Annotated in this window: 102 protein-coding genes, 1 tRNA gene, 1 rRNA gene and 1 pseudogene; 32 read left to right on the top strand and 73 right to left on the bottom strand. The window is 50.8% G+C overall.

Going from position 1 to position 115343, the window contains the following annotated elements:
* The 7 genes from AC3ZPD_RS06865 to AC3ZPD_RS06835 all read right to left on the bottom strand — a co-directional run bounded on the left by AC3ZPD_RS06865 (position 1) and on the right by AC3ZPD_RS06835 (position 9688).
* Complete coding sequence (locus AC3ZPD_RS06865) at positions 1-2400, bottom strand: glycoside hydrolase family 95 protein (RefSeq protein WP_490983536.1); 2400 nt, start codon at positions 2398-2400, stop codon at positions 1-3.
* A 33-nt stretch (positions 2401-2433) separates the two neighbouring features.
* Positions 2434-3330, bottom strand: a complete 897-nt coding sequence (locus AC3ZPD_RS06860) for a carbohydrate ABC transporter permease (protein ID WP_490983535.1) — start codon at positions 3328-3330, stop codon at positions 2434-2436.
* 18 nt (positions 3331-3348) lie between these two features.
* Complete coding sequence (locus AC3ZPD_RS06855) at positions 3349-4254, bottom strand: ABC transporter permease (protein WP_490983534.1); 906 nt, start codon at positions 4252-4254, stop codon at positions 3349-3351.
* A 105-nt stretch (positions 4255-4359) separates the two neighbouring features.
* Positions 4360-6048, bottom strand: coding sequence for a type 2 periplasmic-binding domain-containing protein (locus AC3ZPD_RS06850; RefSeq protein WP_490983533.1), 1689 nt, complete (start codon positions 6046-6048; stop codon positions 4360-4362).
* A 111-nt stretch (positions 6049-6159) separates the two neighbouring features.
* Positions 6160-7212: a response regulator transcription factor gene (locus AC3ZPD_RS06845; RefSeq protein WP_490983532.1), complete on the bottom strand. Its 1053-nt coding sequence runs from the start codon at positions 7210-7212 to the stop codon at positions 6160-6162.
* Positions 7209-9020, bottom strand: coding sequence for a cache domain-containing sensor histidine kinase (locus AC3ZPD_RS06840; RefSeq protein ID WP_490983531.1), 1812 nt, complete (start codon positions 9018-9020; stop codon positions 7209-7211). The genes AC3ZPD_RS06845 and AC3ZPD_RS06840 overlap by 4 nt, the downstream gene beginning before the upstream one ends.
* Before the next feature lie 146 nt (positions 9021-9166).
* Positions 9167-9688, bottom strand: coding sequence for a hypothetical protein (locus AC3ZPD_RS06835; protein WP_490983530.1), 522 nt, complete (start codon positions 9686-9688; stop codon positions 9167-9169).
* A 758-nt stretch (positions 9689-10446) separates the two neighbouring features.
* Here AC3ZPD_RS06835 and AC3ZPD_RS06830 point away from each other — a divergent pair.
* Both AC3ZPD_RS06830 and AC3ZPD_RS06825 read left to right on the top strand, forming a co-directional pair.
* Positions 10447-11457 carry an aldo/keto reductase gene (locus AC3ZPD_RS06830; RefSeq protein WP_490983529.1) on the top strand — a complete coding sequence of 337 codons (1011 nt, stop codon included), beginning with the start codon at positions 10447-10449 and terminating at the stop codon, positions 11455-11457.
* Between the two features lie 20 nt (positions 11458-11477).
* Positions 11478-11888, top strand: a complete 411-nt coding sequence (locus AC3ZPD_RS06825) for an SRPBCC family protein (RefSeq protein WP_490983528.1) — start codon at positions 11478-11480, stop codon at positions 11886-11888.
* Between the two features lie 201 nt (positions 11889-12089).
* Here AC3ZPD_RS06825 and AC3ZPD_RS06820 read toward each other — a convergent pair whose 3' ends face one another.
* The 5 genes from AC3ZPD_RS06820 to AC3ZPD_RS06800 form a co-directional block, all read right to left on the bottom strand.
* The gene (locus AC3ZPD_RS06820; protein WP_490983527.1) at positions 12090-13088 is read right to left on the bottom strand and encodes an alpha/beta fold hydrolase; all 999 of its coding nucleotides are present in this window, start codon (positions 13086-13088) and stop codon (positions 12090-12092) included.
* 54 nt (positions 13089-13142) lie between these two features.
* Positions 13143-13844 carry a hypothetical protein gene (locus AC3ZPD_RS06815; RefSeq protein ID WP_490983526.1) on the bottom strand — a complete coding sequence of 234 codons (702 nt, stop codon included), beginning with the start codon at positions 13842-13844 and terminating at the stop codon, positions 13143-13145.
* Complete coding sequence (locus AC3ZPD_RS06810) at positions 13837-14715, bottom strand: ATP-binding cassette domain-containing protein (RefSeq protein WP_490983525.1); 879 nt, start codon at positions 14713-14715, stop codon at positions 13837-13839. Before AC3ZPD_RS06810 ends, AC3ZPD_RS06815 begins: the two co-directional genes overlap by 8 nt.
* A complete protein-coding gene (locus tag AC3ZPD_RS06805) occupies positions 14712-15089 on the bottom strand; it encodes a GntR family transcriptional regulator (RefSeq protein ID WP_490983524.1) in 378 nt (125 codons plus the stop codon). The genes AC3ZPD_RS06810 and AC3ZPD_RS06805 overlap by 4 nt, the downstream gene beginning before the upstream one ends.
* Positions 15090-15407: 318 nt before the next feature.
* Entirely contained in the window at positions 15408-16457 is a 1050-nt protein-coding gene (locus AC3ZPD_RS06800) for an SDR family oxidoreductase (RefSeq protein WP_490983523.1), read from the bottom strand.
* 117 nt (positions 16458-16574) lie between these two features.
* Here AC3ZPD_RS06800 and AC3ZPD_RS06795 point away from each other — a divergent pair, with 117 nt between their 5' ends.
* Positions 16575-17108: a TetR/AcrR family transcriptional regulator gene (locus AC3ZPD_RS06795; protein WP_490983522.1), complete on the top strand. Its 534-nt coding sequence runs from the start codon at positions 16575-16577 to the stop codon at positions 17106-17108.
* A 274-nt stretch (positions 17109-17382) separates the two neighbouring features.
* Here AC3ZPD_RS06795 and AC3ZPD_RS06790 read toward each other — a convergent pair whose 3' ends face one another.
* Positions 17383-18939, bottom strand: coding sequence for an SAM-dependent methyltransferase (locus AC3ZPD_RS06790; RefSeq protein ID WP_490983521.1), 1557 nt, complete (start codon positions 18937-18939; stop codon positions 17383-17385).
* A gap of 560 nt (positions 18940-19499) precedes the next feature.
* Here AC3ZPD_RS06790 and AC3ZPD_RS06785 point away from each other — a divergent pair.
* From AC3ZPD_RS06785 to AC3ZPD_RS06760, 6 genes are all read left to right on the top strand, one after another.
* Positions 19500-21290, top strand: coding sequence for a sensor histidine kinase (locus AC3ZPD_RS06785; protein ID WP_490983520.1), 1791 nt, complete (start codon positions 19500-19502; stop codon positions 21288-21290).
* Positions 21283-22911 (top strand): response regulator, encoded by a 1629-nt coding sequence (locus AC3ZPD_RS06780; protein WP_490983519.1) that lies wholly within the window; start codon positions 21283-21285, stop codon positions 22909-22911. Before AC3ZPD_RS06785 ends, AC3ZPD_RS06780 begins: the two co-directional genes overlap by 8 nt.
* 126 nt (positions 22912-23037) lie before the next feature.
* The gene (locus AC3ZPD_RS06775) at positions 23038-24387 is read left to right on the top strand and encodes an ABC transporter substrate-binding protein (protein ID WP_490983518.1); all 1350 of its coding nucleotides are present in this window, start codon (positions 23038-23040) and stop codon (positions 24385-24387) included.
* Positions 24388-24455: 68 nt separating this feature from the next.
* Positions 24456-25334: a carbohydrate ABC transporter permease gene (locus AC3ZPD_RS06770; RefSeq protein ID WP_490983517.1), complete on the top strand. Its 879-nt coding sequence runs from the start codon at positions 24456-24458 to the stop codon at positions 25332-25334.
* Positions 25334-26152, top strand: coding sequence for a carbohydrate ABC transporter permease (locus tag AC3ZPD_RS06765; RefSeq protein WP_490983516.1), 819 nt, complete (start codon positions 25334-25336; stop codon positions 26150-26152). The genes AC3ZPD_RS06770 and AC3ZPD_RS06765 overlap by 1 nt, the downstream gene beginning before the upstream one ends.
* Before the next feature lie 41 nt (positions 26153-26193).
* The gene (locus AC3ZPD_RS06760; RefSeq protein ID WP_490983515.1) at positions 26194-28347 is read left to right on the top strand and encodes an alpha-galactosidase; all 2154 of its coding nucleotides are present in this window, start codon (positions 26194-26196) and stop codon (positions 28345-28347) included.
* 469 nt (positions 28348-28816) lie between these two features.
* Here the strand turns inward: AC3ZPD_RS06760 and AC3ZPD_RS06755 are convergent, their stop codons facing one another.
* The 5 genes from AC3ZPD_RS06755 to AC3ZPD_RS06735 form a co-directional block, all read right to left on the bottom strand.
* Positions 28817-29299 (bottom strand): DUF2975 domain-containing protein, encoded by a 483-nt coding sequence (locus AC3ZPD_RS06755; RefSeq protein ID WP_490983878.1) that lies wholly within the window; start codon positions 29297-29299, stop codon positions 28817-28819.
* Between the two features lie 224 nt (positions 29300-29523).
* A complete protein-coding gene (locus AC3ZPD_RS06750) occupies positions 29524-29760 on the bottom strand; it encodes a DUF6953 family protein (RefSeq protein ID WP_490983514.1) in 237 nt (78 codons plus the stop codon).
* A 308-nt stretch (positions 29761-30068) separates the two neighbouring features.
* A complete protein-coding gene (locus tag AC3ZPD_RS06745) occupies positions 30069-31817 on the bottom strand; it encodes an ABC-F family ATP-binding cassette domain-containing protein (protein WP_490983513.1) in 1749 nt (582 codons plus the stop codon).
* Positions 31818-32258: 441 nt separating this feature from the next.
* Complete coding sequence (locus AC3ZPD_RS06740; protein WP_490983512.1) at positions 32259-32630, bottom strand: ASCH domain-containing protein; 372 nt, start codon at positions 32628-32630, stop codon at positions 32259-32261.
* A complete protein-coding gene (locus AC3ZPD_RS06735; protein WP_490983511.1) occupies positions 32608-33669 on the bottom strand; it encodes an N-acetyltransferase in 1062 nt (353 codons plus the stop codon). The genes AC3ZPD_RS06740 and AC3ZPD_RS06735 overlap by 23 nt, the downstream gene beginning before the upstream one ends.
* A 113-nt stretch (positions 33670-33782) precedes the next feature.
* Here AC3ZPD_RS06735 and AC3ZPD_RS06730 point away from each other — a divergent pair, with 113 nt between their 5' ends.
* Positions 33783-34298, top strand: coding sequence for an ATP-binding protein (locus tag AC3ZPD_RS06730; protein ID WP_490983877.1), 516 nt, complete (start codon positions 33783-33785; stop codon positions 34296-34298).
* A 24-nt stretch (positions 34299-34322) separates the two neighbouring features.
* Here the strand turns inward: AC3ZPD_RS06730 and rlmH are convergent, their stop codons facing one another.
* Positions 34323-34802 (bottom strand): 23S rRNA (pseudouridine(1915)-N(3))-methyltransferase RlmH, encoded by a 480-nt coding sequence (gene rlmH / locus AC3ZPD_RS06725; protein WP_490983510.1) that lies wholly within the window; start codon positions 34800-34802, stop codon positions 34323-34325.
* Positions 34803-35103: 301 nt separating this feature from the next.
* Between rlmH and AC3ZPD_RS06720 the strand changes: the two genes are divergently transcribed.
* Positions 35104-35730, top strand: a complete 627-nt coding sequence (locus AC3ZPD_RS06720) for an acetate uptake transporter (protein WP_490983509.1) — start codon at positions 35104-35106, stop codon at positions 35728-35730.
* 171 nt (positions 35731-35901) lie between these two features.
* Here the strand turns inward: AC3ZPD_RS06720 and AC3ZPD_RS06715 are convergent, their stop codons facing one another.
* The gene (locus AC3ZPD_RS06715; RefSeq protein WP_490983508.1) at positions 35902-36069 is read right to left on the bottom strand and encodes a CxxH/CxxC protein; all 168 of its coding nucleotides are present in this window, start codon (positions 36067-36069) and stop codon (positions 35902-35904) included.
* A gap of 270 nt (positions 36070-36339) precedes the next feature.
* The gene (locus AC3ZPD_RS06710; protein ID WP_490983507.1) at positions 36340-37695 is read right to left on the bottom strand and encodes a S1C family serine protease; all 1356 of its coding nucleotides are present in this window, start codon (positions 37693-37695) and stop codon (positions 36340-36342) included.
* Between the two features lie 788 nt (positions 37696-38483).
* Between AC3ZPD_RS06710 and AC3ZPD_RS06705 the strand changes: the two genes are divergently transcribed.
* Positions 38484-38690 carry a hypothetical protein gene (locus AC3ZPD_RS06705; protein ID WP_490983506.1) on the top strand — a complete coding sequence of 69 codons (207 nt, stop codon included), beginning with the start codon at positions 38484-38486 and terminating at the stop codon, positions 38688-38690.
* Here the strand turns inward: AC3ZPD_RS06705 and AC3ZPD_RS06700 are convergent.
* The 8 genes from AC3ZPD_RS06700 to AC3ZPD_RS06665 all read right to left on the bottom strand — a co-directional run bounded on the left by AC3ZPD_RS06700 (position 38659) and on the right by AC3ZPD_RS06665 (position 48209).
* The gene (locus AC3ZPD_RS06700) at positions 38659-39465 is read right to left on the bottom strand and encodes an MBL fold metallo-hydrolase (RefSeq protein ID WP_490983505.1); all 807 of its coding nucleotides are present in this window, start codon (positions 39463-39465) and stop codon (positions 38659-38661) included. The two genes, AC3ZPD_RS06705 and AC3ZPD_RS06700, sit on opposite strands and share 32 nt — an antisense overlap.
* Positions 39466-39473: 8 nt before the next feature.
* The gene (yycI, locus tag AC3ZPD_RS06695; RefSeq protein ID WP_490983504.1) at positions 39474-40217 is read right to left on the bottom strand and encodes a two-component system regulatory protein YycI; all 744 of its coding nucleotides are present in this window, start codon (positions 40215-40217) and stop codon (positions 39474-39476) included.
* Between the two features lie 45 nt (positions 40218-40262).
* A complete protein-coding gene (locus AC3ZPD_RS06690) occupies positions 40263-41540 on the bottom strand; it encodes a YycH family regulatory protein (RefSeq protein WP_490983503.1) in 1278 nt (425 codons plus the stop codon).
* Positions 41537-43366 carry a cell wall metabolism sensor histidine kinase WalK gene (walK, locus tag AC3ZPD_RS06685; protein ID WP_490983502.1) on the bottom strand — a complete coding sequence of 610 codons (1830 nt, stop codon included), beginning with the start codon at positions 43364-43366 and terminating at the stop codon, positions 41537-41539. The genes AC3ZPD_RS06690 and walK overlap by 4 nt, the downstream gene beginning before the upstream one ends.
* A 1-nt stretch (position 43367) precedes the next feature.
* A complete protein-coding gene (gene yycF, locus AC3ZPD_RS06680) occupies positions 43368-44087 on the bottom strand; it encodes a response regulator YycF (RefSeq protein ID WP_490983501.1) in 720 nt (239 codons plus the stop codon).
* 148 nt (positions 44088-44235) lie between these two features.
* The gene (locus AC3ZPD_RS06675; RefSeq protein ID WP_490983500.1) at positions 44236-45819 is read right to left on the bottom strand and encodes a peptidoglycan DD-metalloendopeptidase family protein; all 1584 of its coding nucleotides are present in this window, start codon (positions 45817-45819) and stop codon (positions 44236-44238) included.
* A gap of 271 nt (positions 45820-46090) precedes the next feature.
* Positions 46091-46933 (bottom strand): hypothetical protein, encoded by an 843-nt coding sequence (locus AC3ZPD_RS06670; RefSeq protein WP_490983499.1) that lies wholly within the window; start codon positions 46931-46933, stop codon positions 46091-46093.
* A 283-nt stretch (positions 46934-47216) separates the two neighbouring features.
* A complete protein-coding gene (locus AC3ZPD_RS06665) occupies positions 47217-48209 on the bottom strand; it encodes an acrylyl-CoA reductase family protein (protein WP_490983498.1) in 993 nt (330 codons plus the stop codon).
* A gap of 126 nt (positions 48210-48335) precedes the next feature.
* On the opposite strand from AC3ZPD_RS06665, the gene AC3ZPD_RS06660 reads away from it, so the two are divergent.
* Together AC3ZPD_RS06660 and AC3ZPD_RS06655 are read left to right on the top strand one after the other, a co-directional pair.
* Complete coding sequence (locus tag AC3ZPD_RS06660) at positions 48336-48941, top strand: TetR/AcrR family transcriptional regulator (protein ID WP_490983497.1); 606 nt, start codon at positions 48336-48338, stop codon at positions 48939-48941.
* Positions 48942-49039: 98 nt separating this feature from the next.
* Entirely contained in the window at positions 49040-49972 is a 933-nt protein-coding gene (locus tag AC3ZPD_RS06655) for a hypothetical protein (RefSeq protein WP_490983496.1), read from the top strand.
* A 148-nt stretch (positions 49973-50120) separates the two neighbouring features.
* On the opposite strand, the gene AC3ZPD_RS06650 is transcribed toward AC3ZPD_RS06655, so the two are convergent.
* The 19 genes from AC3ZPD_RS06650 to rpsF form a co-directional block, all read right to left on the bottom strand.
* Positions 50121-50540, bottom strand: a complete 420-nt coding sequence (locus AC3ZPD_RS06650) for a MerR family transcriptional regulator (RefSeq protein ID WP_490983495.1) — start codon at positions 50538-50540, stop codon at positions 50121-50123.
* A 33-nt stretch (positions 50541-50573) separates the two neighbouring features.
* Positions 50574-51344 (bottom strand): SDR family oxidoreductase, encoded by a 771-nt coding sequence (locus AC3ZPD_RS06645; protein WP_490983494.1) that lies wholly within the window; start codon positions 51342-51344, stop codon positions 50574-50576.
* 338 nt (positions 51345-51682) lie between these two features.
* Positions 51683-52735: a Glu/Leu/Phe/Val family dehydrogenase gene (locus AC3ZPD_RS06640; RefSeq protein ID WP_490983493.1), complete on the bottom strand. Its 1053-nt coding sequence runs from the start codon at positions 52733-52735 to the stop codon at positions 51683-51685.
* A 216-nt stretch (positions 52736-52951) separates the two neighbouring features.
* A complete protein-coding gene (locus tag AC3ZPD_RS06635) occupies positions 52952-54238 on the bottom strand; it encodes an adenylosuccinate synthase (protein WP_490983492.1) in 1287 nt (428 codons plus the stop codon).
* 358 nt (positions 54239-54596) lie between these two features.
* Positions 54597-55958 (bottom strand): replicative DNA helicase, encoded by a 1362-nt coding sequence (gene dnaB / locus AC3ZPD_RS06630; RefSeq protein ID WP_490983491.1) that lies wholly within the window; start codon positions 55956-55958, stop codon positions 54597-54599.
* Between the two features lies 1 nt (position 55959).
* Positions 55960-56406, bottom strand: a complete 447-nt coding sequence (gene rplI, locus AC3ZPD_RS06625; protein ID WP_490983490.1) for a 50S ribosomal protein L9 — start codon at positions 56404-56406, stop codon at positions 55960-55962.
* The gene (locus AC3ZPD_RS06620) at positions 56403-58379 is read right to left on the bottom strand and encodes a DHH family phosphoesterase (protein ID WP_490983489.1); all 1977 of its coding nucleotides are present in this window, start codon (positions 58377-58379) and stop codon (positions 56403-56405) included. Before AC3ZPD_RS06620 ends, rplI begins: the two co-directional genes overlap by 4 nt.
* 12 nt (positions 58380-58391) lie before the next feature.
* Complete coding sequence (locus tag AC3ZPD_RS06615) at positions 58392-59315, bottom strand: DUF2232 domain-containing protein (RefSeq protein WP_490983488.1); 924 nt, start codon at positions 59313-59315, stop codon at positions 58392-58394.
* Positions 59312-59614 carry a MazG-like family protein gene (locus tag AC3ZPD_RS06610; RefSeq protein WP_490983487.1) on the bottom strand — a complete coding sequence of 101 codons (303 nt, stop codon included), beginning with the start codon at positions 59612-59614 and terminating at the stop codon, positions 59312-59314. The genes AC3ZPD_RS06615 and AC3ZPD_RS06610 overlap by 4 nt, the downstream gene beginning before the upstream one ends.
* Positions 59615-59735: 121 nt before the next feature.
* The gene (locus tag AC3ZPD_RS06605; RefSeq protein WP_490983486.1) at positions 59736-60158 is read right to left on the bottom strand and encodes a CBS domain-containing protein; all 423 of its coding nucleotides are present in this window, start codon (positions 60156-60158) and stop codon (positions 59736-59738) included.
* Positions 60159-60329: 171 nt separating this feature from the next.
* On the bottom strand, positions 60330-61343 hold the full coding sequence (locus AC3ZPD_RS06600) for an LCP family protein (RefSeq protein WP_490983876.1): 1014 nt from the start codon (positions 61341-61343) through the stop codon (positions 60330-60332).
* 197 nt (positions 61344-61540) lie between these two features.
* The gene (locus AC3ZPD_RS06595) at positions 61541-62578 is read right to left on the bottom strand and encodes an ABC transporter ATP-binding protein (protein ID WP_490983485.1); all 1038 of its coding nucleotides are present in this window, start codon (positions 62576-62578) and stop codon (positions 61541-61543) included.
* Positions 62575-63600 (bottom strand): ABC transporter ATP-binding protein, encoded by a 1026-nt coding sequence (locus AC3ZPD_RS06590; protein WP_490983484.1) that lies wholly within the window; start codon positions 63598-63600, stop codon positions 62575-62577. The genes AC3ZPD_RS06595 and AC3ZPD_RS06590 overlap by 4 nt, the downstream gene beginning before the upstream one ends.
* Positions 63567-64577, bottom strand: coding sequence for an ABC transporter permease (locus AC3ZPD_RS06585; protein WP_490983483.1), 1011 nt, complete (start codon positions 64575-64577; stop codon positions 63567-63569). Before AC3ZPD_RS06585 ends, AC3ZPD_RS06590 begins: the two co-directional genes overlap by 34 nt.
* Positions 64574-65545, bottom strand: coding sequence for an ABC transporter permease (locus AC3ZPD_RS06580; RefSeq protein ID WP_490983482.1), 972 nt, complete (start codon positions 65543-65545; stop codon positions 64574-64576). The genes AC3ZPD_RS06585 and AC3ZPD_RS06580 overlap by 4 nt, the downstream gene beginning before the upstream one ends.
* Positions 65546-65673: 128 nt before the next feature.
* Complete coding sequence (locus AC3ZPD_RS06575; protein WP_490983481.1) at positions 65674-67413, bottom strand: peptide-binding protein; 1740 nt, start codon at positions 67411-67413, stop codon at positions 65674-65676.
* 886 nt (positions 67414-68299) lie between these two features.
* Positions 68300-68572, bottom strand: a complete 273-nt coding sequence (gene rpsR / locus AC3ZPD_RS06570; RefSeq protein ID WP_490983480.1) for a 30S ribosomal protein S18 — start codon at positions 68570-68572, stop codon at positions 68300-68302.
* Between the two features lie 22 nt (positions 68573-68594).
* Positions 68595-69089 (bottom strand): single-stranded DNA-binding protein, encoded by a 495-nt coding sequence (gene ssb, locus AC3ZPD_RS06565; protein WP_490983479.1) that lies wholly within the window; start codon positions 69087-69089, stop codon positions 68595-68597.
* Positions 69090-69128: 39 nt separating this feature from the next.
* Complete coding sequence (gene rpsF / locus AC3ZPD_RS06560) at positions 69129-69413, bottom strand: 30S ribosomal protein S6 (RefSeq protein WP_068699101.1); 285 nt, start codon at positions 69411-69413, stop codon at positions 69129-69131.
* Positions 69414-69613: 200 nt separating this feature from the next.
* On the opposite strand from rpsF, the gene AC3ZPD_RS06555 reads away from it, so the two are divergent.
* Positions 69614-69811, top strand: coding sequence for a YjzC family protein (locus AC3ZPD_RS06555; RefSeq protein ID WP_068699099.1), 198 nt, complete (start codon positions 69614-69616; stop codon positions 69809-69811).
* Positions 69812-70102: 291 nt separating this feature from the next.
* Here the strand turns inward: AC3ZPD_RS06555 and AC3ZPD_RS06550 are convergent, their stop codons facing one another.
* From AC3ZPD_RS06550 to AC3ZPD_RS06540, 3 genes are read right to left on the bottom strand one after another with little or no spacing between them, the layout of a single operon-like run.
* Positions 70103-70540, bottom strand: coding sequence for a DUF1284 domain-containing protein (locus AC3ZPD_RS06550; RefSeq protein WP_490983478.1), 438 nt, complete (start codon positions 70538-70540; stop codon positions 70103-70105).
* 21 nt (positions 70541-70561) lie between these two features.
* The gene (locus tag AC3ZPD_RS06545; RefSeq protein WP_490983477.1) at positions 70562-72295 is read right to left on the bottom strand and encodes an ATP-binding cassette domain-containing protein; all 1734 of its coding nucleotides are present in this window, start codon (positions 72293-72295) and stop codon (positions 70562-70564) included.
* On the bottom strand, positions 72271-73128 hold the full coding sequence (locus tag AC3ZPD_RS06540; RefSeq protein ID WP_490983476.1) for an energy-coupling factor ABC transporter ATP-binding protein: 858 nt from the start codon (positions 73126-73128) through the stop codon (positions 72271-72273). Before AC3ZPD_RS06540 ends, AC3ZPD_RS06545 begins: the two co-directional genes overlap by 25 nt.
* Before the next feature lie 109 nt (positions 73129-73237).
* Here AC3ZPD_RS06540 and AC3ZPD_RS06535 point away from each other — a divergent pair, with 109 nt between their 5' ends.
* On the top strand, positions 73238-73852 hold the full coding sequence (locus tag AC3ZPD_RS06535) for a biotin transporter BioY (protein ID WP_490983475.1): 615 nt from the start codon (positions 73238-73240) through the stop codon (positions 73850-73852).
* Between the two features lie 153 nt (positions 73853-74005).
* Here AC3ZPD_RS06535 and AC3ZPD_RS06530 read toward each other — a convergent pair whose 3' ends face one another.
* From AC3ZPD_RS06530 to AC3ZPD_RS06515, 4 genes are all read right to left on the bottom strand, one after another.
* A complete protein-coding gene (locus AC3ZPD_RS06530; RefSeq protein ID WP_490983474.1) occupies positions 74006-75382 on the bottom strand; it encodes an MBL fold metallo-hydrolase in 1377 nt (458 codons plus the stop codon).
* Positions 75382-77055 carry an ABC transporter permease gene (locus AC3ZPD_RS06525; protein ID WP_490983875.1) on the bottom strand — a complete coding sequence of 558 codons (1674 nt, stop codon included), beginning with the start codon at positions 77053-77055 and terminating at the stop codon, positions 75382-75384. Before AC3ZPD_RS06525 ends, AC3ZPD_RS06530 begins: the two co-directional genes overlap by 1 nt.
* 4 nt (positions 77056-77059) lie before the next feature.
* Entirely contained in the window at positions 77060-78196 is a 1137-nt protein-coding gene (locus AC3ZPD_RS06520; RefSeq protein ID WP_490983473.1) for an ABC transporter substrate-binding protein, read from the bottom strand.
* 124 nt (positions 78197-78320) lie between these two features.
* Positions 78321-79487, bottom strand: coding sequence for an ABC transporter ATP-binding protein (locus AC3ZPD_RS06515; protein WP_490983472.1), 1167 nt, complete (start codon positions 79485-79487; stop codon positions 78321-78323).
* A 203-nt stretch (positions 79488-79690) separates the two neighbouring features.
* Between AC3ZPD_RS06515 and AC3ZPD_RS06510 the strand changes: the two genes are divergently transcribed.
* From AC3ZPD_RS06510 to AC3ZPD_RS06500, 3 genes and pseudogenes are all read left to right on the top strand, one after another.
* Positions 79691-80596 carry a LysR substrate-binding domain-containing protein gene (locus tag AC3ZPD_RS06510; protein ID WP_490983874.1) on the top strand — a complete coding sequence of 302 codons (906 nt, stop codon included), beginning with the start codon at positions 79691-79693 and terminating at the stop codon, positions 80594-80596.
* 127 nt (positions 80597-80723) lie between these two features.
* Positions 80724-81584 carry a CYTH domain-containing protein gene (locus tag AC3ZPD_RS06505; protein ID WP_490983471.1) on the top strand — a complete coding sequence of 287 codons (861 nt, stop codon included), beginning with the start codon at positions 80724-80726 and terminating at the stop codon, positions 81582-81584.
* 153 nt (positions 81585-81737) lie between these two features.
* Positions 81738-82723: pseudogene (locus AC3ZPD_RS06500) on the top strand (transposase).
* On the opposite strand, the gene AC3ZPD_RS06495 reads toward AC3ZPD_RS06500, so the two are convergent.
* The 5 genes from AC3ZPD_RS06495 to AC3ZPD_RS06475 form a co-directional block, all read right to left on the bottom strand.
* Positions 82716-83456, bottom strand: coding sequence for an SDR family oxidoreductase (locus AC3ZPD_RS06495; RefSeq protein WP_490983470.1), 741 nt, complete (start codon positions 83454-83456; stop codon positions 82716-82718). The pseudogene AC3ZPD_RS06500 and the gene AC3ZPD_RS06495 sit on opposite strands and share 8 nt — an antisense overlap.
* Positions 83457-83759: 303 nt before the next feature.
* Positions 83760-83851, bottom strand: a tRNA-Ser gene (locus AC3ZPD_RS06490).
* A gap of 67 nt (positions 83852-83918) precedes the next feature.
* On the bottom strand, positions 83919-84155 hold the full coding sequence (locus AC3ZPD_RS06485) for a DUF951 domain-containing protein (protein ID WP_490983469.1): 237 nt from the start codon (positions 84153-84155) through the stop codon (positions 83919-83921).
* A 31-nt stretch (positions 84156-84186) separates the two neighbouring features.
* Positions 84187-85089: a mechanosensitive ion channel family protein gene (locus tag AC3ZPD_RS06480; RefSeq protein WP_490983468.1), complete on the bottom strand. Its 903-nt coding sequence runs from the start codon at positions 85087-85089 to the stop codon at positions 84187-84189.
* Positions 85090-85093: 4 nt separating this feature from the next.
* A complete protein-coding gene (locus tag AC3ZPD_RS06475; RefSeq protein ID WP_490983467.1) occupies positions 85094-85354 on the bottom strand; it encodes a putative Se/S carrier protein in 261 nt (86 codons plus the stop codon).
* Positions 85355-85600: 246 nt separating this feature from the next.
* On the opposite strand from AC3ZPD_RS06475, the gene yyaC reads away from it, so the two are divergent.
* Positions 85601-86188 carry a spore protease YyaC gene (gene yyaC, locus AC3ZPD_RS06470; protein WP_490983466.1) on the top strand — a complete coding sequence of 196 codons (588 nt, stop codon included), beginning with the start codon at positions 85601-85603 and terminating at the stop codon, positions 86186-86188.
* Here the strand turns inward: yyaC and AC3ZPD_RS06465 are convergent.
* From AC3ZPD_RS06465 to rpmH, 12 genes are all read right to left on the bottom strand, one after another.
* Positions 86185-86685, bottom strand: a complete 501-nt coding sequence (locus AC3ZPD_RS06465) for a DUF4446 family protein (RefSeq protein WP_490983465.1) — start codon at positions 86683-86685, stop codon at positions 86185-86187. The genes yyaC and AC3ZPD_RS06465 overlap by 4 nt on opposite strands.
* Positions 86686-86757: 72 nt before the next feature.
* Positions 86758-87915, bottom strand: coding sequence for an aminotransferase class V-fold PLP-dependent enzyme (locus AC3ZPD_RS06460; protein ID WP_490983464.1), 1158 nt, complete (start codon positions 87913-87915; stop codon positions 86758-86760).
* Positions 87916-88133: 218 nt separating this feature from the next.
* Entirely contained in the window at positions 88134-88973 is an 840-nt protein-coding gene (locus tag AC3ZPD_RS06455) for a ParB/RepB/Spo0J family partition protein (protein WP_490983463.1), read from the bottom strand.
* Positions 88966-89727, bottom strand: a complete 762-nt coding sequence (locus AC3ZPD_RS06450; protein ID WP_490983462.1) for a ParA family protein — start codon at positions 89725-89727, stop codon at positions 88966-88968. The genes AC3ZPD_RS06455 and AC3ZPD_RS06450 overlap by 8 nt, the downstream gene beginning before the upstream one ends.
* Before the next feature lie 124 nt (positions 89728-89851).
* A complete protein-coding gene (gene noc / locus AC3ZPD_RS06445; protein WP_490983461.1) occupies positions 89852-90667 on the bottom strand; it encodes a nucleoid occlusion protein in 816 nt (271 codons plus the stop codon).
* Positions 90668-91152: 485 nt separating this feature from the next.
* A complete protein-coding gene (rsmG, locus tag AC3ZPD_RS06440) occupies positions 91153-91875 on the bottom strand; it encodes a 16S rRNA (guanine(527)-N(7))-methyltransferase RsmG (RefSeq protein WP_490983460.1) in 723 nt (240 codons plus the stop codon).
* A 9-nt stretch (positions 91876-91884) separates the two neighbouring features.
* Positions 91885-93774, bottom strand: coding sequence for a tRNA uridine-5-carboxymethylaminomethyl(34) synthesis enzyme MnmG (gene mnmG, locus AC3ZPD_RS06435; RefSeq protein WP_490983459.1), 1890 nt, complete (start codon positions 93772-93774; stop codon positions 91885-91887).
* A gap of 182 nt (positions 93775-93956) precedes the next feature.
* A complete protein-coding gene (mnmE, locus tag AC3ZPD_RS06430; protein ID WP_490983458.1) occupies positions 93957-95336 on the bottom strand; it encodes a tRNA uridine-5-carboxymethylaminomethyl(34) synthesis GTPase MnmE in 1380 nt (459 codons plus the stop codon).
* A gap of 290 nt (positions 95337-95626) precedes the next feature.
* Entirely contained in the window at positions 95627-96346 is a 720-nt protein-coding gene (gene jag, locus AC3ZPD_RS06425; RefSeq protein WP_490983457.1) for an RNA-binding cell elongation regulator Jag/EloR, read from the bottom strand.
* Positions 96343-97224 carry a YidC/Oxa1 family membrane protein insertase gene (locus AC3ZPD_RS06420; RefSeq protein WP_490983456.1) on the bottom strand — a complete coding sequence of 294 codons (882 nt, stop codon included), beginning with the start codon at positions 97222-97224 and terminating at the stop codon, positions 96343-96345. The genes jag and AC3ZPD_RS06420 overlap by 4 nt, the downstream gene beginning before the upstream one ends.
* A 77-nt stretch (positions 97225-97301) precedes the next feature.
* Positions 97302-97649, bottom strand: coding sequence for a ribonuclease P protein component (rnpA, locus tag AC3ZPD_RS06415; RefSeq protein WP_490983455.1), 348 nt, complete (start codon positions 97647-97649; stop codon positions 97302-97304).
* 276 nt (positions 97650-97925) lie between these two features.
* Complete coding sequence (rpmH, locus tag AC3ZPD_RS06410; RefSeq protein ID WP_009223341.1) at positions 97926-98060, bottom strand: 50S ribosomal protein L34; 135 nt, start codon at positions 98058-98060, stop codon at positions 97926-97928.
* A 534-nt stretch (positions 98061-98594) separates the two neighbouring features.
* On the opposite strand from rpmH, the gene AC3ZPD_RS06405 reads away from it, so the two are divergent.
* The 9 genes from AC3ZPD_RS06405 (at position 98595) to gyrB (ending at position 109636) form a co-directional block, all read left to right on the top strand.
* On the top strand, positions 98595-99275 hold the full coding sequence (locus AC3ZPD_RS06405; protein WP_490983454.1) for a GntR family transcriptional regulator: 681 nt from the start codon (positions 98595-98597) through the stop codon (positions 99273-99275).
* Positions 99276-99439: 164 nt separating this feature from the next.
* On the top strand, positions 99440-100801 hold the full coding sequence (locus AC3ZPD_RS06400; RefSeq protein WP_490983453.1) for a GntP family permease: 1362 nt from the start codon (positions 99440-99442) through the stop codon (positions 100799-100801).
* Positions 100802-100881: 80 nt separating this feature from the next.
* On the top strand, positions 100882-102453 hold the full coding sequence (gene gntK / locus AC3ZPD_RS06395; RefSeq protein ID WP_490983452.1) for a gluconokinase: 1572 nt from the start codon (positions 100882-100884) through the stop codon (positions 102451-102453).
* Positions 102454-103148: 695 nt separating this feature from the next.
* Positions 103149-104498: a chromosomal replication initiator protein DnaA gene (gene dnaA, locus AC3ZPD_RS06390; RefSeq protein WP_490983451.1), complete on the top strand. Its 1350-nt coding sequence runs from the start codon at positions 103149-103151 to the stop codon at positions 104496-104498.
* 284 nt (positions 104499-104782) lie between these two features.
* Positions 104783-105925, top strand: a complete 1143-nt coding sequence (gene dnaN / locus AC3ZPD_RS06385; RefSeq protein ID WP_490983450.1) for a DNA polymerase III subunit beta — start codon at positions 104783-104785, stop codon at positions 105923-105925.
* Positions 105926-105951: 26 nt separating this feature from the next.
* Entirely contained in the window at positions 105952-106167 is a 216-nt protein-coding gene (gene yaaA, locus AC3ZPD_RS06380; protein WP_490983449.1) for a S4 domain-containing protein YaaA, read from the top strand.
* A gap of 66 nt (positions 106168-106233) precedes the next feature.
* Complete coding sequence (recF, locus tag AC3ZPD_RS06375; RefSeq protein ID WP_490983448.1) at positions 106234-107346, top strand: DNA replication/repair protein RecF; 1113 nt, start codon at positions 106234-106236, stop codon at positions 107344-107346.
* Positions 107347-107363: 17 nt separating this feature from the next.
* Entirely contained in the window at positions 107364-107612 is a 249-nt protein-coding gene (gene remB / locus AC3ZPD_RS06370; RefSeq protein WP_490983447.1) for an extracellular matrix regulator RemB, read from the top strand.
* Positions 107613-107722: 110 nt separating this feature from the next.
* On the top strand, positions 107723-109636 hold the full coding sequence (gene gyrB / locus AC3ZPD_RS06365) for a DNA topoisomerase (ATP-hydrolyzing) subunit B (RefSeq protein ID WP_490983446.1): 1914 nt from the start codon (positions 107723-107725) through the stop codon (positions 109634-109636).
* Positions 109637-109741: 105 nt separating this feature from the next.
* Here the strand turns inward: gyrB and AC3ZPD_RS06360 are convergent, their stop codons facing one another.
* Positions 109742-110530, bottom strand: coding sequence for a YheC/YheD family protein (locus AC3ZPD_RS06360; protein WP_490983445.1), 789 nt, complete (start codon positions 110528-110530; stop codon positions 109742-109744).
* Between the two features lie 446 nt (positions 110531-110976).
* Between AC3ZPD_RS06360 and gyrA the strand changes: the two genes are divergently transcribed.
* The 3 genes from gyrA to AC3ZPD_RS06345 all read left to right on the top strand — a co-directional run.
* Complete coding sequence (gene gyrA / locus AC3ZPD_RS06355; RefSeq protein WP_490983444.1) at positions 110977-113541, top strand: DNA gyrase subunit A; 2565 nt, start codon at positions 110977-110979, stop codon at positions 113539-113541.
* 229 nt (positions 113542-113770) lie between these two features.
* Entirely contained in the window at positions 113771-114874 is a 1104-nt protein-coding gene (locus tag AC3ZPD_RS06350) for an HD-GYP domain-containing protein (RefSeq protein ID WP_490983443.1), read from the top strand.
* A gap of 343 nt (positions 114875-115217) precedes the next feature.
* Positions 115218-115343: ribosomal RNA gene (locus AC3ZPD_RS06345) — 16S ribosomal RNA — on the top strand; the annotation flags it as partial.

The raw sequence follows: 115343 nt of genomic DNA, 5'->3' as shown, positions 1-115343 counted from the left end.
CTATTGAAGCGTGTCCTTCGGAAACAGCCGATAGGCGCGACCGGCTTCTGTCGGGAAGCACAGCGTTCCGTCCAAAGCCAATTCCGTCTTCACAAGAGTGCCGTCTTCCGTCGCTTGCAGCGGCGCGCCGCCGGCGATTCGGCAACTCCCGCCCAGACTCGAACGTAGGGCTGCCTCCTTCAGCCGGCCTTTGGACCAGACGATGTCAACTTCAAATCCGCCCCTGGCGCGCAGCCCGCGCACTCGGCCGTTCGCCCACGCGGCGGGAAGCGCCGGAAGGAGCTGCAGACAGCCCTGGTGAGATTGGAGCAGCATCTCGGCGATGCCGGCCACCGCTGCGAAGTTGCCGTCGATCTGGAACGGCGGATGCGCATCGAATAAATTGGCATAAACGCCCCCCTGATGGTAGTTCACTTCTTCGTCGTCCTTCACCAGACGCAGCAGGCTATGAAGCAGCTGCAGCGCCTGGTCGCCGTCGCCGAATCTCGCCCACAGGCAGACCTTCCATCCAAGGCTCCAGCCGGTTCCGCCGCCGCCTCTTCGCTCCAGCGACCGCCGGGCCGCCGCGAACAGCTCCGGGGTCTCCTGCGCTGTCAGTGTGCGCCCCGGATAGACGCCAAAAAGATGGGAGACGTGCCTGTGATGAACGTCCTCGTCCGGGAAGTCTTTATACCACTCCTGGAGCACGCCCTCTCTGCCGATCCGGAGAGGATACAACCGTTCCAAGGCCTCCTCCAGCTCCAACCGAAACGGCTCATCCTTGCCTAGAATCCGCGCGGCTTCAAGGCCGTTCAGAAACAACTCGCGGATCAGCGACAGGTCCATCGTGGTCGCCATGCTCACGCCCGACACCCCGTTCGTCGTTCTGAACTTGTGCTCGGGAGAAGTGGCGGGCGACGTAACCAGCCAACCTTGTTCGTCTTCTATAAGCCAATCCAAGCAGAACAAAGCCGCTTCCTTCAGGATGGGATAAGCGTAGTGCTCCAGATAGTCCCGGTCGCCGCCGAATGCGTAATGCTCCCACAAGTGCTGCGACAGCCAGACACCGCCCATCGGCCAGCATGCCCAAGTAGGATCGCCTGATCCGTAGTCCCCGACCGGCGCGCTTTGCGCCCAAATATCGGAATTGTGGTGGGCGACCCAGCCTCGTGCGCCGTAGTTAACCTTGGCCGTGACCGCTCCATTCCGGGCCAGGCGGCCGACGAACTCAAGCAGAGGTTTGTGGCAGTCCGCCAGGTTGGCCGTTTCGGCAGGCCAATAGTTCATCTGCGTATTGATATTCAGCGTATAATTGCTGCTCCAGGGCGGACGCGTCGATTCGTTCCAGATCCCCTGCAGATTGGCCGGCTGGGTTCCGGGTCTTGAGCTCGCGCCCATTAAATAACGGCCATAGTGGAACAGCAGTTCCACAAGTCCGGGATCGTCGCCGCCAAAGGCCGACAGGCGCTCGTCCGTCGGCAGATCGACGGCTTCCTCGGAGGAGGGCGGAACCTCGGGTTCGATCCGCAGCTCGGCGCGATCGAATATGGCGTGGCAGTCGGCCATATGCCTTGCTCGAAGATCGTCATAGGATTGGCTCGCAGCCGCGTCGAGGCAAGCGGCAATGCCGCCGATGACATCGGCGGCGTCTTGGCCGGGTATCCGGCCGAAGTCGGTTGCGGCGCAGAAGAGAAGCGTAAGACTAGTCGCTCCGTGGATATGGACGCCGTCGGCGTTCCATCGGATGTTTCCTTCTCCCGAATCCGAAGCGACCTGCAGCCCGCCCGCTAATCGAATCGCCCTCGCGGCCCCTTCCCCGCCGTACCGGATCGGCCGACCAGCCGATACATAATTGGGCTCGACCTGTTCCGGCGCGATACCGTCGATGAAGAAACGTCCTCCAATGACGGACGTCTCATAGCGCAGCGGGCTGCTCAGCCCGGCATGCACATCCAGCATGCCGGGCACGCTTGACGTCAGACGGATGACAAGCACCTGATCCGGGTAAGAGACGAACGTCTCACGCCGGTAGACGATGTCACCAATCCGATAATCGACAGTGTGAAGCCCCGTTTCCAGATCGAGGCTCCGCACGTAATCGCGGCCGATGTCCCCGTGCTCGAAGCGCAGCGACAGATTGCCTAATGGCAGGTACGATTGCGTATACGGCCCCATCATCTCCCGGCAAAGCCGGTCCGCTTCCTCATAACGTTCCTGCCGGATTGCCTCCCGTACGAGCGGCAGGGCATTACGCGCGAGCGGATTGTTCCAATCCTTCGCATAGCCGGACCATAACGTATCTTCGTTAAGCGCGATTCGCTCCTGCTCCACGCCGCCGAAGACCATCGCCCCGATTCGCCCGTTGCCCAAAGGCAGCGCTTCGGTCCAGAATCTCGCAGGTTTACGGTACCATAGTCTCATAAGCTCACCTCATCGAATGGGCCATTGAAGGAATCAGCCCTTCACGGAACCGAGTGTAATTCCGCCAATAAAGTATTTCTGCAAAAACGGATACACGCACAAAATCGGAACGGTAACCACGATCGTCGTTGCCGCCCGCAGTGTGAGAGGCGACAAACCTTCATATTTATGCATCAACAGCTGTTGGTCGCGAATTTGCTGCGTAGCTTCGACCTCAAGAAGCAGCCGCCGCAAGTAAACCTGAAGCGTGTCGTAATGTCCGTTGAAGTTATACAGGATGACGTCGAACCAGGAATTCCAGTGCCCGACAGCCGAATAAATGGACACCGCCGCAAATACCGGCATGGCAACCGGAATGACGATGCTCAAGTAGATGCGCAGCTCCGCCGCCCCGTCGATTCGCGCGGATTCGAACAGCGCTTCGGGCAGATCGGAGATGTACGAGCTTATGAGCAGCATAAAATAGGCATTAATCAGCCCGGGAATCCAATAGACATGGAACGAGTTCGTCAGATGCAATTGGTTCATCAAAATGTACGTCGGAATAATGCCACCGCTGAAGTACATGGTGATGAAGAACAAAATGCGCATAAACTTGCGTCCCGAGAAGTTCCGGATGCTGATCACATAAGCCAAGAGTCCCGTCATAAACATGCAGGTGACCGTCCCGACAGCGACCCTCAAGACGGACCAGCCCAACCCCTTGAGCAGGTTGCTGTTCTCGAACAGCATCCCGTAGGCCGCAAACGAAACCTTCCGCGGATAGAAATAGATTCCGCCGCGGGCCGCATCGGTGCCATCGTTGAAAGACAAAGCGAGCAGGTTAATGAACGGGTAGATAACGACAAAACCGAGAAGCAGCAGAACGACAACAATAACAACGTCCGCCGCCCGGCTAGAGAATGAAGTTCGCTGTGATCGGATTTCCATCTGGCGGTCCCTCTTTTCTTAAAATATCGACGAATCCATATACCGCTTGGACAAACGATTCGTGCAGTAGACGAGTACAAGCCCGATGATGCTCTTCATGAGGCCGACGGCCGTCCCGTACGAATAATTGCCAAGCTGCACGCCGTACCGGTACACGTAGGTATCGATGACTTCGTAATGGTCCTGGGTAAGCGGATTGCCAATCAGCAGCTGCTGCTCGAATCCGGCATTCAGAATTCCGCCGATGGCCAGGATGAACAGCAGGACCGCCGTGGACCGAATGCCCGGCAGCGTAATATAGCGAATGAGCCCAAAACGGCCAAGCCCGTCCATGCGGCCCGCTTCATACAGTTCCTTATCGATACCTGCGATAGCAGACAGATAAATGATGGCGGAGAAACCCATATCCTTCCATACGTTGCTGGCGACGAGGATCCCCCAGAAGTAGCTGCCCGTCGTCAGAAAAGCCAACGGCTCGTGAATGAACCCAAGCTTGAGCAGCACACCGTTCAGCACACCGTCGTTTCCCAGAATCGTGATGAGGATGTTGGCGACGACAACCCAGGAGATAAAGTAGGGAATGTACGACAGCGATTGAATCGTCTTTTTGAAGAGTTTTCCTCTGACCTCATTAAGCAGCAAGGCGAGGATAATCGGCGCCGGAAAACCGAACAGCAGGTTTAAACCGCTGATCACCAGCGTATTACGCATGATCTGGAGAAAATTCGGCTCGTGGAAAAAACGGACGAAATTGTCGAGACCGATCCAGTTGGAGAACATGGAATGTCCCGGAACATAATTCTGAAAGGAGATCAACAATCCGTACATGGGGTAATACGCGAAAATAAGCACCCATATGATCATAGGCAGACAGAGCAGCCAAATTTGCCGTTCTCGTCGTACCCGTTTCCATAATTCCGTCAACGGCGTCACCCTCCCTATCCATCAGCTAAAAATAATCGGGGACGGGAATTTCTCCCTTCGGAGCGTTCCCCGTCCACCGTGTTCTGCGGCTACTTGCCAGGAGATTTACTGCTGCTGCTTAGCCAGATTTTTTTTGTATTCTTCCGTGCGGAAAGCTTCGATGTCCTTCAAGCCAAGTTTGTTTGCTTTATCTCGCATTTCATTGAAGGCCTGCACGGCACCCTCCTCCGTCTTGCTGACAACCGCCTTCGCAAAGCCGGTTTTGATAAGATCCTCGATCTGCTGGTTGACGATCGTGAGCGGGTTATCCACCTTGAAAGAGATCCGTCTCGCCGTATTGTCGTAGACCGTGTCTTTCAAATTCTCGTTCATCATCGCTTTCCATTTGTCTTCCGAGTTGAAGTTCTGGTCAAACCAGGCGGTCGACTTGTGATCATCGCTCATCAGCCCTTGCGGATGATCCAGCCAGATCTGGTTCTGCCCCGTGAGCTCGTCTTGCTTGTCGCCGTTTAACGCGCCCGCGAACAACTCCTGTTTCACCGTATCGTTGAACGACCAGGTGCCGTCGCTGTTATAGTTCCATGCCGACCCCGCCATGTTCGGAATTCCCCATCCGAGAAGGCGCGTTCCGATCGGCGTAATTTCAAAGTCGAGGAATTTGATGATATCTTCGGGATGCTGCTCCTTGTCCGTGATAACCGTATAGTTCCAGCCCGTCGTATCCTTGGGCGACAAATACGCCGCTTCGGCACCCGGCGCCTTCAGGGAGATTTGCACGTACCGCTGATCGTCCTTCCAGTCCGGATTCGTCGCCTTCCAAACCTCGTGGCCGGCGTTCCATGACTGCCACCACGGACCAATATGGCCAATGATCTGTTCGTTCGAGAACTTCAGCTTCCAATCGTCAAACTTGTTCAGGAAGCTGTCCGGGTCCATCAGGCCCTCCCTGTAGAACCGATTGAAGTATTTCACGGCCTCGAGACCTTCGTCCGTGTTCAGCCAATGCGTCAGGTTATGGTCCGCGTCTTCCTTGTACCCTTCCTTCAGTCCCCAGATACCGAGAACCGTATTCAGCGACACCTGATCGTTCCACGAAATCGCATATGTCTTTTGGCCTTGCGCGTTGGTCGGATGCGCCGCCACCATCTGCTTCAGCACGTTGTAGTAATCATCCGGCGTCTCGATCTTCGGCGCTCCGAGCTCCTGATACCAGTCCCAACGAATGTTGGCGCTGTTGTCGGGGATCGGCAGCAGCCCCCAGCCTCTCGGAATGCCCCACAGCTTGCCGTCATCATCCAGATACGATTTGTAGGTATCGCCCAGCTCTTTTTTGATATTCGGCCCGTATTTATCGATGAGTGGAGCCAGATCGATCAGCTTGCCTTGCGATTTCCACTTATCGATCATGTCGTCATTGATGGCTGAGAGGACGCCCGGGTAATCGTTGGATGCCAGCATCAGATTCAGCTTCTCGGTACCGTCCACGTCGTATTGAGTCTTTTTAACGTCGACGTTGAAGTTTTTCAGCAGGTAATCGTGTATCGCTACCAACTTTTTAGCGACCTTGTTCGGATTGTCTTTATCCGCGGTGTAATAATCGACGGTAATCTTGTGATCCGGCATTGTCCAGCCGAATTCGTTCACTTTTGGTGCAGCGTTATCCGCGCTCTGCTGCGTATTTGCGGCATTGGAGGCGCCGCCTGCCTCCTTATTCCCGCCGCCGCAGGCTGCCAGAAGTACTCCCATCACCAGGATCGAGCAAAGTGTGAGTATCGAGCTTTTGCGAAGCTTCAAGTGAATCCCCCCTAATCGAATGATCCATACATGATTGCGCTTACATTTTAGATTTTAGGGGATTCTCCCCCGCTTGAGGATGCAGATATCTTCATTTTCTTGTCATTTTCATCACTGAACCTTCTCCTGCAGCTTGCGGTATTCGCTAGGCGTCAGACCCACAACTTTCTTGAAAGCTTTCGTGAAATGGGGATAGTCGGGATACCCGACCAGTTCGCCAACCTCGTAGGTTTTGAGGTCCTTGCGCTCAGCGAGCAGTTCTTTGGCCCTCTCGATCCGGTAAGCGATCAGGTAAGCGATAAACGACTTGCCGGTCTCCTGCTTGAACAAATTATAAAAATGCGTGACGGACATGCCCAGGCGGGACAACACTTCCTCAAGCTTGAACTGCGGATCGGCATAGCGCTCTCCGATCAGCTGAAGCGCCTCCCGAATTTCCGCTTGTTTCCCCCAATTCCGGCTGCTTCTCACTTGCCTGAGAGCCTGCAGCAGCTTATCGCTGAAGGCTTCCATCTGCTCGTCCAGCCGTTCCCGCCACGGCAGCTCAAAGGCGAGCATCATGCCCCGCTCTTCCAAATGGTGGCGAAGCGCCGCGGCCATATCCAGCACCGCGTTTTTCTTATGTTCGTCGGTCACCCGATCATGGCCGGTTACGGTGCGCGCCGCTTCCTCGAACAGTATCCGGATGCCGGGTTCATCGGCTCGCCAGATTCGCTCGGCGAACGCTTCGGCATATTGCAGGCACAGCCGGAGCAGCTCGCCCTTCGCGATAGAAGAAGCCGCCTGCTCCTGATGCTTCTCGTACAGGCCGATCATCAATTCCTTTACGACCGCCGGACGCATCGGCTTGAGGATATAATCGACAACGCCGCACTTCAGCGCTTCCCGTGCGTATTCGAACTCGCCGTAACCGGACAGGATAACGATCTCCGGTCTCCAGCCTCGCCCAAGCACCGCGCGAATCAGCTCCAGCCCGTTCATAACCGGCATGCTGATATCTGTGAGGATGACATGAGGCTGCGTACGGATCGCGATCTCCAGCGCTTCCTGTCCGTCCGAGGCGTCGCCGACAATGACAAAATCGGGATGGGCGTCGGTCAATATTTTACGAAGGCTCAGTTTGATCATCGGTTCGTCGTCAACGAGCAGAATCTTGTAGCTCATGGTTCATCCTTCCTTTCCGGTTCCCACAAGGGAAGTGTAATCCTTATTGTCGTCCCGCTCTCATCCGAATTGACGATAAACAGCCCGAACGGCCGGCCGAAATGCATGCGGATCCGGGCATGCACATTATATAGACCAATGGACGACGACTGATCTCCCCGCGTGCGGCGCCGATTCGGCTTCACCGGTTCGTCATGAGCGAACGCTTCATTGTAGTCGTCCCGAATATTGGGCGGCATGCCCTTGCCTGTATCGGCAATGTCCAGTTCGTACCGGTCATCCGCCGTCCGTCTCCCTGCAAGGCGGATCCGTCCGGGCCGGACCCGATAGCGTTCATAGCCATGCTTGAAGCAGTTTTCCACGATCGGCTGCAGTATCGACCGCACTGCGGGAACAGCAGCAGCCAGCGAGCTATCGACGTCGATCTCGTAGACGAACGCAGGGTAGCGCTCGGACTGGATCGAGAGGTAAGCTTCGATGTGATGCAGCTCGTCCGCAAGAGATACGCTCTCGCTTGGATTCTGCACGTTATAACGGAACATCTCGCCGAGCGCGACGATCATATTGCTGATTTTCTCATTGCCTTCCACAATCGCATTGGAATTAATAAATTCGAGCGTATTGTACAGGAAATGAGGATTAATCTGCGCCTGCATCGCCTGCAGCAGCGATTCCTTCTGCTTGACCTCAAGCTCCTTCTCCCGAAGCTCCGCCACGTGCACAATATCGACGAGCCTCTTGATCTCTCCCACCATCTTGTTGAAGCCGCGGTACAAGCTCCCGATCTCCTGGCCGCCTTCGTTTGGCGCTCTAACGTTAAAATCGCCAAGCTCGGCGCTTTTCATAAGGCGCAGCAACTTCACCATCGAGCGGGTCATCGAATAGACGATGCCGCTGGCGACCAGCATGGAGAGCAGGAAAAGCACGATCAGCACGACCATGGAGATTCGGCTGACGGCCACGATCGACTCGTTCAGCTCAGAGAGCTGTACTTCGGAGATCAGCGTCAGGTCGGTGCGGCCAGAACGGATGAAGACGATCAGCTTTTTGCCTTTGCCCGTCTTGACCGTAAACGCGCCGCTCTGCTTGGTCCCCATCTCTTTCAAATAACTGGCCGGAACGACCTTCGGGAGCTGATCGTCCGACGGATGGTAGATAACCTGGTTCTCCGTATCGGCCAACCAGACAAAACCGGTCCGCCCCAGCTGTACATCCTGAACGATACGCGCCATCTCGTCGCGTTTGATATCGACGATCAGCATTCCCTCCTGCTTGTGGTTCTGGGGCGGCGTGAACTTCATCGCCATCGCGACCACCTCGTCGCTCGGCGTCTCCTCGAGCCCCATGATGCGGAATTTACCCGAGGAATTAAGCCGGTTCAGATAAGAGGAATACCGCTGCTCGGCCATCGTGAAGCTGGAGCTCGAAGTAGCCTTGATCTGACTCGAGATCAGCGAGATTCCGTAGATATCCATCCTGCTCGCCAAAATCTTCGAAAACAGCTCTTTATCGATCCGATAGGATAACTCGTAGCGCTTATAAGGATCGTCGTCTTGATTCATCAGGAACTCGCCCGTCAGATCGCTCGACAGCATCGGCAGCATCGTGCGCTGCACCTCGGAGAGATAAGTCTCCAGATGTTTGTTGACCTGGTTGACCATCTGAATGCTGGAATCGACCGCATTCCGCTCAATGACCTGGTAGGTCCTCTCGTACCAGATCCAGCCGATAATCGGCAGCGGAAGGTAGAGAAAAATCATCGTCATGAGAATCTTTTTCTGCAGCGAGAGCTGCTTGAATCGTGTCACAGCCTATCCCCCCCGGTCTATGCCCAACGTTTAGAATTCAATATAGTTTATTCTAATTGAAAACGCTATCTTTTTGGGTGGGACGGGTCTGCTTCCTATAGTCATTTTGGAAAATAAAATAGGGAAGCCATTCTCATGGCTTCCCCTTATCGAACCGTACGTGCCGAGGTCCGTTGGTAAGGATGTCTCCTTTCAATAAAGCTTGTAAGCCAAATGTTAGCGGCAAATACAACCAAATAAACCAGGAAGGAGAGATACAATTTCCAACCGGTATAGGTGAAAACATGGAATTTAACCGAAATCCATTCGCTGATGATCGCTATCCCGGCCCAAAAAATAAGATAAACGAAATACTTCAGGCCTGTGGGTTTGTTAAATTGATAAACGTTTACTACAAAGTAAGGGAGCGCAGGATAAGTTACAAAGTGCAGTATGACATCAAATAGTTCATGCGTTCTGTGATCGATCGTAAAGTAAAAATCATAAGGTTTTATGCTAAGGGTAATATCGGCCAACAAGGCAAGAAAGACATTAAACGTCCAAATAACCGTAAGTGTGACGGCAGATAATCGCCTAGGCAATATAAACATTAACGCAAACAGAAGGACGGTGGAAAAGATAATAAATATTTCGTTCATATCAAATTTTTCGGGAAGGGGTAAAATCATATCGTATTTACCTCTGTGTGTTTATGAATTAGTTTCTCTAAATAGAAGGAGTAAACAGCCAATAATAAAAGGATCAAGCCGTATCGCAAATAGGAATAAAACACATTCCAATTGACCCATTGCAAATATTGAATATGAACAAAATATAATTCGATCGAAACCAGTGCCGTTAAGAAAATGAAAGCATGGATACCTTTACTGAAAATAGATCGATTAGAAAACAAAATATAAATTATCCATAAAAGCAACGCAGGCTTGAGGGATAACTCCGGAATCTTCTGTGTCCAAAAAATGAGCGGACTGGATGGATCTTGTTTAGTTAATTTTAAATTTAAATTAATAATTACACCTGTATTTGTGATCAGGATATTGGAAAAAAAGTAACTGCCCAAGACGTTAATAACGTTCATTTTCTTTCTCAAGACGTACATAGAAAAAAAAGATAGGAAAGCTAAAATGAGAAACATCCATACCGTTAACATAAGTAGTCACCGTCTTGTCTTTATTGATTTGGAATTAGTTTATACAGGAAATGACCAAAATACACGGGCTCCAAAGAAAACAAGCTCAGGCACTCCCCGTAAAAATGTTACTTTCTAGTACCCATGTTACTTTAAAGTGCGTACTTCTTTTTTAAAGTCAGATGCCGCATAATCGATTTCGTCAGACGATGAAATGACTTTTATTAATTTAATGATTCATTTAATTCCATATCATTGCGCTGAACAAATATAGATAAGTAGGGGTGGGTATCTTAGATGAGAAACATACTGCAAGGCAAACTGGGTTTTGGTACGGCGCCGCTAGGCAATATGTACCGTAATATTCCGGAGGAAGAAGCCATCGCAACCGTCGATGCTGCCTGGGAAAGCGGCATTCGTTACTTTGACACAGCTCCGCTTTATGGATCGGGATTAGCCGAGATGCGTCTTGGCGAAGCCCTGTCGAAGAGAAACCGGGATGAATACGTATTAAGTACAAAGGTAGGCCGGATTGTGTCCGATGAATTGGAAGATCCGTCTACTCGTGATCTGGGAGAAAAAGGCGGGCTTTTTGAATTCGGCCGTAAGAATAAAATCATTAATGATTATAGCGCCGATGCAACCCTTCGCTCTATCGAGGATAGCTTGAAACGCTTAAAAACAGATCATATAGATTTTGTTTATATCCATGACGTGGCGCAAGATTTTTATGGGGATAATTGGATTTCGCAATTTGAAATTGCTCGGACAGGAGCATTCCGCGCACTCACACGTTTACGTGAAGAAGGCGTTATTAAGGGTTGGGGACTCGGCGTAAACCGGGTAGAACCGGTTGAACTTATGCTGGAATTGGAAGAAGTAAAACCAGATGTCACCTTGCTGGCTGGACGTTACACCCTGCTGGATCATGAACGTGCACTTCAAAGAGTCATGCCTGCAGCAGTAAAACAGAATATGGATATTATCGTTGGCGGCCCATACAGCTCAGGGGTTCTGGCTGGGGGTACTCACTTCGAATACCAAAAAGCGTCCCCGGAAATTATTGCAAAAGTCGAGCAAATTAAAAAGATTGCGGAGCGCCATCACATTAGCATCAAGGCTGCTGCCTTGCAATTTTCACTGGCTAATCCGGCCGTTGCTGCCGTCATTCCTGGCGCCAGCAAGCCTGAGCGAATTGCAGAAGACAAAGCGGCATTAAACACCGTCATTCCGGCAGCGTTCTGGGAAGAAATGCGCGAGCAAAAACTGGTAGCCCCTCATGCGCCATTGCCCATCGACGTTAAATAAATCAGAAGGAGCGCAATCCTATGGCACAAACGACGACATCGATTAAAATCCCGGCTTCAGCAGGTCAAGTGTGGCAATTAATCGGAGGTTTTGATTCGCTTCCGGATTGGTTGCCGTATATCCCAAGCAGCACCGTAAGTGAAGGCGGACGTGTCCGTCATCTGGCTAACCCTGATGGGGATATCATTGTAGAGCGTCTAGAAGCTTTCAATAATAAGGAGCGTTACTACACCTATTCCATTTTGAAAGCACCCTTCCCGGTTACTGATTATCTGTCCACCATTCGCGTTAAAGAGGATCCGGACGGAAAATCATCGTTGGTAGAGTGGTCCGGCAGCTTCACTCCGGTTAAAATTAGCGATCAAGATGCCGCAGCCTTGTTCCATGGCATCTATAATGACGGCTTGGAAGCATTGCGAAAAGCCTTTTGAGATCAACCGAGCAGGAATCGCAAGTGAAGCAATAACCACTTGACTAGAATACCATTTTCGAAAATCGGCAAGTTTTAGGGCCATCCCTGGTATGGGACGGCCCTTCTTTGATTCCGTTTGTTCACCATTTCGCTGATTAGCGTAGCGGCCTGGTTTGTCTATGGCACGTGCTGAATTAGCTCATCATTCTAATATAAATTATCAGTTATGTATGAGCGTATTAATAAACTTGCTGCTTTGGGCCGCAATGGTCTCATACTCAAAGTCTTGTACATAGTGTCCGCAATCGAGGAAGACCTGCTGACTGCCCTCTACTGTAGCAAGAAAGTCCTTTTGATACTGCTGCCATTCCTGCGTAGCGATTCCTGTCCCCTTCCCGTTCGACGTAAAGAACAACATCGGGACTTGCGGGGAGGGCATGCTATTCACCTTCAGGGCATTCGATTTTACACTTTCCATTTCCGTTATCATAGGCTTTGTTTCTGTTCTTCTATAGTAGACGGCTTTATAAATCTCTTTTTCATGATCCGTCAGCGTGCCGGCCGAAATAGCCGCTTCACTGTCAATCATCGATGGAATGAACCGCGTAATCCCCATTTTAGCTCCAAACGAGAATAAGTCGAATAGAATCCCGTTCGGAAGCTTAACATCGGAATAAGCACCGGGTACTGCTGCATCAAGTCCTACAATGCCCGATACCTCTTTGGGATACTTCTGCGCCCAATATATGGCCTCTAGGCCAGACATCGAATGGGGGAACAGAATATAGGGAGCTTTTACACCGGCTAATCTTAACGACTCCCTTGTTTCTTCCAATACGGTATCGATATCCCTTGGCACATCCGCAACCTGACTGAATCCATATCCCGATCGCTCCACGACCGCAATTTTATATTCGCCGCTTAACCCGGAATAGAGACTCCTGAAATCCAAGATTGGAGAAGCCGTCCCGCCTCCGGCTAAAAAAACTAGGGTGGCATTACCCTTTCCCTCAGTATATACGCTCATCTCATGGCCGTTTACCGAAACCATTTGACCGAGCGGTTTAAACAACTCCGCATCTTGATTTAGTTTGATTTTATGATTAATAAAACTTCCTAATACAGCTATTACTAGTAACCCGATCAGTATGCCAAAACCTATTCCGATTCTCTTCCCTATCTTCTTGCTCGTTCCTTTGCCATTAGGTTGTTGTCTCATTACTAAAACTCCAGTCTAATACTTTATTTTACTGAACACAGCGACGGGGATCATTTAGTGAACAGAACGTCTGACCGTCAACAGCCAGCCTCCAGCCAGCAGGATACAGGAGAGCAGCAGCGACAGGCCGAAGCCTTGCAGCAGAGAGCCGTTCATCAGGAGCGTCTGCAATCCGTCTGCCAGCTGCCGACGAAGCGGCGTGATCGACGTAAAAATGGGAATCGCTGCGACGAGAACTCCCCAGATCACCCAGCCCGCGAAGTGACGAAGACCGGAGAACAGCAAACCGAACAGCGAGAGAAGCAGCAGATAGACGCCCACCTGATAGACGAACATACCGAAAATGCCGAACTGGCCCCAGTGGAAAACTTCGAGGATGTTCATCGTGTCTTCGTAATTGCGAATAACGCCGATCTCCAGTTGAAGCCATAACGTGTTGAACGCTGCAAACAGGACGGACGTCAACGCAAACACCACCATCAATCCAACGTAGTACTCCTTGCGGGAGGCTCCCAGATTTACAATGCGCCGGAAAAAGCCTGCAGGCAGCACGCTGCCTACGAAGAGCAGGAAGACCGTCAACAGGTTGCCGGCCGACACCATATTTGTATCTTCGTTGTTTCCCATCGATAAGTAGATGATGAAATTGGTCACTTGGCTGATGCCGATCACTCCGAGAATGATCCAGAAGTAAAGCCGAAGCTGCAACCAAGAAGCTCTCATAATAACGGAATATTTCCACCGCGTGTTATTCACCCATGTATCCCCCTTCGATCATGTAAGAGAAAAACTTCTGCAGCGGCAGTCCGTCGATGGCCACGCCCAACTGGCCCGCCAGCTGCCGGTCCGGCTCCCCGATCTCGCCGTACAACGCGGCCAGCACCCCCCTGCCGTACGTCTCGCGGTAAATCACCTGTTTGCCGCCGGCAATACGCTCGACCGCTTCAGCGTTGCCCGTCAGCAGATGAGTCTGCGATCGGATAGAATCGACATCTTCCTCCAGCAGGATGGAGCCGGAATCCATAATGAAGATGCGCTCAACCACCGTGGCGATCTCATCGATCAGATGCGTGGACAGGAGCATGGTACGCGGGAAGTTCGCATAATCCTCGACCAGCGTCCGGTAAAATCTCTCCCGCATTAGTGCATCCAACCCCAGTACCGGCTCGTCGAAGATCGTCAGCGGAGCCCGGCTTGCAAGTCCCACGATGTTGCCAACAAGCGACTCCATGCCCCGCGATAACTGCCGAATCCTTTTGCCCGGGTCCAGCTTAAACGTCTTGACCAGCTCAAGGGCGAAATCCCGGTCCCAATTCGCATGGAACGCCGAGGCAATGTCCAGAATCTCCATGACCCTTGCGCCCCTGAAAAAAAGATTTTTCTCCTGGACATAACAGATGTCCTGCGAAGTTTCTCCCGGCTTCAGCTGCGTTCCCATCACCTGAATACCGCCGCTATCGGGGAACAAACCGCCCGTCACCATATTGAGCAATGTTGTTTTTCCCGCTCCGTTGCGGCCGAGCAGCCCATAGAGGGTGTTTTCCTCCAACTTCAGCTCCAGATCCCGGACCGCTTTATGCCTTCCGTAGCTTTTGCTAAGCCCAAAGCAAGTCAGTATCTCGCTCATTCCGATCCTCTCCCGTTTCTAAGTTTGATCATCTCAATGACTTCATCCAGCGTCAGGCCGAGCTTAGCCGCTTCTTCCAGCAACTGTGCCACCAGTTCATCGCCAAATCGCGTACGCCTTTTCTGCAAAATGATCTTGTTGGCATCCGCCGATACGTACATGCCCAGCCCTCTTTTCTTGTACAAAATCCCTTCGTTCACGAGTACTGCCACGCCTTTGACGATCGTCGCCGGGTTCACCTGGAAGGTACTCGCGAATTGCGCCACGGAGATAATCTGATCTCCCTCCCTATAAGTGCCGTTCAGGATGTCGTCCTCGATCATCTCTGCAATCTGTACAAAAATCGGCTGACTCTCGTCGAAACCTGTTCCCATTTTTATCACCATTTCAGTATGTTAGTCATGTGACATACTATAAGGGTTAGAGGGGGAAATGTAAACCCCTTTGTTGGCACAGAAAAACCGCCAAGGCAGCTTGAAGTGCACCCTGACGGTCCTTTTTTTAGTGCGGTGTAGCATTCATACCCTTCCAATCTTTCCTTAGTTCCGCTATTCCGAAAGATGAACACGATCTTATGGGCACCCGGTAAGCGATCAAATGAAGAATTTCGTCCTACTTAGGCTAAGGTTTACCGAACTGCCTGCTGTAACTTCAAGATTTAAGGCCATCCTAAGCGGACGGCCCTTTTATTTTTACGCCTTCATCTGCCCTTTAAGGAGTTTCACCATGCTCCTGCCGGTTGCCGTAATGGCTTCTTCCGCCGAACGCGGCTGCCATCCCAGTAATTGTTTGGCCTTTTGATTACTCGTTGACATGTCTTGCCCCAGGAGTGATGCAAGCATTCTTAATTTAGGATTGAAAATCGCCGCCGCGCGAACCACCATATTGGGCAATTCTCCCCTTGGCAAATTAATAGCCTCTTCCCCTAAATGTCTCTTCAGGATACGGGCAATATCCAACATCGAAAGATTTTCTGAACTGGAAGCTATAAAACGTTCTCCTTTTGCTTCCGGACGCAGCATCGCCAATAGATGCAAATCGGCAACATCCCGGACGTCCACATAATCCGAATAAATTTTAGGGACGGACTTTAGCTTGCCTTCTATCATCAGGCGGACCGTATCATTGGAATGAGAGTAATCATGGCCTAAAATGGGCCCCATCACCCCAACAGGATTTACTGCGGCAAGCTCTAATCCGTTTCCTTCCTGGCGGATAAATTCCCAAGCCGCTTTTTCCGCGATGGTTTTAGATTTTTGATAGGCATGAATGTTTTTTGCTTCTGTATTCGACCAATCTTGTTCGGTATAGGGTCCCTGGTGATTGTTATGTCCCGCACCAATCGCCCCGAAAGCAGAGGTTAAAACCACCCGTTTGACGCCTGCATCACGTGCGGCTCTCAGCACACGCAAAACGCCTTCCCGTGCCGGCCCAATCATTTCATTTTCATCTTTATAAACTTTATTGGGGGTTGGAGAAGCAACATGGATGACATATTCCGCTCCTTTAACAGCTTCCTCCCAGTTGCGATCCGAAGATAAATCGGCTTGAATAAAGGACAAGCCTTCAAAATTGGTTACTCCGCCTGACTTTAACATGGCTTTTACTTCCTCTTGTCTGCTCAGGGTACGAAGGGTTGTTCGTACACGGTAATTTTCCGCAAGCAATTTTAAAATAATATGAACAGCGATAAAACCTGAACCTCCGGTCACAAGCACTAAAGGTTTGTTATTTTCCGACATATTGAAAACTCCTTTTAAGTGACGTTACACCTGTAACATGTTTTATCCTATAATAAGACTGGATATGTTCAAAAACAAGTAACCAACAGGCATGTGTGACAGAATGGAGGAAGTGTTATGGCAGCGACTGACCACGCACAAATGATAAGAAAAGATACCAAAGAATGGATTACTTTAGCCTTGCTGGAGCTTTTGCAGACAAAGAAAATTTCAAAACTGTCTGTTTCGGAAGTCGTCAAGAAAGCCGGAGTCAGCCGAATGGCGTTTTACAGAAATTTCGAAAGTCTTGAACAAGTATTGGTGGAGTACTACGAACCCAAATTTGCGGATATTTTTCATAAAACTACAAATCAAAACAGCCATCAACAGAAAATAGCGGATTTGACGAATTTTTTCCTTGCCTTGTCCAAGGATTTTCAAATGGCCATTGCAGGGAATTACACAGACCTGCTTTATCAAATTTTCAAGTCCCATATTGCCCGGCTTTATGATGAGATCATTCCCTTTCCGGACTGGACAGGCGCGAAACGAAGCTATTGGATCGACTTTATGAGTGCCGGCGTTTTTGAAGTTTGGGTGATGTGGCTAAAGAACGGGCAGAAAGAAAGCGTGGAAGAGATTAAAGAGCTGATTGGGCTTATTCATAAGTGAAAATAAAAATAAGCATCTTGCTATTCGAACATGTTGTGCGAATAGCAAGGTTGCTTTATGCAGTCAGAGGATGTTCGGACAGCGAACAAAACGTTCTAAACAACGCCAGGCAAAAGCTCTCACTATGATCAATAAACGGCGCATTAATGACATTAAATGGATCTTTTATGCTACTGGAGTATCGACTATGTGTCGACTGGTTAATAGGGTTCAACGTAACCTCTAAAGAGCGAAATTTAAAGGCACCCGTTTGGGTGCCCCTATGGTCCAATGCCTATATGTTTCTATCGAATTGGCTTATCAATGCCAATGCCTCTTCATGATCAGGCTCCAGCTCCAATAATTTTCTGACATACGTCCATGCCTCTTCTTCGATCTCTAACTCGAAACAACAAATGGCCAGGCAATAATATACGGTTGATACGACCTCATCTGGGTTTTGCTGTACCGATATTTCCAAACACCGTTTGGAGTGTTCGTACATCTCCATTTCAAACAGAATCAATCCGGCGTCAAGCGCAAGATCATAACGCTGTTCCATGACGTAATACGATGACCCCATCTTCTGGATGCCCCTGAGCAGGTCCTGCTTTTCATCGTCGTTTGCATCCGGCAACAAACGGGATATCTGCTTCGCGCTCTGAATGAAAAACTCTGCATCATATCCGCCCAGACGCCAAAAACTTAATAATTCCTGCATGCCCATGCTCTCTACATGCCGATCTATCCATACTTTCATATTAAAAAAATCGTCCGGACCAAAACGTTCCATACATCGACGGTAAGCCAACCTCGAATTTACATATTCCATTGGTTTGTCCAGATGGAGAATACAGCCGACATTGATATTTTTATAATGATGCGGGGGAAATAACGCCACGGCTCCCCTTTGCTCAAAGACGTGCTGAATCGCATGATAGTTCGCCGTCAAAGAAAAGCTTCCATGCAAAATCAACTCCGGCGGTTCCGCGAATTTCCAATGATCCAGCAAGTGATCCCCTTTGTCTGCCGTTATCAACAAGAATCCCGCCTGCGATAAAAGATTCAATCGCTCTAAACAAGTTAATCCAGCAGCAGGAAATAAAATGTGCGAGTCTTCCAGGTGCTCCTGATAGGTAGAAATCACATCGCGGTAAGGATACGTTTCTTGTTCGTACTCCGGTGCTCGCCGGTGCCTATAACGTAAATTTATTCGTTCCAGCGATTCGGATGGTTTTAGCGAATCCGTATGTTCGAGACCTTGGATATAAACGTCCGTTTCATAGATTTTTCCGTCGCCTACATAAATCAGCTCCTGCGGAATACTGTCAAAAAAATAATTCGCAACGATGATTAACGGCTGCTTTAAATCTCTTTCACTGATCGTTGTGCCTGATACGACGAGATTCAGTGCAGTATCGTGGACGGCATCGTACCTCGCAAAATCCAGTAATCCCTCGGCAATAAAAGATTGCAGAGCGGGATGTGCCTTCCACGCCAATACATTGTTAAGCGCCAAATCCGTCATCACATAGCGGAATGAAGGCAATGAAATCCCAGCGTAGTCTCTAAGCCGGCACAACTCATCCAACAAATGATAAGCAAAACGGCCCGCTCCTGCTCCAAGCTCCACAATAACGACGGGTTCGGTACTTTCCTTATTCGCACGATCTTGAAGAAACCCAAAGATGACTTCCGCATAAGCAGCAGCGATCATCGGATTACTCGTTATATATTGAGGAACTTGGTCATTGTTCCATGCCTTCGTCCCTTGCTCCTCATAATACCGGCGCTGAATCTCCCATATCGGCGCCTCACTGAATCGGTAACGGTGTTCCATGTTGCTTGTCATTTAAGCGACCCTGCTCTCTGAAGTTAATACGATTTCCTCTCCTATTTTAACACGGCAGGTTGCTTACTTATAAAACTCAAAGAAAACTTTAAGAGCAGCAATATCTCACCGCCTGAACCCACTATACGTGTGCACGCATATCAATAAATGATTGTATAAGAATTTGAACGGCAACTAACCCTTATAACCTAAAATTCCGAAGTCCTAATAGCTGTGATTATGAACAAGAATATAATCCATCATACACCGCAGTTAGTCAATTGGATTTCCGGGGCGGCGGGGATAAAGTAAGGGTAGGGAAGGAGCCATGATTCACCTGCGGATGTGCGATTAACGGCAAACTGCGGTGGGCGCCGGCAAAGAGCCGCCGGGCAGCGGTTAGCGGTTCCAAAAATTCGCGCGGATACCGGTTCAACCCGAAGTCCGTGCGGACGGTAACCGTCCTGCCGGTTTGCCGTGTTGTGTGGATAACAATACGGCCTTAAAAAGGGGAGCTTTGTGGTACAATGGCAAAATATCGCAGCTTGTAAAACGCACAAACCTAGCAGGAGGAACCCCAGATGATCAAACGGTTGTTCATGAATAGGAGTATCCGGACCAAAATCACATGGAGCACGGTGCTGATCTCGCTGGTTCCCCTGCTTATTTTGTCTTTCTTGTTCTATCAGTCCAGCACCCGTTCCCTGGAACGGACGATGGTCCGCAGCTCCGATCAGAACGCCGGTTATTTATCGGATTATCTGGATCAGTATTTCCGCAGCTTTTCCACGTCGGCCCTGCAGGTCTATGGTTTTAAGCGGGTGATCGATCTGATGGAGAACGGCACCAATTACAACGACGCCAATATCATCGACGTCAGGGAATCGCTGGCCAGCTACTATCGGCTGGTGGTCAGCCAGAACGCGGACATCATCAAGATCATGGTGCTCGGCAAGGACAATACGCTGCGGGACAGCTGGACACGGGCCGACAGCTACGATGCGATCAAGCTGGACGGACAGGTTCCGCATTATGAGGAGATTCTGGATTTGCCGTTTCAGCATTCCCTGATGTTTACATACAAGGATCCCGCTTTGCGGCAGGATCTTTTTGTGTACGCGCTGACGATATACGATCCTTTTTACAAGAAAAAATTCGGCACGCTTGTGTTTTATATACAGGGCAAGGATTTCGCCAAGGCTATGGAAAAATACAACCGCCCGCCCAACGCAATCGTTCTGCAAAACGATCAAAGCGAGGTATTTTACCGGACGAACGATGATTACAAAGAATGGATCGCGCCCTTCGTCCCTCCTTCCGTGCTGGACGACAGCAATGAACATGAGCTGCATTTTACGGACGGTCAAAACCTGCTGGTCAGCAGATCCCTGTTGGACCATTCCAACATCGGTCTCAGCATCGTTTATCCGAGTACGGAATTGGCCAAGAACCGGCAAACCACGCTGCGCATCACGGTGATCGTGCTGCTGCTGGTCATTTTGGTCATATCCTTCTTCTCCCTGTTGTCCCAGCAGTTCATTACCAAACCGATTCGCTATCTCGGCAAAGCGATGCGCGCTGTCCGCAGCGGTAATTTCCATGTCACGCTCAAGCCGAACGGCTGGAAGGACGACCTCTCGGAGCTGACCGCCAATTTCAATTTCATGACTGGGACGATCCGGGAGCTGATCGAGCAGGAATACGAGCTGCAGCTTCGGAACAAAGAGGCGCAGTTTCTGGCCCTGCAAATGCAGATCAACCCGCATTTTCTGTACAATACGCTGCAGACGATAGGCGGCAAGGCCGTGCTGACCGGCGATTATGAAATCCATGAAATGTGCCGGGCTCTGGGAGACATGTTCCGCTACAGCTTTTATGAGGGGAATATGGAATCCACAATCGGCCAGGAAATGGCGCATTTGAACAACTATTTGTACATCCAGCAGTTCCGATTTGAGGATTTGCTGCAGACGGAATTTCAGGTTGAGCCGGAGCTGATGGACAGTGCGATCATCCGGTTTGTGCTGCAGCCGATTCTGGAAAATGTGATCGTGCACGCCCTGGGCAAAGACGGCGATCATCCGGTCATCATCGGCGTGGAGGCGGCCAGGGACGAAGACGATATCCGGATCACGATCCGGGACAATGGCCCGGGCATGGAAGCGGAGAAGCTGGCCGAGCTGCAGCTTGCTTTGCAAAGCCCGTCGGCGGGCATTTTTTCGGGCCGGTCGGTTGGCTTGAAAAACGTGCATGAGCGGCTGACCTTATATTACGGTCCGCCTTACGGCTTGAAGGTGGACAGCCGTCCCGGAGAGGGAACGACGGTGACTGTCCTTATTCCAAACAAACAGCGGGGGGAAAGCCATGTATAAAGTGATGGTTGTAGATGACGAAGCTTTGGGCCGCAAGGCGATTTGCAAAATGATCGGCGAGTTGTCCCTGGATGTGGAGGTTATCGCTGAAGCCCGGCATGGCGAAGAGGCGCTGGAACTGATCGAGCTGGGCAAACCGCATATTGTCGTGACCGACATGAACATGCCGGTCATGAACGGACAGCATTTTATGGAAGCGCTTCATGAGCGGTACGGCCACATTTTTACCATTGTCATCAGTGGATACTCTCAATTCGAATATTTACAGGCCGCTATCAAGTATCAGGCTTGCGACTACCTGCTGAAGCCGGTGGCTCTGCCGGAGCTTCGAACCTCCTTGATCAAGGCGATGGAGCAGAGCCGCAAATACATGACCCTTCAACAGCAGCGGAAGGAGAGCCGGGAGATTGGCCAGCTGAAGCGGAGCGTTTTTTTGCAAAATGTAACCGGACAGCGGATTGTCAACAAAAGCGATATCGCTTTCCAGGCCAAAGAGCTGCAAATCGGCGAAATGCCGGACTACCGCCTTGTCGTCATGAGGTTCCGCCGGTTTGGGGAGGCGGCCCGTACGAAATTTCACGGCAATGCCGACCTGCTGATGTTCAGCATTGAAAATATTCTGCATGAGCTTCTGCAGGACGAGGCGGCGCTGGTCTACAAATCGGATGACCGGCAGCGCATCTGTCTGATCGTACCGGAAGAACTGCGGGAGAACAGGCAGCTGGACAAGTGGTTGGCCGATTTTCAGCAGGCGATGCAGCGGATGCTGAAGCTGGATGTGCTGGCGGGCATCAGCGGCGCGGCCCGTGACTTGGCCGGACTGCCGGAGGCTTACCGCGAAGCCAACCAGGCGATTACGGCTCAGGCGCTGAAGGGAGCGGGGCTGACGATCGCATTGGCGGACGAGGCTCCTGGCGCACATGAAGGGACGGATAGAAACGCCGGCGCTGGAGCAGGGGCTTTAAATTCGTTCGATCTGCAGGCTATCCGGCAGGCTTTTGCCGGCGGCAATGCGAAGGAAAGCCGCCGTTTGCTGGAGGACTACATGAACAGGGTGGGAGCTGGCCCGGCCGTTACCATTGCCCGGATTCAGGCGGAGCTGTCCAAAATTATGGAGGCTGCGCTGTCGGAACTGAAAAGGGCGGCTGCCGCTTGTCCGCCCGTATTTGATCCGCAGGCTATCGCCGCGGTGCTGGACGAAGGGGCGGTTTATGCGCTGCTCAAACCATGGATTTCGGCGATTCAGGCTTACGGGGAAACCCGCCGGGAGCCGGAGTCGGCCGATGTGATCGATGGCGTCGTCCGCTATTTGGAGGTTCATTATTTTGAGGACGTCAGCCTGATCGACGTTGCGACCCGGTTTCATATGGACCCGAGCTATTTGAGCAAGCTGTTTAAAATGGCCACCAACGAGAATTTTATTGAATATGTGACGAGAAAACGGATCGAAAAGGCCTGCGAGCTGCTCGTTTCCTCCGACCGGAGAATCAGCGACATTTCCGAGCTGGTGGGGTACGAGAATCAGCGTTATTTCAGCCAGGTGTTCAAGAAAAATACCGGCTTCACCCCCTCGGAGTACCGGGAAGCGCATTTGGGATCTCGGGCAAACACAAAAAATTGAACATGAACCCGCCAATTTATTTTATTACCCTGCCCGGGATTGACCGGTACGATAGAAACAGAAGCGGCGGGCTGATGGTACCTGGCCTTCTGCTTAAGAACAAGATCGAAGGGGGAAACAAAAATAATGAAGAAGTTGATGTCGCTGGGACTTTGCATCGCCTTGTTCAGCTTCCTGCTTGCCGCATGCGGAAGCAATAACGGATCGTCGTCAGGTAACTCGGCAGGCTCCGCCAACGGCTCGGGCAACACGAACGCCTCGGGCAACGCAAGCGCTTCGGAAGACACGAGCGGCAAACCCGTAACGATTAAATTCATGCATTTTAAAAGCGATTTCACCGATCAAATTAACCAAATCGTTGAGCAGTTCGAGAAGGAAAATCCGAACATCAAGGTTGAGGTTCAGCCCGTTAAATATGACGATTACTACACGCTGCTGAAAACGAAGCTGGCGGGCGGCGACATTATCGACGTGTTTACGCTGAACGCCGGATTTAACACTCAACTGTTTGCGGACGGCGGTTATTTGATGGACCTGACCGGTCAGCCGTTCCTGAACAACTTTGACGAAAATGTGGTAAAAGGGCAGGCAACGGACGGCAAGAACTACATTATGCCGCTTAACGCCAATCCGATTGCCGTCTTCTATAACAAAAAAATCTTCCGCGATCTTGGCATCGAAGTGCCAAGAACCTGGGACGCCATGATCGCCGCAGCGGAGAAGATCAAAGCCGCCGGCAAAACGCCGTTCGCTTTGGGCTGGAAAGACGGCTGGACGCTGACGATGTGGGATACCCGCGACTTGCCGAGCAACACCGCTCTGGTGGCCGGCCAGCCGGACTTCTTCGATAAAATCGAAACCGGCCAAGCAAAATTCGCCGACAATCCGGCTGTGAAAACGACGTTGGATCACGCTTTGAAGCTGTTTGAGCTCGGCAACAAGGACCAGCTTGGCGTCGATTACAACGGAGCCGTCGACCTGTTTGCCAAAGGCGACGTCGGCATGATGTACATGGGCACCTGGCCGCTGCCGGATATCGAAAAGAAAAATCCCGATCTGTACAACAACGATCTTGGGTACTTCCCTTATCCGTTCAGCAACGACGAAAGCCTGAACAAGCTTGATTTCAACGCGGACGCTTCCCTGGCGATCGGCAGCAACTCCAAACATAAAGAAGCCGCCCTTAAATTCCTGGAGTTCATGTCCAGTAAGGAAGGTGGAGACGCCTGGGTTCAAAATATCAAGTCGCTCAGCTATGTGAAGGGCACATCGACCGATATTGCTCCGGCGCTCAAAGATTTGCAGCCTTATTTCGATAATGCTCAAACCTATGACTCCCAGCTCTTTTTGGCCAAAACCACAATCGACTGGCGGGCTCAATTCGACCAAAACCTCCAGAACCTCTTCTTCAAGAAGACAACTGAGGATAAAATGATCGCCGATATGGACGCTTGGGTAAGCAAAAACCACAAATAAAAATAGAGATGACCGGAGAAAGGCACGGGCAAGAGCCTGTGCTTTTTTCATGGGGAGAGGATAAGCCTATGGAAAAGTTGATACGAACCGCACGAAACGAAATGTGGTATCTCCTGTTTATGCTGCCGGGCATCTGCCTGTTTGTGATGGCAGTCATCATTCCGCTGATGATGGGCGCCCGCTATTCCTTCACCAATTGGGACGGCGTGTCCAATTCGTTTGGCAATGTTGGATTTGACAATTACGTGGCTGCTTTCCATGACCCCGATTTCTGGGGCGCCTTATGGCACACGTTCAAATATGCCCTTATTTTAACCGTGCTGGTCAACGTGCTGTCGCTTTTGCTGGCGCTGGTGCTGGATTCTTTTTTGCCGCTGCGCAATCTGTTCCGGACGATCTTTTTCCTACCCAGCGTCATTTCCATCGTGCTCGCCGGATTTGTCTGGAGCTACAACTACAGCACGGGCATTCCAAATCTGCTGAGCCATTTCGGCATCGACGCGTCCAGTCCGCTGGGCAATCCGGACACCGCATTGTTTGGGCTGATCCTGATCGCCTTGTGGCAGGGTGTAGGCTCGCCGATGATCATTTACATTGCCGGCTTGCAAGGCATTCCTGGCGAATTGAGCGAAAGCGCCCGGATCGACGGCGCCGGCGCCTGGAAGACCTTCCTGCACGTGACCCTGCCGCTGTTGGCCCCGTCGGTGACAATCAATCTGCTGCTGGTGCTTACTGGCTCGCTGAAGGTGTTCGACCTGGTGTTCGTCACCACCGGCGGCGGTCCCGGCTTTGCTACCGATGTGATGTCCACCTATATTTACCGGACCTCGTTCTCCTCGTTTAAAGGCGGGTACGGGATGGCGCTTTCGATGATGTTTTTCCTGATCCTCGTTATCGTGACCATCGTGCAGATGTCCATTTCAAGAAGACGGGAAGTGGAAATGTGATGAAATCAAACAAAGCTGCCGTGTTAGTCGTTTTTTCGCTGCTGGCGCTGGTATTCCTGTTTCCGCTCTACGTGGCCCTGCTGATGTCGCTGAAAACCGCGAAGCAGACGTTTGACAGCTTTTACGCGCTGCCGTCCAGCCTGAATTTCGCCAACTATGTCCATGCCTGGGAAACCTCCAAATTTCCGCTGGCCATCATGAACAGCTTGATCATCACCGTGTTGTCCGTCGCTTTGATCGTATTGGTCTCCGCGCTGGCTGGCTACGCGATTGCCCGGCGGAACAAGCCTTTTTACAATATTCTGTTCATGCTGTTCCTGTCCGGTATGATGATTCCGTTTCAAGTGACGATGCTGCCTTTGTACAAGCTGGGCAAAACGCTCCACATGCTGGATACGCATTGGGGGCTCATCTTGATCTACGGCGGCTTCGGCATCCAGACCGGGGTGTTGTTCTACACCGCTTTTATCCGCCAGATTTCCCGGGAGATCGAGGAGGCGGCGAAGATCGACGGCTGCACTACGCCAGGCATTTTTATCCGAATCATCATCCCGCTGCTAAAGCCGGTGACGGCGACCGTAATCGTGCTGAACGCTTTGTATATCTGGAACGATTTTCTGCTGCCACTGCTTTATTTGCAGGATAACCATTATCGCACAATTCCGCTGCAGCAGTACTTCTTCTTCGGTCAATACAGCAGCGATCTCAACCTGGCGTTTGCCTACGCCGTGATGGGGATGATCCCGGTTATCGTCTTTTTTCTGATCATGCAAAAATTTATCGTCAAGGGCATTGCGGCCGGCGCCGTCAAAGGCTGACCGGTTGACTCTGACTGACAAAAAAACGGAGGGATTTTCAGGTGGCCATTACTTATTTTGCCGAGGAACAAATCTTTGAAATCCGCACGCGCCGCACTTCTTATGTGTTTGGCATCGGCAGCGGGGGTACGGTGCAGCATCTGTATTGGGGGGAGCCGGTTGCGGCCAGGGAGTGCGCCTCCCTGTTGAAGCCGTGGCTGCACTCTTCCTTTGACGCCGAGGTGAACCGCGACAAGGAGGAGTACGGCGGCTGGGGCGGCAGTCATTACGCCGAGCCCTGCCTGAAGGTGAAGTTTGCAGGCGGGGTTCGCGATTTGAGGCTGCGGTATGCAGGGCACGATATTTTGGCGGACGACCGCCTGATCGTGCGGCTTGCAGACGCCGATTACCGGCTGCGAGCCGAGATCGGCTACCGGGTGAGCGGGGACCATGACCTGATCGAAAGGGAAGTGACGGTCTACAACGATGAAGAGCAGCCTGTGCGCATCGATCAGATCATGTCGGCGGCGTGGTCGGTTCCGGCGATGCCGTCGGCGCGGCTGACGCATGTGGCCGGCCGCTGGGCCGGGGAATACCAGCTCAGAACGCAGCCGCTTTCGGAAGGCAAAAAAGTGTTGGAGTCCAGACAGGGCTTCACGGGGCCGCACGCCAATCCCTGGTTTGCGGTCGACGACGGAACGGCGTCGGAAACGGGCGGCAAGGTTTGGTTCGGTGCGCTTGGCTGGAGCGGCAACTGGAAGCTCGTTCTGGAAAAATCGATCTTCGGGCATCTCCGCGTCGTCGGCGGGATCAACGATTTTGACGGTGCTTTTGTTCTGCAGCCCGGTGAAAGCTTTACGGCGCCGGTGTTTACCGGCGGATTTACCGCCGGAGGCTTTGGAGAGATGAGCCGGAACCTGCACCGGTATCAAAGCGATGTGATCCTGCCCGGCACCCGGGTCAGAAAGGTGCTGTACAACTCCTGGGAAGCCACGGAATTCGCCGTGAATGTAGAGGAGCAGATCAAGCTGGCCAAACGGGCCGCGCAGCTTGGAGCAGAACGGTTTGTGGTGGATGACGGCTGGTTCGGCGGGCGCAGCAGCGACAAGGCGGGGCTCGGGGACTGGCAGGTCAATCCGCAGAAATTTCCGAACGGGCTGGAGGAATTGATCGACGAGGTTAAACAGCTGGGTATGGATTTCGGCCTGTGGGTGGAGCCCGAGTCGGTCAATCCGGACAGCGACCTTTACCGGCAGCATCCCGAGTGGGTTTATCAATTCCCCGGACGCGAGGGAACTTTGCTTCGCAACCAGCTGATGCTCAATTTGGGGCTTCCCGAAGTCAAGGCGTTTGTGCTTGGCTTCATGACAGAGCTGCTAAGCCAATACGAAATTTCCTTCATTAAATGGGATATGAACCGGACGATTACGGAACCGGGAACAACGTCTTTGGAGGATAGCGAGACAAACTCCATATGGATTAAGCATGTCCAGCATCTGTACGAGATTTGGGCGGAGCTGCGGCGCAGATTCCCGCAGGTGGAGTTTGAGACTTGCGCGGGCGGAGGCGCGCGGATCGACCTCGGCATCTTGCGGTATGCCGATCAGGCCTGGATCAGCGACAATACCGACGCCCGTGACCGGCTGACGATTCAGGAGGGTTTCTCTTACGTCTACAGCCCGTCCGTGATGATGTGCTGGGTGACGGAATCGCCGCATGGGATGAACGGGCGGCGCCTGCCGCTGTCGTTCCGCTTTCACAGCGCCATGCTGGGCGGACTGGGCGTCGGGGCCAACATCGGCAACTGGCCGGAGGAGGAGCTGGCCGAGGCGGCGCGGTACGTGGAGCAATACAAGCGGATCCGGCATTTGATCGCCGATGGAGACCTCTACCGGCCGGCATCCTTCCGCAGCGGCGACTTAGCGGCATGGGAATACGTCGGCCGGGGCGGGGAGGAGATTGCCGTGTTTGCCTTCCAGCAGGCTCAGTATTTCGGCTACGCGGAGAAACGTTTGCCGCTGCAGGGACTGGAGCCTGACGCCCGCTACAGGGTGACATTCTCGCCGGAAACCGCAGCCGATACCGCCGGCACCTCTGACGCCTCTGATACTGATGCGTCCGTCTGGCACGGTTCCACTCTGGTGAACATCGGCTTGCCGCTGTCGCTGTCGGGCGACTATGACAGCCGGCTGATTTTGCTGCGGCGCCTGCCCTGAACTGCGGAACGGGCCGGCCGCGGCTGAGATAGCAGAGGTTAATTAAAGCAATACGGCAGGCTGCCAGTGATCCGTGTCCGGAATCCTTGGCAGCCGCCGACCTTCGTTTACCGCTGGTTCTTCGGAAACCCCGTTACCAAGATGGCCTTCCGCGGCACCTTCCGGAAGATGGGGATTCATAAGTTAAAGTGGTATAACTACTCCGGCATGGCAAATCGCACGCTTGAGCAACGCCAACTTACTCTGGATAAAACTGAGCGGATTTTTAGTAACTACTAACGATGGCAATAATCTGATCGAATCCTATATCATCGGGGGGGGGGGCCGGCGGTAATCTGCCGGATTTCTCATGCGCGGAATTTAGTCGTCACTTGTGATACGGTTCATCGTAATGAATTAAAGCACAAAGTATCTTTTGACCATAAGATATCCCTATCAGTAAAAAACACCTCTTGTATATTTCAACATGTTAATTGTTTTTTGGAGGTGAACCCAAGACATTCTTTATAGGTTTTTGAAGTATGTCCACAATGGCTGCAATGATGCTTGTTGCCAAGATGCCCATTAGACCCAAAGATATTGGACCTGCTGCATCATCACCTGTGAAATGTGCACGTACCCTTAGATAAACTATTGCCAGCAAGATGAAAAAAATGACAATAAAAGTGCATTTTTTTATTACCTTCAAAGATTGAAGAGATAACTCAGAGAGTGCATTTCTCTTTTCGATGTAGGTTAAAAGTTTAAATACTTGATACAACGCCACAGAAAATGTAATACATATTCCATATGCACATACCAAAAGTGGATATAGCGAATAATCACCTGGACGCTCTATCGCATCTCTTCTGGCTGCTTCAGGCAACAAAACTATACACACGGCAAGCACTGCAATTCCAATCAGAAAAATGATTACCTTTAAGAAAGTGCTAGAACCTTGTTTAAGATTAATTTTAAACACCTCATTTATTTAATGACAATACGACCTTAGCACAAAACATATCGTTTTACAATAAATTAGTATTGTTTTTTAACATATTATTGTTGTTATTAAAAAATTCTTTTAACTCTATAAAAAAATAAAAAGCATTCCTAATTACAAAGGAATGCTCTTACTTTAGAATACTAAATTTACAACTTTTACGGTCACTTCCCGCTTACTACTACCCTATTGCGTTAGGTCCAAGCCCAAAAGAATCCGTCGCGGTCCCAAGCAATTTTGCCGCCGTGGAGTTTGCGGAAAGCCTTCTTCACCTCTTTAGACAGCGATGTATTTCCATTCTCATTCACGAATACGAATTGTTCGCCGAATTTGGTCTTCACATATTCAATCGCAGTGGTCTGGTATAGTGTTCCCGTAGACCTGATTTCCTGGACCATCCATTCAGCTACTTCCTGGGCAGTTACTTCCATAAGATTATGCTCCTTTCTACTCGGATAGTAGCCCACTTCTTTGTGCGTACTATCCCTTTATTTTCGCCCAGTCTATACTAGCCTTACTTTAAAGTAAAGGGGTTAAAGCAATGACGACCCTTCGAACGTACAACCATAATCTCTGGGATCACGGGATTTCGCAGGGTTACCTTGTCGACAACACACCCTGGGTGCGGGCTGTGGCGCATGTAGATTAAGAAGAAAGATAGGAGCTTCGCTTGAAGCGGAGCTCCTATCTCCAGAGATTCGGCTGTTCTTCCCGAAATCGCCTCAGCCTGTGGCAGATGCTAGAGCGCAGACAGCTGCTTGATCAATCCTTCCAGTTCGTCGACCAATCCTTTTGCAAGTTCGAAATCCGTATCCTTCAAAGCCGATTCGATTTGCATTTCGACCGACTTTTTCTTTTGTTCAATTTCCAAGTAGTCTTTATCAAAATGACTGGCGTAGATCATCTGTCTGAACTTTCGCATACTCATTTTTCGAATGGTCTTATGATCAACGATCAGCACATAATCCATCCCATTAACGACGGAATAGAAATCGTGCGAAACCATAACGATCGCGCCTTTATAGTCGATGATGGCTTTCTCCAGCGCGATCTGCGAATAGAGGTCCAAATGGCTCGTCGGTTCGTCAAGCAGCAGCAGGTTGGCTTGACTGGCCGCGACTTTAGCCAATTGGAGCATGTTTTTTTCTCCGCCGGACAACGATTCGATCTTCTGCTCAAGGATTTCTCCTTCGAAGCCGTAGTTCGCCAGATACGCTCTGACCTCGTCATAAGTCTTGAATCCGGCATCGATGAATTCATACAGGATCGTATTCGAATCTTGCAGCGTTTCGCCTTGAACCTGAGATAAGTAAGCCACTTTCGCATCCGTATGGACTTCGATCGACTCCTGATGGTTTCGGAAGATGTCCCGCAGCAAAGTCGTTTTCCCGGTGCCGTTCGGACCGATGATCGCGACTTTATCCGTGGATTTGATCTCGAAGTTCACGTTTTCCAACAGCAGCTCGTCGAACGCCGCACTGTAATCTTCGACTTTTATGACAACCGCATCTTCCAAATCCGGCCCCATGCCAAAGCCAATGTCCGGCTGCTTAATATCGACAAATGGAGCTTTGATCCGGCGCGCTTCCAATCTTTCCTGGTACTTGACCCGGGCTTTGAGCGCTCGGCCTCTGGACGCGTCCGCCACATTCGTCGCGATCTCTCTAAGATTGTCGATGATGTGATCGTATCGCTCGATCTCTTCTGCTTCAGCGACGGCGATCTCCTGCAGCTCGATTTTGGTCTGAAGCAGCGAGAAATGATATTCGATATAGCTTCCGTCAAACTCTTGAATTTCCTTATTTTCCAGGTGAATGATTTTGTTGAAGCAATGGTTTAGAAGATAGCGGTTGTGCGTAACGACCAGCAGCATGCCTTTGTGGGAGTTGATCAATTTTTTGAGCGAATTCAGGTTTTCAAAGTCCAAAAATACATCGGGTTCATCCATGATCATCAAGTCCGGATTCGTCAGCATTTCTTTCATGACTTGAATGAGTTTGAACTCCCCGCCACTTAAGGAGGTTACGCTAACGTCTTTTAACTTCGCTAGATTGGCCAGATTCAGCTTCTTATGAATAAGGCTCTCGAAATCGTCCCCGCCCAGCGATTCCAACGCGTCAAGAGTGAGTTGATATATCTCCATCAGCGAATCCATATCCGATGTCGTTGCCATTTCGGCATAAATCGCGTTGAGCTTCTCTTGGATCTTGGTAAATTCTTCACTAATATATTCAAAAACGGTCATATCTTTCGCCGGGTCCACCTGCGAGAACTGACTGACGTATCCGATTCGGCAGTTCCGATCGATCTCCAGCTTGCCGTCGAACAAATGCTTTTCCGGATCCATCAGGATCTCGATCAGGGTGCTTTTCCCGCTGCCGCTTGTTCCAATAAAGGCACAGTGCTGCCCTTCTTCGAGTGTGAACGAAATGTCGGTATACAGTTCTTTTTGCGGGAACGAGAAGGATAAGTGTTCAACTTTGATCATCGTGTTACCTTTCTTGGTAGCTGAAATGGAGTTTATTAGAGGTACTGCAGAACATAAATACGGAGTCTACCGCACCTCAGATTAACACTGTTTACTGCCAAATTCAATGCTTAGGCCAAGACCTATGGGGGGGTGTATCAGTTTTATCGGTATGAAAAATAAAAAACTGCATTCGGCTTTGAGACCGGAATGCAGTTAGCAAAGTGGATGAAAAGGTAAACTTGGTACGGTTTTCGTTGCCCCTACTTATGGTAAGGTTCAGCGTATCATCTATAGAGCGAACTAAAACTATAGGAAAAGCAACAGCCCCTCCTTAACTGTCGTGGCCCGGTTCGACACCCTGCTAGGGGCTTTTCCTTTGGTGAAGCCCTTTTCGTTAACCTGGCAATTATCAATAATAATATAAAAGGTCTCGACATTGAAGGTCGAGACCTGGACATTTTAATCAATATAACAAAAAGATTGAGGTGCTCGAAAGTTGCTATCCTGCATTGTCGGATCGTAAGGATTCTCATATTGCAGTACCTTTGAGATCTTTATCGCATAACCTTCCGTTCGGTCCCCAAAGTATTCCTGAAAGAAACTAAGAGTAATACCAGAATCTTTTTGCGTAGATGACCAAATGGACTCCGGAGAATCGTTTAAGATGTATTCTATGAATAACTCCCCTACAATCTTCCCCTCAGGTTTGGTCGAGTATACGACGATTGATTCAACATCTTTTTTAAAAATCGTCCTACGGTACTCGAACTTCTTCTCTCCCGTAAATATTTTCTCAACAAATTCGGGTTTAATCGATAATAAGACTTTCATGTGCGTCACCTGCCTGTAGAATGGAATCAAACTGATTGTCTGTCAATCTAAAGAACGTCCAACGATCGCTTTCAATCCCAATTTGATCAATTAGATGCCCTCGAGTCAGTCTCTTCCTAAGAGCAACATTATACACCATTTTTATAACGTAGCATCGATTATTTGCTCTATATTTCTCTTGCAACTCTTCTTTTGTATATACACTATATTTATCGCAATAGTTAATAAATTCTTCCTCATCTTTAAAGCTTTGTTTAGACAGAACCTCTTCCACGACACAAATCGAAGTAGCTACAGACCTATATCTCGCGGGCCCCTGCCCATCATTTGTCCTATAAATAACAATTAAATCGCCCTGCCTAAGCCCGGATACCGATGCTGCTTGGGAAATGAACACTTTATGAATACTGTTTGTATGCGAAACATCCTCGAGTACGTCGAACTTCTCATTACGCAAAATTGAATCAGGAAATAGACGGGTATGAAAAGGCGGGTGAATAGAAAGTATATGCTTCCTTTTCCCCCTCTGGCTTATTCGCGGGTAGTCCAACAATGTATCGCCTGTTACTTCAACGAGGGATTTCCACAAGACAAGCTCTGTACCATTTGCAGATTCCTTAGTAGATCGCTGGATAAAACCATATTTCAAAAACAGATCGACTAACCCCTCATGTTTGGCAAACACAGTAACATAAATACCTTCAACTCCTGCATTAATTGCAACATCTAGGGCCCTCTTTACAAACCGTTCCCCCAGTCTAGTGCCATGAGGGTTTACTTTCATTGTACCTATTTTCAGTACGGAATTGGCTACAATTGCTGGTGTGACATCTTGGACTGGACCATTCTCTACTTTTAAGTAGAGAAAAGCTTCTAACTCTCTTTGAGGGTTGTATAGAACATATGCTCTTTCTTGAGCCTTCCTTGCAAACCAATTTTCGAAACCCGGATAGTCTCCTTTAAGACTATCGAAAAAAGGGGCGGCAAGATCGATTTCAGAGAAAAGCTTATTCTGAATGTATCCTTCCAAAATTATCACATCCTTATTGAGTCTGAATCCCCTTCCATGTTACCATATTTTTGAATCCTTGGTAGTATTGATTTTGGTATGATTCTTAGAAAGCCGAATGGAGGATTACACTTGTGAGGAAAATGATTTTTATTGGTGGTATTCATGGAGTCGGTAAAACCTCCTTATGCAAAGATCTCGCTAAGCAACAAGAAATCCCCCACTTTTCGTCGAGTAAGTTAATATCTAATGAAAAAGAAGAAGTCTATTCGCGTAACAAATTGATTCCAGATATAGCACAAAACCAAGATCTTCTATCGAACTCGTTAAATCGACTTACGATTAGTGGCTGGTTCTTGCTTGACGGACACTTTTGCCTACTAAATCAGTCCAGCGAGATTACACGCATCCCTTTTGAGACATTTAGGAGAATATCACCTACCATTATCATTGTACTGACTGATTTAATAGGCTCCATCCAAGAGAGATTTTCTCAAAGAGACGGCTACCAGTTCGATTCTAACCTCCTTGAAAGCTTTCAAACTGCAGAGATTGAATATGCTCGTGAAATTAGTAATCATCTAAATATCCCATTCTTTGTGGCCCAATCTGGAGATTCAAAAAGTATTCATGAAATCATGAGTAAGATTATTCAATAGACCTGGACCGGGCAAAATTTCGCCCTACTTGTGATACGGTTCCCCCCGATTTATCTTCACCGCCCGATAAATCTGCTCCGTCAGCACCAGCCGCATCAGCTGATGCGGCAGCGTCATGCGCCCGAAGCACAGCTTCTGCTGTGCCCGGCGCAGCACGGCATCGGCGAGCCCGTGGCTGCCGCCGATGATGAACACGACATGGCTCGACCCGTAGGTGCCGAGCCTGTCGAGCTCTGCGGCAAGCTCTTCCGAGCTCCAGAGCTTGCCGTCCAGCGTGAGGGCGATGACATGTGCATCGCCCTTCACGTGCGCGAGGATGCGTTCGCCCTCGCGGTCTTTGACAATGCCGACCTCAGCTTCGCTGAGGGTGTCGGGCGCTTTTTCATCGGGGACCTCGATGATCTGGAACTTCACGTACGGGCCAAGGCGTTTAGCGTATTCGGCTATGCCTTGGACGAGATATTTTTCCTTCAATTTGCCGACGCCGATGATTTGAATAAACATAATAAAACCTCCATCTATGTAAACGGTTAAGGGGGACGCTAGTCAAGCGGACCTTCTATAACTCCTTATAATCCCCTATTATTCCTTATTATTCCCTATTGCTCCCTATTCGCTATTTCCCCCGCCATTTCCCTTCTACGGACAATTCTTCCGCCATTATAACATTCTTTAAAAATTCCCTCGAAAAATGTAATTTCCCGTCTATCCCAAACCGGACGCGTCAGGTACAATAGGCCAGTATGCATTCTGGCATCGGCAGAATCAGCGCATTTGAACATTATTGGAGGAAATAGAGATCACCATGCAAACTTCTAGCACTGCGCAGCAACAAGTAAAAGTAATAACCGCGGATCCCAGCGCGATCGGCCTATTTGGGCTGGCAATCGTTACTCTGGTGGCTTCGTCGCAAAAGCTCGGCCTCACGGACGGGCTAAGCCTTATCATTCCGTGGGCGATTTTTCTGGGGGCGTTTGCCCAGCTGTTCGCCTGCATCCAGGATGCCAAACACAACAACACCTTCGGCATGACGGCCTTTGGCGCGTACGCTTTCTTCTGGTTTGCCACAGCCAGCAGCTGGATGGTAAAAATGGGCGTCTTCGGCCCTGCGCTTGCGGCTGACGTAGACGGGAAGCAGCTGGGCTTCGCTTTTGCCGGCTACCTGATCTTTACGCTGTTCATGACGATCGGCGCGATGGAAACACACAAAGTGTTGTTCTTTATCTTCGTCCTTATCGACCTGCTGTTTATAGGCCTGACCTTCGACGCCTTTGGCGCACCTGAAGCGTTCCATACCCTGGCGGCATACGCGGAAATGGGCATCGGCCTGCTGTCCCTGTACGGCTGCGGCGCTGCGGTGCTGAATACGCATTTCGGCCGGATTTTCCTGCCGGTTGGCCGTCCGTTCGGCATTTTCAAACCACGCGGTTAAATCCCGACTCAAATCGAACTCCATTTAGCTATAAAAATATCCCAGTCCCGCACGCCGATCCGTGACGGGGCTGTTTCTATTCCGCTCTATAGTGGACCGCCCCTAACCGGCCAAACAAAAAAAGAGCGCTCAACCTGCCTGCGCCCTTTCCCCGATCCGTCTTCCTCAGCCTTAAACCACCAAAAACTCGCCGGCTTTGTCGCATTCCGCGCATTTGGCCGGAGGGTCCCAGTCGGCAAATTCCGTCTCCTTCAAATCTACAATATCCGGAGCATCCTCATACTCATCCACAAACATATCGATCGCCAGTTCCAAGTGTTCTTTGCATACTACGTACATACCGTCAAGCATCCTCTCTCTTGCGCCCGGCCCTGAGGACCGGACGTTACCGCTTCTTCCTATAGCCTAGCACACTTTAAGCCCTATTGGCATTCAGCTCAGCAGCCTTAAATCTTCATTTACCGGGACAGAACGCCTTTATGCGCTAACCATTCTTACTATTCTCCATCTTTCCCAAAAAAACTAAAGCCGGGCGCAATTTTCTGCACCCCGGCTTCGCACCTTCCAAGCCTTCACTCTGCGAGCGCTCGGAAGCACCTCTCGCAAACGTTATTTCCCGGATGAATCCTGACCCGAATCCCCTTGACCGGAATGATCCTGACCCGAGCCGGAGCCATCCGAACCCGAGCCGTCCTGACCGGATTCATCCGTGCCGTCCGGATTTTGCTCCGCATCAGCCGGTTTCTCGATCAGCTTCAAGGTTGTGGTTTGCAGCTTTCCGTCCCGGTAAAAGGTGACGTCCATATTGTCGCCGATCTTCTTGTCATCGTACAAGTATTTGCGGAGGTCCAGCGTGGAGGAAATCTCCGTTTTATCGAGCTTGACTATGACGTCGTTCAGCTGCAATCCGGCAGTAGCCGCCGGGCCGTGAGCTTCCAGCACAAGCACGCCTTGCTTCACGTCGCTCGGAAGGTTCAAATCCTTGCGCTGTTCGTCCGTCAATGGCGCATAAGGATTGTCGAGATCCAGCGAATAGACACCGAGGTAAGGACGGGAGATTTTTCCGTATTCCATCAGCTCGTTTACGGTCTTCATTACCTGGTCCGAAGGAATCGCAAAACCGAGCCCTTCCACGCCGGTATCGGCGATTTTCATCGTGTTGATGCCGATGACTTTGCCGTTCAGATCGGCGAGCGCGCCGCCGCTGTTGCCTTCATTGATCGCCGCGTCGGTCTGGATGACCTCCTGCTCCCAATCGTAAACCCCATCCTGGTTGATGGATACCGGCACGATGCGGTTCGTGTAACTGATGATGCCCGACGTTTGCGTGCCGCTAAGACCCAGCGGATTGCCCACCGCAATGACCGTTTCGCCTAGGCGCAGTTTGGTGGAGTCGCCTATTTCGGCAACTGCCGTGATGCCTTTATCGTCAATTTCCAGCAGCGCAATATCGGTAACCTGATCCTGGCCGACGATTTTGGCTTTCTTCGAGAGGCCGTCCGCGGTCACAACAACCAAATCCTGCGTATCTTCGATCACGTGATTATTGGTTACGACGTAGGCTTTGCCGCCGTCCTTCTTAATAATAACGCCGGAACCCAAAGCCGAAGGCTCGGAGGCCAAGTCTTCATCCGTGCCGCCGCCGGATTGGTGGTTCACGATGCTGACTACCGCAGGGCGGACCTTGGCTGAAGCCTGGATAATCTTCTCATCATAATCCGTGCCGCCGCTTGAGCTGGCTGAAAGCGCGCCGGCGCGCTCTGTCGAGGAGGGGAGTCCTGTAAGATAACTGAACAAAATAACGGCAAACACCGAGCTGACTACCGAACAAATCACGGCGATCTGCGTGGTCGTCAATCCTCTGCGCGTTTTTCGGGGTGTGCTCCATTTCCCGTCGGTGCCTTTGACCATGCGGGCTTTTCTGGAAACCTTCGTGGAGTAAAAATCATCATCAAACAATCCCATAAATAACTGCTCCCCTCCATGCTTTCTTCCGGCTTGTTTATCTGTCCACTTCCGGTCAGCCCAGCCCAGGCTCCGGAAGGCGGTTCTTATCAGGCGCGGGCCTCATTCCACCCGGGTTTCATTTCATTTTCAAAACAGGAGGTTATAAGGTCCGGACATCGGAATCCATCACCATCATATGCGGAGAGAAGACCGATATTCTCAGGCTTTTTACTGCGTGCCCATAGATTTTCAAGGAGGGCGAAGCAGGCGTGAAACCCGATGATCCAGGACCTGTTGAAACACATCATCCAAAAACTGCCGATCCCTGACATATCCCTTAATTTATATAACGGAAAGACGAACGGGGATGTTGCTGGTTTTCCAGTTTTTCCTTCAAAAAAATTCCTTCCCGTCAGGAGCAGCCCAAATTCAGGAATATTTCATCCGTCTAACGACTATACTAGTCGTAGTTGATAGATTCATTTTATCACAATCCGCCCGCCTTAGAAGCCGATTCATATAGGTAAAATGAACCAAAAATCGGGAATCCTGTTCCTCTTTTTTCAAAATGGCCGGTTCTCCTTCAACAGACTCAGATCAATCGGTCTTATGTATATTTTTATTACCCTTTTTCCAGCCGATTCCCACCGTATTCCGAAAAAATAATCCCGCCCCGGGGGCTCTGCCGCACGACTATAAAAAAAGACCGGTCCCCGCACCCTGCGGATCACCGGCCAGTCTCTCTACTTCTTCGATTAATAGGTTCCTGCAGCTGAAATTAACCTTACTTAAAGGAGCGAACAAAGATGGAATCCTCATTCTCCCCGATGAATGAAATCAATATGCTCGCCAAGCTTGCCGATCTCAAGGACGGGCACTACCACAATCTGCTGATGCTCAGCGTGATGATGGAGCTGCTTATCGAAAAAGGCATCCTTACCCGCGAAGAAATCGAGGAACGGGCCCTCCGGCTCGACGGGTTTATAAATCCCCCACCTTATCCCATGGCGTAGGGCGGTCATAATACGTTTCACAGAGTTTGAACTCGCTGTCTTTGAAAAAACAGCCGCGGTCCTCCATCGCTTCCCGGACGGACATTTTCGCCAGATCGAGCATGTTGTGCTCGCGGCTCAAGTGCGCCAGATACGTCCGCTTCACGCGGCCGTTCATCAGCAGGCTCATCACCTCGCCCGCCGCTTCGTTGGACAAGTGCCCCATATCGCCGAGAATGCGGCGTTTGATGTTCCACGGATATCGGCCCATCCGCAGCATTTCCACGTCATGATTCGCTTCCAGCACCAGCACGTCCGAACCGGAGATGGCCTGCATCACCCGGTCGCTGGCATACCCCAGGTCGGTCACGACGCTGAGCTTCTCTTTGCCGTCGTAGAAGCAGTAGCCCACAGGCTCCGCCGCGTCATGCGACACCGGAAAAGATTCCACCCGCAGCGAGCCGAAATCGTGCGTTTCCCCCGTGCCGAAAATCCGCCGGTTTTCTTCCGGAATGGCGCCGATGTGTTTCTCCATGGCTGCCCAGGTCAATTCGTTGGCATAGACCGGAAGGTTATATTTGCGCGCTACTGCGCCAAGCCCTTTGATATGGTCGGAATGCTCATGCGTCACCAGAATGCCGTTTAATTCCCCGCCGGCCACTTCCCGTTCCGCCAAAAGCTCGTCTATCCGGCGGGCGCTGAAACCCGCGTCGATCATCAATTTTATATCTTCATAAGCGATCACCGTTGCGTTTCCGGTCGATCCGCTGGACAATACCGTAAAACGTATACCCATTTTCCCCATTACTCCTTTGTTTTGTCACTGCTGGCGCTGATGACATCCCCGCTGATGCCCTGCACGTAAAAAACCTCTCCGCTTTCCAGCGCAAACCGCCATACCGGCGCAGCTACCTGCGCATCGGAGTTGAACAATTCCCCATAATACCCGAGCTGTATCGATTTGACAACCGAGTCATTCGGCAAATAGTTTTCCACCAGGTTGCCGAGCGCCTTCGAGGCCGACAGGACCCGCTGCCGCTGCTCCTCCCCGATCGAGCTGATTTCGATCTGCTGCTCCGAATAGGCAACAATGCGCTGATCGCTGTAGATCAGCTCCAGATTGATGCGGAACAGCGGATATTTGCCTTCCACCAGCGGGTGCATCACAAACTTGCCTTCGCCGTCCTCTACCGGATCATAGCGGTAAATGTCGATGTCGGGAATGCTGGACTCCAGTCCCGCGATCAGCTCCTCCGGAGAGAAGATCAGCTTGCTGTATACCGGCTTGTCCAGCATCTTCTGCTTGCCGCCCTCCGAACCGACAAGGCGGTAGCTGATCTTCGGCAGCTCCGGCGTTTCCGTCGGAATCGCGGCAGCTACCTTGATGTTTTTGGAATCCATCGCCCTCTGGACATTGCCGGCTAGGGAGGTCAGATCCGGACTTTCGTCCGCCTGCTCGCGCAAGTCGGTCCAAAGCTGGTAGCCCAACACCAGGTTCAGCAGCAAAAACGCGTAGATCAGCACATTTTTCGCCCGGCTCCAATCCAATCCGTTAACCTCCTTCGCTTTTGCGGCGTCAGTCCGCCTATTGACCTACTGCAGCACCTGCACCGTTCCATCCTCCAGCTCCAGCACCCATACCGGCGTCAGCGCCATGCCTGCGTCCCCGAGGGACGGCCGGTAGCCCGGATAAAGCGCCGCTACCCGGCTGCCTTTGGCCGCAGCCGCGATTTTGGCCTTCAGCCCGTCGCCGTAGGACAGCTGGACCATTTTTTTCTTCTGGTTATCGGTCTTCATATAAATCAGCGACCGTTCGTAGACCGTTGTGGTGCCTTCGCGCATGTCCAGCCTCATGATGCCGTAATGGAAATCCGGCACGTCGATGATCGGGAAGCTTCCGTAATACTGCTGGAAGCGGACCGTCTGCTTGCCGTCCGTCTCCTCGCCCAGCTGCATCCGGTAGCGCCCGCTCCACCCGCCGTGCTGGTTAACGAAATCGACCGCGGAGAGCGCATTTTTGTCCGGGCTGTTCTCCCCGGCTGCCGGAACCGCCGGATCGGTATAGTTGATCCAGTTCTGGTTCTGCCTGACCTGCAGGCTCCGCTTGGAATCGGTGTAAATCTCCGAGCCGTCCTTTTCGCGGATGTTCCGGGTAATGCTCGGGTCAAAAAATAAGCTGCGCTGCATCTGCTCCAGCGTGTACTGCCCGGTTTCAACCGTGCTCTGCACCATATCCAGCAGCTCGTCAGGCACGTAGTAGGTATCGTCCACCAGCGTATACGGCATCCAATGCCGCCCGAAATCCACATGCTGCTTCAAGTCTTGTACCGTCAAATCGGCTTTGGCCGCTTCATACACCACGTCGCCCTGCACGCTGAAGAAAAAGACGTGCACCTTGTCCTCGCTTGGCGAGCTGTACAGGAAAATCCGGTTGATGCTTTCACTTTCGAACAGCGGATCCGGAGCAATCTGCATGACTTTCTGCAGCAGCGGCACCGGAACGCCCGTCCCGAACTCCAGCTCAATGCCTTCGTCCTCGCTGCGGATCTTCGCCCAGTCGCGGCTTTGGACCACGTCCCGCTGAAAGCCGTCGAACTGGCGGCCCTGCAGCCGGGAGAAGATCAAGTTATAAAACGTTGAATCCGGGTAAAACACCGTATGTTTATTGCCGCCCATATGCACGACCATCTGCTCCGGAAAAATGACCTGGGACGCCTCGATTTCATCGCCCATATTTTCCGTGGCGACGTAGTCGTTCTCCGTCTTGACGACCGGGTTGGTGCCGGGAAGCCTGTAGATCAAAAAATAACTCTGAATCAGACTGGCCGCGATCAGAAAAGCCAGCGCGGCCGATTTCATCGTCTCCTTCATGCCTCCTCGCCCCCTTCCGGCCGGATCGGCAGCGTAAAGGATACCTTCGTGCCTTTAGTCAGCTCCGAGTACAGCTCGATCTTGCCTCCATGGGCCATAACAATTTCCCGGGCAATCGACAGACCGAGCCCGGTGCCGCCCATGTTGCGCGAACGGGCCTTATCCACCCGGTAGAAACGTTCGAAAATACGGCTTAAATCCTTTTTCGGAATGCCGATTCCGTTGTCCTCCACCGAAATCTCCACCATGTCGTCGGAAATCTCGGCGGCGCCGAGTGTAATCCTTCCGCCCTCCGGCGTATATTTCAACGCATTGGAGACCAGATTGTCGAGCACCTGGTCGATCTGGTCGCGGTCCATCCAGACTGGCGCGATCTCGCCCTCCACCTGAATCTGGGACGTGATGCTCTTCTGCTTCATCTGGAAGGCAAAACGGTCCTCCACGTCCTCCAGCATTTCCCTTAATTCGGTCTGCTGCTTGCGCAGCGACGCTTCCTTCGAATCGAGCCGCGACAGGTGCAGCAGGTCCGTGACGAGCCGGATCATGCGCTCCGTCTCGTTCTGGATCACGTGCACGAAACGCGGGCCGAGCTCCGGGTGCTCCAGAGCGCCGTCTTCCAGCGCCTCCGTGTAGCTTTTGATCGTCGTAAGCGGCGTGCGCAGCTCATGCGACACGTTCGCCACGAACTCGCGCCGCGCCGCGTCCAGCTTCTCCTGCTCCGTGACGTCCTGGAGCACGGCGATCGTGCCGATCACGCCGATCTCCCGGCGGTGGATCGGCGTAAACGTCACGCGGACCAGCGACGGCTCGTCCGCGGTGCCGCCCGTTTCAAGCAGGGCCGGCGGCAGCGCGCCCTGCAGCAGATCCTCCTGCTGCGCCGTAGGCAGCTGCAGCACATCCGCGATGTCCCGGCCGTTTTCGTCATGCTCCAATTGGAGCATGGCGGCTGCGCGGCGGTTCATCAGGATGATTTTTCCGGCTTCATCGGTCGCGATTACGCCGTCGCTCATATTCGTCAGAATGGAGGCCAGCTTCTCCTTCTCTTCCTCATTCTGGGCCAGCGCATCGCGCAGCCGGCTTGTCATGTAGTTGAACGCATGGCTGAGCTGGCCGATCTCGTCGCTGCCGAGCACGGGCATGACCTGCGCGAAATTCCCTTCCGCGACGGCGGTGGCCCGCTTGGTCAGCTCCTTGATCGGCGACGTGATCGTATGCGCCAGAATGACGCCGAGAATGGCCGTCAGCACGAGGGCAATCAATAAGCCGGATATAAAAATGCTGTTAATCCGCTCCATCGTGCTGTACAAATCGCTCAGCGAAGCCGCGATATAAATTGCGCCGACGATCTTGCCGCCGCTCAGAACCGGCTTGGCGACGACCTTCTTCCGGATATCGTCATCGTCGATAATATATTCCTCATTGTCGCTGATGCCCTGCAGGGCCCGGCTGACCACGGTTTGGGTGTTCTTGCGCCCGACGTAATCGGCATGGGAAGGCTTGGACGTCGTCAGCACCTTGCCGCTCGCGTCCAGCACCTGAATCTCCGCGCCGTTGATGTTAAACAGGTTGTTGGCCAGCACCCGCAGGTTGTCCAGCGATTCCTCGGCCGCGCCGGTTCCGGCGGTGGTTCCGCCCAGGTTCTGCGCCACAAGCACGGAAAGCAGCTCGGCCCGGGATTCGAGGTCTTTCGTAAAATTGCTGATCAGCGAATTCTTCATCGCGCTGACGAAATAAACGCCGATGAGCTGCATCGCAATCAGGATCAGCAGCACGTAAATCATGATCAGGCGCGCCTGAATCGTGCGAACGAAGGAAGGCAGCTTCATGCTAGAAACCGCCGTTCTTGGTGCTGCGAATCAGGTATCCGAGCCCGCGGCGGGTCAGGATGACCTCCGGTTTGCCCGGATCGCTTTCGATTTTCTCCCGCAAACGGCGGATCGTGACGTCCACGGTCCGGACGTCGCCGAAATATTCAAACCCCCACACCGCCTGCAGCAGATGCTCGCGCGTCATCACTTTTCCGGCGTTGCGGGCCATATAATAAAGCAGCTCGTATTCGCGGTGCGTCAAATCCAGCGGCTCGCCGTTCTTATATACCGTGTACATATCCGTATCGATAAACAAATCGTACAGATGAATGCCCTGCGGGGCCGCGGGTGTTTCTTCGCCCGTTACCTGGTTTTTGGCCTGGCGGCGCATCTGTGCTTTCACGCGGGCCAGCAGCTCCCGGGCGCTGAACGGCTTGGTGACGTAATCGTCGGCCCCCAGCTCCAGCCCGAGCACTTTGTCGATCTCGCCGTCTTTGGCGGTCAGCATGATGATCGGCGTTTCCAGGCGGGCGCGCACCTCGCGGCAAACGTCCATCCCATCCTTGCCGGGCAGCATCAGGTCGAGCAGAATCAGGTCAGGGCGTTCCGAGAAGGCCAGCTCCACGGCTTCGATGCCGTCGAAGGCCAAAATGACCTCGTAGCCCTCTTTTTCCAAATTAAATTTCAAAATATCCGCAATCGGCTGTTCATCGTCAACTACCAGGATTTTTCCCTGCATATGGATTGATTCACCCCGCCTAACCAGCTTTCATTTCCTGGCTCTATTTTAGCATACCTGGACGGACTCCTCCTAAAATGCTTTAAAAATCCCTGATCCGGACGCAGAAAAACCACCCGCCGGCGGCGGATGGTTTTATCCATAGGAATTAGTCCAAATATTTCGTAGGGTTTTGCAGCTCCCCGTTTTTATGAATTTCAAAATGCAAATGCGTGCCAGTGGAATGGCCCGTACTGCCCATGACGCCGATTTTGTCGCCTTGGCTGACGCGCTCGCCGGTGCTCACGCTGATTTTGCTGAGGTGTCCGTACAACGTTTCATAACCGCTAGCATGTTTGATCACGATACAGTTGCCGTAACCGGTTTTAACGCCGGTAAAGGTTACCTCGCCGTCCGCCGCTGCCCGGATCGTATAATTGGAGGATACCATGTCGATGCCTTTATGCATCTCTCCCCAACGGGTTCCGAAAGGACTGGTGATCGTCGGCGAAGAAACCGGCCAAGCGAACATATAGGAAGCCGAAGAAGCGGAGGTTTTCTTCGCTTTGGCCGAAGCCGTAACGATTTTTTTCGTGCCTTTGACAATGATTTTAGGAGCGGTTGGTTTGGTTACCGTCTGTCCGATAAAGGCTTTGCTGACCACCTTGCCGTTTTCTTTAACGACCTGGTAGTTCATGATTTTACTGCCGTGCGCCCCCGGAGAAGCGATGACGGTTTTGCCTTCGGCCAGCGCCGAATTGGTGCGGGTCACGACAGGCGGCTCGGTTACGACCGATTCATAAGCCCGTTCGACCGACTGCACGGTCACCGTGTGGTCGGCTTTTTTAATATTCAGCTGCTCGCCGATCTGCATCTTCAGCTCGGAAAGGCCCGGATTCAGCGCAAAAATTTCCTTCTGCGTCGTGCCCATCCGTTTGGCGATCGCGGAGATGGTATCTCCTTCTTTCACCGTATAAGTGACCGACTGCTCTTTGTCCTGCAGAAGCCGTTTGGCGGCCTCTTCCACCGATTCAATCTTGTCGGCGCTGCCGGAATACGGCTCCGCTGCGATGTTCTCGACAAATTTAACCGATTCGACCTGCGGGGCCGCGGAACCGGAAGCAGCTTTGGCGGAAACGGCAGAGGAAGCCGAAGCTGCGGCCGTCGATTTTGTTTTGCCCAAAGGCGCCGGAGCAGTCGTGCCGCTGGCCGAAAGCTTCTTCAGTTCGACCGAACCGGTTTGAAGCGGCACGGAGGCCGGAACGTAACGGTTCTTCACTTGATTAAGGACCTCTGCGGCGGCTTCCTCATCTTTAACGACCGCGACGGTCTGGCCGTCGATTTTGATTCCTACGCCTTCAGCGTGGTAAGGCAGCAGCTTTTCCAGCTTGTCCAGGGTAGCTTCGCTGTCCACATCCGCTTTGTATTCCTTCTGCAGCTCCGTGATTACGCCGTCCGTCTGCAGGACAATGTTGGCCTCCGGATATTGCTGTTCCAGCTCGGATTGCCTCGCTTTAAAGGCTTTATCCAGCATGGAAGCTGTTTTGACGGCGCCGATTTCCTCGCCTTTATAGTAGACATGGTAGTAAGGGACTTTGTTGGCTTCGACGTATTGATGACCGGCAAGGAAAATGCCGCCGGCCAGCAGGAGAGTACCTGCTGAGAGTATGATTCTTCTCGATTTCATCAAATTCTTTAACAATGACTGGGTTTGGTCCTTTTGAACAGCTTGCTCTTGATTCAGATCGTCCATCTTGCTCTCCTTCACCCTGAAACTGGCCTGTCAAACCTGGCTCTAAACCGTTACATTCGACAAAAAATAGTTTCAAAATTTTAACCTTTTTTACACTATGCTAACTTTAACATAGGCTCGGGAGACATTTCAACTTTGTTCACAAATGCAAAAAACCCGCGTAAACCGCGGGTTTGAAATAACGGAGTTCTTTTTTTCTAAAAAAAGGGTTTTCCATAAGCCTCTTCATCTTTTAATAAAGAGTTTACGAATCTTTCGTGAACTTCCGTCTTTATTTAAGAATTTCGAGCATTTTCGCGTAATCGTCTTTGCTTAAATATTTCGATAGAATCTGCTGAATATCGATGAGCTCGCTTTCCGTCAATCCACCCTCCATCGCCGACGTAATTTTCTGCATTTCGTCCTCCGGCAGCTTGTTCATCAGCATCGAAAAAACTTCCTCTTTCTCATCGGCCGGAATTTCGTCCTTCTTGGCCGACAGCTGGTCCGGCGTAACCACCGGATCTTCAGACGCGCCCCCGTCCCCTGCCTCCGGCGAATCGATGCCGCTGCCCATAACCGGCAGAGCGCTGTCCGGCGCCGAGCTGCTTTGTCCGCCGGATCCGCCGCTTTCCGAACCTCCTGAACCGCTCGTTTGGCTAGTTTCACTCGTCTCTGGGCTGCTGCCGGAAGTGGAGCCCGAACCCTGTGCTCCCCCCGTCGTTCCCGGGTCGGACATTACGCCGCCGCCAGCTTCATCATCCGTTTCTGCGCTCGAATCTCCGTCATTCATATCGTTGTTCGTATCGCTGCTCGTATCGCTATTCGTTCCGCTGACCCCTTCGTTATCAATCGCTGCCGGATCTGAACCGTTACCGGAATCTTCCCCGTCTGCCGTTCCCAGCGCCGTCCGGCTCTCCGGCTCCTGCCCATCCGCAGGCCCCGTTGACGGACCGCTCCATCCCAGCCTCAGCACTTCGCTTAATCCTGAGGGCTGCCCTTCCCATTTGATATTCATGCTGCCCAGCAAAGATTGGACGTAAGCGTTGACGACCAGCCCGGACGTCAGTACGGTCAAAGCGCATACCAGTAGTGTCCCGGCCGCCCCCAGCATAATGCGGTAAACCCATTTCATGTTCTATTTCCTCCTTATGAAGCCAGTTAATAGATTACTGCCGCAAACAACCCCAAATGATAATGGCCTGGCGTTCGGTGGTAACCAGTATGCCCTTTGAAGACCGGATTTCTACCTTTTCTACTAAAAACTTCGTAAAAAAAAGCCCACCCGGACGCTCTTATGCGCCAGAGAAGGCCTTCCTGATATCAACTTTAAGCTTTGGCTTTGGCTGTAGCTTTGGCTTTTAGCCTTAGTTCTCAGCCGTTCTTATTCCCTCTTCAAAAATCCGCCGGTCTCTCCCCTACTCCATCTTCACCAGGATCCGGCCCCGCGTCCGCGATTTCAAAATGTCTTCCAGCGCCTGCGGCAGCCTCTCCAGCGTAACTTCGCTGCTGATCAGCAGCTCCATATCCGCGGGCTTCAAATCGCCGCCCATCCGTTCCCATAACTTCACCCGAATATCGTAGGGACAATAAACCGAGTCAATGCCAAGCAGGTTCACCCCGCGTAAAATAAACGGCATCACTGTCGTCGGCACCGCCGCCCCGCCGGTCAGGCCGCTTACCGCCACCGAACCGCGGTAGGCGATCCGGCTGAGGATCGCGGCCAGCGTTTTGCCGCCCACCGGGTCTACCGCCGCCTGCCACAGCTGTTTGTTCAGCGGCTTCGGCTTGTCTCCGTCCTCCTCCAGCCGCGGAATAACTTCGGAAGCGCCCAGCGCTTTCAGGTAATCCGCTTCCGAAGCCTGGCCCGTACTGGCGGCAACCTCATACCCTTTGACGCTCAGCATGGCCACAGCCGCAGCCCCCACCCCGCCGGTAGCTCCGGTTACCAGGACTTTGCCAAGCCCGGGGGTTACGCCGTTCTCCTCCAGCCGCTGAATGGACAAGGCGGCCGTAAAACCGGCCGTGCCATAAATCATCGCTTCTTTCAGATCGATCCCTTCCGGCAGCGGTACTACCCACTCGCCCGGAATCCGCGCAAATTCGCTGAATCCCCCGAAATGAGAAACGCCGATGCCGTAGCTGGTTGCAATGACCGGCTGCCCCGGCTTAAAACGTTCGTCCGTAGATGAAACTACGTATCCGGACAGGTCAATGCCCGGGATGAACGGGTATGTCTTCAGAATATTTCCGTTCAGAATGCTGGCAAGTCCGTCTTTATAGTTGACGCTGGAATAAGCCACCTGGATGAGCACCTCGCCCTCGGGCAGGTCGGCCAGGCTGACCGTTTTTACCCCCACCCTGAAGCTATCTTCATTCTCAACGACCAAAGCTTTAAAGGTTTCCGACATCTTCATTCCCTCCTTAGGTACTTTCAGTCTATATTTTTTATGCTGACCGGTCAACTTTTTTTGATGCGCTCGCTCCGTCCTATGCTATAATACTCGTAATTCATTTATGCTGGAGGATGCTTCCTTATGGCCCGATACAAGAAATCGGAGGAAAAAACGAAACAGCTCCTGCAGGCGGCCTTCCAGGCCGTTGCCGAGCTCGGATACGACTCCGTCACGCTGCAGCATATCGCCGATTATGCCGAAGTCAGCAAAGGGGTCGTCCATTATTATTTTGAAAATAAAGAAGCCGTGCTCACCGCCCTGCTGGAGTGGCTGACCACGAGCATTTACGATAAAGAGCTGGCGGCCGTCGAACAGGTCGAAGGGGCTTTGCCGAAGCTGGACGCCTATCTGGACGCCGTGTTTGCGGGACCGGACAAAAACCGCAAATTTTACCGCGTTTATCTCGATTTTTTGGCCCGCGCCAGCCGGATCCCGACCTTCCGGGAGATCAACAGCCGCTTCTACGCAAACTGCGCCTCGATCAGCAAACGGATCATAGAAGATGGGCAGCGCGAAGGCGTCTTCGGCGGTTTCATCCAGGCTGAACAGGCTGCTCCGGCCCTGCGGGCCGTCATTGACGGCTGCCTGATCCAATGGCTCATGTCCGACCGGGACGAGCTGCATGCGGAATTTAAGCAGCGCTGCCGGGAAGCTGTGTTGAAAATGCTGGATTACACCCGAACATAACGGATCTCCATGGCCCTCTATTATGAACAAACCGCCATGATCCAGCCATATCATTTCTCACTGCAGCCTGTTTAACTCTAAAGAAAGGGGAAGCCGCCATGAATCTATTTAAGAGGAGAGTCCGCATCCCTTACGCCAAGATTCGCAATGCCAATACGCTCCGGAACCATTCGACCAAAAATGACTGGCCGTATTGGGAAGGCTACCGGGAACAAATCCGGCAGGTGCTGGAGCAGGCACTGGCCTATGACCGGCCCGGGTCCGGGAACGGGCATCTTCTGCTGCTTGGCGCCGGGAACGGGAACGATGTGCCCGTCTCATATATTGAGTCTTTTTTTGAACGGATTACGATCGTGGATATTGATGAACAAGCGCTCGACCGTTTCCTCGCCAAAGCCGAACAGCCGGGGAAATTCACCAAAGCGGTTCTCGACCTGAGCGGCATCGGGAACGAGGTCCATTCGCTGGAGGATTTGAAGCGGAAGGCAGCCTCGCTGAGCCCGTCCGTTGATTTTTCAAGGCTGAACCCGCCTTTTGACGTCATCATGAACCTCTGCTTTTCGTCGCAGCTGATTTCGGCTTTCTTCTACAAGGAGAACAGCAAAAGTTTGTATACGCCCAAATTCGGCGCCCAATTGGACCGGCTGATCGAACGGATTCATGTGAATATTTTTGAAGGCCTGTACGATCGGCTGGCGGATCAGGGGTTGATCATTCATCTGACCGACGTCCTGATGCTCCAGAAGCTGAAAGAAACGGGCAGCAGCAGTCCGGCTAAAGTTATGGCGGAGGAGCTGACCCAGGGCCGGATCAGGGACCACCTGAATCGGATTCACGAACACCTGCCGGAGTTTGCCGGACGGGGTTTATGCCTGCCCGCAGCTTTTGCGCATTTGCAGCCGCCAATTTTGGAGCTGTTCAAGCTTCAGGCGGAATTTGCATTGCTGTGGGATTTTGTGGACGATGGCCACGAAGACAGGGATTATTTTGTAACTGCGCATGTGCTGCAGAAGATGCCAAATAAAAAATGAGGGACATTGGGGACATTGGGGGCATTCGGAATATAGAGATCATGAAGGAGATAGAGGACAACCTGCAGTACGAACTGCCTTTCTGAACAAAAAGGGACAAGCAGGATTACAGCCTGCTCGTCCCTCTTCTTCCCTCTTCCTCCGCCTCTTATTCACCGGGGAGAATGCAATTCGGATCGTCAAGATCCGGGTTCCGGGAAATTTCCTTGTAATGCTCGATTTTGTAATCAATCACTCGTTCGATTTCGTTCAGCCGGGCGATTTCATCTCTGATTTTCTGCTTATGCTGCTCCAGGATAGACAACCTGACGGATACCCCCTCGGAGCCCTGATCGGCAAGCTCCCGGTACCGCTTCATCTCCCCGATCGTCATCCCCGTTGCCTTTAACCGGATTAAAAAAATAATGCCCCGGATCTGATCCCGGGTGTAAACCCGATGACCGTTCCGTTTTCGGTCGGCATACGGCAGCAGGCCGATTTTTTCATAATACCGTATGGTATCCTCCGTTAAACCCGTTAGTTCCGCGGCTTGTTTGATAGAGGTTACGATTTCCGGAATTTCCTGCATGGGATGTCCTTCCTCCTTGCTGTTTTCTCTTACTTACCAGGGCAATGTCCCGTTTTCATCAAAGAAGCCGCCTGTCGGCCCGTCCTCCTCCAGGGTAGCTAGACGAACGATCACCTTAGCCGCCTGATCGACAGAACGGTAACCGCTGCGGCGGTTCAAGTCGGTCGAGGTGTAGCCGGGGTCGGCCGCATTGATTTTCAGGGACGAATCCTTAAACTCTTTCGCCAGCATGACGGTTAAGGCGTTTACCGCCGTTTTGGAGCTATTGTAAGCCAAGAGATTAAAACGGGCAAATTCGGATTCCGGATCGCTGTTCAGGGTTAACGAGCCCAAACCGCTGGAAACATTCACGATTCTGCCGGACGGGGACCGGCCGAGCAAGGGAATCATCATTTGGGTGACGGCAACCATGCCGAAAAAATTCGTTTCGAAGGTCGCTTTTAATGCGGCCGGATCGGTTTGGCTCGGGGTTACCCCCCTCTCCAAAGAAACGCCGGCATTGTTAATCAAAACGTCCAGCGACCGAGACTGCTCGCCGATTCTCCGGCCTGCCGCTTCGATCGTTTCCCGGTCTGTCACGTCCAATAAAACAGGACGGGCATCCAGGCCTTCCTGCACCAATTTTGCTGCGGCTTCCTTTCCCTTCTCCTCGCTGCGGGCTCCAAGCCAAATCGTGAACCCCTCGGCTCCCAGCTGTCTGGCCGTTTCGTAGCCGATGCCTTTGTTTCCGCCGGTAATCAGGACGGACCTCCCGCTGCGGCCTGTACGGGCCGATTGGATCTTTCCTTTTTCCTGGTCTGGCATAATTTTACCCCTTTTCACTATAAATTATGGAGCTGACACGTTGACTGTACAACTTGGAGCATGCTCCAAGTCAAATGGGTTTTTGGTAGGAAATTTGCGGAATTCGCTGAACGGACTTAAACGCAGAAAACCTCCCGAAGAGCGAAGCAGAGAGCTTCGATACTCAGGAGGTTTGGGACTGCACAAAACAGGCTGCAACGGAGGATTTAGTTGGGCAGAAAGCGATACAAAGCAGCAGGAAGCAGCAAAAAAACTGCCGGCCAAAAAGGCCAAATAGGGCGGGCGAGGGTGCCTGGCCTTGCCGAAGCAGCCGCCGACAAGCAGGCGCGGCAGAAAATTTACGGCTGCAGCCTGGCCGCCAGCTTGGCTTCAGCCAGCTGGCCTGCCGCCTGCGCCGTGTTCAGGCCGGCGCTGCGGGCCAGGCGGTACACATCGGCCAATGTAGGGCCGATGGTCTCGACGCGGCGCCGGATGTCCTCGGCGCCGCTTCCCGCCAGCTCCAACGCCGTGGCGATAATGCCGCCGGCGTTGATGGCATAATCCGGGGCATACAGAATGCCCCGGGCTTTCAGCTCAGCGGCCGCCTCCGGCGCGGCCAGCTGATTATTTGCCGCGCCGGCCACCACGCGGCACGAGAGCTGCGCCAGCACCCGGCGGTCCAGCACGCCGCCGAGTGCGCATGGCGCAAACACCTCGCAGTCCTGCGCATAGATCGCGCCCGGCGATACCGCCGACGCGCCGAATTCGCGGACTGCCTGATCTGTGAGCGCTCCGTTCACGTCGCTCACGAGCAGCTCCGCCCCCGCCTTCCGCAGATACCGGCAAAGGGCATAGCCCACTTTGCCGAGTCCCTGGACGGCGACTCTTTTTCCCGCCAGCGACCGGCTGCCCTCCGCTTCCTGCAAAGAGGCCTCGATACCCAAATAAACGCCGTAGGCGGTCATCTCGGCCGTATAATTGCCGCTACCGCCCAGCGTGCCGGTCATGTCGGTGACATAAGACGTTTCCTGAGCAATGGAATCCATATCCTGCACGGTGGTGCCCAGATCTACCCCGGTGACGTACCGCCCCTTCAGCCGCTGCAGGAACCGGCCGAACGAACGGAACATCGCTTCCGATTTGTCCTTGGACGGGTCGCCCCAAATCACGGCTTTCCCGCCGCCGTAAGGCAGTCCGGAGATGGCCGATTTGTAGGTCATGCTCCGCGCCAGCTTCATCGCGTCCGTCAGCGCTTCCTCTTCGGAAGCGTAGTCCCACATCCGGCAGCCGCCGAGTGCCGGCCCGGCCAACGTATTGTGCAGCACAATGACGGCTTTCAGCCCGTTTTCCGGGTCGCTTGCAAAAATAATCTCCTCAAATTCCCCGGCCCCCATCGCTTCCCAAACCTGCATCCCTTTCATCTCCTTGTTCTCGCTGATGAAGCCACAGCTGAATCGATTCATTGACTATCAGTGTATTCGGCGAGTAAAGGGCAGGTCCGTAGCAGCGCCTAGGAGCAGGTAAATATACCTGACATTACATGACGTCCATATCCAATAGGCAAATAGGCCAAAAAAAGCCGCAGCCTCTCTATTCAGAAAGACTACGGCCTCTATCACTAAAATTTCTTAAATATAAATCGGCAATACTTGATTTGTCTGCTCGCGGTTACGGCCTACGGAGAAGATCGCGATCGGAATCCCGGTCAACTCGGACACGCGTTCCACGTAGCGGCGGGTGTTTTCCGGCAAATCAGCCAGTGTTTTAGCACTGGAAATGTCTTCGGACCAGCCTGGCAGCTCTTCATATACCGCTTCGCATTCGCCAAGCATTTTGAGGCTCGACGGGTAATGCGTGATCACTTCGCCGCGGTATTTGTAGCCGGTGCAAATTTTTACCGTTTCCAGTCCGGTCAATACGTCCAACGAGTTCAGGGACAGGCCCGTCAAACCGCTGACGCGGCGGGCATGACGGACCACCACGCTGTCGAACCAGCCTACGCGGCGCGCTCGGCCGGTTACGGTGCCGTACTCATGGCCCGTTTCGCGGATTTGATCGCCGACGGCGTCAAACAGCTCGGTCGGGAACGGACCGTCGCCTACGCGGGTCGTGTAGGCTTTTGCAACGCCAATTACCTGCTGAATCTTGGACGGGCCAACGCCGGAACCGATGCAGACGCCGCCGGCCGACGGGTTGGAAGAGGTTACAAACGGATAAGTACCTTGGTCGATATCCAGCATCACGCCTTGAGCCCCTTCGAACAGCACCTTGCGGTCCTCGTCGATGGCGTCGTTCAACACAACCGAAGTATCCGTCACGTACGAGCGAATCTGCTCGGCATAGTCTAGGTATTTCTTCAGCGTGTCTTCCACGTCCAGCGGCTCGGCGCCGTAAACCTGCTGGATGATATGATTTTTCTCCGCCATCAGATGGCGAAGTTTAAGTTCGAATTCTTCCGCATCCATCAGATCGGAGATCCGGATGCCCGTGCGAGCCGCTTTATCCATGTAAGCCGGACCGATCCCTTTGCGGGTCGTGCCGATTTTGTTCGGCCCTTTGCGGTCTTCCTCCAGCGCGTCCAGCACCATATGGTAAGGCATGATCACATGTGCGCGGTCGCTGATTTTCAAATTGTTGGTCGTAAATCCGTTCTCGTGAATGTACGCGATCTCCTGAAGCAGCGCCTCCGGATTGATCACCATCCCGTTGCCGATTACGCAAAGTTTATCTTCATAAAAAACACCCGACGGAATAAGGCTCAGCTTGTACTTCTTCCCGTCAATCAGTATTGTGTGGCCAGCATTGTTACCGCCTTGGTAGCGCGCCACCACATCTGCGCTCTCTGCCAGATAATCCGTAATTTTGCCTTTACCTTCGTCTCCCCACTGCGTTCCCACAACAACTACTGTCGACATGTACATACCTCCGCGAATGCTTAATCGCATCTAATTTTTCACACAAGTCCATTCATATAACTCCATGACAAGACAAAAGAATCCTGAAGCAGTCTCTTGCCCCGGTATTCTCCTGCATGCATAGAGAAAAACTTTAACGCTTTAACTGCCACCCTCGGGCAGCAATTTCAGTGTACCAGTCCCCGTTTTTAAAGTCAAATTAAAAAGCGAACATTCTAAGGCCAAGTGTTGCCATTGTTCGGAAATACATGTCATTTTCCTGCCTAAATGTGACCATTAGACCAAATGAATGGCGAGTAGAAGCTGCCGGTTATGTTCATGATTTCCCGGAAAATAAAAACGGGCCTGACAATGATCGTCAGCCCGCAAATGCATCGGTATGCGCCCGCTCATAATTGGCGAACTTGTTATAGTTTTTCAAGAACACCAGCTCCACGGTTCCTACAGGGCCGTTACGCTGTTTGGCGATGATGATCTCGATGATGTTTTTCTTTTCGGTTTCCTGGTTGTAGTAGTCGTCCCGGTACAGGAACGATACGATGTCGGCATCCTGCTCGATAGAGCCGGATTCCCGAAGGTCGGACATCATCGGACGTTTGTCCTGACGCTGCTCTACGCCCCGGGAGAGCTGGGACAAGGCGATGACGGGAACCTCAAGCTCACGCGCAATCTGCTTGAGCGTACGCGAGATTTCCGAAACTTCCTGCTGCCGGTTTTCGCCCGCTTTGCCGCGGCCGTGGATGAGCTGCAGGTAGTCGATCACGATCATGCCCAGGCCGCGTTCCTTCTTAAGGCGGCGGCATTTGGCGCGGATATCGGCCACCGTCACGCCCGGCGTATCGTCAATGTAAATTTCCGCTTCGGAAAGAGCGGCAATCCCCATCGTCAGCTTCGACCAATCGTCGTCGCTTTTGATGTCGCCTGTCCGCATGACGTTCGCGTCCAGATTCGCTTCGGCGCAAATCATCCGCTGTACGAGCTGGGCCGCGCTCATCTCCAGACTGAATATGGCGACCGTCTCTTTGCCCCGTACCGCCGCATTTTGGGCGATATTGAGGGCAAAGGCGGTTTTACCTACGGAAGGACGGGCCGCTACAATGATCAGGTCGGAGCGCTGGAAGCCGGAGGTCATCCGGTCCAGATCAACAAAACCGGAGGAAACCCCGGTGGTGCTCCCCCGGTTCTGGTGAAGCGTCTCAACCTTCTCGAACACCTCCATCAGCACGTCGCGGATGGCGATAAATCCGCTGCCGGAGCGGCGGTTGGAAATTTCCAGGATCCGGCGCTCCGCATCGCTGAGCAGGTCGCCGACATCTTCGCCGCCTGTGTAGCCGTCGCTGACGATTTGCGTAGCCGTCCGGATCAGACGGCGCATCATCGACTTCTCTTCGATAATGCGGGCGTAATAATCCACGTTGGCTGCCGTTGGCACAGCATGGGCAAGCTTGGCCAAATAGCTGACCCCGCCGATATTTTCAAGCTGGCCCTTGTCCTGAAGCCGGGCCGTGAGGGTCACCAGGTCAATCGGTTTACCCTCTTCGCCCAGCTCGACCATGGTTTCGTAGATCAGCTGATGGCCCGTATTGTAAAAATCCTCATCCCGCACGCGTTCCATCGCGGTGATGAGGGCTTCGGACTGGAGCAGGATCGCGCCAAGCACGGCTTGCTCGGCCTCCAGATTCTGCGGCGGGATCCGGTCAATAAACAGATCTCCGCCCATTTTATTCCTCCACGACGTGTACCTTCATCGTCGATTTCACGTCCGGGTGAAGCTTCACCGGCACCTGGGTTACGCCCAAAGTACGGATCGGGTCCTGCATTTCAATTTTGCGTTTGTCGATTTTGATGCCGTGTTCCTTCTCGAGCGCTTCAGCAACCTGTTTGCTGGTAATGGCGCCGAACAGACGGCCGCCTTCACCGGCTTTTGCTTTCAGATTAACCGTTGTTTCTTCCAGCTTTTTGCCGAGTGCCACGGCGTCTTCTTTCTCCTGGGCTTTGCGTTTTTGCTCGGACTGGTTTTGCATTTCCTGAATTTTCACGTTCCCGTCCGTGGCGAGCTTCACGACGCCCCGCGGAATCAGGAAGTTTTGCGCATAACCTTCGGATACCTCTTTGATTTCCCCTTTTTTGCCTTGGCCTTTCATATCTTTCAGAAAAATAACCTTCATTCGAATAACCCCTCTTCCTTATCTATGGATTCCAGCACGGCCAGGAGTTTCTCCTCGGCTTCCGCCTGGGTGCCCTCCAACTGGGCCGCTGCATTCGTTAAATGACCGCCGCCGCCAAGCCGCTCCATCACTACCTGAACGTTCATGCCGCCCAGCGAGCGGGCGCTGATGCCGATCAGACCGTCCGGGCGTTCGCTAATCACGAAGGAGGCGAGTACGTTGGTCATATTGAGCAGCGTATCGGCCACCTGGGCAATCAGCAGCTGCGGCAGCTTGCGGTTCGGCTCCGTCACCGCGAGGGCGACATGCCCGTAAATCATGCGTGCATGCTTAATGATTTCGGCTTTTTCAATGTATTCCTGCAGGTCTTCCTTCAAAATCCGCTGCACCATTACCGTATCGGCACCGCTTCGCCGCAGGAATCCCGCTGCTTCAAAGGTACGTGATCCAGTATGAAGCGCAAAATGTTTGGTGTCCACGGTAATGCCTGCCAGCAGGGAGGTAGCCTCCAGCGGACTGAGCTGAACCTTCTCATGGATGTACTGCAACAGCTCGGTAACGAGCTCGCAGGCTGAAGAAGCGTAAGGCTCTAGATATACCAGCACTGCATCGTTAATGAACTCCTCGCCGCGGCGGTGGTGATCCACCACCACGACACGTCTTGCACGTTCTACAATCCGGGGCTCGATTGTCATGGAGCCTTTATGCGTATCGACGACGACGAGCAGCGTGTGTTCGGTCATCATCTCCAGCGCCAGCTCCGGCGTAATGAACCGCTTGGCCAGCGGCTCATCCTGCTTGATCCGCTCCATCAGCCGGTCGATGCCCGGATTGCTGCCTTCCAGCACGATATGGGCCTCCACCTTGTACTGATCGGCGGCTTTCATCACGCCGATCGATGCCCCGATCACGTCCATATCGGGCGTTTTGTGGCCCATGATAATAACGCGGTCGCTTTCCTGCATCAAATCGCGCAGCGCGTGCGCAATGACGCGGGCACGGACCCGCGTCCGCTTCTCAACGGCGTTCGACTTGCCGCCGTAAAAGGACAAACGCTGACCGGCTTTCACCGCAGCCTGGTCGCCCCCGCGGCCGAGCGCCATGTCCAGACTCGACTGGGCCAATTCGCCCAGCTCGCTGATATGCTCGGTCCCAAAAGCCAGGCCGATGCTCAGCGTCACCGGCACCTTGAGATCCGCGGTCATCTCGCGGACTTCATCCAAGATGACAAAACGGCTCTGCTCCATCTCCTGCAGCGCTTGATGGTCGAGCATCATCAAATACCGCTCGGACGACAACCGCCGCAAATAAACCCGGTATTGCTTCGCCCAATCGGTCAGCAGCGTCGTCATACGCGCAATCAGCGCTGAGCGCTGCTGGTCGTCCATGCCCTGGGATGCCTCGTCCAGGTTATCCAGCATCACGATCCCCAGCGCAAGACGCTCATTGTCATAACGCTCGCGCAGAATCGCAAACTCCGTAATATCCTGAAAATAAATCAGCCGTTCCTCAGGTACTATAGTTAAACGATAAAATCGGTCGTTAACCATCACTTCCACCACGGAAGCAGCTTGCTCCTGCTCTTTGCGGCCCAGCTGCGGGAGCTGGGGCAGCAGCTCCTGAAGAGGCTGATTCACAACCGTATTCCGGTTAAACACGCCGGAAATAAACCGGTTATGCCATTCAATCGTCCTGTCCTCGCTGTACAAAATAATACCGAAAGGCAGCCTGCCGATCGCTTCGCCTTCCACCCGTTTGATCCGGTAGGTCAAATCGGTCACATAGTTGACCAGATCGCTCCGAAATCTTCTTTCCGATTTCAGCATCGTAAAAGCCAGGACGCACACCAGAACCAAACCAACCAGGCCAAGCGCCCAGTTGTACACCGAAATAAAAATCACCAACAAAAGCAGCAGGGCAAAGGCCCAAACCGACTGATAGCCGTGCCATCTTTTTTGCAATAATTTAGGCATGCCTTCTCACCCTTATCGTCCAGATCTGGAAATCTTGTCTCGAAGCGGGAATAAAATATCCAATATGCCTATAATCCGCAGGGGCTGAAAAAACAACATGACGATAATAAGCACAATCGGAATTAATGCATTCCACTTACGCTCATAGGCAAAGAAGAAAAAGAAACTTGCCGTCTGAACCATAAAACAGAATCCAAGCATCGGGATGATGTTCAACAGCACGGTGCTAAGAAACCCTGAGCCGCTTCCCACAAACATGCTTATCAGCAGCGCCACCAGGTAATACCAGACCAAAGAACGGGGAAGTTTCCACGTTCTGAGCGGCTGAAGTTTAGGAACGACCTGTCCCAGGCTGGCAAGCGTCGGCCGGGCAAGTGCGTGCGCCACCCATGCAATAACAAGCGAGCAAACCGAAAGCGTAAACGGAAGCAGTCTGACCGTCAGCTGAGACAGCTGTTCAATCGTATCGGCCGTCCAGCCCATGGAGCCTGCTACGGTTTCGCCCGACATTCCCTCTAGAGGGGCAGCCGTCAGATTGAAGGTGCTTTCAATCAATTCCGACAAGTTGAAATCAAACAGGGCTTTGCTGACTAGAAGCAGGAGCAGAAACTCGACCAAAATCGTCCCCGCCCCGATGGCAATAGCCTTAAAGGCAGCCGCTCTGCGCTTGTAAGCGAGCCCCATCAGAATCGACGGAATCAGGAAAAAGACGGATAACATCACATAAGCCGGACCGGCCAGCCAAGCTACAATAATAAGCACAGGTATAACGTGTACGATAAACGAACGAACCGGCAGCAGCGTAAACAGCACCAAACCCGGCAACAGCATAAAAAAGGATGTAATCACAATCAGTGGAGATTTTAAAGACAGGAGCAGCAGCAGATACACGATGCTCCAGGCGATGGATGTCCAGCGCAATTTCAATATGTTCACCTCTTACGCATATGTTCTTCCAGCATGGAAATATCCTGATACCAATCCTCCAGCTGGTGTCCTTCTTGTTTGTGTTTTTTCAGTTTCTCTACAATGCTTGCATCGAGGTCCCCATAAGAAATCCCCAATCGGCGGCCTAAAATATAGCAGCTGACCACCAGACTGGCCAAGCTGTCCACCACTTTAAGAGTGCTTCCCTCCCATAATGATTTAAACAATCGGGATACGTGGTCCACAACCTCCGTTTTCAGCCACTCAATGACCTTGGCACGTTTGGCTACATCCATTTCTTTATGCATGTTTAGAGAACGCTCCTTTTCTCCAGAGGGAACAAGCTTTATTTCCCGATTATAACATAAATGCCGGATGCTAAAGAAGTCGCTTGCCTTTGCAATCGCCATACTCCCCAAGGGTTTCCCTTTATCGGGACTGGGATTCCTTGGTTACGTATTTTTCGCAATATTCAATGATCTGGCTGCGGCGCACAATCCCGATAAACCGGTTGCGGTCGTCCACCACAGGCACAAAATTCTGCACTTTAGCCAGGTTGATCAAATCCTCCATGTCCGAATCGATGCGGACAGGTTTATTATGCACGCGCAGCGGCACGTCCTTCAGCAAAAATTTCGAAGCATTCTCAAAATGGACGCGGCCGTTAGAATTTTTCATGTACCAGAGCAAATCGCCTTCCGTGACCGTTCCCACGTATTCGCCTTCCTTATCAATAATGGGCACCGCCGTATACCTGTGGTGTTCCATTCGCTCCAGCGTCTGCCTGAGCGTCGAATCCATCGTCACTGCGGCTACTTCGCTTTTCGGAAGTAAAAAAAATGCAATATTCATAAAAAAAGTGCCTCCCTGACTTCTTCCGTTCTTGCTTTTATTTAAAATTTTTGGATTATCGGCTTTAGTTAAAAATCGGCAGCCGATCCCGGACTGCCGAAGTTCATTAGCTTCACCACTAATTTTACTATATATCTATGAGCGCTCTTGAGCAAACATTCAGTTCCGGGACTACGCGTCCGGCAGTAGAAGCTGCTCGGCAGGCGTATCCGGATCCGACCAGCTTTCAATCATTTGTTTGGCAAAAGTCAAATCCTCTTCATTAGCGATGTCATAATAAATGTTATCGATCCGTTTTCCATCCCCCATAATCGTAAAACTGCTGATTTGAGGGCGTTCTCCTGTCAGCAGCTGCTTCGACAAGTCAATGATCAGGGAAGGCGGCATGTCCGTCTTAAAATTTTTCCCCATAATCTCCATAAGCTGCGGAATTTTTGATACCTGATTCAGGCTCAGCACCCGGTCGACAAAAGCATTCAGAAAAATCTGATGGCGTTTGGTTCGTTCAAAATCGCTGTCTTCCCTGTAGCGGACGTAATTTAAGGCATCAACACCGTCATAAATCGGCTGGTTGGCTTTAATGGTAAACTTCTCGTGATCGGCCTGCTTATTGACGATATCCTTCGTGATCGGCAGCTCTACGCCGCCAAGCGCATCCACGACTTCTTTAAGGCCGTTAAAGTTAATGGCCGCATAATTCGCAATCTTCGCTCCAAGCAAATGCTCCACCGTATCTTCGGCCATTTGGGCTCCGCCAAAAGCATAGGCATGGGTAATCTTGTCTTTTTTATCTTTGCCTATAATGTCTACGTAGGTATCACGCGGAATCGAAACAAGAAGAACCCGGGACTCTTCCGGCCTGACCACGGTATAAATGATCGTATCCGATCGGGCAGGCTCATCGTTTCTCTGGTCCACTCCCAGCAGCAGCAAAGAGACTGGTTCCCTTTTAGCAGGTTTAACAGGCTCCGACTCCACCGGATGAGCTTCCTCTTGTTCCAGCGGCTCGTACGATCTGGCCAACTGCTTCTCTACGCTGCCGGACAGAAACATATCAAAGGCCGCCAAGGCCAGCGGTTTACGGAACACATACGCCCCTCCTCCGGCAACGATCAATACCAGCAGGACGATGCCCGCTTTCCGCCAAGCTGTGCGCTTCTTTTTGCGCTCGCTCCTTTTCTTCATCATATTCCCCCAAGCTGCAATGTCGCTGCAGACAAATGGATCATGATCATGTCCGCGGTCTATTTTTATCAGACTTATTTCTATTGTAGCTTCTACCGGCCTATTAGCAAACCCAAAAAAGAGAGAGGTCCGGCTCCTCCAAACCGGAAGATCAGACCTCTTATTCTCATCCTATTAAAATGACTTGGCATCTGCTATTAGGCGCCCGCCGCTCCTGGCTCCAACGGGAAATGGCACGCCACTTGCCGTCCCGGAACGATTTCGGCCAGCTGCGGCTCCTCTTTGGAGCATTTCTCCTGCGCGAAAGGACAACGGGTATGAAAACGGCAGCCCGAAGGTGGATTCGCCGGTGAAGGCACATCGCCCTGAAGCACAACCCGCTCCCTTTTCCGACCAGGCGTAGGCTTCGGAATCGCAGACAGCAGCGCAGCCGTATAAGGATGCAGCGGAGCGGCAAACAGCGTTTCCGTCTCCCCTACCTCAACCAGCTTGCCCAGATACATGACGCCGACCCGGTCGGAAATATGACGGACCACATTCAGACCGTGCGCGATAAACAGAAACGTAAGCCCCAGTTCACGCTGCAGCTTCATTAGCAGGTTAATGACCTGCGATTGAACGGAAACGTCCAAGGCCGACACCGCTTCATCCGCCACGATGAACTTCGGATTCAGGGCAATGGCACGGGCAATCCCGATCCGCTGCCGCTGGCCCCCGGAAAATTCATGCGGGTAACGGTACCGCCGGCTGGCGTCCAAGCCCACAAGCTCCATAAGCTCTACGACTCTTTCATCTATCTGTTTTGCCGACATATTGCGATGAACCTTCAGAGGTTCGCCGATAATATCCTTGACTAAAAATCTCGGATTCAGGGAACCAAACGGATCCTGAAAAATAATCTGCAATTCTTCCCGCAGCTTGCGAAGTTCCTGACCGCCCAGGGAATGGATATCCCGGCCGTTGTAGATGACTTCGCCGTCCGTGGCCCCTTGCAGCCTCAGGATAACCCGGCCGAGCGTCGATTTCCCGCAGCCCGATTCTCCCACAAGACCAAAGGTTTCGCCTTTGCGGATCGACAAGGATACGTCGTCTACCGCTTTCACATGGCCGACAACCCGGCTCAAAAGCCCTTTATGAATCGGGAAATATTTCTTAATTCCGCGAATATCAACCAGAACTTCATCCGACTTCGGCTTTGCTGCTTCCGTCTCCAAGTTTGCTGTTTCGAATATCATGCCGGTTTCACCTCGTCTTTGCCGCTATTGCCGCTCTTCAATACCGGTTTATCTTCGAATAACCAGCAAGCGGCGCGGTGGTCATCGCTGATCATAAATTCAGGCGGTTCCTGCTGCCGGCATTTCTCCATCGCATGAGGACAGCGTGGATTGAAGCGGCAGCCGGTAGGCAGCTGTCCGATCGGCGGGATCGTTCCGCGGATCGTATACAATTCCCCTCCCCGCGTTCCTTCAAAGCCCGGAATGGACTGCAGCAGCCCAACCGTATACGGGTGGCTCGGCTCATTAAAAATTTCCTCGACCGGCCCTTCTTCCACGATAGCTCCGGCGTACATTACCGCTACGCGGTCCGCCATTTCAGCCGCTACCCCCATATCGTGGGTAATCAGCAAAATGGACATGCCCAGCTCGGACTGCAGCTTCCGCAGCAGATCGAGAATTTGTGCCTGCACCGTCACGTCAAGCGCGGTCGTCGGTTCGTCGGCAATCAGCAGCTCGGGATTGCAGGCCAATGCGATAGCGATAACTACCCGTTGACACATCCCGCCTGACAACTCGTGGGGATATTGTTTGGCGCGGATTTCCGGCGCCGGGATGCCCACCAGCTTAAGCAAATCAACGGCCTGCTTCCAAGCCTCATCCCCGTTTTTCCCTTGGTGCAGCCGCAGGCTCTCCGCGATTTGCTCGCCTACGGTGAACACCGGATTCAACGCGGACATAGGGTCCTGAAAAATCATCGCAATTTGATTGCCGCGGATACTCCGCATCTCTTCCTGCTTCTTCAACGTTAAATCCTGGCCGTGGAATTGAATGTTTCCTTCCATAATAAGGCCGCCGGCATAATCCAGGAGCCGCATAACGGCGAGTGAAGTTACGCTTTTGCCGCTGCCCGACTCGCCGACCAAACAAACGGTTTGCCCTTTATCCAATGCAAGCGAGATTCGATCCGTAGCTTTTACGACCCCATTTTCCGTTAAAAAGCCTGTTGTCAATTTCCGGATTTCGAGTAATTTCTCCGCCATTTAGCCAGCCTCCTCCGGGATTTGTTCGCGTTCTGTCTTGGGTCCAGCGCATCGCGGATACCGTCGCCGATAAAGTTGACGGCCAACACGACAATTAGAATGCACAGGCCGGGATAGACAGCCTGCCATTTATCGATCAGCATAAATTCCTGCGCGTTGCTCAGCATCAATCCCCAGCTGGTCTGCGGCGCCTGAATGCCAAGACCGAGATAAGACAAGGCGGATTCGCTCAATATCGCAGATCCTACCATTAAAGTTGCATTGACGATGATCGGGAAGGTGGAGTTGCGAAGCAAATGCCGGAAAATGATTCCGCCGTTCGATACCCCAATCGCTCTTGCCGCTTCCACATACTGCATTTCCCTGAGCTGCAGGAAATTCCCTCTGACCAGACGGGCGATGCTCATCCAGCTCGTAAAAGCCAAAATCAGAATCATGTATTCGATTTTCGAGCCAAAGATCGCCAGCACTAGAATGTTGAGGAACAACGTTGGCACCGAGTTCATCACATCGACAATCCGCATGAACACCGTATCGATCCAACCTTTGAAATATCCTGAAATCGCTCCGATGATTGAACCAATAATTACGGAAGCAAAAGCAACCGAAAATCCGATTGTCAACGAGATCCGAGCACTGTACAGAAGTCTCGTAAAGATATCCCGTCCCAGCTCATCGGTTCCCAGCAAATGGTTTGGCGAACCCGCCTTCAAGTTGGCGTACATTAAGTCTATTTTTGCCGGATCATACTGGGCAATTACGGGCGCAAACAGCGCCAAAAGAATAAATATCAATAACACCACAAGACCGGTCATCGCATACGGATTACGCGAGAATTTTTTCCACAGCGTGAGCCAAGGTCCCGGCGGTCTTTTCGCAGGGATCGCTGCTGTAGACTCCTCGGGAGAGAACGGCTCTTTAGGGGCTAACGGTTCCGGGGATGAACCCACCGGAATCTGTACATTCAAATCGCTCATGCAGCTTTCCCCCCTTTAGCGCCCAATTTTACCCTTGGATCGACAATCGCGTACAGAATATCCGCGAGTAGATTGCCGATAATTACCACTACAGCCGTTATAATCGTGATCGCCATCAGCACAGAATATTCTCTGGCGGTCGCCATTTCGACGTAAAGTCTGCCCATGCCGGGCCAGTTAAACACGTTTTCAGTAAGCGCCGCACCCGCTACGAGGATAGGCAAATCAAGCCCCAAAATCGTAATAATCGGAATTAAGGCATTGCGCAATGCATGACGGAAAACAACTTTTCCTTCCTTAACGCCTTTAGCTCTTGCCGTTCGGATATAATCCATTTCCAGCACCTCAAGCATGCTGGCGCGAGCATATTTAATGTAGGAAGCAAGAAATCCTAACGATAACACGCTAACCGGGAGCACCAAATGCAGTAATAAATCGCCTATACTTCCGTCTTTCCCTCTGGAATGCATGTCCGAAAGGGGCAGCCAGTCGAGCCCTAATGAAAACCACTGCTGCAGCAATATCCCGAACCAAAAGGTCGGCATGGCGAAACCAATATAAGAAATAAATGAAGCCGTTTGATCAGATAATCCGTATTCTCTAGTACTGTTGTAAATCCCCCAAGGAAGGGCAATGATCAGCGTCAGCACCCAAGCTGCGCCCATCAGGATAAGCGTATTGCCGATGCGTGGCCATAACAATTGGCCTACAGGCAGATGATTTTTGAACGTGTATCCAAGATCGCCGTGCAGCAAGCCGCCAACCCAATGAATGTATTGAACAGGCAGAGGCTGGTCAAGTCCAAGATTGTGTCTCTGCTGCTCAAACGCCTCCGGTGATAGTCCCGGAGAAAGCATAACTTGGGTTGGTCCCCCCGGAGCGGCGTGAATGAGAAGAAACGTAACGATCGTTATCAAAATAATAACCAGCACCGATTGCAGCAAGCGACGGATCAGATATTCTGTCATTGTTTGTCCTCCTACATGAATAAAGGCCAAAACTACGGGGCAAGTTTCCCTCTAAAAAAGGGGGAAAGAGAAAGAGATCGCTCTCTTTCCCTATCCCGAAGCTCTATTCCCTGTATCCGTTCTTTTCCTTATTCGGTTACCCACCAGTTGATCAGATGGAAGTAGTAGCCGTAAGCCAATGAAGGTTCTGGGCTGTCTTCTTCATTCCAATGTACTCGTGGTCCGGCACCAATGGCGTTGCCGTATTGATACAAGAAGATGTAAGGCAAGTCAGCAGAGATCTGTTTAGCCACTTCTTTATAAACTTCTTGGCGTTTGGATTGATCCGTTGTGGAATACCCGTCTACCCAAAGCTTGTCGATGGCTTCATTTTTATACCAGCCGGTGTTTTGACCTGCAGGCGGGAAGTACTTGGAGGAGAAAATGCTCTCAGCATCCGGATCCGGTGTCAAAGACCAGCCGAGCAAAATGGCTTGATATTTACCCGGGTTGATGTTTTGATCGATCCAGGCCGAGAAGTCAATCGCTTTCGGCGTTACTTCGATACCCACGTCTTTCAGGTTTTGCTGGATAACGGCAGCTACTTGTTCGCGGCGGCTGTTGCCCGAGTTATACTGGAGCTCGAAAGAGAAACGATGTCCGTCTTTGGTAAGGATTCCGTCTTTACCAGCTACCCAGCCGTCTTCGGCCAACAGCTGCTTAGCTTTTTCGGAATCATAGGCGTAGTTTACGGCTGCTTCTTTCGGGTCAGCCCAAGTATCCGGCAGGAACGGCGCGTTCATCAGCTTGCCGACGCCTTTCAGGATATTGTCGACCATACCTTGACGGTTGAGTGCATAAGCAATTGCCTGTCTTGTCTTTTGGCTTTGGAACACATCGTAGTTGTCCGGGAAGTTCTTCGGATCGAAGTTAAATCCGATAAATTCGTAGGACTGGCCTGGTTTTTGAATAATATTAATATCTTTATTAGCTTTAACGGCATCAACCTGTGTTACAGGAATCGCACTTACATGATCAGCATCGCCCTTGAGAAGAGCTTGCACTTCAGTGTTCTGGTCGGCATAAATTTTGTAAACGATTTGTTTAATGTGAGGTTTTGTGGCTCCCCAATAGTTTGGATCGGCATCCAGCGTATGGCTCTCGCCTTGCTTCCAGGAAGTCCATTTCCAAGGACCGTTGGTTACCGTTTTAGCCGGGTCCGTACCGAAAGCATTCTTTTGGAGTTCTTTTACAGGAACATCCTTAAGAATATGAGCAGGTACAAGCGGAGTAGTCAATGTGTACTGGAACGGAGCGTACACTTGTTTTAGAGTAATCGTTACTGTAAGATCGTCAACCTTTGTCACTTTATCTACTTTATCAAAGGAGCTGATTGAAGGTGCCCCAGTATCCGGATTACGGATAGTATCAAAGGTGTAGACAATGTCATCCGCGGTTACCGGCTGGCCGTCACTCCATTTGGCCGTATCCTTCAATTTCACCGTATAGGTCAAACCGTCAGCGGAAATTTCCGGCTTGTCGGCTGCGAGAGACCAAGGCTCGGCGACTACGTTGCCGCCGCGATCCACGTCCAGCAGGTTGGCGAAAATGAATTGAGACACATCGCCGGAAGAAGTATCCCCAACGAAAATAGGGTTAAGATTAACAATATCGGAGAAAGTTGCAAGCACGATCGAACCGCCATCCACTGGCTGATCGCTAGGCGTCGACGCATCCGAGGAGGTCGAGGCATCTGAGGAAGCTGTGCTCTCGGCGGGCGCCGAAGAGTTAGAACCGGCACTGTTATTGGTGCTGCAACCCGTAAACAAAATGCCTACCAGAGACAAAATCAATAGAACGGACCATAAACTTTTTTTCTTAGATACCATGTTTAATGATTCCTCCTTAGTAAATAGATCGATGAAAACATTACGTTGCGCCAGCTTGCTTCTGTACTGGCCATGCTTCCAAATCTCCCCCTTCAATACTTTCCATCCGAAGCTCTAACTGCTCTGCTCCCCTCTTCCTCTTTCGTCTGGATCTGCCGGAACTCAGTCCGATAGGATCCGTTAAAGCTAAAATATATTATCAAGATAATATATCCCTATGGGGTGGACTTGCCTTTCATGTCATTTAATTTAACACTTTAAAACAAACCTGAATACTTGGTATTAAGTTGCCGACGAATACTCCTGCCATTTATTCCTCTCTTCATACGTTAATAAATATGTAAAGAATGAATAAATAACCATGGGTCAATTATTTATAAATGGAATTCCGCCAAAGCGGAATCAGGACTTATTCACAAGGGAATCCATTTAAAATAAAAAGTATTCAGCCACCTGTTATTTAGTAAATAATATAACCGAACACTACCAAAATTCCAAGCTATTTTATTCAATCTGTTTAAAAAATTTTTTTAATAACCGGATAAAACAAATTTGTATAACGGCTTGTTTGCTTGGTTTTTCCTTATTGGTTGTCCTTCAATAGTACTCATATCTTGAAAATATGATGTATAATTATTATATTATATGAATAAAATTAATATATATTTCCTTTTAGAACAGACATTTATACCATTTTTTGCAACCTTTTATTCGTCCATCATGCATATAATATTGTCCCCCACAGAAGGACATGTCACCTTTTCTACATTATTCTACTTTTTTTACACCTGCTTAACACCCGCCATAAATTTCCTTAACAAAAATAAAAAGCCGACCATGGATCACCATGATCGGCTTTCATTCTTCCTAAAAGCTTCCGTTCAACTTACTCAGTTGTGTAAGGAAGCAATGCGATTTGACGGGAACGCTTAACAGCGATTGTCAAAAGGCGTTGGTATTTCGCGCTCGTGCCAGTAACACGACGTGGCAAGATTTTGCCGCGCTCGCTGATGAATTTCTTCAGCAGCTCAGTATCTTTATAGTCAATGTGAGTAATTTTGTTTACAGTGAAGAAGCACACTTTACGACGTTTGTTGCGGCCGCCGCGGCGAGCCGGTCTTTTGTCGTTGTCTCCGCCTTCTCTTTGTTTGAAAGCCATGTCTTATTCAGTCCTTTCCAAGTTAAAATGGTAAATCATCATCCGAAATATCAATCGGCTTCCCGTCGTCGGAAAATGGATCCTGATTGCCGCGCGAGTAGCCGCCGCTGTTATTGTTGCTGCTGCTGCTGCGGTTTCCGCCACTGTAAGGGGCTTCTTCCCGCGGCGCACCTCCACCATTGCCTGATCCGCCTTCACGGCTCGACTCCAAGAAACGAACATTATCAGCAATAACTTCAGTGACGTAAACACGTTTGCCTTCGTTATTCTCATAATTGCGCACTTGGATGCGCCCTTCCACTGCAGTCAGACGTCCTTTGCGCAGGTAGTTCGCACAAGTCTCAGCAAGCTGTCTCCACGTTACGACCGGTATGAAATCCGCTTCTCTTTCTCCGCCTTGCGACGTAAAAGGTCTGTCCACCGCGATGGTAAACTGAGTTACCGCAACGCCGGATGGCGTATAACGCAGCTCCGGATCCCGGGTTAGCCGGCCGATCAGAATGACACGGTTCAACATCCAGGTCCCTCCTTTGGGTAGTCCTATTACAAAACGTTATTAAGCAACGTCTTTAGTGATCAGGTAACGAATAACTTCGTCAGAGATCTTCATGATCCGCTCAAGCTCGTTGACTACGTCTGGAGTTGCAGTAAAGTTTACCAATACATATACTCCATCACGGAACTTGTTGATCTCATACGCAAGACGGCGTTTACCCATAACATCGTGTTTTGTAATTTCGCCACCGTTTTGGATGATGCCTTGGAATTTTTCCACTGCAGCTTGAACAGCTTCCTGTTCAACGTCTGGACGAATAATGTACATTACTTCGTATTTGCGCATTTATTTCACCTCCTCTTGGACTAAGGCCCCTAATCAGAATCGCTGTTAGGAGCAAGGAACGAGCATAATCTCGAACTATAATAATATAACAAATTAGAGCCCGCCTTGCAAGTTTACATTTTTGTCCGCTTATGGACTTCCTTCATTCTGAACACACTATAACGGCAACTCATTACTTATTGTTAAAGGAGACGATAACGATGGGCGAACGCACCGAATTCGAACCTGGCGACAAAGCGCCGAACGACGGCATTTACACCGAGGTGGGCGAAGCGCGCAGCTTCCACACGCAAATTCAGAACCCTAAACGCATCACATTGAAAAAGGGCGATACCTTCCCTGATACCACGAACAAAAACCGCAAGTGGAAAAAAGCCGAAAAAGCGCTGGTCCACTAAATTTTTTTGTCCAGATGAATAGGATCGGCATCTCCGGGTTATTCTAAACTTCAGACGGCGCTTGACAAGAGAGGTGTGGTTCCGTTGGATCAAGTCGCTTTTCATGAACTGTTAGGAGTCTAGCCACAAAGCTTGGATATAAAGGATAAACCGCAAAGTTTTGGCTTTACGGCCGGCAAGGCTGCCTTCCCGGGCAGTGAATCCTCGTTCCTATTTTGTGAGAATAGAATTTCCATCAGCAGGCGCCGTCCGCAGGACCCTTTGGGGTCCTGTTTTCATTTATCGGCTTATTTACGTTTTAGTGTTGTTGTCAGGCAATGGGGCAAGCCCCTGTCCGGACGCGATCCGCGGCACTCCTTCTTCGCATACGCCATACGAACGCCACGGACAGGACGTGCAAAGCTGCGGAATATCCTCAGGCGTCACCGACAATTGCATCCTCTCCATCACCTCCTGCCAGGCCATGTGTGTTCCCGATGTGAAACCCAGCCGTGTCAAAACGGCCTGATCCCGGTCGTACACCCTCCCCTCCCTGCAATGGTTGGGTTTGTCCGCAGGATAACAGCGGCAAAGGTCGTCCGGACCTTCCACTAAGGTCACCACGGAAGAAGGCGAATTACGCAGACGTTCGTACAAAGCTGTCATATTCCTTGTAAAATCAGGAGAGTAGCCCATTCCCCGGTATCCGGCCAGACAAAGCAGATGATGTCCGCGCAGCCGAATTTCCATTCTTACTGCCCCCTTTTTTTCTTATAAACCATAGATTCGGATTAGAAAAAGCAGCGCAAAAATCGAAATCCCGGTGAGCAGCGCCAGCTTCTCCCACCATTTATTGCGGCCAAAAGACACTGGCTGCTGCAGTTCCAAGAGAGCCGCTCCCTTGATTTCCATCGCCAGAATCCATTCTTCAACAGCCTGGAACAGAGCGATTAACAGCGGGATCACAAACGCGGGAATATCCCGAACATCCAGGTTTCCTCCCCGGCTCGTCCGTTTGCCGCGAGCTCTTGCGATGGTGGAGAACCGGTCCGCCTCCTCGATAATAAGCGGGATAAACCGCAATACGAGCGAAGCGGACAAGGCCAGCATATCGACCGGAACCCGGATCCGTTTGAGCGGGCGGAGCGAAATTGCCAGCCCTTGCTTCATAGCGGAGGTACTGGTGGAGAGGGTGAAGATCAAAGCGACGACAGTGATTTCGAAAAATAAAAGCAGCCTCCGGAACGTATCGCCTGCGGATACAAAGGAAAAGCCGATGCCGCCCCTCCCTCCGGCCCCTTGCCCCCCATGAAGCTGAACCCCCGCAATAAGCACGGTGAAAGCCATAAGCCATAAAAGCGGTTTGGACATACGGAGCAGCTTGCGGCGATCCTCGGGCATAAGAAAATACATACAAAAAGCCGCACATAAAAAAGCGATCCCTGTGCCAGCCCATCTAGACTGCAGGATGATGCCGGCCGAAATGAGCATATAGACCAGCCATTTGAGCCTGGCGTCCATGCTGTACAAACCTTTCTTACGCGGCCCGGACCTGCTTTTGGTCCCCGGATGGCCTTGAGTCGCATGCTCCTGCAGCGGCGGAGCTATGGCCGGCGGTTTTTCCTGTTCCGACTGTTCCGGCTGTTCCGGCCCCCTCCTCTGCCCGTCCTCCCGCAGCCCTTGCACAATTACGTCTGTTAACTGCTCCAAAGTGACAGTTTCTTCCGGGACAGGAAGGCCTGCTTCCCTAAGCGACTGCACAAGCTCCATGTGGCTTGTCAAGCCAATGCCCGTTTTAAGGAGCACCTGCGGATCCGCTGCAAGCTCCTCAGGCTTTAGATCAGCTACTAATTGCCCTTGATCGAGAATAAGCACCCGGTCGGCTATGGATAAAAAGCTATCCATTTCATGAGTAACGAGTACAACTCCGGCGCGTTCCTTCCATTGAACAAGCTCCTGCTTCAGCCGGAGGACTGACTTGGCATCCAGTCCGGCTGACGGCTCGTCCAGCAGCAGCCATGGCGCCTCTGCCGACATGACGCTGGCCAGCGCGACCCGCCGCTTTTGTCCCCCGCTTAACGTGAAAGGAACGCGGGAAAGAAATGCGGCAGGCAGCTGCTGCCCGTCCAGGGCGGCAAAAATACGGCGCTGCTTGTCCGGTTTCCGGAGGCGGTAAGGACGGAGCGAATAATCAAATTCGCCCTGAACCGTGCGGGCGAACAGCTGGTGCTCCGGAAATTGGAAGGCAACGGCGCTGCGCAGTAGAGCGGATCGGTTCAACCGCCTGTTATTCCATAACGGGAGCTCATCATAATAGATGTTGCCGCTGCCGACGGACGTCAATCCGGCCATCGTACGCAGCAGAGTCGTTTTGCCGGATCCGGCTTTTCCGATCACCAGAGTTAAAGAGCGGTCGTCCGGAAAAATGCAATTCACATTCTTCAACAGGACATGCGAACGCTGCCGATCAGCGTACACGGTTACATCGTTAATGGTGATGGGCATGGCTTCACCCCCTCGCTCAATTGCTGCGAAAACAGCGGCCTGGCCTGCAAGATATACCCGCGCTTATGCAAGCTGCGAGCCACTTGTACCACATACGGCGGTTCATAACCGAATCGTTCGCAAGGGCTTGGCTCACCGGGATCATACTCCCTCTCCTGATCCTGGCCGTAAAAAAACTGCTCTGTCGTGCCGTCGAAGCTGACACGGCCGTGTTCAAGCAGCAAAATTCGCTCGGCAAAACACAGCTCCTCCGCACGGTGCGTAACCCACACGATGGTTGTTCCAAGACCGTGGAGTTTAGAGGCAGCCTCCAGCACAGCTTTGCGGGAGCCGGGATCAAGCATGGAGGTCGCTTCGTCAAACAGGATCGAGTCCGCCTTTGCTCCAAGGCAACATGCGATGTTCAGCAGCTGCTTCTGTCCTCCTGACAAATGCTTAACCGGCCTATCCAGCGGTACGGACAAGCCGACCTCGTTCAGAAGCCCCCTCATTCGTTTTTCCTTGTCACGAACGTCCATATCCGTAAGACTGCGAAGGCTTAACTGCAATTCTTCATCGACCGTTTCCCCGAGTAATTGGGTCTCCGGATTTTGCAGCACCGCGTATACCGTGTGCCCTGCTGCGAGGATCCGCCTTCCCCCGGAGACCGGAAGGAAACCGGACATCACTTTGGATAACGTGCTTTTCCCACTGCCATTGTCCCCGATCACGGCCGTCCATGATCCTTGGGGAAGTTCGAAGGAGATCTCCTGCAGGGCCGGTGTCCCCGATGTATCGCCAACATAATCAACAGTAACCTGTTCAAGCTTAAAAATAATCGGAAGAAAATTCATAGTCCATCTACCATTTCCTTTGCAAGCATGCTACAATGCGAATTGTTAACCTATCAACCAATTCAAAGTTAACAATACGAGCTGATAATACTCTAGCATATTTAAGGAGATGAGGCAATTGTCTACAACATTATCTTTAAGAGGGGTAGCGTTCAGCGCTTTATTTGCCGCGCTTGTTGTTGTGTTTGGTTATGTCAGCATCCCGCTCGGCTTTACTCCTGTACCCATCACGCTCCAAACCTTGGCCGTTCTGCTCGCCGGAGGTTTGCTCGGACCGCGGTACGGATTTTTCAGCATCATGCTTGTTGTCGTATTGACTGCGGTCGGTTTCCCACTGCTGCAGGGCAAGGGTGGTTTGGCGGTCATCCTGGGCCCAACGGGGGGATACGTGGCCATGTGGCCGTTTGCCGCGCTAATAATCGGCCTGCTGGTTCGTAAGGTGAAGGGAAACGTCTGGCTGCAGAGATTGGCTATTTTTCTGATTATGTGCTTAGGCTCTTTTCTTTTGTACGTAACCGGCGTACTCTGGCTCGGACATGTGACCGGTTTAACGCTGCCTCAAGCGATGGTGGCCGGCTTGTACCCTTACATTCCCGGCGATATGATCAAAGCCGCTGCGGCTACGGCCATTGTTTTGGCCCTTCGGCAGATGTTCCCGCCTGAACGATTAACCGGACATAGTTATGAGGCTGTCCGCCGGCAGACGGATTCTATGGGGAAATAAACGTTTCGAAGTTCTATCCCCGCATTGGCATCAAGTACCTCGTCATACCAAAAAGCCGCGTTCTCACGCGGCTTTTTGCAATTCTATCTCACTGTACATTTTTATCTCACTGTACATTTTATCATTTTAATGGCAGCCCAAAATCAGTCCTCTTTAAAACGCCAGTTCTGCTCCAGGCTTCAGCGAATAGATTCGTGGATAGCCCTCTCCCGCGAGAAACTCGCATACTTCATCGGTTTTGGGTTTGGAGGCATGGACCAGCACGGTCTGTTCGGCCGGTACCTCACGGAGCATCTCCCTTACATCGGATAATCCCTGATGGACCTTATAACGGATATTAAAAAATTTGCATCGCGCCTCCTCTATACCCCCCTCCAGTATATTTTGGGCAAAGGTATGCCGGGCTGCATGTCCTGTAATGATCACCGAATTAAGGGCATGCTCCGCCAAATGCTTGAAATACCAACGAGCCCGTGGAGACTCCATCATTCCGTCGGCAGTGAAAATTACAGAAGGCCCCTTTTCGTTCAGAGCTTCTAAACGTTCCTCATCATTATGGGGTAAAATAACCCGGCCTGCGCTGCTGTTAATAGCCTGCTGGATCCGTTCACGCCCTTTTGCCTGCAGCCAGCCCGGCTGCTCCAGCAAACGCTGTAGACCGTTCCAGATTTTTTCTTCCACGATGAGATTATAAGTCCCTAACCGCTCGCTGGCCCAGACCAGCAAATCCTGACCCCGCCCATATACGGGAACCGGCAGCAGCACATGCCCGCCTGATTCCAGGGTGTTTCGGACAGCTCGCTCAAGCTCTCGCAGCTTGGTCTCCTGCGGCTCCTCTTCTCTTCCATAAGCGTTATCCAAGATAGCCAAATCGGTGGAATAACAGGCCTGCGGTAAGGGTTTAGCCGGGTTTAAGCCAGTGCCAGGGCTTTCCAGAGGCGAATCAGCGTCCAGGAGGAGCGACTCCCGGCTGTAATCCCCCGAGAAAAAAATCCGCCGGCCCTCGGCCTCCAGCCGAAGCCAGACGGATCCGGCCAGATGGCCGCTTTTTCCCCATTTCAACCGGATCCTTGGAAGGCGCGATCCTTCGGAACTGCCTGAAGCCAAACTTGAGTTGCTCAGGTCCAGATCCGCCCACTGCAAAGCAGGAATTAAATCCTCCAGATAACGAAACTTCAAGGCAGTAATATGTTCTTCCGTATAAGGCAGCTCTGCCCCTCGCTCCTTCACATAACGCCGCCAGCTGGCAAAGTAGCTGCTCAGCTGCTCCACGGTAGCTTTTGTCGTCCAGATGTCTCCCTTATAGCCGTGTTTATATAATAACGGAAGAGCCATGGAGTGGTCCTCATGAGCATGCGACAGGAAAACAGCCGTCAGCTGCGGAATGATTTCGGGATCGAGGAGCGGGTACTGGCCTTCGTCTTCTTTTTTTACGCCGCAGTCAAACAAAATCCGGTGCCTCTCACCGGCGATTAAATAACAGGAGCGGCCGTGTTCGCCCGCCCCTCCCCATACATGCAGTTTGGTCATTATGCATTCCACTTTCTTCTGGAGCCCAAGCTCTCGATAATAAGTAGCATCAAGGTGGTAAAGCCGACGGAAACGACGGCCATCGCCATGCCGAGGGACACCTGGCCCTGCTCAAACTGGGCAAAGATATAAGTGGCCGAGGTTTGAACCGAAGGCGGCAGAATCAGCAGCGAACCCACCAGTTCCCGCGAGGCAATGGTAAACGTCATCATCCAGCCTGAGATCATGCCCGGAACAATTAAAGGCAGCATAATCCTTCTGAAAATATAAAAGGCGCGACCGCCAAATACCTGACCGGCTTGAAATAATGAACCGTCGATCTGTCCGGCGGCGCTTTTTACGTATTGAACGGTGTAAGGCACAAATAGAATGACATAGGTTAAAATCACCATGCCGTACGTATTGTAAAGGTGAATCGGCATCCAGGGCGCATTCCATAACAGAATCAACCCCACGACCATAACGATGCCCGGGACGGTATTGGGCAGCAGGCTGAAGAGGTCCACCGAACGCTGGCCGACGCTGCGGGAGCGCTGAATGGCCAGCGCAAACCAGGTGCCGAGCACAACGGCAACAGTGGAAGCCGCCAGCGAAAGCCAGATGCTGGACATGAGTGCCTCCATGCTCGGCGTGCCCCAGGTAAGCAGCTGCTTATAATAATCAAGCGTCCAGTTGTTCCAGGCCAGGCCCACGCCGCGGAGCTTCATGGTCGAAGCGGCCAGGATGGAGAAATAAGGAACGCCGATCGAAACGACCAGCAGCAAAATCACAAAAATGGCGCTGAGCCAAACCGCCAGGCCTTTTTGCTTCAAAGCGCTGGGGCGGCTGCCTTTTCCCCCTACCAGGCTGTAAGTAAAACGGCGGCTGAGCACGGACTGCACGTACCACATCAAAAGGCAGGCCGTCAGCAGCAGCGAGGACAAGGTAGTAGCTTTGCCGAAGTCAATCGGCCAGCTGGAGATATATTTATGGATTTCCGAGGTCATGACCTCGTATCCGATTCTTTTTCCAAAGGTAGCGGGCGTGCCGAATTCGGCAATCGTCTTAACAAAAATCAGCATGGCGCCCATACCGTACGCGGACAGCAGCAGCGGGGCTACAATCCGGCGGAAACGGTACAAAAAGGGAGCTCCCATGACAGCCCCGGCTTCTTCCATGCTGCCCCCGATCCGCTCAAGCGCACCGCGCAGCAGCAGATAAAGGAACGGAAAAAGATGCAGGCTCATAATCAGCATCATGCCGCCAAACGTAAAGAAATAAGGCGTGATATGCGACATGGCCGGGATGAGCTGCTCCAGGTAGCCGTTTTTCTGCATAAAAAGAATCCAGCCCATAGACCCGATGTAAGGCGGGGTCATGAAAGGAATCAGCAGCACGACGTCCAGCCACTTCCAGCGGCCGATCCGCGTGCTCGTCATCACCCAGGCCAGCGGCAAAGCCAGTACGGTTGTGCCGGCAATGACGCAGATCCCGAGCCAGACAGAACCGAGCATAACCTGAATGAGTCCGGAATTAGCCAGCGTGCGGAAAGGAGCTGACCACTGCAGCTCCCCGTCCCGATACACGCTTTGAATAAAAATTTCAATCAGCGGAACAACGATCAAAATCGTAAGCACCAGCAAGGCCAGGACAATCGACCAAGCGCGGAAGGATTTCAAAGACAAGGACTTTATCATCTTATTTAAACATTTGCGTGAATTTTTCAGTAATGTCTGCGCCGTTTTTGTTCATATAATCCCAATCGACCTTAAATTGAGGGATTTCATCCAGATTGGCGCGGTTATCCGCCTTAATGTCGGTACGTCCCGGCAGCAGATAAGCGTCGGTGACCATCTTTTGCGCTTCGTCAGACAACAGATAGTCGATAAACGCTTTGGCGTTGGCTTCGTGCTTAGTCGATTTGAGGATGGCTGCCGGACGAGGGCTGATCACCGTTCCTTCTTTCGGATAAACGATATCGACCGGTTCGCCTTTAGCTTTCGAGGAGTAAGTCATGTAGTCAACGGCAGCGGCCACGACACCTTTAGCTCCCGTAATTACCGGATCCAAAGCTTCTTGGTTGGCGCCGGCCATGGCTACGCCATTTTTCTTGAAGCTCTCAAACAAAGACCAGCCGCTGTCTCCTTTAACGCTCAGGTAGCCGGTCATAAAGTCGAGTGCGGAACCGGACAGCGAAGGATCGGGAATGTTCACCTGGTCTTTAAATTCGGGTTTGGCAAGGTCTTCCCAGGAGGCTGGCGGGTTCTTCACCAATTTGGTATTATAAGCAATCCCTAACGCCGACGCGCTTGTGCTGAAATAGTTGCCATCCGCATCCGACCAATCCGGGTTCAGTTTATCTGCATTTGCGGCATCCGGATAAGGCAGCGTCAGTCCCTCCTGCTTCAAGCCTTGTGCAGACGGAAGGGAAGCCAGAATAACAACGTCGGCAACCGGATTAGATTTTTCCGCTTCCATACGGGCCAGAATTTTACCCGTGGTTCCTTGGAAAACTTCCACTTTAACGCCCGTTTTCGCTTCATAACCTTCGATCAGTTTCGTAGCCAAGCCTTCCGGTCCCGCCGTGTACACGGTCAGCTTTTTGTCTGCAGAGTCGGTCGAAGCCGGAGCGCTGCTTTCAGCAGAAGCCGGTGCCGAGGCAGCCGTAGAGGTATTATTGGAAGAAGCCGAATTTGCACTGTTCGAAGGAGCTGCTCCGCCTGAAGCTGTATTGCTTCCGCAGCCGGCCAAGGCCATGCCAAAGGTCAACATCAGGGCCAGCGCAGCGCCTGTTCCCCATTTTCCTTTTTTCTTCGCTTGCGTGTTCACTGTCATGATTTAATTCCCCCTTGGTTTAATTGCTTTCCTGATTTTGTTGCACAATGGCATTGCGTGATGCATTAGGTTATGGCATTGGGTTATGGCATGGGTAAGCGTTGCATGACCTCGTTAAGCGACATTATTTAGTAACAGCTGTTCTTTCGGTACTTTCAGTTCTTTCGGTACTAGCGGCACTCACGGCACGTTTGATAGTTGGATTTGCTTCCACTCTCTCATTCGTCCAAACAGCGGCTCCGGCTTCCGTGAACTTCGTAATCCGTCCTTGTGGCAGATATACGTTTACAAGGCTTCCTGCCGGAATCCGGCTGTGATGATAGGCGGTCCAAACGTCCTGTTGCTCCTCCGCCCGGATGTGCAGCTCGTAACGGTCACCCATGTAACTAACCTGCAGCACTTCCGCCTCAAAGGCCTGGCAGGTCCCTTCCCGGTCCTGCTCCCAGCGAAGGTGCTCCGGTCTGAACATGGCGTTCATGGTGTTTGTGGTGTTTGTGGTGTTCGAGACCCAATCCCCCGAGCCAAGCTCTGGCAACGCACTGCCCTCTTCCAACAGCCGCAGCCAGTTCGATTTACCGATGAAGCGAGCGACAAACGGATCGGCTGGCCGCCCATAAACCTCTTCAGGCGTTCCAGACTGCAAAATGCGGCCACCCTGCATGACGACAACTTCATCGGACATGGACATCGCTTCGATCTGGTCGTGCGTGACATACAGGGCGGTGAGTCCCATATCGCGCACTAGCGACATCATCTCGACGCGCATTTCCTCACGCAGAACGGCATCAAGCGCGCTAAGCGGCTCGTCGAACAAGACGAGGCGCGGCTTCACCGCGACAGCCCGGGCAAAAGCAACCCGCTGCTGCTGACCGCCGGACAGCTGGTGCGGATAACGATTTTCCATGCCGCCCAGCTTTACCTTGTCCAGCGCCTCCATGACGGTTTCCCGTAGCTGGCTCGTGCGCCGGCTTGTCCTGAGGCCGAAGGCTACATTTTCAAATACGGTCATGTGCGGCCACAAGGCAAAATCCTGAAAAACCATGCCGAACCCGCGTTTATGCGGCGGCGTTTCCTTGCGTCCGGATCCGGTAAATAAAACCTCATCCCCGAAGGAAATCGTGCCTTGGTCCGGGGTCTCCAAACCGGCGATCATTCGCAGCAGTGTAGTTTTCCCGCAGCCCGAAGGGCCAAGCAGCGTAGTGAATCTGCCATGTTTGACCGTTAAATCGGTAGGATGCAGCGCGGTGGTGACACCGAAGGTTTTTCCGAGCCCTTTTATATGTAAATCCATAATGTCCCTTCCTTGCTCAGTTAACTGGTAAACAGCTGCAGCTGCTTACAACTCTTAGTCTACTTACCTTGTTCAAACCCTGTGTTATTGCAAAGTTAAAACAAAATTAATTGTTTCAATGAATTGTGTTAACATTCATAGATTTAATCTATATATATAGATCTTTGTTTATGGAAGGGACCTGAGGAGAACTTATGGAAATGATGAACCTGAACTTGCTGAAGCTGCGAATCGTAGAGCTGCTGGAGAAACATAATAAAATTACAACGGTGGCGGAAATTCTGGAGCTTAAACAGCCGACCGTTACTTTTCATATGAAAAACATGGAGAGAGATTTTGGGGTAAAGCTGTTCGACACCCGTATGGGGAAAATTATTCTGACCGACGCCGGCTACGCCCTGCATCATTATGCAGTCAAAATCGGTGCCCTTGCGGCTGAAGCCCAGCGGGCCGTCACGGAGTTTGACGCTTTGCGGAAAGGAAGCCTGCGGATCGGAGCCAGCTATGTGCCGGCCACTTATCTGCTGCCCGAGGTCATATACGGCTTTTCCAGAGAATACCCGGGGATTCATATCTCCTTATCGGTCAAAACGGCGCCGGCCATCCGCGAAATGCTGGAGAAACACCAAATCGATTTGGGCATCATCTCTACCGAACCGTTTATGTCTGCCGAACTTCAAAACGAAACGATCTGTGAAGACGATCTGGTTCTAATCTTTTCTCCAAACCATGTCCTGGCCTCAGAACCGGAGCCTACTGCCGAACAAATCGCATCCTCCTCCTTCGTTCTGCATGGTACGGAGTCCAGCACCCGCCGTCTGACCGAAAAATGGCTGGAAAGCAGTCGCCGTCGCCTCCCCTCCTTTCTGGAATTTGATTCCCTGGAGGCCATTAAACAGGCCGTGATGCTTGGCGAGCATGTCTCTTTCGTCTCCCGCATGGCGGTTGAGGTTGAGGTTCAGCGGGGGCTGCTGCAAATGAGGAACATCCCAGGGAATGAGTCCAAACGCTACATCTATATGGTCACCAATACCAACCGGCACAAGTCGGCTCTGCTGAGCAGATTCACCAGTCATTTATCCGAATGTCTGAAGCCCGTCCAACAATAAATCTTGGGTATCCAAAAGAAACTATTTCATTTTTTTACCAGAAAAATCAGCAGCTTTGACATCTTTCTGATAGAACCCCTTTAAAGTGGAGCCTGTAGGGAAGCCAAAACTTTAAAGGAGTGAAACAATGAAATTTCAAGCCAAAATCGTCAAATCTGTCACTGCTGCCACTTTAACCGCCGCTGTCCTGCTGACTGGGTGGCAAGGAACGACGGACGTCCATGCGGATTCCAATGCGGTTCCTTCCTACGAAGTAAAATTCCTGCTGGATGCAGGCAAAGTATTAAAGACGGATGGAACTTTGCAAAGCTCCGTAACGAGCGCTTTTGACATTTCGGATCCGGCTGAGAAGCAGCTGGTCGAGTATTTCGATACCGATGCGCTTGATCTCAATGCTTCCGGCTGGAACGTGAGATTCCGCAAAAAAGAAGACAAAAAGAAATACGAGCTCACTTATAAAAAACGTTTTGCCGTCTCCAACGGCAATATTGATGCTGCGCTAACAGAAGCCAACAAAGCCGGCTTCGATTCCTCCGACGACAACTATGCCGCCGAAGTCGACTGGGGCTACAGCAAACAAACGCTCAGCTTCTCCAACGATAAAGAAGAATCGGCCTCTAAAGGACTTAGCGTTCCTTCGGAAAGCAAAGCGCTGGACATCCTGGTAGACAACATTCCGGGCAAGCTGGAAGACACCAATTCTAAAGGCTGGGGCAAGGACACACTTGAGGATTCCCGTGCTCATGGTCCAGTGACCGTTGATAAATACGAAGGCGAATTCAACGGCCTTGAAACGGATATCGAAGTAATGCCGGTCAAAACGGCAGACGGCAAAGGCATGGAGAATGTGATCGAAATTTCGTTTAAAACGGACAGCTACAACGAAGCTTCCTCTAACCGCGACGAGCTGATGAGTCTGCTCGATTCCAAAGGCTGGTTGGTACACGCCGACTCGCTGAAAACCAATCTAGTTTTGGAGCGATATTAAATAACAGACGGCAGTAGGCTGACAAATAAGAAAAGAGGGTGTCCCAAAAGTCATTAAAATGACGGGACACCCTCTTCATTTTCCTAAACAAAAAGAAACCACTCTTTGGTAAAATAGAAGTACCACCAACCATTCACAAAGAAGAGGTTTCTTTTGTACATTCAATATACCATGGATCAACTTTGTTTACCAATGGATTTAGAAGAAGACATTCCCGAAAATCATCTCGTTCGTGTAGTCAACGCTGCCGTCAATCGCCTCGACTACGCTATCTTTGACGCCGCTTACCCTGGAGGCGGACGGGACAGTTACCACCCCAAGATGCTCAACAAAGTCCTCATTTACGCCTATACGCAGCGCATTTACTCCTCTCGCCTCATTGCCAAGGCTGTTCGTGAAAATATCATGTTGATGTGGCTTGCAGGCAGGCAACGTCCGGATTTCCGCACCCTCAACCGATTTCGTTCCGAGCGCATGAAAGCCGTATTAGAGGCCGTATTCACAGCGGTTCTTCAATTTCTGGCCGAAGAGAACTACGTGAAACTGGATCATTACTTTGTGGACGGAACCAAGATCGAAGCCATCGTCAAATACAACACACGTATCACCGTGAAAAAAGCAGGGCCTGGCAAAAGGATATCCGCAAGATCGATAACAGGATCTACAACAGCGAACACGATACCTGGACATGTCCATTTGGACAAACGCTATCTTTCCGGCGAGGAAGCAAAGAGAGAACGGAAAGTGGATACGAAATCGAATACCGTCATTACCGAAGCTCCAGCTGTGAAGAATGTCCACTAAAGTCGCAGTGCACAAAGGCTCAGGGGAATCGGGAGATCAAAGTCAGCATGAAATATATACGGCTCAAGAATCAAGCAAGGCAAAAGCTCCGAAGTGAAGAAGGATATGCCTTAGCGGTTAGACGAATGATTGAGCCGGAGCCGGTGTTCGGAGACATGAAGAGCCATCGAGGGTTTAAAAGGTTCCTGCTTCGAGGCTTACAAAAAGTAAGTCTGGAGGTCGGGTGGCTTTCCCTTGCTCACAATCTTTTGGGACACCCTCTTTTTATTTTTTTGAGAAGATACCAGTATGGGCGTTTAGGCCCCCTCGATATGCCATCCCCTTACCTTAAATGAAACCGCCGTTAACGCGCAGCGTTTGGCCGGTTACCCATTGAGCTTTTTCGCTGACCAAAAACTCAATGACATTGGCGATGTCCTCCGGCTCGCCCAGACGGCCGAACGCATTCATTTTCTTCATGCCTTCAATCTGCTGTTCGGTTTTGCCCACGGTAAACAGCTCGGTATTCACCGGGCCGGGAGCCACGGCGTTGATCGTAATTTGTTTAGGGCCAAACTCTTTCGCAAGCTGGCGTGTAAACTGCTCCACCGCCCCTTTGGTCCCCGCATAAACGCTGTATCCCGGAAACATCTGGCCGACTACGGAAGTGGAGATATTAATGATCCGTCCTTGCTTGGACATGTATTTCATCGCTTGCTGAATGGCAAAATAGGCACCTTTAACATTAACGTTAAACTGTCTATCAAAGTCCTCCTCCGTCATTTCCGACAGCGGTTTTGTAATCATCAATCCGGCGTTATTGACCAGAATATCGACTTTGCCATAGGCCTGAATCGTGTCCAGAAACAGCTTTTCGATTTCGCTGAGGCTGCTAAGATCCGCTTTAACCGCAATGGCTTCTCCGCCCTGCCGCTTAATCTGCGCTACCGCTTCTTCCGCTTTATCCGGATTGCTGGAATAGTTAATCACCACTTTGGCGCCCAAACCGGCCAGCTGCCCGGCAATTTGGCGTCCAATTCCTCTCGAGGATCCTGTAATAATGGCCACTTTGCCAAATAAAGTTGTCATGAAGCTCATCCTTTCTATTCCCTTAATTTTATTCATTCCTTTGTCATTTCACGCGTCAATTTCCTATGGTCTAAATATAGCACATAGATAATTAAATGACAATAATTAATATTTGTTATTTGTTTTATCAAGAAGGAAGACTAATCTATAGAAAAAAATGCTCTGTCTTACCCCTCTTGCTTCGGGGAAGTGAAGTTACAGGGGGGCCAACCGGTCTGAAGCACAAAAAAGACCCTCCACGCTCATCACGTAAAAGGTCTTGAATTCATAAGCTATAGGTTGTCCTTAGTTAAAGATTAATGGTGGCGGAAAGAGAGGGATTCGAACCCTCGCACGCCTTGCGACGCCTAACTGATTTCGAGTCAGTCCCCTTATGACCTCTTGGGTACCTTTCCGCAGCATATATGATTGTACCATGATTCTAATTAGCTTGCAAGATCTCTGAGAAAAAAAGGAATCCGATCACGAGAAAGAATCTTGATCTCCCGGAGTCTGCGGATCGGCAGCTTCAGCCGAGCGGATCACCTTTTTCATATTTTTCTCAAACTTGGCTCTGGGAATCAGCACGCTATGCTTGCAGCCCACGCATTTGATGCGAATATCCATGCCCATGCGGATAATCTCCATCTCATTGCTGCCGCAAGGATGGTTTTTCTTCATCTGTACGATATCGCCAAGCTGAAAGGATTTCCGTTCCATACCTGCTCCCCCTCTATTGTTTTCCTGCCTGTCAGGCTTCGCCGTCGGCCTGTGCCGGTTCCCGGGCTGCCAATCTGGCCTCTTCCTCTTCAAGCGCCGCCTTGGCATAAGCCTTGATTTCCCGTTCCAGATTGGCACGCATCGACGGCTGACACTCCACGGTAATACGCACCACATATTCGCTTGTAGTTAAAGATTGAACCCCTACAACATGCGGAGTTTCCGAAATAAGTTTGTTCTCCTCTTTGAGCCGGGCCATAGCGTCTTTCAGCAAGTCGATAGCGTCGTCCAATTTACGAGCATTGCTGAACGGCAAATCTACAAGCGCCAGCGAGTTATTCAGTGAATAATTCGTTACGGTAGTGATCATGCCATTTGGAATGATCTGCACCTCTCCGGTCCAGCTGATCAGACGGGTTGATCTTAAACCGATCATTTCGACCGTTCCCTTCACTCCGGCAATCTGTACAACATCTCCGACGGCAAACTGATCCTCAAAGATGACAAAAAATCCGGTTATCACGTCTTTCACCAGGCTTTGTGCGCCAAACCCGATTGCCAGCCCGACAACTCCTGCTCCTGCAATCAGTGGGCCGAGATTAACTCCTATCTCCCCTAATATAAGCATAATCATAATAAAATTGCTAACGATTGTCGTTACATTTTTCATGAGCTCCCCAACCGTTACAAATCTGCGGGGGTTGAGCGTCAGCCGGTTTTTCTCTCTGCGCTCCAGAGAATTATCAATAATTTTATAAACCAGCCGGACAAATAGACGGGTTATCAGTAAAATAATGACGATCCGAATACCAGAAAATAAAATATTTTCCCACATCGTCGTATCGGTTATTTTATCCCAGACCTTATCCTTCCAGGTCTTTGCCGCCTCAATCGCTTCTTGCGCGTCGCTAACCTCTAACAGGAACCGGTTCATGTCATCAAACCTCCTCAAGCCTTATTTCGTCATAGACCTCATTTTGAAGTTTAAAAATCCCTCTGATCTCTACCTTTTCCTGACGGATCATTTGGACAACCTGCCCGAGCAAATCCGGTGGAAATTGAATAGACAACGCACAACCCGCCGTAATGGATTTGGGGGTAGGAAATAAATCAAACTCAAGCTCCAGATATTCCATCAGCGTTTCGGAGCGAAGCGCCTGCTGCGTAGAATCAAAAGCCATCACCAGCCAATCCTCCATCTCGACCCTCCTAAATCCCTTATAGATTGAAGTATAAAAAACTCACATTTTCCATATACTGACTACTACACCGTTGTCCAACGAATCCTAAAATCGGGCCAAGCATCAGGCCTATTTTGTGAACGGATACATTGGGCATTCGCCAGGCATTTCTTGGTTTGGTCCAAGGTAAGGATTTATTCCCCTACGTAATCCCGGACGCCATTTTAAACTTTTATCCCAATTCAAAAACAAGGAGAGGTCTCTATGTCCCAATTAAAACCTGTTCCCGGTGTACAAGGAATTCCTTACTTGAAAATTCCCCACACCGAACCGGGAGTTCATTCGGCTATCATCCATCGGCTTTTGCTGCACTTTAATCAAATGGCCCTGCATCGCCCTATCATTATAGTTTGTATCGGAACGGACCGCTCAACCGGCGATTGCCTTGGCCCTTTGGTCGGAACGGCTCTTTCCAAGCTTGACCCGACTCTATTCCATTTGTACGGAACGCTCGAACAACCGGTTCATGCCATGAACCTTCAAGAAACGTTAACCCTCATTAACCAAACCTATGATCAGCCATTCATTATCGGAATTGATGCCTGCCTAGGGCAATCCTCAAGCGTAGGCTGCATTCAGATCGTTGAGGGCCCTCTCCGCCCCGGAGCAGGCGTAAATAAAGAATTACCGCCGGTTGGCGATATCCATCTTACAGGCATCGTCAATGTCGGCGGCTTTATGGAATACTTTGTTCTTCAAAATACAAGACTTAGCCTTGTCATGCGTCTATCTGATATTATCGCAAGCAGCTTGTATTCCGCCATCCGGGAATGGAGACGCAGCGGATTTTAGCCCTCTTGCCCAGCCAGAATAATTGCTTCCCGTTCTTCAGGGGAAAGCATATAAGTGGACTCTCCCTGTTTAAGCGGTTTCGCGTATACGTAAGACCCTTCACGGTTGAACAATCCAGTCAGCACCACTCCATCCTTCATGTCATTGACAATCGCTATGGAGAAGCTCAGATCGCTGCCTGTTTCGGCATAAGCGTTGTAACGTTTTATGCCTATTTTTGCTTTTTGCTTCGGAAGAATGTTTTCAAGATGCTGCAGTTGCCGCTGCTGCTTCTCGTGCTCCTCCTCTACCTCATCCAGCTGAACCTTCAGGTTTACGAGCAGGGATTCCAAATCCTCAACACCCGTCCCTTTCATCATCATCTCATATTTTCTGCGCATCTTTCTGAGCTTTGCCCCTTGGACAAAATTCCAGACCAGCAGCCACAACACCAATACAGCCAAACCGCCGATTAAAGCAAACAGCTGATCCGAAATGAGATCGTTTAATTCCTGCATGTGAATGTTCTTCTCCTTTTAAAAGCCGATGTTCATGATGACTGTATGATCTGTGCCATTTTTCTAAAAAGCCTAGCTTCTCGCCAGCTCCGCAATCGCTCTAACGAACGCTTCTATCTCATGCTCTTGCGTAGTATACCCAACACTGACCCGTACAGCCCCTGTCTCTTTTGTTCCGGATAGTTCATGCCCAAGCGGGGTACAATGATAACCGGCCCGGACCGCAATGCCATATTCTCGATCTAAATGAAAAGCGGTTTGCGCAGGATCCTGGTTCTCCAGAACAAAAGAAACAATACCTGTCCGGGGTTCACCTAACCGAGGGCCCAACCATTTAACGCCATCCATTTTTTGTAATTCAGCAAGAATAGCTTGAGTTAAGTCCCATTCGTGTTTGTAAATTTGTTCGACGCCGATTCGGAGCACTTCTGCTGTACCTGCCGCCATTCCAGCAATACCGGGAACATTCGGCGTACCTGCTTCATAGCGGTCAGGCCGGATATCCGGCTGTTCGGGCTCATCAGATTGACTGCCGGTTCCCCCGTGCATTTGCGGGACCAATTGCAGATCCGGATGGATATACAAGCCGCCTGTCCCTTGAGGACCAAGTAACCCCTTATGTCCAGGAAACGCCAGCATGTCAATCCCCATCTGCTCGACATGGATCGGATAATTACCGGCGGTCTGTGCTCCATCCACTAGCATAGCAGCACCGTGATCATGAGCCAGACGTGCAAGTTCAGCAACAGGCAAAATACAGCCTAACAAGTTGGAGCTATGAGTAGCGATAACCATCCTTGTGTTTTTGCGAAATAATTTCTTCGCTGCTTCCAAATCAACCTGTCCCGAAGGATCGACCTGGATATAATCGACTTCCACCCCTTGGGTCCGTTTTAGAAACTCCAGCGGACGGCGCACCGAATTGTGCTCAAGCATCGTCGTGATCACATGATCTCCCGGCTGAAGCAGTCCTTTGATTCCCAGATTCAACGCCATCGTCGCATTATTAGCAAAAGCTACATCATTTGGATTTCTAAATCCTAGGAGTTTGGATAAGGTTAATCTCGCCTTATTCATCGCTCTTCCAGCCTGTAGCGACATGCCATGTGTCCCTCTTCCCGGACTACCGGCAATAGAATTCATAACCTCCATCATGGCATCCATTACAAGCTGCGGTTTCGGCCACGATGTAGCCGCATGATCCAGATAAATCCGTTCATTTGATTCCAAGAACTTATCCTCCCTGCTTCCTTAGTCCCTGCTGCCACAGGGGTCTCCATAAGAAGAAAAAATTTCTGGTGAAGTACGATGAAAGAAGACTGCACGGCTTGAAAGGGATTTTTTACTTCCAGAATCGAAGGTATAGGATCTTTCGTCCCTCCTTCTGAACTCATATAAAGAAGAAAACACATCCATCTTGGAATCAAGACAGATATGTCATCATCGACTTATTGAAGCAAATCGAGTAAACGCTGCAGATCCTGCTGGCTGTAATAGTTGATTTCAATTTTTCCTTTTTCTTTATTGGCTTTAATTTTTACGGTTGTTTTATAACGATCTCGAAGAACTTCTTCTACTTCCTCAATATAAGGATCCCGTTTTTTGGTAACAGGTTTAGGTTTCTCTTTGCCCTTTCGATCGAGCTGTTGTACCGCATCCTCCAACTGCCGGACGCTCCATTCGCCTTCGATACATTGCTCGGCAAGCTGTTTGATCATCTCTGGATTTTTCAAACCTACCAAGGCACGGGCATGACCCATCGATAATGTTCCACGTGAAACATATTCCTTCACTTCTTGCGGCAAGGACAATAATCGAAGAAAATTGGCAATGTGCGATCTTGATTTCCCGACCTTCATGGATAATTCTTCCTGGGTCAGTTGGAACTGATCCATCAATCCCTGATAGGCGACCGCTACCTCCATCGCATTTAAATTTTCACGTTGAAGGTTTTCAATAAGCGCAATTTCCATGACCTGTTGATCCGTAAAATTGCGAACAACCGCAGGAATCGTTTCTTTCCCGCAATACTGCGAGGCACGGAAACGGCGCTCGCCCGCGATGATTTCATAACCTTTAAGCACACTTCTGACAATGATCGGCTGAATGACGCCATGCTGACGGATCGACTCGGCCAGTTCTTTAATGGCTTCTTCATCAAACGTTTTTCTTGGCTGATAAGGATTTGCTCGAAGCTGCTTTAAGGAAATTTCCACCACTTTATCGTCTTCATTAACGGATAGCGAAGGAATTAGAGCATCTAGTCCTTTACCAAGGCGTTTACTCATAAGAGACCACTTCCTTTGCTAGCTCTAAATAAACTTCGGCTCCTTTAGAGCGCGGATCATAAGTCATGATCGTTTGACCATGCGAAGGTGCTTCACTTAAGCGGACATTCCGGGGAATAACAGTTTTGTATACTTTTTGCTGAAAATATTTCTTCACTTCTTCAATGACCTGAATGCCGAGATTCGTACGAGCATCAAACATCGTTAGCAACACGCCTTCGATTTCTAGCGAAGTGTTTAAATGTTTTTGGACCAGACGGACCGTGTTCAGCAATTGGCTGAGTCCTTCAAGCGCATAAAACTCGCATTGTATAGGAATCAAAACGGAGTCTGCAGCGGTTAGGGAATTCAGCGTTAAAATACCTAAAGACGGAGGACAGTCGATCAGTATATAATCATAATCATTTTTTACGAGTTGGAGGGCTTTCTTCAGACGAACCTCGCGGGAAATCGTAGGGACTAATTCAATCTCGGCACCGGCCAACTGAATAGTCGCAGCGATCACGTCCAACCCTTCAACTTGTGTAGGATTAATCGCTTCACGGGGATGGACTTCGTTGATCAGCACATCATAAATACAATTCGGCACATCAGCCTTATTGATGCCAACGCCGCTAGTTGTATTTCCCTGGGGGTCGATATCGACCAGCAAAACCTTTTTCCCGATTAAAGCAAGACCTGCACCTAAATTGACGGAAGTCGTGGTTTTTCCTACCCCGCCCTTCTGGTTCGCTATGGCAATAGTTTTAGACAACCTTTTCACCTCAATATTCTTAAGAAATCTTCTTGTAGACCGGAAGTTCATCAATAGCTGCTATTTCCTACAAAAAGACGCAAAAAGCGGCCCTTATTGCCGCTCCTGGATAACCCTTCCATACCTATCTCTTTGGAATTTGTATCACGATCTCATAATGATCTTCATGATCGGTTTCGGAGGTTTTAATTTCCAGACCTGAATCATTGACCATATCGATGGATTGACGAATCGTATTTAAGGCCAAACGAACATCTTTCGTAAAAGAAATCCGTTTCTTCTTTTTAGTTTTTGCAACTTCTTTATAGAAAGCAATTCGTGCTTCGGTTTGTTTGACATTCAGTTCCTTCGTAATAATTTCCTCCAGAACCTTCTGCTGCAATTCTTCGGTATCCAAAGACAATAAAGCGCGGGCGTGACGTTCGGTAATCTTCCGTTCCATCAATGCGTTTTTCACGACTTCCGGAAGCTGAAGCAAGCGAATTTTGTTTGCAATCGTGGATTGGCTTTTCCCCAAACGCTGAGCCAGACTTTCCTGCGTCAATTGATGCAGGTCAATCAAATTTTGATAAGCGACGGCTTCTTCAATCGAAGTCAGCCCTTCTCTTTGCAGGTTCTCAATCAAAGCGATGGATGCGGCCTGCGAATCGTTAAAATCACGAATAATCGCCGGGATGGTCTCCAAACCAAGTTTCTTAACAGCTCTCCAGCGGCGTTCGCCTGCTATAATCTCATACATGTTATTGCGAAAGCGGACTACAATAGGCTGAATAACTCCATGAGTTCTAATCGTCTGGCATAATTCCTCGATTTTCTCATCATCAAAAATCGTACGTGGTTGATAAGGGCTTCCGACAATCTCATCAACCGGAATTTGCTTCACTTCATCCCCGGCGCTTCGCTCAGTCAAACCAAACAATTTAGAAAATTGTTCTTTCATTCCGCAGATTACCACCTAGTTTCATAGTTTCATAAAGGGCATCCTTTATGATTTCCTAAAAACACAATACGACGTATGTCGGGACATCAATGAGACCCGTTTTTCCTTCCTATGTAAAAAAGCATCTCTATTCAAGACGCAAAGAAGAGACGTTACGGGATAAATCTATTCTACCACTTTTTCCTCTATAATCCTATTCTATTCCATCACGTATTTTGAATTTTACATTCCCGATGTTTCACGTGGAACAAAAGGAAACAACCCCAAGATGTGGAACTTTATGTGGAACTTCATCCTTTCTCACGAACAGGGTCAAGAATAAAGGACATGAAAGAAGCTCATAAAAAAAGGTGCCCGCAGGCACCTCTCCTTCTGTCTAAAATTGTTGTAGTTCAGCTAAAGCGGATCCCTTCCAAAACCCTTGGCCCGTCAACTTTTACTTCCCTAAAAAATGAACATCAAGCAAACTCGAACAGTTCTTCTTATCAGACCAGTGGAGATTTTAAAGGCGTCCCCGCTTTACGCGGATATTTCCCCGGAGTGGCCTGAAGTTTATCCACAAGAATAATGTGCCGGCTTGAATCCGAAACAGGCAGCTGGAACTGGAAGGATTGTTTAACCTTCCCTTTTAGTTCCTTAAAGCTGCGGCCTGCCTCCTTCAGCTCTTCGCTCGGATCCGTTCCTTTCATCGCCGCAAACAAACCGCCTACTTTAGTGAAAGGAAGGCAAAACTCATTCAGTACAGCCATACGTGCAACTGCCCGTGCAGTTACTAGATCATAACTGTCGCGGAAACCCGGTTGACGGGCAATATCTTCGGCACGGCCGTGAACCAGCTTCACCTTATCCAGCTTAAGCTCATTCGCCACATGCTGCAGGAATTGAATCCTTTTATTCAAAGAATCCACGATCGTAAGCTCCAGATGCGGAAAAGCGATCTTCAGTGGAAGACCGGGAAATCCCGCCCCGGAACCGATATCGGCGATCGAGCCGATCTCCTCCATATTCACATAGAAAGCCAAAGATAACGAATCGTAAAAATGTTTGATATATACCTCATTCCGATCGGTTATCCCGGTTAAGTTCATTTTCTCATTCCAGCTGACCAACTCGCGGTAATAACCTTCGAACTGGTCCAGCTGTCCTTCGTTCAGCGTAATGCCCTTCTCTTTCAGCAGTCCGGTGAACTGGGCTTGGACTTGATCCATGTCTGGCGCTTACCCCTCTCTCGATGCGGTTACCCGGTTAAAATGCTCCATATAAACCAGCAGGATCGAAATATCAGCCGGCGTAACGCCGGAGATCCGGGAAGCCTGACCGATCGAAATCGGACGGATTTTAGCCAGCTTTTGACGGGCTTCAATAGCCAAACCTTGGATATCTTCGTATTCGATTTGATCCGGTATTTTTTTCTTTTCCATTTTTTGCAGACGTTCTACATGAACGAGCTGCTTTTCGATGTAACCGGCATATTTCACTTGAATCTCAACCTGCTCCTTCATCTCTTCATCCAATTCCACCTCGGACGGATTCAGGGTATGAACCAGGTCATAAGTGACTTCCGGACGGCGTAAAATAGTCAGCAAATTGCTGCCATCCTGGATCGGAGCGGATTCGATGCTTTCCAGCAGCGGATTCACTTCTGAAGGTTTTACTTTCGCGGCGCGCAATCGTTCGATTTCCGCTTCTACCTTCGCTTTTTTATCCAAAAATTGGTTATACCGTTCTTCCGTAATCAGTCCGATCTCATGGCCGATTGGCGTCAAGCGCAGATCCGCATTGTCATGGCGAAGCAGCAAACGGTATTCGGCACGGGAAGTCAGCAAACGGTACGGCTCGTTGGTGCCTTTAGTCACCAAGTCGTCGATCAGAACGCCGATGTAACCTTCGGAACGGTTCAGCACGATCGGATCTTTTCCCTGCACTTTGCGAGCTGCGTTGATACCGGCCATGATGCCTTGGCCCGCCGCTTCTTCGTACCCGGAGGTTCCGTTGATTTGACCAGCTGTAAATAAACCAGGCAGACGTTTCGTTTCCAGAGATGGCCACAACTGCGTAGGTACCATGGCATCGTACTCAATGGCGTAACCTGTACGCATCATTTCTACATTTTGCAAACCCGGAATCGAACGGAGAATACGCAGCTGAACGTCCTCAGGCATGCTGGTAGACAAACCTTGAACGTAATATTCCGACGTATTTTTGCCTTCCGGCTCCAGAAAAATCTGATGTTTCGGTTTATCGCTGAACCGCACGATTTTATCTTCAATGGACGGGCAGTAGCGCGGACCTGTACCTTCAATCACGCCGGAGAACATAGGTGCGCGGTGCAGGTTTTCATTGATGATCTCATGGGTTTCAAGCGAAGTATAAGTCAACCAGCAAGGCAGCTGTTCATTATCCGAACCTTTAGTCTCATAGGAAAAGAATTTCGGCTTCTCATCCCCAGGCTGAATCTCCGTTTGGGCAAAATCGATCGTATCCTTGTGGACACGCGGAGGCGTTCCCGTTTTAAAGCGGACAAGATCAAAACCCAGCTCCTTCAAATGAAGAGCAAGCCCTACCGAAGGCTGTTGATTGTTCGGGCCGCTTTCGTACATCAGTTCGCCCATGATGATTTTGCCGCGCAGGTAAGTGCCTGTAGTTAAAACCACCGATTTGGCACGATATTCGGCGCCTGTTTTCGTGATTACGCCGACACATTCGCCGTTTTCCACGATAAGCTTCTCCACCATCCCCTGACGCATCGTCAGGTTTGGTTCCTTCTCCATCGTTTCCTTCATCGTTTGCTGGTACAGGAATTTGTCCGCTTGCGCACGCAAAGCGTGTACGGCAGGCCCTTTCCCCGTGTTCAGCATCCGCATTTGAATAAACGTTTTATCGATATTGCGTCCCATCTCCCCGCCCAGCGCATCAATTTCGCGCACGACATGGCCTTTTGCCGGGCCGCCAATCGACGGGTTGCAGGGCATAAACGCAATCATATCCAGGTTAATCGTGACCATCAGCGTGCTGCAGCCCATCCGTGCCGCAGCCAAAGCGGCTTCAACACCGGCATGACCGGCGCCTACGACGATTACGTCGTAGTTTCCTGCTGAATAACCCATGGCAATACCTCCTCTAATAATTTGTTCTATATATTCGTCAGGATAAGTTCCACCCTGTCCTCTTAAAAAAGCTTACCCGTATGAGCCTCAACCTCTTACAAGTGATAAAACCTAAAATTTTTACGACTCTACCATGATACCATGAAGAACCGCCGGATAAACGTATTTCCTGCAATTTTCAGTTATTTTCCGAGGCAGAACTGGGAAAAAATCTGATCCAGCAGCGCGTCCGGCGCCGAATCGCCGATCACTTCGCCCAACTGCTCCCAGGCCAGCCTTACATCGATCTGCATAATATCGATCGGTATGCCGCTGTCTGAAGCCTCATACGCGTCATGCAGCGACTGCTTGGCTTTCTTCAGCAGGGCAATATGGCGCACGTTGCTTACGTAAGTCAAATCACCGGACTCCAGCTTCCCGCCGAAAAATAACTCGCTGATCGCGTCTTCAAGCCGCTCCAGCCCATCCCGTGTCTTCACGGACAGCTCAACGATTTGTCCTGCTTCAAAATATTCGCCCAGCTTGCTTCGATCGAGCTGCTGCGGCAAATCTGTCTTGTTAATCAGAACCAACACCTGTCGCCGACGGATTCCTTCTATTAAAGCAAGCTCATCTTCATGCAGAGGCTCAGCCCCGTTCAGCACCAGCAGAATCAAATCCGCTTCTTCGACTGCGGCTTTGGAGCGTTCCACACCGATTCTTTCAACGACATCCAAGGTTTCGCGGATCCCGGCCGTATCGAGCAGCTTCAGCGGAATATTGTTGATCGTCACGAATTCCTCGATCACATCACGCGTAGTTCCCGGAATATCGGTGACAATCGCTTTATTTTCACGGGTCAAAGCATTCATTAATGAGGATTTGCCGACATTCGGACGGCCGACGATCGCCGTAGTGATGCCTTCCCGCAAAATTTTCCCTTCATTAGCCGTCTTGAGCAGCCGCTCGATCTGGGCAATCACTTTGCTGCAGCGCTCTTTAATAAATTCGGTAGTCATGGATTCCACGTCATGTTCCGGATAGTCGATATTGACCTCAATGTGAGCCAGCGTTTCCACCAGTGTATACCGCATGTCTTTAATTTCCCGGGAAAGGTTGCCCGCCACCTGCTTCAAAGCCACCGAAAAAGCCCGGTCTGACTTAGAGCGAATCAGGTCGATGACCGCTTCCGCCTGGGACAAATCAATCCGTCCGTTCAAGAAAGCCCGCTTCGTAAACTCGCCCGGTTCGGCCAGCCGGATGCCCGGCTGCTGAAGCAGCAGATCCATCACCCGCTTAACGGAGATTACTCCGCCGTGGGTGCTGATTTCAACTACATCCTCCATCGTGAAAGAACGCGGAGCCCGCATCACGGTAACGAGCACTTCCTCCGTTTTCTCAAGCGTTTCCGGATCTATGATAAAACCGTAATGAACAGTATGAGTTTCGGCTTCCGTTAAATTTACGCGCGAACGCAGCAGTTTGGCAACCTCCGGTATGGCATCGGGTCCGCTGACCCGGATAACCGCAATGCCGCCTTCTCCTACCGCGGTTGAGATCGCAGCAATCGTATCGCTTAACATATGGCGAATGCCCCATTTCCTTAAAAAATTTATTGAAGAGCTGATCTCTTCTCTCCTCCAGGTATGACCAAAGCTAAACAATAAACATCCCTTTCAGAATAGAAAACACCCCACAAAACTCCAACCTCAGCGGTTGATAAAGTTTGCGGGGGCCGAACGGCAACATCAAGCGGTACAGAAAATAAAGACTCCTAACCCCTTTAGGGGAACATGGACTTAAAAAGCGCCTATCCTGCTAAAAAACAATGACGTTAGCCGGAGCGTCACGTCATTGGGAGAAAGCTGTTTATTTATTTATTCCTTGGTGCGATGACAACCCGCCTATTCGGCTCTTCGCCTTTGCTGAGCGTTTTGACTTCCGGATGATTCTGCAGTTTGGCATGAATGGCTTTGCGTTCCTGGGAAGGCATCGGCTCAAGCACGACCTCTTTGCCTGTCCGAACAACCCGTTCAGCCAAACGTTCGGCAAGCTCTTCCAGCGTTTTTTTACGACGCTGACGGAAGTTCTCGGCATCCACGATAAGACGTACAAAATTAGTAGAATAGCGGTTAGCCACAATGTTGGCTAAATACTGAAGCGCGTCCAGCGTTTGGCCCCGGCGTCCGATCAAAAGGCCCAGGTTGCTGCCGGATACCGCCAGCAGCATCCCGTCGCGATGCTTTTTAATTTCAACCTTGAGCTCAAGGCCCATGCTTTCGCCAACTTCGCGCAGAAATGACGCCGCCGCCTCATAAGGATCCTGAGCTTGTCCGGCAGCCTGAATGTTGGATGATTCAGGCTCCGGCCGTTCAGCCAATCTTTCCTCCTGCGGGGGTTCCGGTTCCGGACGTCCTTCGCTCAGCAGCGTCACAGCTACCTTCGCGGGTTTGACTCCGATCAGACCCAGAAAACCTCTCGATGGCTGCTCCAATACAGTTACGGCAACTTGATCCTCGGTTACGCCGAGCATGGCCAATCCTTGTTTCACAGCATCTTCAATGGTCTTTCCCGACGTCACAACTTTGTTCATTTGGATTTTTTGGCCTCCTTGGCGCTCCGGTTAGGAGTGCCGGCTTTTAGGTTAGAGCCGCCTTTTTTGGAATTGCCTTTGCTAGGCACAGTTGCAGTGGAAACGGAAGCGACTGCAGCCGTATTTGGCTTCCGATACAAAATGTAGTTTTGAATAATGGTATAAAGGTTACTATAGAACCAGTACAGCGGAAGCGCTGACGGGAAATTGTAAGCCATAAAGAAAATAAGCACCGGATAAATAAACATCATAAACTGCATAGGTCCCGCTACGCTGGACGGATTCATGCTGGACATCATTTTCGTTTGAATGAATGTCGTTGCTGCGGCCAGCAAAGGCAGAATAAAGAGATGGTCCGGTTTACCCAGCTCCAGCCACAAGAAAGAATGCTGGCTGATTGCCGAGTTATGAATAATCGAGTTATAGAGCGCGATAAATACCGGCATTTGAATAATGAGCGGGAAACACCCTGCCATAGGGTTTACCTTATGCTCCTGGAAGAGCTTCATCGTTTCCTGCTGCTGCTGCTGTGGATTATCCTTGTATTTCTCTTTAAGCTTGTTGAGTTCAGGCTGCAGCGCCTGCATCGCTTTGGAGCTCTTAACCTGCTTAAGCGTCAGCGGCAGGATAATCGTCCGAACGATAATCACCATCACCAAGATGGCAAGGCCGTATTCGCCCCCAAACCAGTTGGCAAAGCTGTCCAAGGTGAGCGAGAACCAATAGACTACATTTGCATTCCAGAAGTTACCGTTTCTCAGGTTTTCCGTCGTCGTCTGGGACGCTGCCGAATTCCCGCAGCCCTCGAGTACGGCAATCAGGCCGATAGCCAGAATAAGCAGAATCCATCTGCTCTTTTTAGTCTTCAATAAAGACACTTCATAACCCCTCTCTTAGCCACTTCCATCAGGATAAATCATACCATATTCAGGCATGCAAAGAAAACAAGCCCGCCTCATTTGGAACCCCTGAGCAAACCGGCTTTCCGGAACGCGTGCAGCACGCTTTTTTCCAGCTCGGCATAGCCCATTTCTACGGCTCCTTTTCGCACGATAAAAATAATATCGACCTGGCTAATCAGCTTGTCCTTGTTTAACCGTACAATTTCTTTGATCAGCCTGCGCATCCGGTTGCGCACCACGGCATTGCCGATTTTCTTGCTTACCGATATCCCAAGGCGGAACTTCTCCACCTCGGGTCTGTGCGACCAATAAACGACAAGCTGTCGGTTGGCAAAAGATTTTCCATTCCGATATACACGGCCGAAATCGGCCCGATTGCGTAAACGCAGCTTTTTATGCACGGCTTTTCTCCTTGCTTTTTGTTGCTATCCATCTATTAAGGAAAAAGAGGGAACTCCCCCCGTCCCTTTATTATCGCCGTATTTTTCCTGCCTGTAACCCTCATTGGTTATAGACAATTAAGGCATCACGGATTTTATATTTATTTACGCAAAATAACCCCACAAAGTGGGGCCAGGCTCCGAAGCCAATCAGAAACTTAGCGGGGACCCCGGATACTTTATAAAAGGCCTTAATGGAAAAAAAGACCACCGTAGTGGTCTTTACGTACGCACGTATTACGCACTCAGTACTTTTCTGCCTTTAAGACGACGAGCAGCCAGCACTTTACGGCCGTTTTTAGTGCTCATTCTTTTACGGAAACCATGAACCTTTTTGCGTTTGCTCACGTTCGGTTTGAAAGTAGGTTTCATCTATTTGCACCCCCTCACAGGATATCCTTAACTGATTCGTATTTTTCTCCGCTTATATGTGTTCGCAGAAAAAGCCTTTTTACATTTAATCACGAAACAGGCCTAAAGTCAACTTAATCCTGCTTTTCACCCGGAGATAAATATCCACAGAAATGGAGTATGCTGGACTGAAATATCGGTTGTCCACATGTGGATAATCGTTTTTAACCTTCTTTATCTTTATTAGTAAGTGGCTAGATGTCTCATACATCTCAGAATAACCCGTTTCTTCCCGTTCTTTTCCTTCACTGATACGCTTTCAACTTACCTTTACAGCTTAGTTGGCAAGGGGTAAAATATTATTAAGTTTTTAAATATTGTATACAAGTATACAGATGAGGAGATGATTAACCTAATATTTGAAATGAGGATTCCTTTTCCATCCCAACCCAGCCGATTTTTGGCCCTGCATATTATGGATGCGCCTTCATTCATGTTATGATCGTATAAAGTCTTTATTCGAAATCATTTTTCTAACTGAATGGAGAGAAAGTCATGCGTTATCCCGCTGTTTGGCTGCAGGGAACCTCGCTGGGAGAAGCCGTGGCCAGTGAGTTGAGACTGCAGATCATCAATGGCACCATCAAACCGGAAGAGGTCCTTTCGGAGAACCGGATTGCCGCCGATTTCGGCACCAGCCGTTCCCCGGTCCGTGAAGCCATGCGGACCTTATCGGCCGAAGGCCTGATCCGGCTTGAGCGGATGGGTGCCGTCGTCATCGGGCTTCTTCCCAAAGATCGGGATGAGCTTTATGACGTCCGATATTTAATTGAAAGTTTTGCCCAGCAGCGCCTTGCCGAAACGGACACGAGCGAGCTGGTCGGCCAGCTCGAGAAAATCATCGATCGCATGGAACTAGCCGCCAAACACCACGACATCGTGGAGTTTGCTTTTCAGGATCTGACCTTTCATGAAACCGTGGTCCGAACCGCCAACCATACGCGGATTCTTCATCTATGGAACAGTATCCGGCATATCGTGATGACGGTGATGCTGATTACGACGGAAGAGGTTTTTTCGCGCGGCGACGAAAATATTTCCCGAGTAATAAACAAACACCGCAAATTGATGAATGGACTGATATCAAAAGATTCGGCTCTCATTCAGCAAGAAGTTGAAGAATATTTTGCCGATTCCCGAAACACATTGCAGCGAAGTCTTCCTTCTTCCATATAAGAGCCTATCTAAAGATGCGTTGGTGCTGCCCAGCGTTTCTTGCGCTTTAAATTGTATACAAGTATACCGGTTGTTTCGTAATAAACGGACCCTGAATGTGGGAAAATAACCGAAACACGGTTAATTGTAAGCGTTATAACCATTTTTTCCGAGGAGGAACCTCTATGCAATCTTTGTTTGGCTTAAGCCATGATGCCACCTTGTTGGTCTGGACGGTCATCGCGATCGCCTTTCTGATCATCATGATATCCAAATTCAAATGGAACCCATTCGTAACTCTTCTGATTTCCGCCCTGCTGCTGGGTCTCGTATCCGGCATGAAAGCCGCGGACGTCATAACGTCCGTAACAAGCGGACTCGGCGGCACGCTCGGAACAATCGCGATCGTCATCGGCCTCGGCACTATCTTGGGTAAAATGATGGCCGAATCCGGCGGTGCAGAGCGGATCGCCACCACCCTTATCGACCGGTTCGGGGAGAAAAAAGTCCACTGGGCCATGATGATCGTCGGCTTCATCGTCGGGATCCCCGTCTTTTTCGAGGTTGGCGTTATTCTGCTGATTCCTATCATCTTTACGGTTGCCCGCAAAACGAAAATGTCCCTGCTGCAAATCGGGATTCCGATTTTGGCCGGTTTGTCTACGGTCCATGGTCTCGTACCGCCGCATCCGGCGCCTATGATCGCCATCGACGCCTATCAGGCCGATCTTGGAAAAACCATTTTGCTGTCCCTGATTGTCGGTTTGCCTACAGCTATCATCGCCGGTCCTTTATTTGGCAAATATATCGGCAAACGTATCCATGCAACACCTCCGACCAATTTGGCCGAGCAGCTCTCCGAGAAAAAAACGGCCGATTTGCCAGGCTTCGGCATTACGCTGCTGACGATTTTGATGCCGGTCATCCTGATGTTGATCGGATCCATTGCCGATATTGCGGATCCAAACGCAACCAGCGGCTTTACCATTTTCTGCGAATTTATCGGAAATGAAGTCATCGCCCTGCTGATTTCGGTTGTTTTTGCCTATTTCACACTGGGTTTCGCAAGAGGATTTACCAAAGAGCAGATCTCTAAATTTACAAGCGAATGTTTGGCGCCTACCGCAACCATCATTTTGATCATCGGCGGCGGCGGCGCATTCAAACAAGTTCTGATTAACAGCGGCGTAGGCTCTGCGATTGCCCATGTGGCTACCAACGCTCATATCAACGTTATTTTGTTCGCCTGGCTGGTCGCTGCTTTGATTCGCGTTGCCACCGGTTCCGCAACGGTTGCGATGACAACCGCCGCGGGCATCGTCGCCCCTGTCCTTGCCGCCACGCCTGGCGCAAGCGTCGAGCTGGTCGTGTTGGCTACCGGCGCAGGTTCCCTGGTCCTGTCGCATGTAAACGATGCGGGCTTCTGGATGATCAAGGAGTTCTTCAACCTGACCGTTCCGCAAACGTTGAAATCTTGGACCGTTATGGAGACGCTGCTGTCCGTCATTGGCCTGATCTTTATTCTGATTTTGAGCATCTTTGTATAAGCCCATTTGCACCTCCAAACAAACTCAAGTTACCTAAGATCAGATCATCTCAGCAAAAATTAAGGAAGAAGGCTTTAAACATGAACACAACCACTGCACGAAATGAAAAAGATTCCTCTTATATGATAGGTGTCGATATCGGCACCACCAGCACCAAATCCGTCCTGTTTCGTCAGGACGGTTCTATTTTAGGAACGGCTCATGTGGAATATCCTTTATATACGCCGTCCGCGGATATTGCCGAGCAGGATCCGGAGCATATTCTTACGGCCGTCGTGGAAACGATTCGTCAGGTCATGCTTCAAAGCGCAGCTGACCCAGAGCAGGTGATGTTCGTTTCCTTCAGCTCCGCCATGCACAGCCTCATCCCTATGGACGTCTCTGGACGGCCGCTCATGCGCGGCATGACCTGGGCCGACAACCGGAGCGCCGGCTGGACCGAGAAGCTGAAGCGCGAGCTCGGCGGACATGAGATTTATTTGAGAACGGGCACGCCGATCCATCCGATGTCCCCGCTCACCAAAATTCTGTGGATGCGCCACGAGCAGCCCGAAATGTTCGCGCAGACCTCAAAATTTATTTCTATAAAAGAATATGTATTTCTAAAATTATTCGGCGATTACGTTATCGATTATTCGATGGCCTCCTGCACCGGCTTGTTTGAGCTTGAAAAGCTGGATTGGGACCAGGGCGCCTTGGAGACGGCCGGCATTACGCCTGACCGCCTGTCCAAGCCTGTGCCGACCACCCATGAAATGAAAGGCCTCTCCCCTGTCTACGCCGAGCAAATGGGCCTGCATCCGGATACGTCCTTTATCGTCGGCGCCACGGACGGCGTTTTGTCCAATCTGGGGGTCAACGCCATTGACCCCGGCGTAGTAGCCGTCACGATCGGCACCAGCGGCGCTATCCGCACCGTGGTGGACCGTCCGGTCATCGATCCGAAAGGCCGGATTTTCTGCTATGCGCTGACCGACAAATTATGGGTCATTGGCGGACCTGTCAACAATGGCGGCGTTATTTTCCGCTGGGCGCGGGACGAATTTGCCGCTTCCGAGGTCGAAACCGCTAAACGGCTGGGCATCAGCCCTTACGACGTTTTAACCAAAATAGCCGAACGGGTGCGTCCGGGCTCCGAAGGTCTCCTTTTCCATCCCTATCTGGCCGGGGAACGCGCCCCGCTCTGGAATCCTAACGCCCGCGGCTCCTTTTTTGGTTTGACTCTTCACCATCAGAAGGAGCACATGATACGGTCCGTGCTGGAGGGCGTTATTTACAACCTTTATACGGTGCTGCTGGCTATGGAAGAACAAATCGCCGAGCCGACGAAAATCATGGCCACCGGCGGATTTGCCCGCTCAGCCCTGTGGCGCCAAATGATGGCCGATATCTTTAACCAGCCTGTCACCGTGCCGGAAAGCATCGAAAGCTCCTGTCTGGGCGCCGTGGTGCTTGGTTTGTATGCGACCGGACGCGTAGATTCCCTGCGCGTCGTAGCTGAAATGGTAGGTTCAACGCATCAGCACGTGCCGCAAAAAGAAAATGCGATGATCTACAAGGAGCTCCTTCCGATCTTCATTCGTTTATCCCGCAAACTGGAGGACGAATATACCGATCTGGCAGATTTCCAGCGCAAACACGGCTCGCTGTAAGCTGCTTTCCAGCGCCTGCTTTGCTCTTATAGATTTATAGAACGAGACCGTTCATACCCTATAGTAAAACCTCCAGGCTTGCACAAGTAGAGTGCAAGCCTGGAGGTTTTCTTTTTTCCGCGAAGCGGGGAAAATTTAAGCCATTTTTTGCCTTATAAACCCGCCCGATCAACCGACAGCATAAAACAGCAGTGAATAACTTTAATCGCCAATTTCAGGGCATTCTTCATAAACTGTGCATAAGATTTGCTGGCAAATACCGCTTTATGTCGAAAACTAAACAAATTATAAACAATATGTAGTGGTGTGGAGCATTATTATGCACAAGTTATTGAATTTGTGGATAAATTCCGCCGACTCATTGAAATATAAGCCTTCTTTTGCTATGATTAGATTGCTTTTCGGTGTGAATATCTTTTAAACCCTCGAAGATTATCAACAGCCTGTGGATAAAATTGTGAACAATTTCATTTTATCCTCATTCAATTTAATTTCATGAACACGAGTACTGGGGATAAGATTCCCCTTTATTTCTGTTTTTTTCTGTTTTTTCGACTTTTTCTTGCAGTTCCCACTCTCCATCTTCGCCACGTCTTGACCTGTAGGCCCAGGAACCAACGGAGATTCCGCTCTCGAGAAGGAGCTATTTTATGGCTTAAGCCACAATTGTAAGTGTTATAAAGGAGTGACAGTCTGTGGACAGCCATACCTCTGAATTATGGCAGCAAATCCTATCCATCATCCAAACCAAACTGAGCAAACCCAGCTTTGATACCTGGTTTAAAGCCACCAAACCCGTATCGATCACCGATCGTTCCGTTGTGATCTCGGCGCCGACTACTTTTGCCGTTGAATGGCTGGAGAGCCGGTATACCAAACTTGTGGCTTCCACCATTTTCGAAGTGATCGGCCAGCAGGTGGATGTGACTTTTGAAATCGAAGAGAACAAGCAAGCCGAGCAGACCGCTCCGCAGCCTCAAACGCAGCCGGTTGTGGTGTCGGACGAGCCGATCTCTAATATGCTGAATCCCAAATATACGTTTGATACCTTTGTCATCGGATCGGGCAACCGTTTTGCGCACGCCGCCTCCCTGGCCGTTGCCGAAGCGCCTGCGCGCGCCTATAACCCGCTGTTTTTGTATGGCGGCGTAGGATTAGGCAAAACGCATCTGATGCATGCCATCGGCCACTATATTCTGGAGCATTCGCCAAACAGCAAAGTCGTTTATATTTCCTCCGAAAAGTTCACGAACGAGTTCATCAACGCCATTCGGGATAACCGCGGGGAAAGCTTCCGGAACAAATACCGGAACATCGACATTCTGCTGATCGACGATATTCAGTTTTTGGCGGGCAAGGAATCGACGCAGGAGGAATTTTTCCATACGTTTAATGCGTTGCACGAGGAACGGAAGCAGATCATCATTTCCAGTGATCGGCCGCCAAAGGAAATTCCGACGCTGGAGGAACGGCTCAGATCACGGTTTGAGTGGGGATTGATTACGGATATTCAGCCGCCTGATTTGGAGACGCGGATCGCGATTTTGCGCAAAAAAGCCCGTGCCGAGAACCTGGATATCCCGAACGAAGCCATGATGTATATTGCGAATCAAATCGATACGAACATCCGGGAGCTCGAAGGCGCTCTGATCCGGGTGGTGGCTTATTCTTCGCTGATCAACCAGGATGTGACTACACACCTGGCAGCCGAAGCGCTGAAGGATATCATCCCTTCCAGCCGTCCGAAAATGATCACGATTCAGGATATCCAGCAAAAGGTGGGCGAATATTACAACCTGAGGCTTGAGGATTTCAAGGCGCGGAAACGGACCAAAGCGATTGCCTTCCCGCGGCAGATTGCCATGTATCTGTCCAGAGAGCTGACGGATTATTCCCTGCCTAAGATCGGGGAAGCGTTCGGGGGCCGGGACCATACGACGGTCATCCATGCCCACGAGAAAATTTCGCAGCAGATGAAGAACGATCAGGAACTGTTTAAAATCGTCAATAACATCACAGAGAAAATTAAAAATACAACGGCTTAGAATTATGCACAACTGAATAACTCGTCCAATGCTCCAAAGCCTATGCACAAGCTATGCACATGTGGATAGGCTTGATTTTATATTGTTAGTGGGCTTATCCACATATTCAGTGCCCCTACTGCTATTACTACTATTTTTTAAAAGATTAATAACTTCAAAAGACAGCAGCCTTGCGGCCGCTTCGAAAAAAAGAGAAAACCTAAACCCGGCTTCGCCGATTTCGAAAAAAAAAGAGGAAGAGCCGCTGCCGCCGGCAGTTTAACAAACCGATTAGGAGTGACGTTATGAAAATCCGGATTTTGAAAAATGAACTGAACGAATCGATCCAGCATGTATCCAAAGCGATCTCCAGCCGTACAACCATTCCGATTTTGACGGGGATCAAACTTGAAGTGAACTTTCAGGGACTAACGCTGACGGCCAGCGATACCGATATTTCCATTCAGGCTTTTATTCCGCAGGAAGATAACAACAAGCAGATCGTTCAGGTTGAACGTCCGGGCAGCGTAGTTCTTCCGGCTAAATTTTTCGTCGAGATCATCAAGAAGCTGCCTTCTTCCGAAATTGAGATGGAGGTCAAAGAGGGTTTTCAAACCTTCATCCGCTCCGGCTCAACGGATATCCAAATGGTGGGCCTTGATCCGGAGGAGTTCCCTGTTCTGCCGACGATTGAAGAAGATCAGGTCATTTCCCTGCCGGGAGATTTGCTCCGCAATATGATCAAACAAACCGTGTTCTCCATTTCCACCCATGAAACCACGCCGATTTTGACGGGGGTTTTGTGGAACCTGAGCGACAACTTGTTCAAATTTGTGGCAACCGACCGCCACCGTTTGGCCAGCCGTACGGCTCCGATCGACAATGCGGAAGGCATCCGGTTCAGCAACATCGTCATTTCCGGCAAAACGCTGAACGAGCTGAGCAAAATCATTCCGGACCAGAACACGATGGTCGACGTCGTTGTGGCCGATAACCAAGTGCTGTTCAAAATTGACCGCGTGCTTTTCTACTCCCGCATCCTGGACGGAACTTATCCCGATACCTCCAAGATTATTCCGTCGCACTACAAAACAGAACTGGTTGTGGATACAAAAAAATTAAGCGATTCAATCGACCGTGCTTATTTGCTGTCCCGCGAAGAGAAAACGAATATCGTCAAACTGCAGACGCTTGAGGACGGAACGATTGAAATTTCCTCCAGCTCCTCGGAACTCGGCAAAGTAACCGAGCAGCTGGACGTGGTCGAATTTACCGGGGATCCGCTTAAAATCTCTTTTAACTCAAAATATATGCTGGACGTCCTGAAAGTGGTGGAAAGCGAGCAGCTGCATATCGGCTTTACCGGCGCCATGAGCCCGATCATCGTGAAGCCGACGGATGAAAGCCGCAGCCTCTATCTGATCCTCCCTTACCGGACCACGAACTAAGTCATCCGAAAGGATAAGTGAAAACGATGAAACAAGTTAAAATCCACAGCGAATATATCAAGCTGGACCAATTCCTGAAGCTGTCGGACTGCGTGCCGACCGGAGGCATGGCGAAAGCCCTGCTGCAGGAGGATCAGGTAAAAGTGAATGGAGAACCGGAAAACCGGCGCGGCCGTAAGCTGTATCCCGGGGACAAGGTTGAGGTCGAAGGCGAGGGTTCCTTTGAGGTTGCTGCAGAGTGAATGCCTCTAACGCGGTTCGGTGGGGAAAAACCTTCCGGATGCTTGAAGAGTAGGAGGAACCGCTGCATGTTTGTCAAAAATTTAAGCTTGCAACATTACCGCAACTATGAAGAGCTGAAGCTGGAAGCTTTCGGCAGCGTCAATCTGCTGCTCGGCAATAATGCCCAGGGCAAAACGAACCTGCTGGAAGCGATTCTGATGCTGGCGTTGACCAAATCGCACCGCACGTCCAAAGACAAGGAGCTGATCTCCTTTCAGGCGGACGCAGCGGTGCTTGCTGCGCTCATTGAACGCAAATATGGGGCGGTTAACCTGGAGCTGAGGTTGTCTCCGCAAGGGAAAAAAGCCAAGCTTAACGGCCTGGAGCAGCGGAAGCTGAGCGATTTTGTAGGTACGCTGAACGTAGTCATGTTTGCTCCGGAGGATCTGGAAATCGTTAAGGGGACGCCGGGTATTCGCAGGCGTTTTTTGGATATGGAGATCGGCCAGGTCATGCCGAGTTATCTCTATCACCTGCAGCAGTACCAAAAGGTGCTCGTACAGCGCAACAATCTGCTGAAGACGGCTTACCAGGCCGGCCCGGAAACGCTGGTCATGCTGGAGGTCTGGAATGAACAATTGGCAGAACATGGTGTTAAAATCATCAAGAGAAGGAAACAATTTATAAGAAAACTGCAACGTTGGGCAGCAGACATCCATTTGGGCATCACCAACGGGAATGAAAACCTCGAATTGACGTATTTGCCATCCTTTGGCGATGCCGATGAGGAAGATGAAGCTGTCTTATTGCAGCAATTTATGATAAAGTTATCACAATTGAAGGATCAGGAAATAAGGCGGGGCATGACGCTGGCCGGGCCTCACCGGGACGACATTGCGTTTCACATCAACGGCAAGGAAGCGCAGGTGTTCGGCTCGCAGGGACAGCAGCGGACGACGGCGCTTTCGCTGAAGCTGGCGGAAATCGAACTGATTCACCAGGAAATCGGGGAATACCCGGTTTTGCTGCTCGATGACGTGTTGTCCGAACTGGATCCTTATCGTCAAACCCAACTGATTGAAACATTCCAGAGCAAAGTGCAGACGTTCATCACCGCTACAGGCATGGAGAGCATCAATGCCGCCAAGCTGAAGGACGCCAGCATTTTTCATGTTCAAAACGGACAAGTGATGTCCTAGAAGCGGGGGCGGACAAGTTGTACATTCACCTGGGCGGTGAGAAAGTGGTATCTTCCAGGGAACTGGTAGCCATTTTTGATATATCGATCGAGAAATCTTCCAAAGTTTCGAAGCAGTTCGTGGCCCATATGCTCGAATCTAAAAAGATGGTGCAGATCAGCGACGAAGAAGCCAAATCGATCGTCGTTACCGAGCATACGGTTTATTACTCGCCTATTTCTTCGTCAACGCTGAAGAAGAGATGCGGCACTTATCAGGAACTGTAAAAGAGTCTTTTTTGGACTTTCCGCTTCTTTTTTCGCGAACGGGATTGATCCTTAATGCGACTCCGTCCTTGGGGACGGGGGCATTCTAATTTATAGAAGTAGGTGAAGGCATGTCTATCAACGAACAACAATCGTATGATGAAAGTCAGATACAGGTGCTGGAAGGATTGGAGGCCGTACGAAAACGGCCGGGGATGTACATCGGTTCAACCAGCGTCAAAGGGCTGCATCATTTGGTCTGGGAAGTCGTGGATAACAGCATCGATGAAGCGCTCGCCGGTTTTGCCGACAAGATCGATGTTATCGTCCATCAGGATAACAGCGTCACCGTGATTGACAACGGGCGGGGAATCCCGGTCGGTGAACATCCGAAACTGAAGAAATCGACTCTGGAAGTCGTCATGACGGTTTTGCATGCGGGCGGCAAGTTCGGCGGCGGCGGATATAAAGTATCCGGCGGTCTGCACGGGGTAGGGGTTTCCGTTGTAAACGCCCTTTCCGAATCGGTCATCGTTGAAATCAAACGCGACGGCCAAGTTTATCAGCAGGAATATCACCGCGGTGCCCCGCAGTACGACATCAGAGTGATCGGTACAAGCGAAACTACCGGTACGAAAACTACGTTCAAGCCGGATCCCGAAATTTTTACCGAAACTACGGTTTTTGACTATACCACTTTGCAGACGCGGATCCGCGAGCTGGCCTTCCTGAACAAAGGGATCAATATTACGCTGCACGACGAGCGAACCGGCCAGTCCGACTCCTTCCACTACGAAGGCGGGATCATTGAATACGTTAAGTTTTTGAACCAGAACCGTGAAGTTCTCAATGAGGAGCCGATCTATGTAGAGGGTTCCCGCGACATGATCGCGGTCGAAATCGCGCTGCAGTACAACGATAGCTACACGGAGAACATTCACTCCTTTGCGAACAACATCAACACGCATGAGGGCGGTTCCCACGAATCCGGCTTCAAGAGCGCGTTGACCCGGATCATTAACGACTATGCCCGCAAAACAAGCGCGATCAAGGACAGCGGATCCAACCTGTCCGGCGATGACGTGCGCGAAGGTTTGACGGCGATTATTTCCGTGAAAATTCCGGAGCCTCAGTTCGAAGGGCAAACGAAGACCAAACTCGGCAACAGCGAAGTCCGCGGGATTGTAGAGTCCTTATTCTCGGAGAAGCTGCAGGAATTTATGGATGAGAATCCGGCCACGGCCAAACGGGTGCTTGAAAAAGCGCTCCAGGCCTCCCGCGCCCGCGAGGCGGCCCGTAAAGCGCGCGAGCTCACTCGCCGCAAGAGCGCGCTGGAGGTAAGCAGCCTGCCGGGCAAGCTGGCCGACTGTTCCTCCAAAGACGCGTCGATCAGTGAGCTTTATATCGTCGAAGGCGACTCCGCCGGCGGTTCGGCCAAACAGGGCCGCGACCGGCACTTCCAGGCGATTTTGCCGCTGCGCGGTAAAATCCTGAACGTCGAGAAGTCCCGTCTCGACCGAATCCTGGGCAATGCCGAAATCCGCGCCATCATTACGGCGCTCGGCACAGGGATCGGCGAAGAGCTGGACATCTCGAAGGCCCGCTACCATAAGGTTATCATCATGACCGATGCAGACGTCGACGGCGCGCACATCCGTACGCTGCTGCTGACCTTCTTCTTCCGCTTCATGCGGCCGATTATCGAAGCGGGTTTTGTGTACATTGCGCAGCCGCCGCTCTTCAAGATCGAGCGGAACAAGGTTATCCGTTATGCGGGCTCCGAGAAGGAGCGCGACGAAATTATCGCCGAGTTTGGCGAAGGCGTGAAATTGAACGTCCAGCGCTATAAAGGTCTGGGCGAGATGAATCCGGAGCAGCTTTGGGAAACGACCATGGATCCGGAATCCCGGACCATGCAGCAGGTCTCCATCTCCGATGCGATTCAGGCGGATGCCTTGTTCGACAAGCTGATGGGCGACAATGTAGAGCCGCGCCGCGATTTCATCCAAGAACATGCCAAATACGTTAGAAATTTGGATATCTAAACGGAATACAAGAAGACCGGGTACGGGCTGTACCTGGTCTTTTTTTGTGCCAAATGGCTAAATGACTCTAATCGGACCAAGAGGTTGGACGGTTAGGGGCTTATTCTAAGAGGTTTTCTTTTTGCTCAAACGTCCGTACGCCTGGGCATATTTGCGGATTTTTACGTAAACGGTTTTATCGGTCAGCAGCTTGAAGGGGAACAAGGCGGGCAGGGTATTAACCTCCAGCAGCCAAGGGCGGAAATCCGCGTCTACGGCAATGTCGAGGCCGATCTCTTTTAACCGGGGATATTTTTTCTCCAGCTGGCTGCCTACTTTTTCCCCCAGTATTCTCAGCTCCCTGATTAACGCAGCCAGACCTTTTGAATCGAGGTAACACTTAAACAGCTCTTCAATGAGCTGGATTTGGCCCCCGCTGTGATGATTCGTAATGATTTTTTGCTGTCCGGCCACCCGGCCGATAAAACCCGTTGTTTCCCAGGCGCCTCTTAAGTTCTTCTGCACGAGGACTCGCAGGTCAAACTTGTTCCGATCGTAGGTCAGCAACTGGATACCGCGCTGTACCAAATAAAGTTTCCCGTTCATCCGTTCTGCGAGCAGTTCATTCAGTTCGCTCAGTGAACTATAAATCCGGCTCTCAATCCCGTACCGAAGTTTATACAGCCATGGCGACTCCGGGATTAAAGGCTCCTCCTGATAACGCTCTATGCTCATAACTCCGTTTCCGTAAGTGCCTTTATCAGGTTTAACGAACACAAAGTTATATAGATTGAGCATGGCCTCCAGCTGCTCCGTCGTAAACGGACGGGTCTCGGGGATATAACCGCTTAGCCAATTGTTTTTCATCAATACTTTCGTTTTTTCCCATTTGCTCGAAACGCGTTGGATCGACAAAGCTGCTTCATTCCTTTCTAAACGGGCTGAAAAAGCCGCTAACGATTGCTATAACGCCGAAAAACAGGACAGAAGGGACAAACAATGATATAATTATAAGATATGGTGATTTTCTAACTTCTTTGAAAAATAAGGAATCCTAGGAGATTGACCTATATAGGGTCAGTGTATGATGCCGGAAAGCCGCAGGACTGGACATTTCCCTATTTTTTTGTTTTTCGAGCCCATAAAAGAAGGCGTTTGGCGAATGTTTAATTGTGCTTGTTTTGTGAAAGTAATATAATAATTATTAGCGTTTATAGAGGATTACGGCCTTTTTATACATTTTTGAGTACCCGCAGACAATCGGAATGAACGGCAGAAGGCACGGTTTCGATTTCGCTTCCGCGGGCTGCTTTTGCGGCTTTTCTCATAGATGTACACTGGTAAATTGAAGGAGGCACAGCATGGCGGAAGAAAAATTCTCGCGAATTGTAGATCGTGATATCGGTCAGGAGATGCGCGAGTCCTTTATGGATTACGCAATGAGCATCATTGTCAGCCGGGCTTTGCCGGACGTCCGGGACGGACTTAAACCCGTGCATCGCCGTATTTTGTATGCGATGTCGGAACTGGGCATGTCCCCGGATAAGCCGTATAAGAAATCGGCCAGAATCGTCGGCGAAGTCATCGGTAAGTACCATCCGCATGGCGACTCTGCCGTATATGAAACGATGGTCCGTATGGCGCAGGATTTCTCCATGCGCAACATGCTGATCGACGGCCACGGCAACTTCGGTTCGATTGACGGCGACTTTGCGGCAGCGATGCGGTATACGGAAGCCAGACTCTCCAAGATTGCGATGGAAATGCTGCGCGACCTGAATAAAGAAACCGTTGATTTTGCGCCTAACTATGACGGTGAGGAACAGGAACCGGTTGTTTTGCCGGCTCGTTACCCTAACCTGCTGGTCAACGGGGTTTCCGGGATCGCGGTAGGGATGGCGACCAATATCCCTCCTCATAACCTGGGTGAAGTTATTGACGGTGTACAAGCTTTGATTGAGAACCCTGAGCTGACCTCCCTGGAGCTGATGGAATATATCAAGGGTCCCGACTTCCCGACCTCGGGTTACATTTTGGGCCGTGAAGGAATTAGACAGGCTTACTCTACCGGACGCGGTTCGGTGACGATGAGAGCCAAGGCCACAATCGAAGAGAATAATAATAAAGCCCGGATTATTGTCCATGAGCTCCCTTATCAGGTAATTAAAGCAAGACTGGTAGAGAAGATCGCCGAGCTGGTCAGAGAGAAGCGGATCGAAGGCATTACGGATTTGCGGGATGAATCGGACCGCAACGGTATGCGTATCGTGATTGAACTTCGCCGGGACGTGAACCCGAATGTGGTGCTGAACAACCTGTACAAACATACGGCCATGCAGTCCACGTTTGGAATCAACATGCTTGCGATCGTAAATAACGAGCCGCGGATCCTGACTTTGCACGAAGTTTTGAAATACTATATCATTCACCAGATCGAAGTCATCCGCCGGCGGACGGAGTTTGATCTTCGCAAGGCTGAGGCGAGGGCCCATATCCTTGAAGGCTTGCGTATCGCCTTGGATCATATTGACGAAGTCATCGCCTTGATCCGTTCCTCCAGTTCGGATGAACAAGCGCGCGAAGGACTGATGAGCCGTTTCGGGCTCAGCTTTGAGCAGGCCCAGGCCATCCTGGATATGCGTCTGCGCCGCTTGACCGGTTTGGAACGCGACAAGATTGAGAACGAATATAACGAGCTGGTTCAGAAAATCGCCGAATACAAAGAGATTTTGGCCAGCGAAGCGCTTGTTCTGAACATCATCAGCCAAGAGCTGCAGGAGATTAAGGAGAAATTCGCAGACGAGCGCCGGACTGAAATTACGGTCGGTGAAGAGAGCATTTTGGATGAAGACCTGATTCCTCAGGAAGAGGTCGTCATTACCATTACGCACACCGGCTATATCAAACGGCTGCCTGTTACCACTTACCGCAGTCAGAAGCGCGGCGGCCGCGGCGTCGTAGGCATGGATACGAAGGATAACGACTTTGTTGAGCATCTGTTCGTAACCAACTCCCACAACTTCCTGATGTTCTTCACGGACAGAGGTAAGGCCTACCGGATCAAAGCCTATGAGATTCCTGAGCTTGGCCGTACGGCAAGGGGAACGCCGATCATCAACCTGATTCAAATTGAACAGGGAGAGACGGTAAACGCCGTTATTCCGGTGGTACCGTCGGAGACGGACAAACTGCTGTTCTTCGCCACCCAGCAAGGGATCGTCAAGAAGACGCCTCTCGAGGATTACGTCAACATTCGTAAGGGCGGGCTGATCGCCATTAACCTGCGCGAAGATGATCGTCTGATCGACGTGAAAATGACGGACGGCAACGAAGAGGTTATCCTGGGCACCGCTCAGGGCATGTCGATCCGCTTCCTTGAGAACGACGTACGCTCCATGGGCCGTTCCGCAACCGGGGTTAAAGGGATCAATCTGGATTCGGATGATGTCGTCATCGGGATGGACGTTATTGTACCGGGCCAAGATGTGCTGATCGTAACGACAAAAGGCTACGGCAAACGTACGCCGGTTGACGAGTACCGTGTGCAGACCCGTGGCGGTAAAGGGATCAAAACGATTAACGTAACCGAAAAGAACGGTACGGTAATTGGTCTCAAAGTCGTTAAAGACGATGAGGACCTGATGATCATTACCAGCAGCGGCACCTTGATCCGGACTAGCATGGCGGGCATCAGCACGATGGGACGTTATGCTCAGGGCGTGAAGCTGATCAATATCCGTGACGAGGATTCCGTGGCTACCGTTTGCCGTACCGATAAAACCGAAGAGTCCAACGAGGACTTGGAGGAATTGTTAGAAGACGGCGAAACGCTGACACCGGAAGAGGAACTTCTGGATGCGGCGGGAACCGATGAAATCGCAGCTCCTGAGATGGAAAATCCGGCGGGAGACTCGGACGAAGAATAAGCTTTAGGTATATGAAAAATGTCCCAAGCGGGCCTTCTAGTCAGAAGGTCCGCTTTTTATTTTCCTATAAACTTTTTTCTCATTTTTTAAAGTTTAAAAAGGGAGATTGTTCCTATCTTTAAACGCGTATATAATTAGTCTGACAGTTGAGAGATCGTTTTTTAGCGATGGACGGCAGCATTTCATTTAGGCGTTTTAATTTTTAGACAGACAGTGAGGGGTAGAAGAAATGGGGATTATAGCTGTAAGCAATCTGAAACCCGGATTTAGAATTGCCAGTCCCGTACATACGATGCTCGGCGGGATGCTGCTTCCGAAGGGGAAAGTGCTGCTTCCCAGAGATCTGGACGTCCTTCAGGCTTTTATGATCCAGGAGGTCGACATTGAGGGGAATGCCAGCTTAAATGCTCCACCCCCTGTATCAAAGGATAAGGACTCTATTTCTAAAAATCCTCCTGCTGCACAGCCGGCCCCTACCGAAACCAGAAGGGTGATCAATGATCAGTTTCAAACGGAATACGATCGAATGCTTAACCTGGTAAAAAGCTCTTTTCAATCTGTGCTGGCTTCAAAAGTACCTGTGTTTGATCTCCGCAGCCAGTTGGAAACCCTCTTGGGCATGCTGAAGAATTACAATATCCTCACTTTTATTCCGAGGAACATGAATGAATATGACTACATGTATCATAACGGCATTTTATCTTCTTTAACTTGCTATTGTCTTGCCCAGTGGCATGGTCTTCCGCAAAAGGACTGGGTACAAGTGGCTTTGGCCGGTCTGCTGCATGATATCGGGAATGCGAAGGTCGATCCGGATATTTTATATAACCCGTCTAGCCTGAATACCGAAGAATTAGAGGAAGTGCGGATGCATACGACCTACGGGTACCAAATGCTGCGCAATATTACAGCACTTAACGAGGGTGTACGCCTTGCAGCCCTTCAGCATCATGAAAAAATCGACGGCTCCGGCTACCCGCTGCGCCTGACGGGCGATAAGATTCACGTCTACGCCAAGATTGTAGCGGTAGCCGATATTTTCCACGCCATGACGCTGAAGAAACGGTATAGAAAAGCACAGTCTCCTTATCTCGTATTAGAGGAAATCCAATCCGAAGCTTTTGGCAAATTGGATCCAGCCATTGTCCAAACCTTTATCGGAAGAGTAACCCAGCTTCACAATGGCACCCGTGTTCGTTTGAATACGAATGAGATCGGGGATATCGTATTTACAGATCGCACCCATCCAACACGCCCTATGGTATCCGTAAAAGGGCAAATTTTGAATTTGGCTCAGAACCACAATCTCTATATTGTGGAGATTATAAATTAGAATTGACCTGCGCTGCAAAATAAGGTATATTAGTAGATACCTGTTTTGCAGCGTTTCTGTTTGTCCAAATCAAATGGAAACAAAGAAACTTTTAAAAAAGCTTGCAAAGCTGCTTCTGACATGGTATGATATAAAAGTTGACAGCGACAAGTTGTTAACGAAATGAAAAGTTTGATCTTTGAAAACTGAACAACGAGTGAGAAATAAATGAGATACATTGGGGACGAATTTCAAATCCATATCGATTTGAAATTCGCTCCGATCTCGTCAGATTCAAAATGAGCTAAACAAACACTTTTAAATGGAAAACCTACCGCCTTCGGGTGGCAGGAACCTTCCATCTTTTATGGAGAGTTTGATCCTGGCTCAGGACGAACGCTGGCGGCGTGCCTAATACATGCAAGTCGAGCGGAGTTAATCGGGAGCTTGCTCCCGATTAACTTAGCGGCGGACGGGTGAGTAACACGTA

It is taken from the genome of Paenibacillus mobilis, assembly GCF_058267595.1.
This window is presented reverse-complemented; position numbering and strand designations above follow the sequence as displayed.

What these genes read in the sequence shown, in the direction of transcription:
- AC3ZPD_RS06865 (WP_490983536.1), bottom strand. Translation starts at nt 2,400, where the DNA reads ATGAGACTATGGTACCGTAAACCTGCGAGATTCTGGACCGAAGCGCTG.
- AC3ZPD_RS06860 (WP_490983535.1), bottom strand. Translation starts at nt 3,330, where the DNA reads ATGGAAATCCGATCACAGCGAACTTCATTCTCTAGCCGGGCGGCGGAC.
- AC3ZPD_RS06845 (WP_490983532.1), bottom strand. Translation starts at nt 7,212, where the DNA reads ATGAGCTACAAGATTCTGCTCGTTGACGACGAACCGATGATCAAACTG.
- AC3ZPD_RS06835 (WP_490983530.1), bottom strand. Translation starts at nt 9,688, where the DNA reads ATGATTTTACCCCTTCCCGAAAAATTTGATATGAACGAAATATTTATT.
- AC3ZPD_RS06830 (WP_490983529.1), top strand. Translation starts at nt 10,447, where the DNA reads ATGAGAAACATACTGCAAGGCAAACTGGGTTTTGGTACGGCGCCGCTA.
- AC3ZPD_RS06825 (WP_490983528.1), top strand. Translation starts at nt 11,478, where the DNA reads ATGGCACAAACGACGACATCGATTAAAATCCCGGCTTCAGCAGGTCAA.
- AC3ZPD_RS06820 (WP_490983527.1), bottom strand. Translation starts at nt 13,088, where the DNA reads ATGAGACAACAACCTAATGGCAAAGGAACGAGCAAGAAGATAGGGAAG.
- AC3ZPD_RS06810 (WP_490983525.1), bottom strand. Translation starts at nt 14,715, where the DNA reads ATGAGCGAGATACTGACTTGCTTTGGGCTTAGCAAAAGCTACGGAAGG.
- AC3ZPD_RS06805 (WP_490983524.1), bottom strand. Translation starts at nt 15,089, where the DNA reads ATGGGAACAGGTTTCGACGAGAGTCAGCCGATTTTTGTACAGATTGCA.
- AC3ZPD_RS06800 (WP_490983523.1), bottom strand. Translation starts at nt 16,457, where the DNA reads ATGTCGGAAAATAACAAACCTTTAGTGCTTGTGACCGGAGGTTCAGGT.
- AC3ZPD_RS06795 (WP_490983522.1), top strand. Translation starts at nt 16,575, where the DNA reads ATGGCAGCGACTGACCACGCACAAATGATAAGAAAAGATACCAAAGAA.
- AC3ZPD_RS06790 (WP_490983521.1), bottom strand. Translation starts at nt 18,939, where the DNA reads ATGACAAGCAACATGGAACACCGTTACCGATTCAGTGAGGCGCCGATA.
- AC3ZPD_RS06785 (WP_490983520.1), top strand. Translation starts at nt 19,500, where the DNA reads ATGATCAAACGGTTGTTCATGAATAGGAGTATCCGGACCAAAATCACA.
- AC3ZPD_RS06780 (WP_490983519.1), top strand. Translation starts at nt 21,283, where the DNA reads ATGTATAAAGTGATGGTTGTAGATGACGAAGCTTTGGGCCGCAAGGCG.
- AC3ZPD_RS06775 (WP_490983518.1), top strand. Translation starts at nt 23,038, where the DNA reads ATGAAGAAGTTGATGTCGCTGGGACTTTGCATCGCCTTGTTCAGCTTC.
- AC3ZPD_RS06770 (WP_490983517.1), top strand. Translation starts at nt 24,456, where the DNA reads ATGGAAAAGTTGATACGAACCGCACGAAACGAAATGTGGTATCTCCTG.
- AC3ZPD_RS06765 (WP_490983516.1), top strand. Translation starts at nt 25,334, where the DNA reads ATGAAATCAAACAAAGCTGCCGTGTTAGTCGTTTTTTCGCTGCTGGCG.
- AC3ZPD_RS06750 (WP_490983514.1), bottom strand. Translation starts at nt 29,760, where the DNA reads ATGGAAGTAACTGCCCAGGAAGTAGCTGAATGGATGGTCCAGGAAATC.
- AC3ZPD_RS06745 (WP_490983513.1), bottom strand. Translation starts at nt 31,817, where the DNA reads ATGATCAAAGTTGAACACTTATCCTTCTCGTTCCCGCAAAAAGAACTG.
- AC3ZPD_RS06740 (WP_490983512.1), bottom strand. Translation starts at nt 32,630, where the DNA reads ATGAAAGTCTTATTATCGATTAAACCCGAATTTGTTGAGAAAATATTT.
- AC3ZPD_RS06730 (WP_490983877.1), top strand. Translation starts at nt 33,783, where the DNA reads ATGATTTTTATTGGTGGTATTCATGGAGTCGGTAAAACCTCCTTATGC.
- rlmH (WP_490983510.1), bottom strand. Translation starts at nt 34,802, where the DNA reads ATGTTTATTCAAATCATCGGCGTCGGCAAATTGAAGGAAAAATATCTC.
- AC3ZPD_RS06720 (WP_490983509.1), top strand. Translation starts at nt 35,104, where the DNA reads ATGCAAACTTCTAGCACTGCGCAGCAACAAGTAAAAGTAATAACCGCG.
- AC3ZPD_RS06715 (WP_490983508.1), bottom strand. Translation starts at nt 36,069, where the DNA reads ATGTACGTAGTATGCAAAGAACACTTGGAACTGGCGATCGATATGTTT.
- AC3ZPD_RS06710 (WP_490983507.1), bottom strand. Translation starts at nt 37,695, where the DNA reads ATGGGATTGTTTGATGATGATTTTTACTCCACGAAGGTTTCCAGAAAA.
- AC3ZPD_RS06705 (WP_490983506.1), top strand. Translation starts at nt 38,484, where the DNA reads ATGGAATCCTCATTCTCCCCGATGAATGAAATCAATATGCTCGCCAAG.
- AC3ZPD_RS06700 (WP_490983505.1), bottom strand. Translation starts at nt 39,465, where the DNA reads ATGGGTATACGTTTTACGGTATTGTCCAGCGGATCGACCGGAAACGCA.
- AC3ZPD_RS06690 (WP_490983503.1), bottom strand. Translation starts at nt 41,540, where the DNA reads ATGAAGGAGACGATGAAATCGGCCGCGCTGGCTTTTCTGATCGCGGCC.
- walK (WP_490983502.1), bottom strand. Translation starts at nt 43,366, where the DNA reads ATGAAGCTGCCTTCCTTCGTTCGCACGATTCAGGCGCGCCTGATCATG.
- yycF (WP_490983501.1), bottom strand. Translation starts at nt 44,087, where the DNA reads ATGCAGGGAAAAATCCTGGTAGTTGACGATGAACAGCCGATTGCGGAT.
- AC3ZPD_RS06675 (WP_490983500.1), bottom strand. Translation starts at nt 45,819, where the DNA reads ATGGACGATCTGAATCAAGAGCAAGCTGTTCAAAAGGACCAAACCCAG.
- AC3ZPD_RS06670 (WP_490983499.1), bottom strand. Translation starts at nt 46,933, where the DNA reads ATGAAATGGGTTTACCGCATTATGCTGGGGGCGGCCGGGACACTACTG.
- AC3ZPD_RS06665 (WP_490983498.1), bottom strand. Translation starts at nt 48,209, where the DNA reads ATGTCGGAAACCTTTAAAGCTTTGGTCGTTGAGAATGAAGATAGCTTC.
- AC3ZPD_RS06660 (WP_490983497.1), top strand. Translation starts at nt 48,336, where the DNA reads ATGGCCCGATACAAGAAATCGGAGGAAAAAACGAAACAGCTCCTGCAG.
- AC3ZPD_RS06655 (WP_490983496.1), top strand. Translation starts at nt 49,040, where the DNA reads ATGAATCTATTTAAGAGGAGAGTCCGCATCCCTTACGCCAAGATTCGC.
- AC3ZPD_RS06650 (WP_490983495.1), bottom strand. Translation starts at nt 50,540, where the DNA reads ATGCAGGAAATTCCGGAAATCGTAACCTCTATCAAACAAGCCGCGGAA.
- AC3ZPD_RS06645 (WP_490983494.1), bottom strand. Translation starts at nt 51,344, where the DNA reads ATGCCAGACCAGGAAAAAGGAAAGATCCAATCGGCCCGTACAGGCCGC.
- AC3ZPD_RS06640 (WP_490983493.1), bottom strand. Translation starts at nt 52,735, where the DNA reads ATGCAGGTTTGGGAAGCGATGGGGGCCGGGGAATTTGAGGAGATTATT.
- AC3ZPD_RS06635 (WP_490983492.1), bottom strand. Translation starts at nt 54,238, where the DNA reads ATGTCGACAGTAGTTGTTGTGGGAACGCAGTGGGGAGACGAAGGTAAA.
- dnaB (WP_490983491.1), bottom strand. Translation starts at nt 55,958, where the DNA reads ATGGGCGGAGATCTGTTTATTGACCGGATCCCGCCGCAGAATCTGGAG.
- rplI (WP_490983490.1), bottom strand. Translation starts at nt 56,406, where the DNA reads ATGAAGGTTATTTTTCTGAAAGATATGAAAGGCCAAGGCAAAAAAGGG.
- AC3ZPD_RS06620 (WP_490983489.1), bottom strand. Translation starts at nt 58,379, where the DNA reads ATGCCTAAATTATTGCAAAAAAGATGGCACGGCTATCAGTCGGTTTGG.
- AC3ZPD_RS06610 (WP_490983487.1), bottom strand. Translation starts at nt 59,614, where the DNA reads ATGCATAAAGAAATGGATGTAGCCAAACGTGCCAAGGTCATTGAGTGG.
- AC3ZPD_RS06605 (WP_490983486.1), bottom strand. Translation starts at nt 60,158, where the DNA reads ATGAATATTGCATTTTTTTTACTTCCGAAAAGCGAAGTAGCCGCAGTG.
- AC3ZPD_RS06600 (WP_490983876.1), bottom strand. Translation starts at nt 61,343, where the DNA reads ATGAAGAAAAGGAGCGAGCGCAAAAAGAAGCGCACAGCTTGGCGGAAA.
- AC3ZPD_RS06595 (WP_490983485.1), bottom strand. Translation starts at nt 62,578, where the DNA reads ATGATATTCGAAACAGCAAACTTGGAGACGGAAGCAGCAAAGCCGAAG.
- AC3ZPD_RS06590 (WP_490983484.1), bottom strand. Translation starts at nt 63,600, where the DNA reads ATGGCGGAGAAATTACTCGAAATCCGGAAATTGACAACAGGCTTTTTA.
- AC3ZPD_RS06585 (WP_490983483.1), bottom strand. Translation starts at nt 64,577, where the DNA reads ATGAGCGATTTGAATGTACAGATTCCGGTGGGTTCATCCCCGGAACCG.
- AC3ZPD_RS06580 (WP_490983482.1), bottom strand. Translation starts at nt 65,545, where the DNA reads ATGACAGAATATCTGATCCGTCGCTTGCTGCAATCGGTGCTGGTTATT.
- AC3ZPD_RS06575 (WP_490983481.1), bottom strand. Translation starts at nt 67,413, where the DNA reads ATGGTATCTAAGAAAAAAAGTTTATGGTCCGTTCTATTGATTTTGTCT.
- rpsR (WP_490983480.1), bottom strand. Translation starts at nt 68,572, where the DNA reads ATGGCTTTCAAACAAAGAGAAGGCGGAGACAACGACAAAAGACCGGCT.
- ssb (WP_490983479.1), bottom strand. Translation starts at nt 69,089, where the DNA reads ATGTTGAACCGTGTCATTCTGATCGGCCGGCTAACCCGGGATCCGGAG.
- rpsF (WP_068699101.1), bottom strand. Translation starts at nt 69,413, where the DNA reads ATGCGCAAATACGAAGTAATGTACATTATTCGTCCAGACGTTGAACAG.
- AC3ZPD_RS06555 (WP_068699099.1), top strand. Translation starts at nt 69,614, where the DNA reads ATGGGCGAACGCACCGAATTCGAACCTGGCGACAAAGCGCCGAACGAC.
- AC3ZPD_RS06550 (WP_490983478.1), bottom strand. Translation starts at nt 70,540, where the DNA reads ATGGAAATTCGGCTGCGCGGACATCATCTGCTTTGTCTGGCCGGATAC.
- AC3ZPD_RS06545 (WP_490983477.1), bottom strand. Translation starts at nt 72,295, where the DNA reads ATGCCCATCACCATTAACGATGTAACCGTGTACGCTGATCGGCAGCGT.
- AC3ZPD_RS06540 (WP_490983476.1), bottom strand. Translation starts at nt 73,128, where the DNA reads ATGAATTTTCTTCCGATTATTTTTAAGCTTGAACAGGTTACTGTTGAT.
- AC3ZPD_RS06535 (WP_490983475.1), top strand. Translation starts at nt 73,238, where the DNA reads ATGAGGCAATTGTCTACAACATTATCTTTAAGAGGGGTAGCGTTCAGC.
- AC3ZPD_RS06530 (WP_490983474.1), bottom strand. Translation starts at nt 75,382, where the DNA reads ATGACCAAACTGCATGTATGGGGAGGGGCGGGCGAACACGGCCGCTCC.
- AC3ZPD_RS06520 (WP_490983473.1), bottom strand. Translation starts at nt 78,196, where the DNA reads ATGACAGTGAACACGCAAGCGAAGAAAAAAGGAAAATGGGGAACAGGC.
- AC3ZPD_RS06515 (WP_490983472.1), bottom strand. Translation starts at nt 79,487, where the DNA reads ATGGATTTACATATAAAAGGGCTCGGAAAAACCTTCGGTGTCACCACC.
- AC3ZPD_RS06510 (WP_490983874.1), top strand. Translation starts at nt 79,691, where the DNA reads ATGAACCTGAACTTGCTGAAGCTGCGAATCGTAGAGCTGCTGGAGAAA.
- AC3ZPD_RS06505 (WP_490983471.1), top strand. Translation starts at nt 80,724, where the DNA reads ATGAAATTTCAAGCCAAAATCGTCAAATCTGTCACTGCTGCCACTTTA.
- AC3ZPD_RS06495 (WP_490983470.1), bottom strand. Translation starts at nt 83,456, where the DNA reads ATGACAACTTTATTTGGCAAAGTGGCCATTATTACAGGATCCTCGAGA.
- AC3ZPD_RS06485 (WP_490983469.1), bottom strand. Translation starts at nt 84,155, where the DNA reads ATGGAACGGAAATCCTTTCAGCTTGGCGATATCGTACAGATGAAGAAA.
- AC3ZPD_RS06480 (WP_490983468.1), bottom strand. Translation starts at nt 85,089, where the DNA reads ATGAACCGGTTCCTGTTAGAGGTTAGCGACGCGCAAGAAGCGATTGAG.
- AC3ZPD_RS06475 (WP_490983467.1), bottom strand. Translation starts at nt 85,354, where the DNA reads ATGGAGGATTGGCTGGTGATGGCTTTTGATTCTACGCAGCAGGCGCTT.
- yyaC (WP_490983466.1), top strand. Translation starts at nt 85,601, where the DNA reads ATGTCCCAATTAAAACCTGTTCCCGGTGTACAAGGAATTCCTTACTTG.
- AC3ZPD_RS06465 (WP_490983465.1), bottom strand. Translation starts at nt 86,685, where the DNA reads ATGCAGGAATTAAACGATCTCATTTCGGATCAGCTGTTTGCTTTAATC.
- AC3ZPD_RS06455 (WP_490983463.1), bottom strand. Translation starts at nt 88,973, where the DNA reads ATGAGTAAACGCCTTGGTAAAGGACTAGATGCTCTAATTCCTTCGCTA.
- noc (WP_490983461.1), bottom strand. Translation starts at nt 90,667, where the DNA reads ATGAAAGAACAATTTTCTAAATTGTTTGGTTTGACTGAGCGAAGCGCC.
- rsmG (WP_490983460.1), bottom strand. Translation starts at nt 91,875, where the DNA reads ATGGATCAAGTCCAAGCCCAGTTCACCGGACTGCTGAAAGAGAAGGGC.
- mnmG (WP_490983459.1), bottom strand. Translation starts at nt 93,774, where the DNA reads ATGGGTTATTCAGCAGGAAACTACGACGTAATCGTCGTAGGCGCCGGT.
- mnmE (WP_490983458.1), bottom strand. Translation starts at nt 95,336, where the DNA reads ATGTTAAGCGATACGATTGCTGCGATCTCAACCGCGGTAGGAGAAGGC.
- jag (WP_490983457.1), bottom strand. Translation starts at nt 96,346, where the DNA reads ATGAACAAAGTTGTGACGTCGGGAAAGACCATTGAAGATGCTGTGAAA.
- rpmH (WP_009223341.1), bottom strand. Translation starts at nt 98,060, where the DNA reads ATGAAACCTACTTTCAAACCGAACGTGAGCAAACGCAAAAAGGTTCAT.
- AC3ZPD_RS06405 (WP_490983454.1), top strand. Translation starts at nt 98,595, where the DNA reads ATGCGTTATCCCGCTGTTTGGCTGCAGGGAACCTCGCTGGGAGAAGCC.
- AC3ZPD_RS06400 (WP_490983453.1), top strand. Translation starts at nt 99,440, where the DNA reads ATGCAATCTTTGTTTGGCTTAAGCCATGATGCCACCTTGTTGGTCTGG.
- gntK (WP_490983452.1), top strand. Translation starts at nt 100,882, where the DNA reads ATGAACACAACCACTGCACGAAATGAAAAAGATTCCTCTTATATGATA.
- dnaN (WP_490983450.1), top strand. Translation starts at nt 104,783, where the DNA reads ATGAAAATCCGGATTTTGAAAAATGAACTGAACGAATCGATCCAGCAT.
- yaaA (WP_490983449.1), top strand. Translation starts at nt 105,952, where the DNA reads ATGAAACAAGTTAAAATCCACAGCGAATATATCAAGCTGGACCAATTC.
- recF (WP_490983448.1), top strand. Translation starts at nt 106,234, where the DNA reads ATGTTTGTCAAAAATTTAAGCTTGCAACATTACCGCAACTATGAAGAG.
- gyrB (WP_490983446.1), top strand. Translation starts at nt 107,723, where the DNA reads ATGTCTATCAACGAACAACAATCGTATGATGAAAGTCAGATACAGGTG.
- gyrA (WP_490983444.1), top strand. Translation starts at nt 110,977, where the DNA reads ATGGCGGAAGAAAAATTCTCGCGAATTGTAGATCGTGATATCGGTCAG.
- AC3ZPD_RS06350 (WP_490983443.1), top strand. Translation starts at nt 113,771, where the DNA reads ATGGGGATTATAGCTGTAAGCAATCTGAAACCCGGATTTAGAATTGCC.